The sequence below is a fragment of the Kineococcus sp. NPDC059986 genome (genome assembly GCF_040702905.1).
In the GTDB taxonomy this organism is placed as follows: domain Bacteria; phylum Actinomycetota; class Actinomycetes; order Actinomycetales; family Kineococcaceae; genus Kineococcus.
Map to the genome: position 1 here is coordinate 1 of NZ_JBFBND010000016.1, position 109,053 is coordinate 109,053.

A 109,053-nucleotide genomic window follows, 5' to 3' on the forward strand; every position below is an offset into this window, starting at 1 on the left:
GCTGAGCACCGTCGGCGCCGGTGACTGCACGTTGGCGGGCCGCCCTCCGGGATCGTTCCCGGAGGGCGGAAAGAGTGTTTTCCGCCGGCAGGGCGGGGCGCTCAGGGGAGGGTGCGGACGGCGCGGGACTGCTCGGCGCGGGCGGCGAGGTCGGCGTCGGGCGGGTAGACGACCTCCTCCAGCGTCAGGCCCCGGGGCCCCACGACGGCGACGGCGGGGTCGCGCTCGGCGCGGTCCTGCACGAGGCGCGGCCAGTCCACGTCCCGGCGGCCGTCGCCGACGGCCAGGGCGGCCCCCACGAGCGCCCGGACCATGGAGTGGCAGAAGGCGTCGGCCTGGACGTCGGCGACGAGCAGCCCGTCGTCCGTGCGTCGCCAGGAGAAGGCGAGGAGCGTGCGGACGGTCGTGGCCCCGTCGCGCGGCTTGCAGAACGCCGCGAACTCCCGCAGGCCCACGAGGCTGCGCGCGGCGAGGTCCATCGCGGTGACGTCGAGCGGTCGGCGGTGGTGCAGGACGTCGAACCGGCGCAGCGGGGGGACGCCGGCCGGGTCGTCGCAGACGCGGTAGGCGTAGCGGCGCCGCAGGGCGCCGAACCGCGCGTCGAAACCCTCGGGGGCCTGCCTGGCCCCGTGGACGCGCACGTCGGGCGGCAGGACCCCCGCCAGGCGCCGCACGAGGGCCGTCCCGGGCGCTGCGTCCGACCGTCCGGGCACGGCGGCCCAGGCGGGCCCCGGGACGTCGACGTGCGCCACCTGGCCGCTCGCGTGGACCCCGGCGTCGGTGCGCCCGGCGACGGTCAGCCGCGGGGGCGGGTCGAGACGGAGCACCCGACCCAGGCCGGCGGTCAGCTCCCCCTGGACGGTGCGCAGGCCCGGCTGTTCGGCCCAGCCGGCGAAGTGCGTGCCGTCGTAGCCGAGGTCGAGCCGGACGCGTACGTACTCTCGTTCGCCGACCGTCACTCGACTGCCAGCCGGCTGACCGCAGCCACGAGGTTCCGGAAGGACGGAGACCGGCCGGCGATCATTCCGAGGTCCGCGATCGCGGAGAAGGAGGCCTGGTGCAGGGTCTCCCGGTAGGGCTCGACCATCGCTGCAGAGAGCCGCTCCTTGGCTCCCCGCACCGATTCCGGATCCCCTTCCCAACTGGCGCCCGTGCGGACACTCCTGTGGGACGTGAGCGACGGCAGAGCAGCGAGCAGCCACGCCTCGTACTCACGCACGGCGATGACCGGGACGGGGTGCTCGGCACCGCTGGCCGCTGTGATGTCTGCGGCCAGTACCGCTGGGTCGTCGTCGTCCGCATCGGCCACGACCAGGACGCCTCCGACCCCCGCCACTCGGCTCGACTGCAGGGCCACCGCGCGTCCGAGGTGCTCGGGCTTCACCATGCGGCCCCGGGGCAAACGGTGGGGCCGGAGGACTTCCACCACGGGCGATCCTTCGACCTCCTCGTTCAGGATGCGGCGAACCAGCACAGGCAACGCCTTCTCCTCGCCGTGCCCCTCGACGATGAGCGCCAGCCGTCTCATGAGGCGAACAGCCGCAACTGCTCGCCGCGGTCCTGGGGCGAGGGGCGCAGCTGGTCCACCCGGAGCAGCTCACCTGCGGTGTAGAGCCCAGTCCTGAGAGCCTCGGCGCTGGCGGCGTCAGGACGCGCAACGCTCGTCTCGCCCGCCTCGGACGTGACCGCCAAGAGCTCGGAAGCGGTGATGGACTCCGAGTCGAGCAGATCGGGGCTGTGACTCGTCGCAAGGATCTGCCGTTGGCCCGACGCATCTCTCAGTGCCTCGAGCAGCATCCCCGAGGCTGCCGGGTGCAGAGCAGCTTCCGGTTCCTCGATGCCGATGGGACCGGCCACCGGGGTGGACGATGCGAAGAGGGCAGCAAGGCAGCCCAACGCGCGGAGAGTCCCGTCACTCATGGACGTTGCCTCGAAGGTCCACGGGCTGGCGGCACCCTCGACCTCCTGACGGAAGCGGAGGCTCTCGTACGTTCCGAGCGGAGAGCGGTCGACGCTGACGATGCCCGGGACCACGGCGGCGAGGTAGTCCTGGATGTCCTGCTTGACACCGGGCCGCTCGCGAGCGAGACGAGACAGAACACTGGCGATGTTGGAGCCGTCGCGGCGTAGCAGGCCTCCGGGGTCCGGGGTCTGCGGCACCCGCATGGCTTGCGGATTCAAGCTGTAGACGTTCATCGTCGACAGCCCGTCGAAGACGGGGCGGAAGCTGCTCAGACCGGACGCCGCGACGAGGAGCAACCGGTCGTCGCTCGCGCGCGGCAACACCGGTTCACTCGACTCCAGCACATCGCCGTTGCGGACGTCGTAGTGCGCCGGCTCGGCCCCGAAGCTCGAAGGGACCACCCGACACTCCTCACGGGTGATGCGGAAGTCGCCGTCGCCCACCTTGCCGACCTCGTACTTGAACGTGCCCGCGAAGTCTGGCCCCCGGAAGTCGAGAGCCACACCGAAGTGCGTCGGGTGGCCTGTCGACCGCCTGCGCACTTCCGCGACACCACCCCGCTCGCGCAGTGCGTTGTCCATGTTCTCGTTGAGCGCCTGCGCCGTGAGGCGGAGGCTGTCGAGGACGTTGCTCTTACCCGCACCGTTGGGGCCGACCAGGAACGTCAGCGCGCCCAGGGAGACGGAGCAGGATCCGATGCTGCGGAAGTTGCGCAACCGCAGCGCTGTGACGTCGAAGCGGCGCGCGTCCATGGGCTGATGCTAGGGGCTGGTGACGGGTGGACCGTCTGCTCCAGGACGAACCGCCAGGCGCCCGACGCGGACGAGCCCGCCCTCCCCGGTGTCGGGGCGGACGGGCTCGTCAGCGGGAAGGGAGGCGCTCAGGCCTGGTCCTTCTTCTCGGTGTTCTCGGTGTTCTCGGTGTTCTCGTCGCTCGGGTCGGCCTCGGCGGCGTCGACCTCGACGGCGTCCGACGTCGTGTCCGAGGTGGTGTCCTCGGTCGACGCGGTCGCGGCGGTGTCCTCGGCCGGGGTCTCCTCGGCGGGAGCCGACGACGCAGCGGCCTGCTCGGCCTCGCGGACGACGCCCTGCTTGGCGCTGACCGGCTCCATGACGAGCTGGATCACGGCCATGGGGGCGTTGTCGCCCTTGCGGGGACCGATCTTCACGATGCGGGTGTAGCCACCGTTGCGCTCGGCCATGGCCGGAGCGATCTCGGTGAAGAGGAAGTGCACGACGGACTTGTCGCGCACCGTCTTCATGACCTCGCGGCGGGCCGCCAGGTCACCCTTCTTCGCGAACGTGATGAGGCGCTCGGCGTGCGGACGGAGCCGCTTGGCCTTGGCCTCGGTCGTGGTGATGCTGCGGTGTTCGAAGAGCGCAGTCGCCAGGTTGGCGAGGATGAGCTTCTCGTGGGCCGGCCCGCCGCCGAGCCGCGGACCCTTGGTGGGGGTGGGCATTGTCTTGTCTCCTCGGTGTTGCCGCGCGCGATCTCAGAGCGCGCGGCTGCGGACGGTCAGAGCTGCTCGTCCTCGGCGAACGACTGGTCGTCGTCCTCGAAGTCGTTGACGACGGCGCTCGGGTCGAACCCGGGCGGGGAGTCCTTGAGGTGCAGGCCCATGCCGACCAGCTTGGCCTTGACCTCGTCGATGGACTTCTGCCCGAAGTTGCGGATGTCGAGCAGGTCGGCCTCGCTGCGCGAGACCAGTTCGCCGACGGAGTGGATGCCTTCGCGCTTGAGGCAGTTGTAGGAGCGGACGGTGAGGTCCAGCGCCTCGATCTCGAGCGCGAGGTCGGCCGCGAGCGCGGCGTCGGTCGGCGAGGGCCCCATGTCGATGCCCTCGGCCTCGACGTTGAGCTCGCGCGCCAGGCCGAACAGCTCGACGAGCGTCTTGCCGGCGGAGGCGACGGCGTCGCGCGGGGTGATGGCGTGCTTGGTCTCCACGTCCACGACGAGGCGGTCGAAGTCCGTCCGCTGCTCGACGCGCGTGGCCTCGACCTTGTACGTCACCTTCAGGACCGGCGAGTAGATGGAGTCGACCGGGATGCGGCCGATCTCCTGCTCGCCGGACTTGTTCTGCGCAGCCGAGACGTAGCCGCGGCCGCGTTCGACCGTCAGCTCCAGCTCGAGCTTGCCCTTGCCGTTGAGCGTCGCGATGTGCAGGTCGGGGTTGTGCACCTCGACCCCGGCGGGCGGGGCGATGTCGGCCGCGGTGACCGCGCCCGGGCCCTGCTTGCGCAGGTACATCACGACGGGTTCGTCGTGCTCGGAGGAGACGACGAGGTTCTTGACGTTGAGGACGATCTCGGTGACGTCCTCCTTCACACCCGGCACGGAGGTGAACTCGTGCAGGACACCGTCGATCCGCAGGCTCGTCACCGCAGCGCCCGGGATGGACGACAGCAGGGTGCGGCGCAGCGAGTTGCCGAGGGTGTACCCGAAGCCGGGCTCGAGGGGCTCGATGACGAAGCGCGAGCGGTACTCGTCGACGACGTCCTCGGTGAGGGTGGGGCGCTGTGCGATCAGCACGGAGGTTCCTTCCCGCGGGCGTCCGCCATATGACGCCCCGCACGCCCGTCGACATCGGTCCGCCGACGGGGTCTGACTGCTAGAACTGGGTTCCGATCGGGACGGCCCCGACCCCCACCACGACGGTGGGGGTCAGGGCCGCACCCTCGTCAGACGCGCCGACGCTTGGGCGGCCGGCAGCCGTTGTGCGGGCTGGGGGTCACGTCCTGGATCGCGCCGACCTCCAGGCCGGTGGCCTGGAGGGAGCGGATCGCGGTCTCGCGGCCCGAACCCGGGCCCTTGACGAAGACGTCGACCTTGCGCATGCCGTGCTCCTGCGCACGACGAGCGGCCGCCTCGGCGGCCATCTGCGCGGCGAACGGGGTCGACTTGCGGGACCCCTTGAAGCCGACCTGACCGGCCGACGCCCACGCGATGACCGCGCCCGTCGGGTCGGTGATCGAGACGATGGTGTTGTTGAACGTCGACTTGATGTGCGCGTGGCCGTGCGCGACGTTCTTCTTCTCCTTGCGACGCGGCTTGCGCGTCGCACTGGCCTGACGGCTCTTGGGAGGCATGCTCTCCGGACTCCTGGTGGACTGCGACGACTGGCTTCGAGGGCGAACCCTGGGGTTCGCGAGGCGACCCGGTGGGGGGCCGCGCACTGCTTACTTGCGACCGGCCTTCTTCTTGCCGGCCACGGTGCGCTTCGGGCCCTTGCGGGTGCGCGCGTTGGTCTTGGTGCGCTGCCCGCGCACGGGCAGGCCGCGGCGGTGCCGCAGACCGGCGTAGCAACCGATCTCCACCTTGCGGCGGATGTCGGCGGCCACCTCGCGGCGGAGGTCACCCTCGACGCGGTAGTTGCCCTCGATGTGGTCGCGCAGGGCGACCAGGTCGTCGTCCGTGAGGTCGCGGACGCGCAGGTCCGGGCTCACGCCCGTCGCGGCCAGGGTCTCCTGGGCTCGCGTGCGACCGACGCCGTAGATGTACGTGAGCGCGATCTCCAGCCGCTTTTCGCGGGGGAGGTCGACGCCGACGAGACGTGCCATGCGGGATGGTCCCTCTTCTGTCGCGGAGGTCTGCCACAGGACCGGTCCCGCCGTCTCGAGCGGGTCCCCGGCCTCCGACCGGGGGTGTCACCGGACCGCCCCTGACGGGCGCGGTCGGCGGGTCCTGCGTATGGGTGGTGCGCGTCCTCGGCGAGGACTGCGGATCCGTGCGGCGGTGTGACCCGCTGCGTCAGCCCTGGCGCTGCTTGTGGCGCAGGTTGTCGCAGATGATCATGACCCGCCCGTGACGGCGGATCACCTTGCACTTGTCGCAGATCTTCTTGACGCTCGGCTTGACCTTCATCGTGTCTCCGGTCGTGCAGTACCCACCCCGGAGTCGGGGCGAGCCGGCGGCCAGTGGGTGGTCACTTGTAGCGGTAGACGATGCGCCCGCGGGACAGGTCGTACGGGCTGAGCTCGACGACCACCCGGTCCTCGGGGAGGATGCGGATGTAGTGCTGCCGCATCTTCCCGGAGATGTGGGCAAGCACCTTGTGACCGTTGCTCAGCTCGACGCGGAACATCGCGTTCGGCAGGGCTTCGATCACGGTGCCTTCGATCTCGATGACGCCGTCCTTCTTCGGCATGTCCTCCGCTTTTCATCAAGTGTCGGGTGGAGTCAGCCCGGCCCCGTTGGAGGAACCAACGGGAGGCATGGCGGACCGACGGTCAAGCTTACGGGACGGCGCGCCGAGGGCGAAATCGGCCGATCATGCCGTTGGTCCGCCCTGCAGCGCAACCGATCGCGCGGTGGCGCGGTTCAGTCCCCGGGGACGGTGACGCCGTACGCGGCGAGCTCGGAGGCTCCCCCGTCGGGCGCCGTCAGCACCCACAGGCCGTCCTCGAGGACGGCGACCGTGTGCTCCCAGTGGGCCGCGCGCGTCCCGTCGGACGTCACCACGGTCCAGTCGTCGGCCAGGACGTCGGTCTCGATGCCCCCGCGCGTGCACATCGGTTCGATGGCCAGGACCAGCCCGGGCTTCACCTTCGGGCCCTTCTCGCGCACGCGGTAGTTCAGGACCTCCGGGGCCATGTGCATGGCCGTGCCGATGCCGTGCCCCGTGTACCCGTCGACGATGCCCAGACGGCCGTCGACGGCGTCCTCCACGGCTCCCCCGACGTCCCCGACTCGTCCGCGCGCGTCCAGGGCCGCGATGCCCGCCCAGAGCGCCTGCCGGGTGATCTCCACGAGGTCGACGTCCCCGGGGTCCGCGGGCTCGCCCACGATGGCGGTGAACGCGGAGTCGCCGTGCCAGCCGTCGACCACGCAGCCGCCGTCGACGGACACGACGTCCCCCTCGGCGAGGACCTGGTCGCCCGGGATGCCGTGGACCACGACCTCGTTGATTGAGATGCACAACGTCTTCGGGTACCCGTGGTACCCGAGGAAGTTCGACGTGCCGCCGCCGGCGCGGATGACCTCCGCGCCGAGGGCGTCCAGCTCGGCGAGGGTCACGCCGGGGGCGAGGGCACCGCGCACGCTCTCCAGCGCGGCGTAGGTCAGGAGACCGGCCTTGCGCATGGCCTGCACCTGGTCGGGGGTCTTGTACTCGACCCGCTCACGTCCGAACACCACGGGCGCCTCAGGCGTCGGGGAGGTCGAGCGCCTTGACGAGGCGCTCGGTCACCGACGAGATCTCCCCCAGCCCGTCCACGGACCGCAGCAGCCCGCGCTCGGAGTAGACCTCCACGAGCGGGGCCGTCTGGTCCAGGTAGACCTGCTGGCGCGTGCGGATGACGTCCTCGCCGTCGTCGCTGCGCCCCTGCTCCACGGCGCGCTGGGACAGCCGGCGGACGAGCTCGTCCGTGTCGGCCGTGATCTCCAGGACGTGCTCGAGCTTGGCGCCGATCTCGCGGAGCATGTCGTCGAGCTCGCGGACCTGGTCCGTCGTGCGCGGGTAGCCGTCGAGGATGAACCCGTCGGCGGCGTCGGGCTGCTGCAGGCGGTCCCGCACCATCGCGTTGGTGACGGAGTCCGGCACGTACTTGCCGGCGTCCAGGTACTCCTTGACCGTCTTGCCCAGTTCGGTCTCCTCCGCCACGTTCGCGCGGAAGATGTCGCCGGTCGAGATGGCGGGGACGCCGAGGCGGGAGGACAGGAGCTTGGCCTGGGTGCCCTTGCCCGCACCGGGCGGACCGAGGAGGACGAGACGAGTCATCGCAAGAACCCTTCGTAGTTGCGCTGCTGGAGCTGGGACTCGATCTGCTTCACCGTCTCGAGCCCGACCCCGACGATGATCAGGATCGACGTGCCCCCGAAGGGGAAGTTCGTGTTCGCATTGAAGAGCACGAACGCGATGAGGGGAAGCAGCGAGATGAGCCCCAGGTACAGCGATCCTGGCAGGGTGATGCGGGTGAGGATGTAGTCGAGGTACTCCGCGGTGGGCCGTCCGGCGCGCACACCGGGGATGAACCCGCCGTACTTGCGCATGTTCTCGGCGACCTCGTCCGGGTTGAACGTGATCGCGACGTAGAAGTACGCGAAGAAGATGATGAGCAGGAAGTACGCCGCCATGTACAGCGGGTGGTCACCCTTGGTGAAGTGGTCGGTGATCCAGGCCACCCAGGCCTCGTTCGGGTCGTTGAACTGGGCCACGAGGGCGGGCAGGTAGAGCAGCGACGAGGCGAAGATCACGGGGATGACCCCGGCCATGTTGACCTTGAGCGGGATGTACGTGGAGGTGCCCCCGTACATGCGCCGACCGATCATCCGTTTGGCGTACTGCACGGGCACCCGGCGCTGGGACTGCTCGACCGCCACGACGGCCGCCACGACGACGAGACCCACGAGGACGACGCCGCCGAAGGTCAGCCAGCCGCGCTCGCGGCCGATGGCGAGCAGGGAGGTCGGGAAGGTCGCGGCGATCTGGGCGAAGATCAGCAGGGACATGCCGTTGCCGACACCGCGCTCGGTGACGAGCTCCCCCAGCCACATGATGAGCCCGGTCCCGGCGGTCATCGTCAGGACCATCAGCAGGATGGTGGGGACGCTCTGGTCCGGCAGGACCTGGGCGTTGCACGAGGTGCCGAACAGGCGCGACGGCTCACGAGCGATCGTCACGTACGTCGTCGACTGCAGGACCGCGAGACCGATCGTCAGGTAGCGCGTGTACTGCGTCAGCTTGCTGGTCCCCTGCTGGCCCTCCTTCTTGAGGTCCTCGAAGCGCGGGATCACGACCGTGAGCAGCTGGATGATGATGCTCGCGGTGATGTACGGCATGATCCCGAGCGCGAAGATGCTCAGCTGGAGCAGCGCGCCGCCGGAGAAGAGGTTCGCCAGGCCGAGCAGGTCGTTCCCGGTCTGCGCCAGGTCGATGCACTGCTGCACGGCCGAGTAGGAGACCCCGGGCGCCGGCACGAAGGAGCCCAGCCGGACCAGGACGATGATCCCGACCGTGAAGAGCATCTTGCGGCGCAGGTCGGGCGTCCGGAAGGCGCGACCGATTGCGGTGAGCACTACGACCTCCTGCACCGCGCTCCCGGAGGAGCCGGAGTCGTTCCTGACTGGTCGGACGGTTGCGCCGAACAGGGTACTTCGAGCACAGCGGGTGGTGCTGCTGTTGCTGTGGGGACATCCCGCGCGGGACGCGGGCGACCTTGGTAGACCCTACCGTCCCCCCAACGCACACACGGCGGTAGCGGGCGATCACTCGCCGCTACCGCCGTGGGCGGTGGTGCTGGGCGTCAGCGGACGGTCGTGGACCCGCCCGCAGCCACGATCTTCTCGGACGCCGAGGTCGAGAACTTGTCGGCCGTCACCTGCAGGGCCACGGACACCTCACCGGTGCCGAGGACCTTGACGAGCTGGCCCTTGCGGACCGCGCCCTTGGCGACGAGCTCGTCGACACCGACGGTGCCGCCCTCCGGGAAGAGGGTGGCGAGCTTGTCGAGGTTGACGACCTGGTACTCGACGCGGAACGGGTTCTTGAACCCGCGCAGCTTCGGCAGGCGCATGTGGAGGGGCATCTGCCCGCCCTCGAACGCCTCGGGCACCTGGTAGCGGGCCTTCGTGCCCTTGGTGCCGCGACCGGCCGTCTTGCCCTTGCTGCCCTCACCGCGGCCGACACGGGTCTTCGCCGTGTTCGACCCCGGGGCAGGGCGCAGGTGGTGCAGCTTCAGGACGTGCTCACCCTGGTTCGGCATCAGTCGACCTCCTCAACAGTCACGAGGTGCGCGACGGTGTTGGCCATCCCACGGAACTCGGGCTTGTCGTCCTTGACGACCGACTGCCCGATCTTGTGGAGCCCGAGGCTGCGGAGCGTGTCGCGCTGGTTCTGCTTGCCGCCGATGCCGGACTTGACCTGGGTGACCTTGATGCGACCCATCAGGAGGTCACCCCCGCGGCCTGGGCGCGCAGCAGCGCGACCGGGGCGACGTGCTCGACCGGCAGACCACGGCGGGCCGCGACCTGCTCCGGGCGCTCGAGACCCTTGAGGGCCTCGATCGTCGCGTGCACGATGTTGATCGCGTTGTCGGAGCCGAGCGACTTCGACAGCACGTCGTGGATGCCCGCGCACTCGAGCACGGCGCGCACCGGACCACCGGCGATGACGCCGGTACCCGGGGAGGCCGGACGCAGCATGACCACGCCGGCCGCCTTCTCGCCCTGCACGGGGTGCGGGATGGTGCCCTGGATCTTGGGCACCCGGAAGAAGTTCTTCTTGGCCTCCTCGACACCCTTGGCGATCGCCGCGGGCACCTCCTTGGCCTTGCCGTAGCCGACACCGACGGTGCCGTCGCCGTCGCCCACGACCACGAGGGCCGTGAAGCTGAAGCGACGCCCGCCCTTGACGACCTTGGCGACGCGGTTGATGGTCACGACGCGCTCGACGAAGTTGCTGCGGTCGCCCGCGTCACCACGTCCACGGTTGTCGCGGCCACCGTCACGGCCGCCACGACCGCGGTCGTTGCTGCCACGGTTGTCGTTGCGGTTGTCGCCGCCGCCGGCCGCACCGGCGCCTCGGCGCTGGGGTCCAGGCATCAGACGTTCCTCATCTCATCGACTTCGTAGGTCACAGGGACAGCCCCGCCTCACGAGCGCCGTCCGCGATCGCCGCGACGCGCCCGGCGTAGCGGTTGCCGCCGCGGTCGAAGACCACGGCCTCGATGCCGGCCGCCTTGGCCCGTTCGCCGACGAGGACGCCGACGGCCTTCGCCTTGGCCGACTTGTCGTCGCCGCTGGCGCGCAGGTCCGCCTCCATGGTCGAGGCCGACGCCAGGGTGTGACCCGCGGCGTCGTCGATGACCTGGACGAACACGTGACGCGTGGACCGCGTGACCACGAGACGAGGACGCACGGCGGTGCCGACGACCTTCTTGCGCACGCGGGTGTGACGACGCTTGCGCGCCGGCGCAGTGCCCTTCTGGGTCTTCTGGGTGGAGAGTCCCATCGTCACTTACCAGCCTTTCCGACCTTGCGGCGGACCTGCTCGCCGGCGTATCGCACGCCCTTGCCCTTGTACGGGTCGGGCTTGCGGAGCTTGCGGATGTTGGCAGCGACCTCGCCGACCTGCTGCTTGTCGATCCCCGCGACGGAGAACCTGGTGTTGCTCTCCACCGCGAAGGTGATGCCGGCCGGTGCCTTGACGAGGACCGGGTGGCTGAAGCCGAGCGCGAACTCGAGGTCCGAGCCCTTGGCCGTGACGCGATACCCCGTGCCGACGATCTCGAGCTTCTTCTCGTAGCCCTTGGTCACACCCTCGACCATGTTCGAGATCAGGGTGCGGGTGAGGCCGTGCAACGAGCGCGAGGTGCGCTCGTCGTCGGGACGGGTGACCGACAGGAGCCCGTCCTCGGAGCGCTCCACCGCGATGGGGGAAGCGATCGTGTGGTTGAGCTCGCCCTTGGGGCCCTTGACCGTGACGGCGGAGCCGTCGATGGTCACGTCCACGCCCGAGGGGACGGTGATCGGGAGTCGACCGATGCGCGACATGAGTTCTCCTCCCTCACCAGACGTAGGCGAGGACTTCCCCACCCACGCCCTTCTTGTTGGCCTGCTTGTCGGTCAGCAGCCCCGAGGACGTGGACAGGATCGCCACGCCGAGGCCACCGAGAACGCGGGGCAGGTTCGTCGACTTCGCGTAGACCCGCAGACCGGGCTTGCTCACGCGGCGCAGGCCGGCGATCGCACGCTCGCGGTTGGGGCCGAACTTCAGGTTCAGCGTCAGCTTCTTGCCCACCTCGGCGTCCTCGACCGTCCAGGAGGCGATGTAGCCCTCCGCCTGGAGGATCTCGGCGATGTGGGACTTCAGCTTGCTGTACGGCATGGCGACGGTGTCGTGGTACGCCGAGTTGGCGTTCCGCAGACGCGTCAACATGTCCGCGATGGGGTCAGTCATGGTCATCGGGCTCGTCCGCCCTTCCTCGCCGCGGTTTCCGTGCCTCGCTGTGCGGGCAGGACCTTCGGCGTCTCAGTGATCAGGGTCGTGAAGGAGTGGTGGGTCACCAGCTGCTCTTGGTCACACCGGGCAGTTCGCCGCGGTGCGCCATCTCGCGCACGCAGACACGGCACAGGCCGAACTTGCGGTACACGGCGTGCGGGCGACCGCAACGCTGGCAACGGGTGTAGGCGCGCACCTTGAACTTGGGCTTGCGCGCGGCCTTGTGGATCAGAGCGGTCTTCGCCACGGTCAGTTCTCCTTGAACGGGAAGCCCAGAGCACGCAGCAGCGCACGGCCTTCGTCGTCGGTCTTCGCCGTCGTCACGACCGTGATGTCCATGCCGCGGACGCGGTCGATCCGGTCCTGGTCGATCTCGTGGAACATCGACTGCTCGGTGAGACCGAAGGTGTAGTTGCCGTTGCCGTCGAACTGCTTCGGCGACAGACCGCGGAAGTCGCGGATGCGCGGCAGCGCGAGCGACAGGAGACGGTCCAGGAACTCCCACATCCGGTCCCCGCGAAGGGTGGTGTGGCAGCCGATCGGCATGCCCTCGCGCAGCTTGAACTGGGCGATGGACTTGCGCGCCTTCGTGATCTGCGGCTTCTGGCCGGTGATGGCCGTGAGGTCGCGGACGGCGCCGTCGATCAGCTTGGAGTCACGCGCAGCCTCGCCGACACCCATGTTCACCACGACCTTGACCAGGCCGGGGATCTGCATGACGTTCGGGTAGGAGAACTGCGTGTGCAGCTGACCCTTGATCTCTTCGCGGTAGCGCTGCTTCAGACGAGGCAGGGCGGGCGCTTCAGTGGTGGTGGTCATCAGATGTCCTTGCCGGAACGCTTGGCGACGCGGATGCGGTTGGTCTTGGTGCGACCGTCGCGCTCGACCTTCTCCTCGCGGATGCCGACGCGCGTCGGCTTCTTGGTCTCCGGGTCGACGAGCTGCACGTTGCTGATGTGGATCGGGGCCTCGCGCTCGACGATGCCGCCTTCCACACCCGGACGGGCCTTGGTGTGGCGCTTGATGCGGTTCACACCCTCGACCAGGACACGCTGCGTCTCGGCGTTCACCTCGAGCACCTTGCCCTGCTTGCCGAGGTCGGACGTCTTGGTGCCGTCCTCGTTCTTGCGCCCGCGAACACGGGTGATGACCTGGACCAGGTCACCCTTCTTGATGCGCAGCTTCGGCGTCTTCGCACTCATCTTCACAGCACCTCCGGCGCCAGCGAGATGATCCGCATGAACTTCTTCTCACGCAGCTCGCGACCGACGGGCCCGAAGATGCGGGTACCGCGCGGGTCGCCGTCAGCACGGAGGATCACCGCGGCGTTCTCGTCGAAACGGATGTACGAACCGTCGGCGCGCCGACGCTCCTTCTTGGTGCGGACGATGACGGCCTTGACCACATCGCCCTTCTTGACGTTCCCACCGGGGATGGCGTCCTTGACCGTGGCCACGATCACGTCACCGATGCCGGCGTAGCGGCGGCCGGAGCCGCCGAGCACGCGGATGCAAAGGATCTCCTTGGCACCCGTGTTGTCGGCGACCTTGAGCCGCGACTCCTGCTGGATCACTCTCTACTCCTTCGTCGCGCCGGTTCTCGACCACCCGCGTGGGGGCGAGCCTGGCCGAACGGACATGGATTCTGGGGGCGGGCCGCACGAGCGGCCCGCCCTCGGTCGAACGCGTCCGAGGACGCGAGCGTCACTTCGCGCGTTCGAGGACCTCGACGACGCGCCAGCGCTTGGTCGCCGACAGCGGCCGGGTCTCGGCGATGAGGACGAGGTCGCCCACACCGGCCGTCTCGACCTCGTCGTGCGCCTTGACCTTCGTCGTGCGGCGGATGACCTTGGCGTAGAGCGGGTGCTTCACGCGGTCCTCGACCTCGACGACGACGGTCTTCTGCATCTTGTCGCTGACGACGTACCCGCGACGCGTCTTGCGGTAGCCGCGCTCGGTGCTCGCGTCGGACGTCTTGGCGGTGTCCTGCTCGCTCACTTCGCAGCCTCCTTCGTGATCGGCGCCTCGGTGATGCCGAGCTCGCGCTCGCGCATCGTCGTGTAGATGCGGGCGATGTCCCGCTTGACGGCCTTCAGCCGGGAGTTGTTCTCCAGCTGGCCGGTGGCGGACTGGAAGCGCAGGTTGAACAGCTCTTCCTTCGCCTTCTTGAGCTCGTCGACCAACTTCGCGTCGTCGAACTCACGCAGGTCGTCGGCGCTCAGGCCCTTGGTCCCGATGGCCAACTCACTCACCACCTTCGCGGCGCACGATCTTGCACTTGACGGGCAGCTTGTGGATGGCGCGGGTGAGCGCCTCCGAAGCGACCTTCTCGTTGGGGAACGACAGCTCGAACATGACGCGTCCTGGCTTGATGTTCGCGATCCACCACTCCGGCGAACCCTTGCCGGAACCCATGCGGGTCTCGGCGGGCTTCTTCGTCAGCGGCCGGTCCGGGTAGATGTTGATCCAGACCTTGCCGCCACGACGGATGTGGCGGGTGATGGCGATACGGGCCGACTCGATCTGCCGGTTGGTGACGTAGCCACCTTCGACGGCCTGGATCCCGTACTCACCGAACGTGACGCGGGTGCCGCCGGACGCCGCACCACGCCGCGTGGGGTGGTGCTGCTTGCGGTGCTTGACTCGCCGTGGGATGAGCACGACTCAGGCCTCCGATCCGGTGCTGGCCGGCGCCGCAGCGGGGGCAGCCTCGGCTGCTGGCTGCTCGCCGGTGGGACGACGACGCCCGCGGCTCTCGCCGCGGTCCGGACGCTCACCGCGACGCGGAGCGCGCGGAGCGGCGGCCTGCGACTGGGCGAGCTCACGGCTCGTGACGTCACCGTGGTAGATCCAGACCTTCACGCCGATGCGGCCGAAGGTCGTGCGGGCCTCGTAGAACCCGTAGTCGATGTTCGCGCGCAGCGTGTGCAGCGGAACGCGACCCTCGCGGTAGAACTCCGAGCGGCTCATCTCGGCGCCGCCGAGGCGGCCGGCGCACTGCACCCGGATCCCCTTGGCACCGGAGCGGAGCGACGTCTGCATCCCCTTGCGCATGGCGCGACGGAACGAGACGCGGCTCGCGAGCTGCTCGGCGATGCCCTGGGCAACCAGCTGCGCGTCGGTCTCGGGGTTCTTGACCTCGAGGATGTTCAGCTGGACCTGCTTGCCCGTGAGCTTCTCGAGCTCACCGCGGATGCGGTCGGCCTCCGCGCCGCGACGGCCGATGACGATGCCCGGCCGGGCGGTGTGGATGTCGACGCGCACGCGGTCGCGGGTGCGCTCGATCTCGACCTTCGAGATGCCGGCCCGCTCCATGCCCTTGGACATGAGGCGGCGGATCGCGACGTCCTCCTTGACGTAGTCGGCGTAGCGCTGACCGGTCTTGGTGGAGTCGGCGAACCAACGGCTCTTGTGGTCCGTGGTGATGCCCAGTCGGAACCCGTGCGGGTTGACCTTCTGTCCCATCAGCGGGTCCTCCTCGTCTTCTTGGCGCCGGCGACGGCGGGGGCCACGACCACGGTGATGTGGCTCGTGCGCTTCAGGATGCGTCCGGCGCGGCCCTGGGCCCGCGGACGGAAGCGCTTCATGGTCGGACCCTCGTCGACGTGGATCGCCTTGACGACGTACTCGTTCGGGTCGAACGCCTCGGAGTGCTTGTCCGCGAGGAACTTCGCATTCGCGATGGCGCTCTCGACGAGCTTGCGCACGGGCTCGGCCGCCGCCTGCGGGGCGAACGAGAGCACGGCGACGGCTTCGGTGGCCTGCTTGCCCCGGACGAGGTCGACGACTCGGCGCGCCTTCTGGGGCGTGACGCGGAGGTGCCGCGTCTGCGCCTTGGCTTCCATCCCTGTCCTGCTTCCTGGTTTCGGTCTCGAAAGGTTGTGTCGCGTGAGCCGGTGGCTCAGCGGCGACGACCCTTGCGGTCGTCCTTCTCGTGGCCCTTGAACGTCCGCGTGGCAGCGAACTCGCCGAGCTTGTGCCCCACCATCGACTCGGTGACGAAGACGGGGACGTGCTTGCGGCCGTCGTGCACCGCGAACGTGTGACCCAGGAAGTCCGGCGTGACGACCGAACGGCGGGACCACGTCTTGATGACGTTGTGCGTACCGGCCTCGTTCTGAGCGTCCACCTTCTTCTGGAGGTGGTCGTCGACGAACGGGCCCTTCTTCAAGCTGCGAGGCATGGCTCTAGCTCCCTATCAGCGCTTCTTGCCGGTGCGGCGGCGACGGACGATGAGCTTGTCGCTCTCCTTGCCCGGACGCCGCGTACGGCCTTCAGGCTTGCCCCAGGGGCTGACGGGGTGACGCCCACCGGACGTCTTCCCCTCACCACCACCGTGCGGGTGGTCGATGGGGTTCATGGCGACACCACGGACGGTCGGGCGCTTGCCCTTCCAGCGCATGCGGCCGGCCTTGCCCCAGTTGATGTTGGACTGCTCGGCGTTGCCCACCTCGCCGACCGTGGCGCGGCAGCGCACGTCGACGTTGCGGATCTCGCCGGACGGCATGCGCAGCTGAGCGAAGCGACCCTCACGGGCCACCAGCTGGACGCTCGCACCCGCGGAGCGGGCGATCTTCGCGCCGCCACCGGGACGGATCTCGATGGCGTGGATGACCGTACCCACGGGGATGTTGCGCAGCGGCAGGTTGTTGCCCGGCTTGATGTCGGCCTCGGGGCCGTTCTCGATCCGGTCGCCCTGCTTCAGCTTCGCGGGGGCGATGATGTAGCGCTTCTCGCCGTCCACGTAGTGCAGCAGCGCGATGCGCGCGGTGCGGTTGGGGTCGTACTCGATGTGCGCGACCTTCGCGACGACGCCGTCCTTGTCGTGGCGACGGAAGTCGATGACGCGGTAGGCGCGCTTGTGGCCACCACCGATGTGGCGGGTGGTGATGCGACCGGACGAGTTGCGACCACCGGTCTTGGACAGCGGGCGGACGAGCGACTTCTCCGGCTCGCTCCGCGTGATCTCGACGAAGTCGGCGACGGACGAGCCACGGCGGCCCGGCGTCGTCGGCTTGTACTTGCGGATTCCCATTGCAGCGTTTCCTCGGGTTCGAAGGTTGTCTACGGCAGTCGTGCGAGCCCTACCGGGCTCAGGCGACCGAGCCGCCGAAGATGTCGATCGTGCCCTCGCGCAACGTCACGATGGCCCGCTTGGTGTCCTTGCGCTTCCCAGTACCGAACTTGGTGCGCCGGCTCTTGCCCTGACGGTTCGCGGTGTTCACCGCGGAGACCTTGACGCCGAAGACCTTCTCGACCGCGATCTTGATCTCGGTCTTGTTGGCCCGCGGGTCCACCAGGAACGTGTACTTGCCCTCGTCGATGAGCCCGTAGCTCTTCTCCGAGACGACCGGCGCGAGCAGGATGTCGCGCGGGTCCTTCTGGGTTCCGCCGAGCGCGCTCACAGGGTGCTCCCTTCGGACTCCGCCGCCACCGCGGTCGCGGTGCGACCCTTGCGCGGGCCGGCGACGAAGGCGTCGAGGGCCGCGCGGGTGAAGACGACGTCGTCGCTCTTCAGGACGTCGTAGGTGTTGAGCTGGTCCGCCGGCAGGACGTGCACGTTGTCGAGGTTGCGCAGGGACTTCTGCGAGACCTCGTCGTCGCGGGTCAGGACGACCAGCACGTTCTTGCGGCCGGACAGCGTCGCGATGAGCGTGCGCGCCGTCTTGGTCGAGGGCGCCGCACCGGCGGCCAGACCCTCGACGACGTGCAGCCGGTCGTGGCGCACCCGGTCGGAGAGCGCACCGCGCAGGGCGGCGGCGATCATCTTCTTGGGGGTGCGCTGGGAGTAGTCACGCGGCTTGGGTCCGTGGACGATGCCACCACCGGTGAACTGCGGGGCGCGGAGCGAACCCTGGCGGGCGCGGCCGGTGCCCTTCTGCTTGTACGGCTTCTTGCCGCCACCACGGACCTCGCCACGACGCTTGGTCGAGTGGGTCCCCTGGCGGGCCGCGGCGAGCTGCGCGGTCACCACCTGGTGGATGAGGGCGATGTTCGCCTGACGGGCGAAGTCCTTCGCCGGCAGTTCGACGGTGCCGTTGGTGCCACCGTCAGCCGTCCGCAGCGGGACGGTGACGTTCTCGGTGGCGTGAGTTTCGGTCGACATCTGGCTCAGGCCTCCTTCACGCGCGCCTTGGACGCGCTCTTGACGAGCACGAGCCCGCCGCGGGGACCGGGGATGGCGCCCGTGATGAGCAGCAGCCCCTTCTCCGCGTCGATGGCCTGCACGGTCAGGTTCTGGGTCGTCTGGCGGGCAGCACCCATGCGCCCGGCCATCCGCATGCCCTTGAACACGCGACCGGGGGTGGCGCAGCCGCCGATGGACCCCGGCTTGCGGTGGTTGCGGTGCGCACCGTGGGAGGCGCCGACGCCGTGGAAGCCGTGACGCTTCATGACACCGGCGAAGCCCTTGCCCTTGGTGGTGCCGACCACGTCGACGGTCGTGCCGGTCTCGAAGACCTCGGCGGTGACCTCCTGACCGAGCTGGTACTCACCGGCGTCGGTCGTGCGCAGCTCCACCAGGTGACGGCGAGGCGCGACGTCCGCCTTCGCGAAGTGACCGGCAGCGGGCTTGTTGGCCTTGCGCTGCGCGATCGCCGTGGTGGCCAGCTGGACGGCTTCGTAGCCGTCGGTGGTAGTGGTGCGGATCTGGGTCACGACGTTCGGCTCGACCTTGACGACCGTCACCGGGACGACGCGGTTGTCCGCGTCCCACAGCTGGGTCATGCCGAGCTTGGTGCCGAGCACCCCTCGCACTTGCCTGTCGCTCATCGTGTGCAGTCCCTCAGAGCTTGATCTCGATGTCGACACCGGCCGGGAGGTCGAGTCGCATGAGCGAGTCGACGGTCTTCGGCGTCGGGTCGATGATGTCGATGAGACGCTTGTGCGTCCGCATCTCGAAGTGCTCGCGGCTGTCCTTGTACTTGTGCGGCGAGCGGATGACGCAGTAGACGTTCTTCTCGGTCGGCAGCGGCACGGGCCCTGCGACCGAAGCACCAGTCCGGGTCACCGTGTCGACGATCTTGCGCGCCGAACTGTCGATGACCTCGTGGTCGTAGGCCTTGAGCCTGATGCGGATCTTCTGTCCCGCCATGGCGTCGTCTGACTCTCTCTCTTCGTACCGCTACTGACTCGCGCGCGGCGCGGAGCCCCTGTGTGGTGGTGCTCCGACCCCCGAGGTCGGGCGTGTCGCGCTCTCGCACGAACTGCGCCCGCTCCCGGTTGCCCGGTGTGGTCCTGTCGTCCTGTTCAGGTTGCCCTGGGGGTCCAGGTGAACCGTTCGCCGCCCGTCCGAGACGTTCGACGTTCGCGGTTGCCGGCCGGTGGTCTGGCCCGGTCCCCGGATCGGGTGGAATCGTGATCCAGGCGCGGTCCAGCGGCGCAGCAACCCCGACAGTCTGCCAGACGGAGGCGCCCCTTGGCGAATCGAGCAGCGGAGCATCGGTGGTGGGCGAGCTCACCCACGACGAAGGGGCGGGTCCTGGAGGACCCGCCCCTTCGCCGTGCGGCGAGCGGTCCGCCGCGGGGTCAGAGCCCCGCGGCGGGTCGACTCACTTGAGGATCTTGACGACCCGGCCGGCGCCGACGGTGCGGCCACCCTCACGGATCGCGAACTTCAGGCCCTCTTCCATCGCGATGGGCTGGATGAGGTCGACCTTCATCTCGGTGTTGTCACCGGGCATGACCATCTCGGTGCCCTCGGGCAGCGAGACGACGCCCGTGACGTCGGTCGTCCGGAAGTAGAACTGCGGACGGTAGTTGTTGTAGAAGGGCGTGTGACGGCCACCCTCGTCCTTGGACAGGATGTAGGCCTGGCCCTCGAACTCCGTGTGCGGGGTGATCGAGTTCGGCTTGGTCACGACCTGGCCGCGCTCGACGTCGTCACGCTTGAGACCACGCAGCAGCAGGGCGGCGTTGTCGCCGGCCTGGCCCGTGTCCAGCATCTTGTTGAACATCTCGATGCTGGTGACGGTGGTCTTCTGCGAGGTCGGCTTGATGCCGACGATCTCGACTTCCTGGTTGACGTTCAGGACGCCACGCTCGATGCGGCCGGTCACGACGGTGCCGCGGCCGGTGATCGTGAAGACGTCCTCGATCGGCATGAGGAAGGGCTGGTCGACGGCGCGCTCGGGCTCGGGGATCGCGGTGTCGACCGCGTCCATGAGCTCCATGAGCTTGTCGCCCCACTCGGCGTCGCCCTCGAGGGCCTTGAGCGCCGAGACGCGGACCACGGGGACGTCGTCGCCCGGGAACTCGTACGACGAGAGGAGCTCACGCACCTCCATCTCGACGAGCTCGAGGAGCTCCTCGTCCTCGACCATGTCGGCCTTGTTCAGCGCGACGACGATGTAGGGGACGCCGACCTGGCGGGCCAGGATGACGTGCTCCTTCGTCTGCGGCATCGGGCCGTCGGTGGCCGCGACCACGAGGATGGCGCCGTCCATCTGCGCCGCACCCGTGATCATGTTCTTGATGTAGTCCGCGTGGCCCGGGCAGTCGACGTGGGCGTAGTGACGCGCCTCGGTCTGGTACTCGACGTGCGCGATCGAGATCGTGATGCCGCGCTGACGCTCTTCAGGGGCCTTGTCGATCTGGTCGAACGCCGAAGCCTTGTTGAGCTCGGGGAACTTGTCGTGCAGCACGCGCGTGATCGCCGCGGTCAACGTCGTCTTGCCGTGGTCGATGTGACCGATCGTGCCGATGTTGACGTGCGGCTTGGTCCGCTCGAACTTCGCCTTCGCCACTGGGGGTCCTCCTCGGACTGTCGTTTCTTCCCGACCCGGTTCAACGGGTGGGTGGGTGACCTGGCTGGTCACTGGCCCACACGGTGGTGGTCCAGGGGTCGTACCGTTGGGGAAGCGGTCCACGTGGACCGCTCCCCCGGGTGTGTCAGGGGCGGGTCACTCCCCGCGGACCTTCTTCACGATCTCGTCCGCCACGTTCCGCGGAACCTCAGCGTAGTTCGAGAACTGCATCGAGTAGACCGCGCGGCCCTGGGTCTTGGACCGGAGGTCCCCGACGTAGCCGAACATCTCCGACAGCGGGACGGAGGCCTTGACGAGCTTGGCCCCGCTGACGTCCTCCATGGACTCGATCTGCCCACGGCGGGAGTTCAGGTCGCCGATGACTTCGCCCATGTAGTCCGCGGGGGTGCGGACCTCGACGGCCATGACCGGCTCCAGCAGGACGGGCTGCGCCTTGCGGACAGCCTCGCGCAGGACCATCTTGCCGGCGATCTTGAAGGCCATCTCCGACGAGTCGACGTCGTGCGCCGCACCGTCGATGAGGGAGGCCTTGATGCCGACGAGCGGGTACCCGGCGACGACGCCTTCCTGCATCGCCTCCTGGATCCCGTTGTCCACCGACGGGATGTACTCGCGGGGCACGCGACCACCGGTGACGGCGTTGACGAACTCGTAGAACGTCCCGTCGGTGGTGTCCAGGGGCTCGATGGAGACCTGGACCTTCGCGTACTGGCCGGAACCACCGGTCTGCTTCTTGTGCACGTAGTCCTCCTTGAGGACTGCGCGGCGGATGGTCTCGCGGTACGCGACCTGCGGCTTGCCGACGTTGGCCTCGACCTTGAACTCGCGCTTCATGCGGTCCACGAGGATGTCGAGGTGGAGCTCGCCCATCCCCTTGATGATGGTCTGGCCGGTCTCCTGGTCGAGTTCGACCTGGAACGTCGGGTCCTCCTCGGCCAGGCGCTGGATCGCGGTGCCCAGCTTCTCCTGGTCGCCCTTCGTCTTCGGCTCGATGGCGACCGAGATGACGGGCTCCGGGAAGGTCATCGACTCGAGGACGACCTGCTGCGCCGGGTCGGACAGGGTGTCCCCCGTCGTCGTCTCCTTGAGGCCGATCATCGCGTAGATGTGGCCCGCGCGAGCCTCGTCGACCGGGTTCTCCTTGTTGGAGTGCATCTGAAAGAGCTTCCCGATGCGCTCCTTCTTGCCCTTGGTCGAGTTCACGACCTGCGAGCCGGCGGAGACGACGCCCGAGTAGACGCGCACGTAGGTGAGCTTCCCGAAGAACGGGTGCGCCGCGACCTTGAACGCGAGGGCCGAGAACGGCTCCGACGCGTCCGGCTTGCGGATGATCTCGACCGACTCGTCGCCGACCTTGTGGCCGATCATCGGCTTCACGTCGAGCGGCGAGGGCAGGTAGTCGAGGACCGCGTCGAGCATGGGCTGGACGCCCTTGTTCTTGAACGCGGAACCGCAGAAGATCGGGTAGACCTCGCTGGAGATCGTCAGCTTGCGGACGGCCGCCTTGATCTCCTCGGGGGAGATCTCCTCGCCGCCCAGGTACTTCTCCAGGAGGGACTCGTCGGTCTCCGCCACGCGCTCGATGAGCTTGGTGCGGTACTCCTCGGCCTTCTCCAGGAGGTCGGCCGGGATGTCCTCCTTCTCGTACGCCTCGCCCTTGGCGGTGTCGCCGCGCCACGTGAGGGCGCGCATGTACACCAGGTCGATGACGCCGAGGAAGTCGTTCTCCGCCCCGATCGGGATCTGCATGACCAGCGGCTCGGCGCCGAGGCGCTCGATGATGGTCTTCACCGTGAAGTAGAAGTCGGCACCCAGCTTGTCCATCTTGTTGACGAAGCAGATGCGCGGGACGTCGTACTTGTCCGCCTGCCGCCACACGGTCTCGGACTGGGGTTCGACACCCTCCTTGCCGTCGAAGACGGCGACAGCACCGTCGAGGACGCGCAGCGACCGCTCGACCTCGACCGTGAAGTCGACGTGGCCGGGCGTGTCGATGATGTTGATCTGGGTGCCTTCCCAGAAGCAGGTCGTGGCGGCGGAGGTGATGGTGATCCCCCGCTCCTGCTCCTGTTCCATCCAGTCCATCGTGGCCGCGCCGTCGTGGACCTCGCCGATCTTGTAGTTGATCCCCGTGTAGAAGAGGATCCGCTCCGTCGTCGTGGTCTTGCCGGCGTCGATGTGCGCCATGATGCCGATGTTGCGGACCTTGGTCAGGTCCGTCAGCACGTCCTGTGCCACGGTTTACTGCCTCTTCCCTGGGATCGAGGGGGTGGAACGGCGAGCGCTGCTCACCGCCGGGGTCACCAGCGGTAGTGCGCGAAGGCCCGGTTCGACTCGGCCATCTTGTGCGTGTCCTCGCGGCGCTTCACCGCGGCACCGAGGCCGTTCGAGGCGTCGAGGATCTCGTTGAGCAGACGCTCGGTCATCGTCTTCTCGCGGCGCTGCCGGGCGTAGCCGACGAGCCAGCGCAGCGCCAGCGTCGTGGAACGGCTGGGGCGCACCTCGATCGGGACCTGGTAGGTGGAACCACCGACGCGGCGGGACTTGACCTCGATCGCGGGCTTGACGTTGTCGAGCGCGCGCTTCAGCACGACGACGGGGTCGCCACCGGTCTTGTCGCGGGCACCCTCGAGGGCGCCGTACACGATGGACTCGGCGACGGACTTCTTCCCGTCGAGGAGGATCTTGTTGACGAGCTGCGTCACCAGCGGGGACTGGTAGACCGGGTCCACCACGAGGGGACGCTTGGGTGCGGGGCCCTTGCGCGGCATGTCAGCTCTTCTCCTTCTTCGCGCCGTAGCGGCTGCGCGCCTGCTTGCGGTTCTTCACGCCCTGCGTGTCGAGCGACCCGCGGACGATCTTGTAACGAACACCCGGGAGGTCCTTCACGCGGCCACCGCGCACCAGCACCATCGAGTGCTCCTGCAGGTTGTGACCAACGCCGGGGATGTAGGCCGTGACCTCGATGCCGCTGGTCAGCTTCACGCGAGCGACCTTGCGCAGCGCCGAGTTCGGCTTCTTCGGCGTCGTGGTGTACACACGCGTGCACACGCCACGGCGCTGCGGGCTGCCCTTGAGGGCGGGCGTCTTGGTCTTGACGACCTTGTCCTCCCGGCCCTTGCGGACCAGCTGCTGGATGGTGGGCACCCTGTCTCCGTCTGTCTCGATCTGGTGGTTCGGCTGTCCTGGGAACGCGTCGCCCGTCATGGGCCGGCGCTCGACCCCCGCCGACCCACGAGGTCGGGCGTGTCGTTCGGTCGAGGTCCCGCAGGAGTGACGTCCTGTCACCTGGTCGCGGGCGCGCTCGTGTCAAGCGGACACGAGACTACCCGCGCGGTTGCTGAGTGGTCAAAACGGGCGATCGCCAGCGGCGAGGGCCCGCAGGGGGCCGCCCCCTCCCCCGGTGAGGGAGGAGGGGGCGACCCGGAGCAGCATCAGCGGTAGTCGCTGCTGCCGTAGTCGAACTCCTCGAGCGGCACGGCCTGGCCGGAGCCGACGCCGAACTGCGCGTAGTCCACGTCGTCGTAGCCGGGCACCGAGTACATCTGCGCCTTGGCCTCCTCGGTCGGCTCGACCCGGATGTTGCGGTAGCGGGGAAGCCCCGTGCCGGCCGGGATGAGCTTGCCGATGATGACGTTCTCCTTGAGCCCGAGCAGCGGGTCGCTCTTGCCCTCCATGGCCGCGTTCGTCAGGACGCGGGTCGTCTCCTGGAAGGAGGCGGCGGACAACCACGAGTCGGTCGCGAGCGACGCCTTCGTGATCCCCATGAGTTCCGGACGACCGGAGGACGGCTGCCCGCCCTCGGCCATGACCCGACGGTTCTCCTCCTCGAAGCGCGCGCGCTCGACGAGTTCCCCGGGCAGCAGCTCGGAGCCGTTCTGCTCGATGATCGTCACCCGCTTGAGCATCTGGCGGACGATGACCTCGATGTGCTTGTCGTGGATCGACACGCCCTGGGAGCGGTAGACCTCCTGCACCTCGTCGACCAGGTGCATCTGCACCCGGCGCGGGCCGAGGATGCGCAGCACCTGCTTGGGGTCGACCGCACCCTGGACGAGCTTCTGCCCGACCTCGACGTGCGTGCCGTCCTCGACGAGGAGCCGCTGACGACGCGTGACGGGGTACTCGACCTCTTCGGCGCCGTCGTCGGGGGTGACGACGATCTTGCGGCCCTTGTCGGTCTCCTCGATCCGGGCACGGCCCGCGACCTCGGAGATCGGCGCGTTCCCCTTGGGGGTTCGGGCTTCGAACAGCTCGACCACACGCGGCAGACCGTGCGTGATGTCACCGGACTCGGACGCGGCACCACCGGTGTGGAAGGTGCGCATCGTCAGCTGGGTGCCGGGCTCGCCGATCGACTGCGCCGCGACGATGCCGACGGCCTCACCGATGTCGACGAGCTTGCCCGACGCCAGCGAGCGGCCGTAGCAGTGGGCGCAGGTCCCGACGCGCGACTCGCACGTCAGCACCGAGCGCACCTTGACCGACTCCACGCCCTGGGCGACGAGGGCGTCGATGACGACGTCCCCGAGGTCCGCCCCGGCCGCGAGCACGACCTCGCCGTCGACGACGACGTCCGTCGCCAGCGTGCGGGCGTAGACGCTCGTCTCGACGTCGTCGTGGCGGCGCAGGGTGCCGTCGGCACCCTTCTCCGCGATCGGCATGGCGAGGCCACGGCTGGTGCCGCAGTCCTCCTCACGCACGATGACGTCCTGGGAGACGTCCACGAGACGACGGGTGAGGTACCCGGAGTCGGCGGTCCGCAGCGCGGTGTCCGCCAGCCCCTTGCGGGCGCCGTGCGTGGTGATGAAGAACTCACCCACGGTCAGGCCCTCGCGGAACGAGGCCTTCACCGGACGGGGGATGATCTCGCCCTTCGGGTTGGCCATGAGGCCACGCATCCCGGCGAGCTGACGCATCTGCATCCAGTTGCCTCGCGCACCCGAGCTCACCATGCGGTGGATCGTGTTGTGCTTCGGCATCGCCAGCTCGAGGTCCTTGGCGACCTCGTTCGTGGCCTGGGTCCAGATCTCGATGAGCTCCTGACGGCGCTCGTCGTCGGTGATCAGACCGCGCTCGTACTGCTGCTGGACCTTCTCGGCCTTGGCCTCGTAGGTCTCGAGGATCGCCAGCTTGTTCGGCGGCGCCACGACGTCCGCGATGGACACGGTGGTCCCCGAGCGGGTGGCCCAGCGGAAGCCGGCCTCCTTCAGGGCGTCGAGGGCGGCCGCGACCTGGACCTTGGGGTACTTCTCGGCCAGCTCGTTGACGATCGCGGACAGGTGCTTCTTGTCCACGGCCGTGTTCACGTACCGGAAGTCCACCGGGAGCGTCTCGTTGAAGAGCGCGCGGCCCAGCGTGGTGTCGACCGTCAGGTCGTCCCCGGCGTTCCAGTCCTCGGGCAGCGTCCAGCCCTCGGCCGGCACGACGCCCTGCAGGCGGATCCGCACCTTCGCGTTGAGGTGCAGCTGCCGCGCGTCGAACGCCATGATCGCCTCGGCGAGGGAGGAGAACTGGCGGCCCACGCCGTCGACGTCGTCCCGGTCCGCCGTCAGGTGGTACAGCCCGATGATCATGTCCTGGGTGGGCATGGTCACCGGACGGCCGTCCGCCGGCTTGAGGATGTTGTTCGACGAGAGCATGAGGATGCGGGCCTCGGCCTGCGCCTCCGCGCTCAGCGGCACGTGCACGGCCATCTGGTCACCGTCGAAGTCCGCGTTGAACGCGGTGCAGACGAGCGGGTGGATCTGGATGGCCTTGCCCTCGACCAGCTGGGGCTCGAAGGCCTGGATGCCGAGGCGGTGCAGCGTGGGCGCGCGGTTGAGCAGCACGGGGTGCTCGGTGATGACCTCGGACAGGACGTCCCAGACCACCGGGCGGGCGCGCTCGACCATGCGCTTGGCCGACTTGATGTTCTGCGCGTGCGACAGGTCCACGAGCCGCTTCATGACGAAGGGCTTGAAGAGCTCGAGCGCCATCTGCTTGGGCAGACCGCACTGGTGCAGCTTCAGCTGCGGGCCGACGACGATGACCGAACGGCCCGAGTAGTCGACGCGCTTGCCCAGCAGGTTCTGGCGGAACCGGCCCTGCTTGCCCTTGAGCATGTCGGACAGCGACTTCAGCGGGCGGTTGCCCGGACCCGTCACCGGCCGGCCGCGGCGGCCGTTGTCGAACAGCGCGTCGACGGCCTCCTGCAGCATGCGCTTCTCGTTGTTGACGATGATCTCGGGCGCACCGAGGTCGAGGAGGCGCTTCAACCGGTTGTTGCGGTTGATGACGCGGCGGTACAGGTCGTTGAGGTCGGAGGTCGCGAAGCGGCCACCGTCCAGCTGCACCATCGGCCGCAGGTCCGGCGGGATGACCGGGACGCAGTCCAGGACCATGCCGTCGGGCGAGTTGCGCGTCGTGAGGAAGGCCGAGACGACCTTGAGGCGCTTGAGGGCACGCGTCTTGCGCTGGCCCTTGCCCGTCGCGATGGTCTCGCGCAGGGACTCGGCCTCGGCCTCGAGGTCGAAGCTCTGGAGCCGCTTCTGCAGCGCCGCCGCACCCATGCCGCCCTCGAAGTACATGCCGAAGCGCTCGCGCATGGCGCGGTAGAGCACCTCGTCACCCTCGAGGTCCTGGACCTTGAGGGTGCGGAACCGGTCCCAGATCGTCGTCAGACGGTCGATCTCGGTGTCCGCGCGACGACGGATCTGCGCCATCTCGCGCTCGGCCGACTCGCGCACCTTGCGGCGCACGTCCGACTTCGCACCCTCGGCCTCGAGCTCGGCCAGGTCGGCCTCGAGCGTCTTGGCGCGGGCGTCGACGTCGGAGTCGCGACGGTTCTCCACCTCGCGCTTCTCGACCTCGATCTGGGCCTCGAGCGAGGAGAAGTCGCGCTGGCGACCCTCGTCGTCGACCCACGTGATCATGTAGGCCGCGAAGTAGATGACCTTCTCGAGGTCCTTGGGAGCCAGGTCGAGCAGGTAGCCCAGCCGGCTCGGGACGCCCTTGAAGTACCAGATGTGCGTGACGGGAGCGGCGAGCTCGATGTGCCCCATGCGCTCACGACGGACCTTGGCCCGCGTGACCTCGACACCGCAGCGCTCGCAGATGATGCCCTTGAAGCGGACGCGCTTGTACTTGCCGCAGTAGCACTCCCAGTCGCGGGTCGGACCGAAGATCTTCTCGCAGAAGAGCCCGTCCTTCTCCGGCTTCAGGGTGCGGTAGTTGATGGTTTCCGGCTTCTTGACCTCACCGTGCGACCACGTGCGGATGTCGTCCGCAGTGGCCAGCCCGATGCGCAGCTCGTCGAAGAAGTTGACGTCGAGCAACGTGATCTTCTTTCTCTAGGTTCTTCCGAGGTCTGACTCGTCCGAGGAACCCCCGGTGAGGGGCTCCGTTGTCCAGCCGGAGGCGGGTGGGGGTTCCGGCCCCCACCCGCTCCTCCGTCAGACCTCTTCGACGCTGCTCGGCTCGCGCCGCGCCAGGTCGATGCCCAGCTCCTCGGCCGCCCGGAAGACGTCCTCGTCGCTGTCGCGCATCTCGATGGCCATGCCGTCCGAGGAGAGGACCTCCACGTTCAGGCACAGCGACTGCATCTCCTTGATGAGCACCTTGAAGGACTCGGGGATGCCCGGCTCGGGGATGTTCTCGCCCTTGACGATGGCCTCGTAGACCTTCACGCGGCCCAGGACGTCGTCGGACTTGATCGTGAGCAGCTCCTGCAGGGCGTAGGCGGCGCCGTAGGCCTCCAGGGCCCAGACCTCCATCTCGCCGAAGCGCTGACCACCGAACTGCGCCTTACCACCGAGCGGCTGCTGGGTGATCATCGAGTACGGGCCGGTCGAGCGGGCGTGGATCTTGTCGTCGACCAGGTGGTGCAGCTTCAGGATGTACATGTAGCCGACCGCGACCGGGTCCGGGAACGGCTCGCCGGAGCGGCCGTCGAACAGCCGCGCCTTGCCGTCGCCCTGGACGAGGCGGTCGCCGTCGCGCGTCTTGAGCGTGGAGCTCAGCAGACCCGTGATCTCCTCCTCGCGGGCACCGTCGAAGACGGGCGTCGCGATGCGGGAGCCCGGCGGCGCGGAGCGGATCTCCTCCGGGATGAGCTTGGCCCAGTCCGGCTCGCCCTCGATCTGCCACCCGCGGCTGGCGATCCAGCCCAGGTGCAGCTCCAGGACCTGACCGACGTTCATCCGGCTCGGCACGCCGAGCGGGTTGAGGATCACGTCGACCGGGGTCCCGTCCTCGAGGAACGGCATGTCCTCGACGGGCAGGATCTTGGAGATGACGCCCTTGTTGCCGTGACGGCCGGCGAGCTTGTCACCGTCGGTGATCTTGCGCTTGTTGGCCACGTAGACGCGGACCAGCTGGTTCACGCCCGGGGGCAGCTCGTCGCCCTCGTCGCGGTCGAAGACCTTGACGCCGATGACGGTGCCGGTCTCGCCGTGGGGGACCTTGAGCGACGTGTCGCGGACCTCGCGGGCCTTCTCGCCGAAGATGGCGCGCAGCAGTCGCTCCTCCGGGGTCAGCTCGGTCTCGCCCTTGGGCGTGACCTTGCCGACGAGCAGGTCGCCGTCACGGACCTCGGCGCCGATGCGGATGATCCCGCGCTCGTCGAGGTCGGCCAGCACCTCCTCGGCCACGTTCGGGATGTCCCGCGTGATCTCCTCGGGGCCCAGCTTGGTGTCGCGGGCGTCGACCTCGTGCTCCTCGATGTGGATCGAGGACAGGACGTCGTCCTGCACGAGGCGCTGCGACAGGATGATCGCGTCCTCGTAGTTGTGGCCCTCCCACGGCATGAACGCGACCATGAGGTTGCGGCCCAGGGCCATCTCGCCACCGTCGGTGGAGGGACCGTCGGCGAGGACGGTGCCGACCTCGACCCGGGCGCCCTCGTCGATGACGACCTGCTGGTTGTACGCGGTGCCGTGGTTGGAGCGACGGAACTTGGCGACCTTGTAGGAGGTCGTCGTGCCGTCGTCGTTGGACACGGTGACGAGGTCGGCGGACACCTCGGTGGCGACACCGGCCTTCGTCGCGACCACGACGTCACCGGCGTCGACGGCGGCACGGAACTCCATGCCGGTCCCGATGAGCGGGGCCTCCGTCTTGACCAGCGGCACGGCCTGACGCTGCATGTTCGCGCCCATGAGCGCGCGGTTCGCGTCGTCGTGCTCGAGGAACGGGATCATCGCGGTCGCGACGGAGACCATCTGGCGCGCGGCGACGTCCATGTAGTCGACCTCGGAGTTCGGGACGAACTCCGTCTCACCACCCTTGGCGCGCACCAGGACGCGGGCCTCGGCGAACGAGCCGTCCTGGTTCAGCGGGGCGTTCGCCTGCGCGATGACGAAGGCGTCCTCCTCGTCGGCCGTCAGGTAGTCGACGTCGTCGGAGACGCGGCCGTCCACGATCTTGCGGTACGGCGTCTCGATGAAGCCGAACGGGTTGATGCGCCCGTAGGACGACAGCGACCCGATGAGACCGATGTTCGGACCCTCGGGGGTCTCGATCGGGCACATGCGGCCGTAGTGCGACGGGTGGACGTCACGGACCTCCATGCCGGCGCGCTCACGCGACAGACCGCCCGGACCCAGCGCGGACAGGCGGCGCTTGTGGGTCAGACCCGCGAGCGGGTTGGTCTGGTCCATGAACTGCGACAGCTGGCTCGTCCCGAAGAACTCCTTGATGGAGGCCACGACGGGACGGATGTTGATGAGCGTCTGCGGCGTGATGGCCTCGACGTCCTGCGTCGTCATGCGCTCGCGCACGACGCGCTCCATCCGGGACAGGCCGGTGCGGACCTGGTTCTGGATGAGCTCGCCGACGCTGCGCAGGCGGCGGTTGCCGAAGTGGTCGATGTCGTCGACCTCGACGCGGACGTCGACCGGCTGGCCGTTCTTGACGCCCGGCATGGTGACCTCGCCGGCGTGCAGCTTCACCAGGTACTTGATGGTGCGCACGATGTCGTCGACGGAGAGCACGCTGGAGCTCAGCGGCTCCTCCATGCCCAGCTTCTTGTTCACCTTGTAGCGGCCGACCTTGGCGAGGTCGTAGCGCTTGCCGTTGAAGTAGAGGTTGTCGAGCAGGTTGCGCGCGGCCTCCTGCGTCGGCGGCTCGCCCGGGCGCAGCTTGCGGTAGATGTCCAGCAGCGCGTCCTCGACGCCCGCGGTGTGGTCCTTCTCCAGCGTGGAGATCATCGACTCGTAGTCGGCGAACTCCTCGCGGATCTGGGACTCGCTCCAGCCCAGGGCCTTCATGAGGACGGTGACGGACTGCTTGCGCTTGCGGTCGACGCGGACGCCGACGGTGTCGCGCTTGTCGATCTCGAACTCGAGCCAGGCACCACGGGACGGGATGATCTTCGCCGTCCAGGTGTCGCGGTCGGACGTCTTGTCCGGGACGCGCTCGAAGTAGATGCCGGGCGAGCGGACGAGCTGGGAGACGACGACGCGCTCGGTGCCGTTGATGACGAAGGTGCCCCGGTCGGTCATGAGCGGGAAGTCGCCCATGAAGACCGTCTGGGACTTGATCTCACCGGTGTTGCCGTTGATGAACTCCGCCGTGACGAACAGCGGGGCGGCGTAGGTGAGGTCGCGCTCCTTGCAGTCGTCGAGGGTGTACTTCGGCGGCTCGAACCGGTGGTCGCGGAACGACAGCGACATGGAGCCGGAGAAGTCCTCGATCGGCGAGATCTCCTCGAAGATCTCCTCCAGACCGGAGGTCGTCGGGACGGCGAGGCCACCGTTGGTGGACGCCTCGACCCGGTCCTGCCAGCGCTTGTTGCCGAGCAGCCAGTCGAAGCTGTCGGTCTGCAGCGCCAGGAGGTCGGGGACCTCAAGCGGTTCGTGGATCTTGCCGAAGGAGTACCGTCCGGAGACGGTGCGCGGCGACTGGTTGCCGACGAAGAGGGTGCCGGTGCTGGTGCTGTTCGGTGCGGACGCTGGACGCGAGGCAGCCAAGAGGGGTCCTTCCACGGGCCTGCGAACGTTGCGCGCTCCCCGCCCCACTCGGTCGTTCCCACGGCGACGACCGGCTATATGACTTTGGGCAGCGCAAAACAGCAGCATAGCGTGCGCAGGCGTGCAAGTCCAACCCCGGCCCACGGCGAACCCGGGCCGGACCCCGCTGCACCGACGACCACGGTGTCGTGACGGTGCGAGCTCCAGGGACGACCGGTGACGAGAATGCTCCGCCGTGCCGGTCCCGTCAAGGCGACTCCCCGAGGCTGTGGAGGGCGCGTCACCCGGACGCACCCACCCATGGACACCTCGGGGGCCCCGAACGCGCGCAGGGGCGGCCGGACCCGTGGTCCGACCGCCCCTGCGGCGTGGTGCGCCCCGGTCAGGCCGGGGCGTGCATCACTTGAGCTCGACGGTGGCGCCGGCGCCCTCGAGCTGCGCCTTCGCCTTCTCGGCGGTCTCCTTGTTGACCTTCTCGAGGACGGGCTTGGGGGCGCCGTCGACGAGGTCCTTGGCCTCCTTGAGGCCGAGGGAGGTCAGCGCGCGGACCTCCTTGATGACGCCGATCTTCTTGTCACCGGCGGCGGTGAGGACGACGTCGAACTCGTCCTTCTCCTCCTCGGCCTCGGGGGCGGCAGTGCCACCACCGGCAGCGGCCACGGCCACGGGGGCGGCCGCGGTGACGTCGAAGGTCTCCTCGAACTGCTTCACGAACTCGGAGAGCTCGATGAGCGTGAGCTCCTTGAACGCGTCGATGAGCTCGTCGGTGCTGAGCTTCGCCATGGTGGCGGTCCTTCCTGTGCTGGGGTGATCCGCAGGTGGGCGCCTGCGGGCGGGTGGTGTGGTCGAGCTCGTCGGTCGCCGGTCAGGCGGCTTCGGAACCGGCCTGCTTCTCCCGCAACGCTTCCACGGTGCGGACGGTCTTCGACAGCGGCGCCTGGAACAGCGCGGCGGCCTTGGACTGGGACGCCTTGAGGACACCGGCGACCTTGGCCAGGAGGACCTCACGGCTCTCCAGGTCGGCGAGCGCCTTGACCTCATCGGCAGAGATGGCGCGACCGTCGAGCATGCCGCTCTTGACGATCAGCTGGGGGTTGGCCTTCGCGAAGTCACGCAGACCCTTGGCCGCCTCCACCGGGTCACCGGTGATGAAGGCGATCGCGGAGGGGCCGGACAGCTGCCCCTCGAAAGCCGTGACGCCGGCTTCCTTCGCTGCGATGCTGGTCAGCGTGTTCTTGAGGACCGCGTAGGTCGTGTCAGGACCCAGCGTCCGGCGCAGGTTGGTGATCTGCGCGACGGACAACCCCCGGTACTCGGTGAGCACGGCGGCGTTGGACGCCTCGAACAGAGCCGTGAGCTGCTTCACGGCCGCGATGTTCCTGGGCTTCGGCACGGGTGCCCTCCTTCCTTCGTCTCGGGGGGGCCGGTCGGGCCCTGGACGCACGAAACGCCCCGGCGCAGGCGCGGCACGGGGCGTCGAAGGTCTGGACTCTCGAAGCTCTTGCTCACCTGCGCAGGTCGCCCGTGTGCACGGGGCCTTCGGCCGCTTCCCGGAGGAGCGGCGACCGGCGGTCTTCGGTACTGGACCAGCCTACACGTCGTGACGGGATGGTCCCGACCACGCGTGTGCCCGGCGCCGCGGGAACGCCGTGCCTGGGAACGCCGCCCCCGGGAACGCCGCAGGGGCGGGACCCCGGACGGGGTCCCGCCCCTGCGGACGGTGGTGCCTGGCCCCGGCCGGCAGGTGCCGACCGCCTGGACTCAGGCGGAGGTGGCCTCGCCCGTCAGGTTGCGGGTGAGCGCCGGGTCCACGGGGATGCCGGGGCCCATCGTCGTCGTGATGGTGGCCTTGCGCAGGTAGCGGCCCTTGGAGGAGGACGGCTTCAGGCGCAGCACCTCGTCGAGCGCAGCGGAGTAGTTCTCGACGAGCTGGGTGTCGTCGAAGGACGCCTTGCCGATGATGAAGTGCAGGTTGGCGTGCTTGTCGGTGCGGAACTCGATCTTCCCGCCCTTGATCTCCGTGACGGCCTTGGCGACGTCCATGGTCACGGTGCCGGTCTTCGGGTTCGGCATGAGGCCACGGGGGCCCAGCACCTTGCCCAGACGGCCGACCTTGCCCATGAGGTCCGGCGTCGCGACGGCGGCGTCGAAGTCGAGGCGGCCCTTGGCCACTTCGTCGATGAGCTCGTCGCCACCGACGATGTCGGCGCCGGCGGCCTCGGCCTGCGCGGCCCGGTCACCGACGGCGAAGACCAGCACGCGGGCGGTCTTGCCGGTGCCGTGCGGCAGGTTGACGGTGCCGCGGACCATCTGGTCGGCCTTGCGCGGGTCCACCCCGAGGCGGAACGCGACCTCGACGGTCGCGTCGTACTTCACGGTGGACGTCTCGCGCGCCAGCTTCACGGCGTCGAGGGGGGCGTAGAGCTCGTCGCCGTCGATCTTCTCGACGGCGGCGCGGTAGGCCTTGCTGCGCTTCACAGCTGCTCCTTCGTTGCGGGGAGTCGTGGTCGGACGGGCCGCGCGGGCCCTGCCACTGGGACCGGCCGAGCGGGTGCTCAGTCGGAGACGGTGATGCCCATGGAACGGGCGGTGCCGGCGATGATGCGCGCGGCCATGTCCACGTCCTTGGCGTTGAGGTCCTGGAGCTTCTGCTCCGCGATCTCGCGCACCTGGGCCTGGGTGAGGTTGGCGACCTTCTTCACGTGGGGCTCGCCCGAGCCCTTGTCCACACCGGCGGCCTTCTTGATGAGCTCGGCGGCCGGCGGGGTCTTCGTGATGAAGGTGAACGAGCGGTCCTCGTAGACCGTGATCTCGACCGGGATGACGTTGCCGCGCTGGGCCTCGGTCTGGGCGTTGTACGCCTTGCAGAACTCCATGATGTTCACGCCGTGCTGACCGAGCGCGGGGCCGATCGGCGGAGCCGGGGTCGCCTGGCCGGCCTTGATCTGGAGCTTGATGAGCCCGGAGACCTTCTTCTTGGGGGGCATGAGCGATCCCTTCCTCGGGTGCGAGAACGGCCCTTCGGTGCCCGCGGATCGGGCGACGAGTGGTTGGAGGCCGTCGTCCAGTCTACGACGTCGGCTCCCCCGGTCCCGACCAGCTCGGGGCCGGAGAACGGACGAACCCCCTGACCCGTTGCGGGGCAGGGGGTTCGTCCGTGCAGAGACGACTCAGATCTTGGCGACCTGGTTGAAGTTGAGCTCGACGGGCGTCTCGCGGCCGAAGATCGAGACCAGCACGGTGAGCTTCTGGCGGTCCGCGGAGATCTCCGAGATGGTCGCCGGGAGGGTCTCGAAGGGGCCCTCCATGACGGTGACCGACTCGCCGACCTCGAAGTCGACGACCTTGGTCGCCGTCGCCGTCGCGGTGCCACCGGCGCCGCCGGTGCCCTTCTCCCCCGCCTGCGCCTTGGGGGCGATGGTCGGGGCCAGCATCGAGAAGATCTCGTCCTGGGACAGCGGGACCGGCTGGTGGGTGTTGCCGACGAAGCCCGTGACGCCCGGCGTGTGCCGGACGGCGCCCCACGACTCGTCCGTCAGGTCCATGCGGACGAGGACGTAGCCGGGGATGCGGACGCGGCGCACGTTCTTGCGCTGGCCGTTCTTGACCTCGACGACCTCCTCCATGGGCACCTCGACCTGGAAGATGTAGTCCTCCATGTTGAGGGACGTCATGCGCGTCTCGAGGTTGGTCTTCACGCGGTTCTCGTAGCCGGCGTAGGAGTGGATGACGAACCACTCACCGGGCATGCGCCGCAGCTTCTTGCGGAACTCCTCGGCCTCGTCGACCTCGCCCTCGCCGGCGTCCAGGACCTCGGCGGCAGGCGCGTCCGCGCCCTCGTCGTCGCTTTCGCTGTCACTCTCGCCCTGGGCCTCGTCCGGGCCGTCCTCGGCCAGGGCCTCGACGGCCTCCGCGCTCAGGTCGCCGGCCTCGGCGCCGTCCGCGTCGGCCTCGGCGCCGTCCGCGTCGGCCTCGGGGGCACCCAGGGTGTCGCCCACGGGCGTGTCAGGGGTGTCAGCGGACTGCTCGTCGTCGGCTTCGACGTCCGCCTCGGCGTCGTCGCGGACGTCCTCGGCGTCGTAGGACTGGGTCGCGTCGAACTGCTCGTCCGACCGTTCGTCGTCCGAGGGACGACCCCACTGCTCCGACACGTGCTGACCTGCTTCCTTCGGGGTACGGGACTCACGCGCCCCAGGCGGGGACGCGCCGACGCTCGTCAGGACCCGAACACCAGCAGGATGAGCTTGCCGATGCCGTAGTCCAGCAAGGAGACGAAGAGCATCATCACCACGACGAAGACGAGCACGACGCCCGTGTAGCTCAGCAGGTCACGGCGGCTCGGCCAGACGACCTTGCGCAGCTCCTCGACGACCTGCCGCAGGAACAAGAGCAGACCGGTGCGCCGCTTGGACTCACCGGGCTCGGCCACGGCCTTCGTCGTCTGGCTCACGTGGGCTGCCCCGCTCCTGTGCTCGCCTCCTGGGAACGTGGGCCGGGAGACCGGCCCACGGGTGGTGCTCGCAGGGCAGGAGGGACTCGAACCCACAACCGCCGGTTTTGGAGACCGGTGCGCTACCAATTGCGCCACTGCCCTTCGCGGGTCGGCCCGCCGTGAGGCGTGCGTCACCACAGCGGTACGGGGACCGCCGCGACCACCATAGGTGACGGCGGCCCCGTGAGTCGAACCGTCTCCCCGGCGGGGTGGAAGGATGACCGGTGTGACCGCGCAGACGAGTCCCCAGCCCACCGCCTCCGAGCAGACCCGGAACCGGGTCTCGGCCCGCGTCGGCGGGATCGCCGAGTCCGCGACCCTCGCGGTGGACGCGAAGGCCAAGGCGCTCAAGGCCGCCGGCCGGCCGGTCATCGGCTTCGGCGCGGGCGAACCGGACTTCCCGACCCCGCAGCCCATCGTCGACGCGGCCGTCGCTGCCTGCCAGGACCCCGCCAACCACCGGTACACCCCCGCCGGCGGGCTGCCCGTGCTGAAGGAGGCGATCGCGGCCAAGACGCTGCGCGACTCCGGGTACGAGGTCTCCCCCGGCCAGGTGCTCGTGACCAACGGGGGCAAGCAGGCCGTCTACGAGGCGTTCGCGGCGATCCTCGACCCGGGCGACGAGCTCCTGCTGCCTGCGCCGTACTGGACGACCTACCCCGAGGCCGCCCGGCTCGCCGGGGGCGTGGCCGTCGAGGTGTTCGCGGGCCTCGAGGCCGGGTACAAGGTGACCGTCGACCAGCTCGAGGCGGCGCGGACGCCGCGCACCAAGGCGCTGCTGTTCTGCTCCCCGTCCAACCCCACGGGCGCCGTCTACACCCCCGAGGAGGTCCGGGCCATCGGGCACTGGGCGCTCGAGCACGGCGTGTGGGTCGTCACCGACGAGATCTACGAGCACCTCGTCTACGACGGCGTGCGCGCGGCGTCGATGCCCGTCGAGGTCCCCGAGCTCGCCGACACCACGATCGTGCTCAACGGCGTGGCCAAGACCTACGCGATGACGGGCTGGCGGGTGGGCTGGATGATCGCGCCGGCCGACGTCGTCAAGGCCGCGGGCAACCTGCAGTCGCACCTGTCCTCCAACGTGGCCAACGTGTCCCAGCGCGCCGCGGTGCAGGCCCTCACGGGCGACCTGACGGCCGTCGCGCAGATGCGGGAGGCCTTCGACCGCCGTCGCCGCACGATGGTCTCGATGCTCGACGCGATCGACGGCGTGGACTGCCCGCTGCCTCAGGGGGCCTTCTACGCCTACCCCAGCGTCGAGGGACTCATCGGGAAGACGCTGCGGGGCCACGAGATCACCTCCTCGGCCCGGCTGGCCGAGCTGGTCCTGACCGAGGCCGAGGTCGCCGTCGTCCCCGGTGAGGCGTTCGGCCCCAGCGGGTTCCTGCGGCTGTCCTACGCGCTCGCCGACGCCGACCTCGTCGCGGGGGTCGAGCGCATCCAGCGGCTCCTGGCCGAGGTGCGCTGAGCCCGACGCGGGCCGGCCGGGGACGCACAGGCGGCACCATGGGGACCGTGCCGACACCCCGTGAGCGCTGGTCGACGACAGGCCCGCAGGGTTCGTCGTCCTGGTGGGTGCGCAGCGTGCCCGGCTGGCACGGCGCCTTCGGCCTCTTCGTCGTCATCGCGGCGGTCGTCGTCCTCACCTCGCACGACCCCGACCGGGGACGCGCGGCCCTGGCCGTCGGGGTCGTCACGCTCGTGTACGTCGCGCTGGCCGTGCCCGGCGCCCGGCGACGGGACTGGCGGGCGCGGGCGTACCTGGCCGTCGCGGTCCTCGGGCTCGGCGCCGCCTACGCGGCGGACCCGCAGCTGAGCTTCCTGCTGTTCATCGCCTTCCCGCAGACGTGGTTCCTCACCGACACCCGGCGCGAGGGCGTGCTGTGGACGGTGGCCACGGCGGCGGCCGGGCTCGTCGGCATGTCCACGGGCCACGGCCCGGAGGCCGCCACGATGGACATCGCCGTGTCGATGCTCGTCTCGGTCGGGTTCACGTGCGTGCTCGGCGTCTGGATCTCCTTCGTCATCGAGCAGAGCGCCGGCCGCGCCCAGCTCATCGCCGAACTGGAGGAGACACGGGCGGAACTGGCTGCGGCGCACCACGACGCAGGCGTCGCCGCAGAACGGGCGCGGATGGCCGGCGACATCCACGACACCCTCGCGCAGGGGTTCACGGGCATCGTCCTGCTCGCGCAGTCCGCAGCCGCGGTGGCCCGGGAGGAGCCGACGCGGCGGGCGCTGGGTCTCATCGAGGGCGCGGCGCGGTCCGGGCTCGCCGAGGCGCGCACGCTCGTCGCCGCGATGAGCCCCGTCGGGCTCGAGGACGCGAGCACGCTGGCCGAGGCGCTGCACCGGCTCGCCGAGCGGGTCTCGCGCGAGAGCGGTGTGCGCGTCGAGGTCACCGTCACCGGGCAGGACCCCGTGACCCTGCCGAAGGCCCAGCAGGTGGTGCTCCTGCGAGCGGCGCAGGAGGCGCTCGCGAACGTCCGCAAGCACGCCGGGGCGGGGCGGGCCCAGGTGGTGCTGTCGAGCGCCGACGGGACCGCGTCGCTGGAGGTCCGCGACGACGGCGCCGGGCTCGTCGTCGCCGACCTCACGGGGAGCACGGGGTTCGGGCTGGCGGGCATGCGCCGGCGCGTCGAGGAGGCCGGCGGCGTCCTGGAGGTCGCCGGGGAGCCGGGTGCCGGCACCCGGCTGCGGATCGCCGTGCCCACCGGCGCGCCAGGCCACGGGTCCGGGAAGGGCCCCCGGTGACGCGCGTCCTCGTCGTCGACGACCACCCGGTCGTCCGCGGCGGCATCGAGGCGCTGCTGGCGACGGCGGGTGACCTGGAGGTGGTGGGCACGGCCGGGGACGGCCTGGAGGCCCTGGAGCTCGTCGCGGCGCTGCAGCCCGACGTCGTCCTCATGGACCTGCGCATGCCCGGGCTGGACGGGGCGAGCGCCACCGAGCGGATCCGCCGCGAGCACCCGTCGGTGCACGTGCTCGTGCTCACCACGTACGAGACGGACGCCGACATCGTGCGGGCCGTCGAGGCCGGCGCCACGGGCTACCTGCTGAAGGACACACCCCTCGCGCAGCTCGCCGACTCCGTGCGCGCCGCGGCGCGCGGCGAGACCGTGCTGGCCCCGCCGGTCGCCGCCCGGCTCATGGCCCGGCTGCGGGCACCGGCGCAGGAGACGCTGACCCCCCGCGAGCTCGAGGTGCTCGGGGCCGTCGCGCGGGGCGCTACGAACGCCGAGGTCGGCCGGGAGCTGTTCATCGGCGAGGCGACCGTCAAGACGCACCTGCTGCGCGCCTTCGCCAAGCTCGGCGTGGACGACCGGACGCACGCCGTGACCGTCGCGCTGCAGCGCGGGTTGCTGTCGCCGCCGGACTGACGGTGCCCGACTGACGACGCCCGACTGACGACGCCCCGGGCCGGATCGTGGGGCCCTCGCTCTCCTTCAACGAGAGCGAGGGTTCAACGATCCGACCCCGCGCGGAGCCGGGTGTGCTGGCAGACTCACGGAGCGTGACGCGCGGAGTCGAGACCCTCCCCAAGGCCCACCTGCACCTGCACTTCACCGGGTCGATGCGGACGTCGACGCTGCTCGAGCTCGCCGAGCAGCACGGCATCCGGCTGCCGGCGACGCTGAGCTCGCAGTCGATGATCACGCTGTCCCCCGATGCGCGGGGCTGGTTCCGGTTCCAACGGCTCTACGACGCGGCCCGCGCGTGCGTGCGGACGGCGGACGACATGCGGCGCATCGTCCTGGAGGCCGCGGCGGACGACGCCGCGGAGGGGTCGCGGTGGCTGGAACTGCAGGTCGACCCGACGTCCTACGCGGTCCACGTCGGGGGCATCACCCCGGCCCTGGAGATCGTCCTGCAGGCCGCGCGGGACGCGACGGCGCTGACGGGGACCCAGGTGGCGGTCGTCGTCGCGGCCAGCCGCATCCGGCACCCGCTCGACGCCCGCACGCTCGCCCGGCTCGCCGCCCGGTACGCCGGGGAGGGCGCCGGGACCGTGGTCGGGTTCGGCCTGTCCAACGACGAGCGGCGCGGGGACACGGCCGACTTCGCCGGCGCCTTCGAGATCGCGCGCGCCGCGGGCCTGGCCTGCGTGCCGCACTCCGGTGAACTGCTCGGACCGCAGCACGTGGAGACGACCCTGCGCACGCTGCAGCCGGACCGCCTGGGGCACGGGGTGCGCAGCGGGGAGGACCCCGCCGTGCTGGCCCGGCTCGTGGAGGCGGGGATCGCCCTGGAGGTCTGCCCGACGAGCAACGTCTCGCTCGGGGTGTACCCGGACCTGTCCCGGGTCCCGTTGCGCCAGCTGGTGTCCGCTGGGGCGACCGTCGCCCTGGGGGCCGACGACCCGCTGCTCTTCGGGCCGCGCCTGGCCGCCCAGTACCGCAGCGCCCGCGAGGACCACGGGTTCGACGACGCCGGGCTCGCCGGGCTGGCGAAGGCCTCGATCAGCGCCTCGCGCACTCCCGCGGCGACGCAGCGCGAGCTGCACGCGGCCGTCGACGACTGGCTCGCGCGGCCGGCGGAGGTGGCGGAACGCGGGACGCGGGACGTCGCGGTGTGATTGACTCAATGAGTTGGTTCATTGAGCCGAGGAGGCCGTCGTGTTCGGACCGCTCGTCATCGCCCTTCCGCTGACGCTCCTGCTGCTCGGCGGGATCGTCGTGGGGTGCGTGCTGCTCGCCCGGCACGCCCCGTCGTCGCAGCTCACCGCACCCGTGGCACGGGCCCGCCGGCGCGGGACCGTCGTCGCCGGCGTGGCGATCACCCTCGCGGTGGCGCTGCTCGTCGTCGGCCTGTCGTTGCCCCAGACGTCGCTGCGGCGCACGCAGCTCGTGGCCGTCACTCCCCTGGCCGCGGCGGCCCTGCACGCGGGGATCCTCCTCGCCGGGGAGCTCACCTGGCCGCGACCGGCCCACCGGCTGCGGTCCGCGCGGCTGGTGGTGCGGACCGTGCGGCAGGAGGCTCCCCGCGGGATGGTCGCGCTGTTCGCCGTGGCCACCGGACTGCTCTGGGTCGTCTGCGTCGTCGGCACCGCGCTCGCCGACGACTCGGCGCGGGCCTTCACCGTCACCTCGACCTACGGTTCCGGCAGCGCCTCGCCGTTCCCCGGCGCCTTCTACGCCGGCCCCGTCGCCCTCGCGGGGGCCCTCGCCGTGGCGCTCACGGTCGCCGTCCTCGTGGCGGTGCCTCGGCGACCGGCCGTCCCCGGCGCCGACGCAGGGACGGACGGCACCCTGCGGCGGGCCGCCGCCCACCGCGCGCTGCGGGCCACCACCGCGGCCCTGCTCCTCACGACGGCGGCCCTCGTCGTCGTCGGGGGGATGAGCGTCAACGGTGTCGGCGGGCAGGTCGGCGAGGAGGTGGCCGGCCGGATCGTGTGGCACGACGCGGGCCTGCCCCCCGTCCTCGACGCCGTCGCGGCGGCCGTCGCACTGTCGGGCGTCCCGCTCGTCCTCCTGGCCCTCGCCGTGCTGCTCGTTCCCGCCCGGGGGCTGCGCCGGGAACCGGGCCTCGTGCAGGTCCGTCCGTGAGCGAGCTGCGGGTCCTCGTCGACACGGCGTCGGCCGTCCCCGCCTACGAGCAGCTGCGCGAGCAGGTCACGACCCTCGTGACGACCGGCGCGCTGCGAGAGGGCGACCGGCTGCCGGCCGCGCGGGCGCTGGCGGCGGACCTCGGGCTGGCCGTCGGCACCGTGCAGCGGGCGTACCGGGAGCTCGAACTGGCCGGGACCGTCGTCTCGCGTCGGCGGACGGGCACGGTCGTCGCGGCGGGGGTCAGCGTCGAGGAGGACGTGCGGTGGGCCGCGGAGGGGTTCGTCGAACGAGCGCTGGCGTCGGGGCTCACCCCTGACCAGGCCCTCGACGTCGTGCGCGCCGCCCTCGTCTCCGTGCCGTCCCGCCGGGGACGGCCGCGCGAGGGCCGGGTCAGCTGAGGGAGGCGCCGACGAGGACGGGTTCGTTGACCAGCCGCACGCCGAACCGCTCCTCGACCCCGTCGGCGACGGTGCGCGCGAGGTCGAGCAGGTCGGCGGCCGTGGCGGACCCGCGGTTGGTCAGCGCGAGGGTGTGCTTCGTGGACAGGGTCGCCGGGCCGGGGGCGCCGAAGCCCTTGCCGAACCCGGCGTGGTCGATGAGCCAGGCGGCGGACGTCTTGACGCGTCCGTCCCCGGCGGGGAACCGCGGCGCGTCGGAGGGGAGCGCCGCGGCCTCCTCCGTGCTCAGCACCGGGTTGGTGAAGAACGAGCCGGCGCTCCACGTGTCGTGGTCGCTCCGGTCGGCCGGGTCCCAGACCATGCCCTTGCCCCTGCGCAGCTCCAGGACCGCTCGGCGCACGTCCGCGGCGGGGGCCAGGTCCCCCACCGCCACGCCGAGACGCCGGGCCAGTTCGGGGTAGCGGACCTCGGAGGCGTTGGCGCGCAACGGGAACTGGAACGTCACGGCCAGCACGACGTAGCGGCTCTCGGGGTGGCGGCCGTTGAGGGCCACCCGCGAACGCTTGAGCAGCGACGTCCGGTAGTCGAACTCCAGCTCGGCCGCGACGAACGTGCGCTGCCGCCGCTCCACCCGGTCCCAGGTCCGGACGGTCTCGACCGTCTGCGCGACCTCCTGGCCGTACGCACCGACGTTCTGCACGGGCGTCGCGCCGACGCTGCCGGGGATCCCGGACAGGGCCTCGACACCGGCCCAGCCGCGCTGCACGGCGGTGGCGACGAAGTCGTCGAAGCGGTGGCCCGCGGCGACCGTGACGATCCCACCCCCGCAGGCGTCCTCGGAGGCCACCTGCACGCCCTCGGTGGCGACGTGGACGACGGTGCCGTCGAAGCCCTCGTCGGCGACGAGCAGGTTGGACCCGCCGGCGACGAGCAGCAGCGGCTCCCCCGCCGCGTCGGCCTGCGACACGGCGGCCACCAGCTCCGCCTCGGTGGCGGCCCGGACGAACCGGCGGGCCGGTCCCCCGACGCGCAGGGTGGTGAGGCTGGCCAGCGTGGTCGTCACGAGGACAGCTTGCCCTCCGGCCGGGCGCGGGCCGACCCGAGGGCCACACCGTCGGAGTGCGGAGCGGTGGCCGAGGCGACGAACAGCCCGACGACGGCGGCGACGGCCGCGGCGGTGACCGCCGTCATGACGCCGATGTGGTCGGCGAGCAGCCCGAGCAGGGGCGGCCCGGCGAGGAAGGCGGTGTAGCCGACGGAGGACACCACGCTGACGCGGACGGCCGCGTTGACCTCCTGGTCGCCGGCCGCGCTCATGCCGGTCGGGAAGCCGAGCGCCGTCCCGAGCCCCCACAGCAGGGCCCCGGCCATCGCCACCCCCACGTTCGGCGACAGCACGAAGACCCCGATGCCGACGGCCGCGACGGCGGCGCTCAGGCGCAGGGCGCGCACCCGGCCGAAGGTCCCCAGCAGCCAGGGACCGCTGAGCCGGCCCGCGGTCATGGCGACGACGAAGACGGTGAAGCCGGCGACGCCCACCGAGTGGGTCGCCGCGTGCCCGTCGACGATGCCGAGGGCCAACCAGTCGTTGGCCGTCCCCTCGACGAACGCCATGCACAGGACGAGGACGCCGATGACGAGGGTGCGGGGTTCGCGCCAGGCCTGCCGCAGGGTGATGCTGCCCGCGGGCCGCTCCTCCCCCGCCGCCGGGGCCGCGCCCACGAGGAAGGACCGGGTCGCGATCGCGGTGCCCGTCACGACGAGCACGGCGAAGCCGGCGAGGTGCGCCCAGGTCGGGACGCCGAGGCGCAGGAGCAGGACGCCGAGCCCCGCGGACAGGACCGTGCCCAGGCTCCAGGCCGCGTGGAAGCGGGACATGATCGCGCGGTCCAGCCGGCGTTCGACGGCCGAGCCCTCGACGTTCATCGCGACGTCCCAGCTCGCCGTGCCGGCCCCGGCCACGAACAGCCCGAGCGCAGCGGGCGCGACCAGCCCCAACCCGTCGACCGAGACCGCCACGACGGACAGCCCCGTCGCGACCGCGACCGAGCCGAGGAAGACCGTGCGGGCCGGGCCGATGCGCAGCACGACGGCACCGGCCAGCGGCATCGCCACGACCGAGCCCGCGGACAGGGCCAGCAGCAGGACGCTCATCCCGCTGTTGGACAGGTCGAGGGTGTCGCGGACGGAGGGGATGCGGGAGACCCAGGCGGAGACGAACGCGCCGTTGAGGACGAAGGCGGCGTAGACCGCCGTCCGCGCCCGCAGCGCCGCGGCGGGAGCGGTCGGGGAGCTCACGGAAGGGCGACGACCGCGCGGGCCCGGGTGAGGACCTTGGCTCCTGCGCTCGTGACGACGAGGTCGACCTCGGCGGTGCCGGCGGCCTCGTCGCGGGCGACGACCGTCCCGGACACCTCCACGACGGCGGGGGCGTCGGCCGGGACGACGACGGGGGCGGTGAACTTCGTCCCGAAGGACAGCACGCGTGCGGGGTCACCCACCCAGTCGGCGACGACGGTGCCGGCCAGCCCCATCGTCAGCATCCCGTGGGCGATGACGTCGGGCAGGCCGACGGACCGCGCGGTGGCCTCGTCGAGGTGGATGGGGTTGCGGTCCCCCGACGCCTCGGCGTAGGCGCGCAGGTCGTCGCGGGAGAGCTCGTAGCGGGCGGTCGGCAGCTCCGTGCCGACCTCGACGCGCACGTCGGCGTTCACGCGAGGGCCTCCGTGGTGGGCTCGGGGGCGCGCACGACGAGCATCGAGACGACCGTCGTCAGCGGGGTGCCGTCGGCGAGGGTGAGCTCGACGCGGGTGGTGACCATGGCGTTGCCCCGCACGACGCGGACGCGGTCGACGTGCAGCTCGGCGGCCACCTCGTCGCCGGCGACGATCGGGCGGTGGTGGGTGAACTGCTCCTCACCGTGCACGACGCGGGAGAAGTCGATGCCCGCGGCGGGGTCGGCGACGAACTGCTGCTCGGCGGCCTGGGCAAGGGTGACGGCGAACGTCGGGGGTGCGACCACGTCGGCGTGGCCGGCGTCGCGCGCGGCCCCCGGGTCGTGGTGGCTGGGGTGCGCCGCCCGCACGGCCCGGGCGAAGGCCCGGACCGTGTCGGCGGTCACCAGGGTCGTTCCGGTGGGCGGGTAGACGCGCCCCGCGAAGGACTCGTCGACGGTGACGGTCACAGCGGTGCGGCTCCCCGGTCGGGACGAGAGGGTCAGCGGGTCTCGCGGTGCGTGGTCTTCTTGCCGCAGCGCGGGCAGAACTTCGCCAGGTCGAGACGGTCGGGGTCGTTCCGACGGTTCTTCTTGGTGATGTAGTTCCGCTCCTTGCACTCGGTGCAAGCCATGGTGATCTTCGGGCGGACGTCGGTGGTCTTGGCCACGGCGGGTGCCTCTTCCTCGGTCTCTGCGACTTCGTGTCGTCAACTGCGGGCGGTGTCCAGGACTGCGCCGCCGAACTGCCTACCAGGGTACGCGATCAGCGCACGACGCCCGGACGCGCGACGAGCGGCCACCGGGACGGTGACCGCTCGGAGCGCGTCGTGGGCCGTAGCGAGGGCCGGACTTGAACCGGCGACACAGCGATTATGAGCCGCTTGCTCTACCAACTGAGCTACCCCGCCGTGCGTCCGGCGGAGGCCGCCGGCTGCGAGCCCCGATCGAGGATTGAACTCGAGACCTCTTCCTTACCAAGGAAGTGCTCTACCACTGAGCTATCGGGGCGGTGCTGTCCTGCTGAAGGGTGTTGCTGGCCGTGCCGTCGCGTGCGCGGCCGGTGACGACCTTACACGGCGCGACCCGGTGCTCCGCGCGGAGCACCGGGTCGCGACTCGCGACGTGGCGGGTGATGGATTCGAACCAACGTAGGCTACGCCGGCGGATTTACAATCCGCTCCCTTTGGCCGCTCGGGCAACCCGCCAGTGCCACCAGCGAGCTGGCGACGGGTGAGACGATAGCAAGCCCGAGGCACTGCTCGGAAACCGAGACACCGAACCGCACCAGGAGGACCCCCGTCGTGGCCAGCGAGTCGTCGTTCGACGTCGTCAGCAAGGTGGACCGCCAGGAGGTCGACAACGCCCTCAACCAGGCCGCCAAGGAGATCGCCCAGCGCTACGACTTCAAGGGCGTCGGGGCCGACGTCCGCTGGAGCGGGGAGTCGATCGTCATGGTCGCCAGCTCCGAGGACCGCGTGAACGCCGTGCTCGACGTCCTGCAGACCAAGCTCATCAAGCGCGGGGTCTCGCTCAAGGCCCTCGACTGCTCCGAGCCCGCGCAGTCCGGCAAGGAGTACCGGATCACCGCGACCCTCAAGGAGGGCCTGGCCCAGGACGTCGCGAAGAAGATCGGCAAGATCATCCGCGACGAGGGCCCCAAGGGGGTCAAGTCGCAGATCACGGGCGACGAGATGCGCGTCAGCTCCAAGGACCGCGACGACCTGCAGGCCGTCATCGCGTTGCTCAAGGGCTCCGACCTCGACGTCGCGCTCCAGTTCGTCAACTACCGCTGACGTGACCACGAACCCCCGGCCCGGCGCCGGGATCGACCGTCGCGCGCTGCTCGGCCTGGCCCTGAGCGGCGGCGTGCTCGCCGGCTGTTCCGGCGGCGACGCGGAGCCGTCGGCGACCTCGACGTCCCCGGCGCCGACGACGAGCGCGACCCCGTCCCCCACGGCGACCGGCACCCCCGACGCCGACACCGACCCCTCGTTCGTCCCGAACGGGCTGAGCTCGACGCAGCGGACCGTCTACCGCTACGGCGAGCACTACCGGCAGGTCTCGGACCTGTGGCTGCCGACGGGGGACCGCCGTGCGGTGTTCCTCGTCGTCGTGCACGGCGGCGGCTGGGAGGCCGGGTACGACCGGCGCGACATCAACGACTTCGTCGGCGACATGGTGGGCCGCGGGTACCCCGTCCTCAACGTCGACTACCGCGGGTTCGGGGACGGTGGCGGCTGGCCGTCGACGTTCACGGACACGGCGACCGCGGTCGACCTGGCGGCCGTCGCGGGATCGCAGTTCTCGCTGCCGATGGACCGCGTCTGCATCGTCGGCCACTCCGCCGGTGGTCACCTCGCGATGTGGGCCGCGGCCCGGCGGGGCCTGCCCCAGGGCGCCCCCGGCGCCGACCCGCGGGTCACGCCGGCGATCGCCGCGTCGCTCTCGGGCGTGCTGCACCCCTCGGTCGCCTACGGCGAGGACGCCAACGTCGCCGGGTTGTTCGGCGGGTCCCCCACCGACTTCCCCGACCGGTTCGCGATCGGCGACCCCTCGCGCCGGGCCCCCTACCGGATGCCGCTGTGGGCGGGGGCCGGCACGTCCGACGAGGTCGTCCCCTACTCCCAGACGCAGTTCTTCTGCGACACCGTCCGCGCGGCGGGCGACACCGTCGAGGAGCAGCTCGTCCCCGGGGCGAACCACGTGGCGGGCAAGGAACCGGGCGGCCCCATCGTCCCGCTGTTCCGGACCTGGCTGGAGGGCCGGCTGGGCTGACCGCTCAGCGGCGGTACCCGGCCAGGGCCTCCAGCCGCGCGATGCGCTCGGCCATGGGCGGGTGGGTGGAGAACAGCTTCGCCACCCCCTGCCCGCGGAACGGGTTCGCGATCATCATGTGGCTGGAGTTCACGAGCTCGCGCTCGGGCGGCAGCGGCAACTGCCGCGTCCCCAGCTCGAGCTTGCGCAGCGCCGAGGCGAGCGCGAGCGGGTCACCCGTCAGCTTGGCGCCGTCCTCGTCCGCGTCGTACTCGCGGGTGCGCGAGATGGCCAGCTGGATGACCGTCGCGGCCAGCGGAGCCATGAGCGAGAGCAGCAGCAGGGCGATCGGGTTCGGCCGGTCCTCGTCACGGCCCCCGCCGAAGATCGAGCCGAAGAACAGCCCGAACTGCGCGATCGAGGTGATGACGCCGGCGAGCGCCCCCGCGACGGAGCTGGTGAGGATGTCGCGGTTGTAGACGTGCATGAGCTCGTGCCCGAGCACGCCCCGCAGCTCGCGCTCGTCGAGCATCTGCAGGATCCCCTCGGTGCAGCAGACCGCGGCGTTCTCGGGGTTGCGTCCCGTGGCGAACGCGTTGGGCGCCATCGTCGGGGAGACGTACAGGCGCGGCATGGGCTGACGGGCCGTCGTGGAGAGCTCGCGCACGATCCGGTACATGCCGGGCTGCTCGGCCTCCGACACCGGGCGCGCCCGCATGGCCCGCAGCGCGAGGGTCGCGGAGTTCCAGTAGCCGTAGGCCGAGGTCCCGATCCCCAGCAGGACGAAGACCAGGAGGATGACGGGCGCCCGGAACGAGGACGCCAGCAACCCGCCGATGAGCAGCAGCACGGCCCAGATCGCGCCGAAGAGCACGGCCGTCTTGACGCCGTTGTGGTGCCGGTGCATGCCGTCCCTTCCCCGCAGAGCCTTCGTGGTGGACCTGCCTGGTGAACGCAGCAGCCCGCGTGCGCGTTCCGGTGGGTCAGCGGTGGCGGCCGGTCACCGCGGTCACCACACCCAGCCCGATCATCGAGACGCCGCCGACCCGGGTGACGGTCCGCAGCCGCGACGGGCGCCCCACGAACGCCGTCCGCACCCTCGCGGCCGCCAGACCCCAGCCGCTGTCGCAGACGAGGCCGAGCAGGACGGGCACGAGGCTGAGCAGGGCCATCTGCGCCGGGACGGACCCGGCGGCCGGGTCGACGAACTGCGGCAGCACGGCCGCGAACATGACGAAGACCTTGGGGTTGCTGACGCCGACCACGACCCCGTCGCGCAGCGCGCGGCGCGGCCGGTCGACGGCGACGGCGGGGTCCGCGGGCTCCTGGGGGGCCGCCGCGTGGCCCGCCCCCCGCAGGGCCTGCACCCCGAGCCACACGAGGTAGGCGGCCCCGGCGACCTTGACGACCTCGAGGACGACGTCCCAGCGCTGCAGCACCGGCCCGAGGCCGACGGCGATGACCAGGGCGGCGAGGAGGCTGCCGACGGCGTTGCCGAGGACGCTCAGGAGTGCGGTCCGACGGCCGTGCGCCAGTGCGCGGCCGACGATGAACAGCACGCTGGGGCCGGGCACGAGGATGATCACGGCGCACGTGGCACCGAGCGCGAGGACCTGGTCGACGGTCAGGGGCACGCGCCCGACTGTAGGGCCGCGGGGTGCTCCGAGGCAGTTGCGTGACGACACCAGGCTGTGAGTGACTCTCAGGGCGCGTCGAGGGGACGTGCAGGGAGACCAGCACGGCAGGACGGAGCGAGCCGGGTGGACGCCAGCGGGACGGGGACGACCGCCCGGCGCGACACGACCCTCCTGGGCCTGGCGACGGCGCTGGCCGCCACCGACAGCGTCGAGGACGTCGCGCTCGCCGTCCGCGACCTCATGCGCCAGGACCTCGACGCGGCCTACACGTCGGTGTCGATGATCGAGGGCCCCTGGCTCACGACCCCCGCGCTCGGCCAGCTCGACGACGACACCGAGCAGCGCTGGCTGCGACTGCCGCTCGACGTCGACTCCCCCGCCCACCGGGTCTCCCGGACGGGGCGTCCGCTCGTCTTCCACCACCAGGCGCAGCTGCTGCAGACGTTCCCCGGGACCGCGGACGTGTTCCGGCGCACAGGGTTGCGGTCCGGGGTCGTGCTGCCGCTGCTCATCTCCGGCGGGTTCCGCATCGGCGCCCTCACGATCGCCTGGGACGTCGAGCGGACGCTGCGCGAGGACGAGTCGGTGCTCGTGGCGGCCGTCGCCGACGCCACCGCGCAGGCCGCCCGCCGCGCGCAGCTCTACCGCGAGCGCCGCGACGTCGCCCACACCCTGCAGGCCGCGATGCTCCCGGAACTGCCCGCCCTGCCGGGTGTGCAGCTCGCGAGCCGCTACCTGCCGTGGTCGCCGACGGACGAGCAGGTCGGGGGCGACTGGTACGACGCGATCGGACTGCCCGACGGCGGGGTGCTCCTGCTCATCGGGGACGTCGCCGGCCACGACATCGAGGCCGCGGCGAGGATGGGCCGGGTCCGGTCGATGTTCCGGGCCCTGGCCGTCGACCGTCCCGACGAGCACCCGGCCGCGCTGGTGCAGCGCCTGGACCACGTGCTCGACACCCTGGGCGACCACACCCTCGCGACGATGGCCGTCGTCCGGCTGGACCCGCCGGGTCCGGACCGGCGGGTGCGGTGGACGACCGCCGGTCACCCGCCGCCGCTGCTCGTCGACGCGGCGGGCCGCAGCACGGCGCTGGAGGAGGAACCGGACCTGCCGCTGGGCGTGGCCCCCGAGCGGCCCCGGCACGACCACGTCCGCCCCTGGCCGGCCGGGGGGACGCTCGTCCTCTACACCGACGGGCTCGTGGAACGCCGCGGCCGGGACGTCGGCGACGGCATCCTCGTCCTGCGGGCGAGCCTGGAACGCACCCACACCGAACCCCTCGAGACGCTGCTCGGGGAACTGGTCACGCAGCACGTCGCGAACTCCGAGGACGACTGCGCGGTGCTCGCCGTGCGCGACGTGGGGTGATCCGGCGCCGTCAGCGCCGGTACGCGGCGCCGGTGTGGGTGGCCGCCAGCCGCGGTCCGTCACCGGTGCCGAGGCGTTCGCGCAGCGTCGTCCCCGGCGGCGGGGGCGGGGCGGTCCGGCCGCGGCGCGCGAGCTCGGGGACGAGGTGGTCCACGACGTCGGCGAAGGTCCCGGGCAGCGTCGCGTACATGAGGTTGAAGCCGTCGACGTCGGCCTCCTCGGCGAAGCGTTCCAGCTCGTCGGCCACCGTCTGCGGTGACCCGGCCAGCACGGGACCGCGGCCGCCGACGGCCACGAAGCGGGCCAGGTCGTCGACCGTCCACTCCCGGTCGGGGTCGTCGGTGAAGCTGCGCAGGGCCGACCGGTTCGCGTCCGTCGTCACGTGCTGCAGCGTCTCCCCCGGAGCCTCCCCCGCGAGGTCGACACCGGTCCAGCCGCCGAACAGCGCGAGCGCGCCCTCCCGGCTGGCGTGCTCGCGGTAGTCGGCGAGCAGGGCGCGCGCTTCGGCGTCGGAACTGCGCACGACCGCGGTGAGCCCGGCGAAGACGGCGACCGAGCGGGGGTCGCGGCCGGCCTCGGCCACCTTGCGCCGCAACGAGTCCACCGACCTGCGGGCGATGGCGGCCGTCGGGGCGATGACGAAGACGCACTCGGCGTGCCGGGCTGCGAACTCCTGCCCGCGCGGGGACGACCCGGCCTGGAACACCACGGGTGTGCGCTGCGGAGAGGGTTCGCAGAGGAACGCACCGGGCACGTCGAAGTACCGGCCGTGGTGGTCGATGTCGTGGACCTTGGCGGGGTCGGCGTAGACCCCGCGGACTGCGTCGCGCACGACGGCGTCGTCCTCCCAGGAGCCCTCCCACAGCTTGTAGCAGACCTCGAGGTACTCCTCGGCGACGTCGTACCGCTCGTCGTGGGCGACCTGGGCGGTGAACCCGAGGTTGCGAGCGGCGGAGTCGAGGTAGCCCGTGACCACGTTCCAGGCCACGCGGCCCTCCGTGAGGTGGTCCAGCGTCGTCAGCCGGCGGGCCAGGGAGTACGGCTGCTCGTACGTCGTCGTCACGGTGAGGCCGAACCCGAGGTTCTCGGTGACGGCCGCCATCGCCGAGACCGCCGCGAGCGGATCGTTCACGGGGACCTGCGCCGCGGTGCGGACGGCGGCGGCGCGCGATCCCCCGTAGACGTCGTACGTGCCGAGGACGTCGGCGAGGAAGAGGGCGTCGAACCCGCCGCGTTCGAGGAGCTGCGCGAGGTCCGTCCAGTGCCGCAGCCTGCGGTAGTCGGCGCTGCGGTCCTCGGGCCGGCTCCACAGGCCGGCGGCCTGGTGCCCGACGCACGCCATGGCGAAGGCGTTCAGCCGCAACGGGTTCACCGGGCCACCCCACCCAGGGGAGCGTGCGCGGTCTCGCGGGTGCAGGCGGCCGCGACCGTCGTGAGCACCGCCAGGAACGACAGGTACCCGGCCACGAGCCAGGGCGAGCCGCCGCCGAGCGCCAGCAGCGACGCCGCGACGAGCGGGGTCAGGCCCCCGCCGAGGACGGCGCCGATCGAGTAGCCGAGCGAGGCGCCGCTGTAGCGGGTCCGGTCGTCGAACTGCTCGGCGAAGAACGCGCCCTGCGCGCCGTACTGGCTGTCGTGGCCGAGGTTGACGGCGACCACGACGGCCCCGACGACGAGGACCGTCGACCCCGTGTCGAAGAGCAGGAAGGCGGGGACGCTGAACAGCGCCGTGAGGACCGACCCGGCGAGGTAGACCGGGCGGCGCCCGACGCGGTCGGACAACCAGCCCCAGAACGGGGTCGTCGCCAGGCTGAGGACGGAGGCGACGAGGACGGCGAGCAGACCGACGTCCGCGCCGTCGGAACGCACCTGGTTCGTGAGGTAGCTGAGGGCGAACACCGTGTAGAGGACATAGGAACCGTTCTGCCCCAACCGCATCCCCGTCGTGACGAGGACACCGCGCCGGTTGGTCCGCAGCACGTCGGCGACGGGTCGGCGGGCGGTCGCGTCGGCCTCGCGCACCGCGGTGAACGCCGGCGACTCGGTGACCTTGAGGCGGATGAGCAGGCCGACGACGACGAGCACGGCGCTGGCCAGGAACGGCATACGCCACCCCCAGGACAGGAAGGCGGCGTCGTCGGTGAGCGACCGGGTCAGCCAGAACCCGCCGCTGGCCAGCACCATGCCGGCCGCCGACCCCGTCTGCGGGATGGCGCCGAAGAGGCCGCGCCGACCGGTGGGGGCGTGCTCGACGGCCAGCAGGACCGCCCCGCCCCACTCCCCGCCCGCGGAGAAGCCCTGCAGCAGACGGCAGACGACGAGCAGGACGGGGGCCCAGGCACCGATCTGCGCGTGCGTCGGCAGCAGCCCGACCGCGGTCGTGGAGACGCCCATGACGAGCAGGGACGCGACGAGGACCGCTTTGCGGCCCACCCGGTCGCCGACGTGGCCGGCCACGGCCCCACCGAGGGGCCGCGCGAGGAACCCGGCGGCGTAGGTGGCGAAGGCCGCGACGACGCCGACCGCACCGCCGACGTCGGGGAAGAACAAGGGGCCGAGGACGATCGCCGCGGCCGTGCCGTAGAGGTAGTAGTCGTACCACTCGATCGTGGTGCCGACGAAGCTGCCGAGCGCGGCGCCACGGCGCGCGGTCCGGGCCGCGGGGCGTGCGAGGACGTCGGAGGACTGCAGGGTGCTCACGGGTTCTCCCATCGGTCCTGGCGGAAGCACCTGTCCGCTCACCGGTCGGTGAGGGGTGGTTGCTGCGACGTCGACGAGCCAGGTCTCTCGGTCGCTCTGGATGGCTGTCCCGAACGTACCCCACTCCGCACCGGGTCCCGCAACCCGCGGCAGAGCTCGCTGTCGCGGTGGACTGCTGCCGCGGTGGCCCAGCGCGGCCGATCACCGTCCGGGGGGGCCGGCGAGGCCACCACCCCCGGAAGGGGGGCGTTGGGCTGGCGCGCGGAGAGCGGAGCACGGACCATCGACGGGGGCCGGTCCGTGGCCCACTCATGGGGTGAGCACAGGAGGTGGTGTCAGAGTGCGGAGCGTGAAACCTCTCCGCTTCGGCGCCGTCGTGCTGCTCCTGTTGGGCAGCATGGCCGCGTCCCTGCCCGAGGACACCGGTGCCGCCGTGGCGAGCGCACCGCCCGGGAGCCCCGTGCGGCCCGACCGGGTCGTCTCGCTGGGCGACTCCGTCCCGACGGGTGCGGAGTGCGACTGCTCCCCCTTCCCGGTGCTCGTGGCGGCCGACCTCGCGGCCCCGGGCCAGCGCGTCGGGGTCGACCAGCTCGCCGAGGACGGGGCCACCTCCGAGGACGTCGCGGCGACGGTCGAGGACAACCTCGACGACCTCTCCCCCACCGACGTCGTGCTGCTCGAAGCCGGCGCGAACGACCTCGCGGACCTCGCCGACGACGGGCAGCAGCTGCCCACGCCCGCGGAGGTGGACAGCGCCGCCGCGCGGGCCGTGGCCACCGTCTCGGCCACCGTCGACCGGATCCTGCCGACGGGCGCGCGGGTCGTCGTCCTGGACTACTGGGCCGTCGGACTGGACGGCGAGGTCGCGGCCACCCGCTACACCCCCGCCGAACGCGCCGTGCAGGACGAGCTCACCGACTCCTTCGACGACCAGCTCCGGGCCGCCGTCGACGCCAAGGGCGGCCGGGTCGGTTTCGTGGGTCTGCGGCCGGTGTTCCACGGGTCCACCGGTGGTGAGGACCCCACCCCGCTGCTCGCGGACGACGGGGACCACCCCAACGCCCAGGGCCAACGCGCCATCGCCGACGCCGTGCTCGCCGAGCTCGCCTCGGAGCACGCCACACGTTCACCGAACATCCGCTGAGAACGCGCCCACCACCCCCTCCCGTCGCCGATGATCGGGAGGAACGCCCACCGGCGTTCGCAGGTACGGGGGGAGTTCCACGGTGGGTCTGTCGAGTCCGGTCACCCAGGGGGTGGCCATCGCCGTCGCGGGTGCGGCACTGGTGGCGATCGTCGTCGGGTGGAGGCTGCTGGCGCGACGGGGGTTCCTGGCCCTCCTGGGTCGCGCCGCCTCGCTCATCGCGGTCAACCTGACGGTCCTCGTGGCCGTCTTCCTCGTCGTCAACTCCAAGTTCGGGCTCTACTCGGACTGGGACGACCTGCTGGGGATCCAGTCCTCGCAGACCACGACCACCACGACGTCGGGTGGCGGGGTCGGCAGCACGACGACCGTGAGCGACCCCCACGCCGAGCAGGTCGCCGGCTACGACGGCCGGGTGTTCCGCGCCCAGGTGCCCGGGCCGGCGTCCGGGGTCACCGGGACGGTGCTCGTGATGCTCCCCGCCGGGTACGGCACGAAGCCCGCCCCGGCCGGCGGGTACCCCGTCATCGAGGCGTTCCACGGCTACCCGGGCACCCCGCAGCAGTGGCTGGAGGCGATGGACGTCATGCCCGCCGTCGACGGCGCCGTCGCCCGCAAGCAGCTCGTCGCCCCCATCGTCGTCTTCCCCGACCTGGAGATCCCGGCGGGTCGCGACACCGAGTGCGTCAACGGCGGACCCGGTGAGTCGCAGCTGGAGACGTGGATGTCCAAGGACGTCCCGGACTGGGTGGAGAGCCACTACCAGGCCGCCCGCACGGCCTCGTCGTGGGCGACGATGGGCCTGTCCATGGGGGCGTGGTGCGCCAACCAGATGACGATGCTGCACCCGGACCGGTTCGGCGCGACGATCTCCTTCGGCGGTTACTTCAAGCCGAACTTCGGGTCGTGGAAGCCGTTCGCGCTGAACAGCCCCGCGGCCCAGCGGCTCGACCTCGTCACCCTGGCCAAGGTCAGCCCGCCGGCGGTGCGCGTGTGGGCCCTGGCCTCCAAGAGCGACTCGCTGTCGTGGCCCTCGACGTCCGCGCTGGCCGCGGCCGCTCACGGGCCGCTGCAGGTCACGCTCGTGACGCAGCAGCAGGGCGGTCACCGCACCAGCATCTGGGCCGGGTTCGTCCCGCAGGCCCTGGACTGGCTGGGCGAGAACCTCGACGGGTTCGCCCCCACCCCGAGCTGACGCGAACGCCCCGCGCCGGTCGGACGCGGGGGCGCTCAGCCGTGCCGTCAGCCCTTGCGGCGGCGCAGTTCGGCGGTGAGCGCGGGCAGCACCTCGGTGAGGTCCCCGACGACGCCGTAGTCCGCGAACTCGAAGATCGGCGCGTCCGGGTCGCTGTTGACCGCGACGACCGTCGCGGACGCCGCCATCCCGCCCTTGTGGTGGACGGCACCGGAGACGCCGAGGCCGAGGTAGAGGCGCGGGGAGATCGTGACCCCCGTCTGCCCGACCTGGGCCTCGTGCCCGATCCAGCCCTCGTCGGTCGCGACGCGGGTCGCGCCGACGGCCCCGCCGAGCACGTCGGCGAGCTCCTCGACCCCGGAGAAGTCGCCCTCGACACCGCGACCGCCGACGACGACCACTTCGGCCTCGGCCAGCGGGGGGCGCTCGCTCGTGGGGCGGCGGGTGCGCGAGACGACGGTGACGGCCCGGGCCGCGGACGACGCCGCGGCGGTGTGCCGGACGACGGACGGCTCCGCAACCCCGTCCTGCGCGAGCGCCTGCACCGCGTGCGGGGCGACCGCGACGACCGCGAGGGGTCCGGTGACGGCGCACGCGGTGTCCCAGGCCCCGGCCAGCACGGTCTTGTGCGCGCTCCAGCGGCCGTCCTCGAAGGTCACGCCCGACGCACCCGTGACGACGCCGGCCCCGGTGCGCACCGCCAGGCGGGCGGCCACCTCGCGCCCCTCGAACGTCGAGGGGACCAGGAGGAGGCCGACGGTGTCGACGGCGGCGAGGACGGTCTGCAACGCGTCGACGACGGACGCCGTCAGCTGCGCGTCGGCGCCCGTGACCTCGACGTCGTGGACGATGTCGGCGCCGTGGGCGGCGAGCTCGGCGGTGGGAGCCGCGGGACCCCCCTCGGCCCGGACCCAGACGGCGTGGACCTGACGGTCCAGACCGCGGGCCAGGGTCAGCAGCTCCCGCGCCGTCGGCTTCACGACCCCGTCGAGGTGGTCGACGAGGACCGCGACGGCCCCTCGGGTGCGGTCGTCCTGCTCGCTCACACGAACCCCTTCTGCGACAGGTAGTCCACCAACGCGGGCACCGTCTCGGCGTCCCCGGTGACGAGGACGCGGTCGGGGCGCTCGGGCCGTTCGGCGGCGTTCACGACGCGCGTGGCCGAGCCGGCCGCGCCCACCGCGGTGCCCGCCAGGTCCAGGTCGGAGAGCGTCCACGTCGTCACGGGCTTCTTGCGCGCGGCCATGATCCCCTTGAAGTTCGGGAAGCGGGCGCGGAAGGCCTGGTCGGTCACGGACAGCACGGCCGGTGTGGGGGCGGTGAGCTCCTCGACGTCGGTGGAGGTCTCGCGCCGCACCGACACGACCCCGTCGGCCACCTCGATGCGGTCCGCGAGCGTCAGCTGGGGCCAGCCCAGCAGCTCCGCCAGCGCCGCGGGGACGAGCGAGGTGAGGCCGTCGAGGGCGGCCATCCCGGCCACGACGACGTCGACGGGCTGCTCGGCGTGCAGCTTCGCGACCGCGGCCGCGAGGACGCGCGCGGTGGCGATGGCGTCGGAGCCCGCCACGGCGTCGTCGTGGACGTGCACGGCGGTGGAGGCCCCCATCGCCAGCCCGCGGCGCAGCGACTCCACGGCCGCGCTCGGGCCGACCGTCAGGACGGTGACGTCGTGGCCCTCGGCGGGGAACCCGGCGGCCTCGGCCGTGCGCAGCCCGGCCTCGACCGCGTCCTCGTCGAGCTCGTTGAGGGTGTCGTCGTCGCCGCCGCGCACGAGGAGGCCGTCGGCGCGCAACGACCGGGGCTGCTGGATGTCGGGGACGTGCTTGACGCACACGACGACGCGCACGTCAGGCCTCCCCGGCCCCGGCGCGGCGCGAGGCCTCGATCATCTCCTCGCGGGAGACGACCTTGACGCGCTCACGGCCTCGGGGTGCGCCCAGGGACCGCTCGTAGGCGTCGAGGGTCTCCCAGTCCGTCCAGGTGAGGACGTCGACGCCCTTGCCGTGCAGGAAGTCCAGGACGGCCTGCGGGTCGGGCTCGCTCGCCCCCGGCAGCGCCGCGGCGTCGGAGACGAGGTGGCGGACCGTCTCGGAGGCGTCGGACTTGGTGTGCCCGATCAGCCCCACGGGACCGCGCTTGATCCAGCCCGTGCAGTACACGCCCGGCAGGGACCCGCCCTCGGGGTCGGTGACGCGCCCCTCGTGGTTGGCGATGACCCCGGCGAGGGCGTCGAAGGGGACACCGGGCAGGGGCGAGCCGAAGTAGCCCACCGCGCGGTAGACGGCCTGGACGTCCCAGTCGTGGAAGTCCCCCGTGCCCTCGACCGTGCCGTCGCCGACGAGGCGCGTCCGCTCGGTGCGCAGGCCGGTGACGTGGCCGTCCGGGCCGGTGAGGACCTCGGCCGGGGCGTGCAGGAAGTGCAGGTGGATGCGCCGCGACGCCGTCGCGTCACCCTCCTTGAGGGTCCAGTCGGTGAGCGTCTTGACGACCTGCTTGGTCTGGTTGGAGGAGGCGATGGCCTGCTCCGAGCCCTCGTCGAAGTCGAAGTCCTCGGGGTCCACGACGATGTCGACGTCCGGCACGTGACCGAGCTCACGCAGCTCCAGCGGCGAGAACTTCACCTGGGCCGGTCCGCGGCGGGCGAAGACGTGCACGTCGGTGACCGGTGAGGCCTTGAGCACCTCGTAGACGTTGTCCGGGATCTCCGTCGGCAGCAGGTCGTCGGCGTGCTTGGCGAGGATGCGGGCCACGTCGAGCGCGACGTTGCCGGCGCCGAGGACCGCCACGCGCTCGGCCTGCAGCGGCCACGTGCGCGGGTAGTCGGGGTGGCCGTCGTACCAGGAGACGAAGTCGGCCGCGCCGTAGCTCTCCGGGGCGTCGACACCGGGGATCTCCAGCTTCGCGTCCTCGATGGAGCCCGTCGAGAAGACGACGGCGTCGTAGTACCGCTGCAGGTCCTCCAGCGTCACGTCGGTGCCGAAGTCGACGTTCGTCAGGAGCCGGATGTCCCCGCGGGACAGCACCTTCTCCAGCGCCACGATGATCTGCTTGATGCGCGGGTGGTCGGGGGCGACGCCGTACCGGACGAGGCCGAAGGGCGCGGGCAGCCGCTCGAACAGGTCGATGCCGACGCCGTCGAACCCGGTCCCGGACAGGTCGGCCTTGGAGAGGATGTCCGAGGCGTAGATCCCGGCCGGTCCGGCTCCGACGACGGCGACGCGCAGCAGACGGTTCGAATCGGTCACAGGTCTCGGTGTCCCTCTCGATCGGGTGGCGCTCGCGCGGGGCGCGCAGCGGCGTGCTGGTGCGGGTGTTCGTACGGGTGTCGTCGTGCGAAGGCGAGCCTAACGCCGTGCGCCGACACGACCGTCGTCACGATGGTCCTGTGGACCACCTGGACGGTACGAGGGGCGGAACCCGCCCCGGGCACACACGGATCGTTCACCGGGGGCGGACGCCGCGCAACGCGACGACTCGTGCCGGGGTGGCCGCCGGCCTCGCCTGCTACGGGTTGTGGGGGCTGTTCCCCTTCTACTTCCACGCGCTGCGCTCGGCGGGCGCCGTCGAGCTGCTGGCCTGGCGGATCGTCTTCTCCCTCGTCCTGTCCGTGGTGCTCGTCACGGTCCTGCGCCGCTGGGGCCGCGTGCGCACCGTCCTGCGGGACCCGTTCCAGCGCGGCCTGCTGGCCCTGGCCGCGCTGGCCATCGCCGGCAACTGGGGCGTCTACGGCCTGGCCGTGGTGACGGGGCACGTCCTGGAGGCGTCCCTGGGCTACTTCGTCAACCCGCTGCTGACCGTCCTGCTCGGCGTCCTCGTCCTGCGGGAACGGTTGCGACCGGGCCAGTGGGTGGCCGTCGGCGTCGGGCTGGCCGCCGTCGTCGTCATCACCGCCGACCTCGGACGGCTGCCGTGGATGGCCCTCACGCTCGCGGTGTCCTTCGGCAGCTACGGGCTGCTGAAGAACCAGCTCGCCCGACGCGGGGCGGGCGTCGACCCGCTCACCGGGCTCACCGTCGAGACCGGTGTGCTGCTGCTGCCGGCCGTCGTCGCGCTGGCCGTCCTGGGCGACCGGCTCACCTTCGCCAGCGAGGGGCCCCTGCACACGACGCTGCTGGTCCTGGCCGGTCCGACGACGCTCGTCCCGCTCGTGCTGTTCGCCGCGGCCGCGGCGCGGGTGCCGCTGTCGGTCGTCGGGATGCTGCAGTACGTCACGCCCGTGCTGCAGTTCGTCGCGGCGCTGCTGCTCGGGGAGACGATGCCGGCCTCGCGGTGGATCGGCTTCGGCCTGGTGTGGGCCGCGCTGCTGCTGCTGACGGTCGACGTCCTGCGCCACCAGCGCCGCCAACGGGTCCCCGCACCGACCGGCTGAGCACCGCCCGCCGGCGCGGCCGCCGCCTGTGCCGCTGCGGTGAGGCCGGGGGAACCAGCAGACTGCTCCTCGTGCTCCCCCCGCTCCTCGCCGGCCGCGCCCGCCGCGACCGCACCCGCCGCCTCGGCGCGGGTGCCGTCGTCTTCCTGGCGGTCGTCGGCGTCCTGTCAGCCGTCACCCCGCCGGCGCGCGAACGCTTCGCGCCCCTGCTGGACGTGCTCCCCCTCGGCGTGCCGCTGCTCAGCAAGACGGTCCTCGTGCCCGTCTCGCTGGCGCTGCTGCTGCTCGCCGGGGGCCTGCGCCGCGGCCAGCGCCTCGCGTGGGGCACGACGATCGGCCTGCTCACGGCCTCGGTGGTCCTGCACCTGGTCAAGGGCATCGACGTGGAGGAGGCCGCGCTCGACGTCGTCGCGCTCGTCTGGCTGATCGCCAACGCCCGCGCGTTCCCGGTGCTGCCCAGCCCGGCCCGCGCGCGGCGGGCCGTGCGCGTCCTCGTCGTCGGGACGGTCCTGACGCTCGCGGTCTCGGCCGCGATCGTCGTCGCCGTCGGGGAGGAGCGGCACCCGCGGGAGACGACGGCGGCCGTCGTCGAACGGCTCATCGGCGACGAGAGCCGCCCGCTGCCGCGGTTGCGCGGCGACGAGACCCACGTCTTCCTGCCGCTGCTCAACCCCTCGCTGCTGGCCCTGGGGCTGACCCTGCTCGTCGCCCTGGCCTGGCTGCTCTTCAGCCCGCACCGGGCCCCGCAGCTCAGCGCCGAGCAGCGCCGGGCCCAGCGGGAGCGCGCCCGCGCGGTCGTCACCGCCCACGGGGGCGACACCCTCGACTTCTTCGCCCTGCGCGACGACAAGGACTTCTTCTTCGCCACCTTCCCCGAGGGCGAGGGGGTGGTGGCGCACAGCGTCCGCAACGGCGTCTGCCTCGTCTCCCCCGACCCCATCGGTCCCGAGGAGCGCCGGGGCGCCCTGCTCCTGGACTTCCTCGAGCACTGCGAACGCTCGGGCTGGTCGGTGGCCGTCGTCGGCGCGTCGGCCGAGTGGCTGCCCTCCTACGAGGCCGTCGGGCTGCGACCGGTCTACCTCGGGGACGAGGCGGTCCTGGACTGCACGAAGTTCTCCCTCAAGGGCTCCTCGATGAAGAGCCTGCGCGGGTCCGTGAACCGCGTCGCGAAGGCCGGCATCACGGTCACGTTCCACGACGGCCCGACGCTGCCCGCCGAGGTCCGGGAGGAGCTCCTGGCGATCTCCGGGGAGTCGCGGCACGGCGAGGGCGAGCGCGGGTACTCGATGACGCTGTCCCGGATGTTCGACCCGGCCGACGAGGGCGTGCTCGTGAGCATCGCCCGGTTCGAGGACGGCCGGCCCGCGGGGTTCATCCAGTGGGTGCCGGCCTCGAAGGTCGAGGGCTACTCCCTCGACGTCATGCGCCGTTCCACCGCCGAGGACGTGCCGAACGGGCTCACCGACGCCCTCATCGTCGCGACGGCCGCCCACCTGGCCGAGAACGGGATGCGCGGGCTCGGCCTGAACTTCGCCGTCCTGCGCGAGGTCGTCGCCGGCGAGCGCGAGGGCGCGTTCGCCGACCTGGGCCGCCGCGCGCTGCACGCCCTGTCCCGCAGCGCCCAGATCGAGTCGCTGTGGAAGTTCAACGCCAAGTACGACCCGGAGTGGCGACCGCGGTACGTCGTCCTGGACTCCGTGGAGTTCTCCGCGGCGCAGGGGTTCACGATCGCCGACGCCGAGGGGGTGGCCGAACTGCCGGTCGTCGGCCGGTTCCTCGGCCGCCGCCCCGTGACGACGGGGTCGTAGGTGGCGCTGGCGCTCGCGGCGGCCGTCCTGGCCGCCCTGGGGTACGCGGCCGGGTCGATCCTGCAGGCCGTCGGGGTCCGTGGGGGTTCCGGGGCCGCCGCCCTCACGCGGTCCCCGCTGTACCTGGCCGGTCTCGGGGTCGACGGCCTGGCCTGGCTGCTGTCCCTCGTCGCGCTGCGGCGGCTGCCGACGTTCGCGGTGCAGTCGCTGCTCGCGGGGTCGCTCGCGCTGACCGTCGTGCTGGCGCGGGTGTTCCTGGGGTCGCGGCTGCGGCCACGGGACACCGCGGCCGTGCTCGCGCTCGTCGCCGCGCTCGGTGTCGTCGGGGGCGCCGGCACCGAGCAGCCCTCCCCCACCGTGCCGCTGGGCGCGCAGGTCGCGCTGCTCGTCGCCGGGGTGCTGCTGCTCCTCGCCGTCCTCGTGCTGCGGCGGTACGGCTCGGCGACGTTCGCCGTGCTCGCGGGGCTGGGCTACTCCGTCGCCGCGCTCGGGGCGCGGGCCGTCGCGCTGCCGGACGCGTGGTCCCAGGTGTGGCGGATCGCGCTGGAACCCGTGGCGTGGGCCGTCGTCGTCGCCGGGGTCGCGGGCACCCTCGGGTACGCGGCCGCGTTGGAGAAGGGCCCCGTGGGCCCCGCGACGGCGCTGCTGTGGTCGGTCGAGGTCGTCGTCCCGGCCGTGGCGGGGTTCCTGCTCCTCGGTGACGTCGTGCGGTCGGGCTGGTGGGTCCCGACCGTCGCGGCGCTGGTCGTCGTCGTCGGCTGCTCGGTGGTGCTCGCCGGGTCACCGGCCATCCCCGAGGAGACGTGACCCCCGAGGTCCTGGCCGCCGCCCGGCTGCCCGGGGCCTGGCTGGACTCCCCGCTCGTGGCCGTCGGGGCGGGGCTGCTCCTGCTGGCCTGCCTCGGGCGGCTCGTGCGCCGCCGGCCGCGGGGCCGGTGGGCCGTCGCCTCCCTCGTCGCCGCCGTCCTCGTCGCGGCGACGACGGCGAACGCGCTCACCGGGTACGTCCCGACCCTGCAGGCCGCGCGCGTCGCCCTCACCGGGGACCTGCCGGGCGGACGCCTCGTGTCCTTCCGCCTCGGCGCCCCGGACCTCGACGTCGCCACCACGACCGTCCACGTCCAGCTGCCCCGCGACTACGCCGCGCACCCGGACCGCCGCTACCCCGTCGTCGTCCTGCTGCCGGGGTCGCCGGGCCGCTCGACGGACTGGTTCGCGGCCGGTGGGGCCGCCCGGACGGTCGACGCGCTCGTCGACCACGGGCTGCTGCCGCCCGTCCTCGTCGTCACCCCCGACATGGACCCCGACCTGCTCGGGGCGGGCGAGGACACCGAGTGCCTGGACCTGCCCGGTGGCCCGCAGTGGGAGACGTACCTCTACCGCGACCTCGTACCGGCGGTCGACGCGCGCTTCCGCACGCTGGCCCGGCCGTCGTCGCGGCTGCTGGGCGGGGAGAGCGCGGGCGCGTTCTGCGCGCTGGACCAGGGGCTGCGGCACCGGGACGTGTGGGGGCCCCTCGTCGCGATCGAACCCTTCGGCGACCCGGGTCCGGCGGTGCGCGGGGAGCTGTCCGCCGCGGCCTTCGCCGCCGCCTCCCCCGCCCGCTACCTGCCCACGGTCCCCGTCCCGGCGCCGGTCCCCGTGTTCCTCGGTACCGGGCGGGACGCCCCCGAACGTGCGGGGACCGACGACCTGGCCCGGCTCGTCACCGCCCGCGGCTGGCCGCTGCTGCGCCGGGACGTGCCCGGCGGGCACACGTGGACGACGGCGCGCGACCTGCTGCCGTACGGCCTCGCGTTCGCGAGCCGCTACCTCGACGCGGGCGCAGGGGCAGCAGGCTGAGCGGTGGCGCGCTGCCCCCAGCTCAGCGCCTCCAGCACGAGCCACGCGGAGACGGACAGCACCTGCCAGCGCTGGGAGTTCCCGCCCCCGCCGTTGCCGCCCTGGAAGAACGTCACGACCTCGTAGATCCCGCAGCCGGCGGAGACGAGCGCGGTGAGGACCGCGAGCACCCGCAGCAGCCCCCGCGCGCGCCAGGCGAGCTCGCCGCCCCCGAGCACGGCGCCCGTCGTGGCCAGGACGGACACCCCGTCGTGGACGAGCTCGGCGGTGTCCGACGACGGCGGGCACGGCCCGAGCGAGGGCGCGCAGGTGACGGGCACGACGGCCGAGACGAGCGTGCCGAGGCCGAAGGCGAGCAGGCACAGGGACCGGAACCGGGCGTGCCGGAACCCCCACCTCCCCGCCGCGCGCCACAGGACGACGCCCAGCGCGGCCGCGAGGACACCGCTCGTGCCGTCGCCGAGGCGGAACCACACCGACCCCGGTTCCGAGGGCACGGACAGCTCGCTGATGACGCCGACCGCGAGGTCGATGCGGGCCCCGACGGCGGGGGCGAGGAGGAAGTTCGCGTTGGCGACCGCGGCGACGACGGCGGCCACCACGGCGAGGACGAGGACGGGTCGGCGCACCGTCACCGACCCAGCGCCGCGACGGCGTCGGCGACGGCGTCCGGGCCGCCGACGTTGCCCGGGACGACGACCTGCAGGACGTCGTCGCCGTCCGGTCCGGCCATCCGCCACACCGAGATGCCGGCGGCGACCTGCCCCTCGACGAGGGCGGTGGCCGCGCCGATCCCGACCCGGGCGACCTCGGCCGCCGTGATGCCGCCCTTGCTGACCACGGCGTCGGCGTCCGGGACGAGCCGGCGCACGGCCGTGACGAGGGCCGTCATGACCTTCTCCCCGTGGGCGAGCGTGCCGTGCTCACCGGAGCGGACCCGCTCGGTCGCGACGACGGCGAGCCCTGCGGCGAGGTCGTCCCGGGCGCGGGCCGCGAGGTCCTCCCCCGCGGCGACGGGGTCGGCGAGCGCCGCGGCGGTGGACAGGACGTGGGCGGGGCCGTGCCGCTGCGCGAGCGCCTCGAGCTGGGCCCGGGCGCCGCCGGTGTGGGAGCCGCAGGCGACGAGGACGCGGGGCGTGCCCGGCAGCAGGGGCCGGTCCAGGAACCCGGTGCTGGTCGCCCCCGCGAGCGCGGCGGCCAGGGGCGCGGCGCAGCGGACGACGACGTCCCGACCCGCGGGAGGGTTCCACGCCCGCACCACGTCCGCGAGGGCCTGGACGTCGGCGTCGTCGCGGACGTCGGGCAGCAGGACGGCCCCGGCGGGGGCCTCGTCGAGGGCGCGGGCGAGGTCGGCCGCGCCGGCGAGGGGCACGGGGGTGCGTGTCGTCTTCTCCCGCACGTAGTCCACGAGCCGGGAGCTGGTGAACCCGAAGACGGGGTCGGCCGCGTACTCCGTCTCCCCCGCGGGCACGTCGCCGTCCGCGGTGCGGACCAGGTGCACGCCGTCGAGCGTCGTGCGGCCCCCGGCGGGGAACGCCGGGACGAAGAGGACGACGTCCCCGGGGCCGGCGAACACGTCGGTCTCGGAGAACACGTGCCCGCGCAGGGTGGAGTCGCCGCGCAGGACGCAGCGCACGTCGGCACCCAGGAGGCGACCGGCCTCGCGGGCGGCGTCGCGGACCTCGGTGACGAGGGCGACGGCGGCCACCTCGTCGAGGGCGCGGGAGTTCGTCTGGACGTACACCCCGTCGGCGCCGGCCAGGGTCTCGTGCAGGAGCTGCGCCAGCGGCGGGTGCGGTGCCCCCCAGCGCAGCAGGACGCGGACCCCGGTCGCGGACTGCGTCCCGGTGGGGTCGTCGTCCAGGACGACGGTCTTGTGGTTCACCCTCCGCAGTAGACCAGACCCCCCGCGGCACCAGCACGTTCGCTCTCGTGCACCGGCACCGGGTGCGGCAGAGTGGGCCGCATGGACCTGCCGGTGAACCCGCCCGTCTCGCCGATGCTGGCCAAGGCGGCGACCGGAGTCCCCGCCCAGCCCGCGGACGGGCCGGCCTGGCTGTACGAGCCGAAGTGGGACGGGTTCCGCTGCATCGTGTTCCGCGACGGCGACGAGGTCGTCCTCGGTTCGCGCAACACCAAACCCCTCACCCGGTACTTCCCCGAGGTCGAGGCGGCGGTGCGGGCCGAGCTGCCGCAGCGGTGCGTCGTCGACGGGGAGTTGTTCGTCCCCCAGCCCGGCGGTGGCCGGCTCGCGTGGGAACTGTTGTCGCAGCGCATCCACCCCGCGGCGAGCCGCACCGCGAAGCTGGCGGTCGAGACGCCCGCGCAGTTCGTCGCGTTCGACCTGCTCGCCCTCGGCGACGAGGACCTGACGGGGCTCAGCACCGCCGACCGGCGGGCGCGGCTCGTCGAGGCGCTCGCGGGCTGCGGCCCGGTCACCCACGTCACGACGGCGACGCACGACGCGGACCTGGCCACGGAGTGGTTCACGACGTTCGAGGGCGCCGGGCTGGACGGCGTCGTCGCCAAACCCCTGGCCGCGACCTACGCGCAGGGGCAGCGCGTCATGACGAAGGTCAAGCACCGGCGCACCGCGGACTGCTTCGTCGTCGGGTACCGGCTGCACAAGAGTTCCCCGGGGATCGGGTCGATGCTGCTGGGACTGCACACGGACGACGGCGTCGCGTTCGTCGGCGGGGCCGCCGCGTTCACCGCCGCGCGCCGGGTGGAACTCCTCGAGCAGCTGTCGGAGCTGCGCACGGGGGACGAACCCGCGCAGGGGGAGAAGAACCGCTGGAACGCGCGCGTCGACAACTCCTGGATCCCCGTGCGGCAGGAACTCGTCTGCGAGGTCGAGTACGACCAGCTGGAGGGGTGGCGGTTCCGGCACAACCCGCGGTTCCTGCGCTGGCGGCCGGACAAGACGCCCGAGCAGTGCCGGCTGGACCAGCTCGACGTCCCGGCCGACTACGACCTCGCCGACGTGCTGTCGGGGGCGTCGCGGTGAGCCCCAAGGCGCCGGCCGAGGAACTCGACGTCGACGGCACCCCCGTGCGGCTCACCTCGCCGGACAAGCCGTACTACCCCGCACTGGGCGAGGCCGGCACGAAGCGGCACGTCGTGGAGTTCTACCGGCTCGTGGCACCGGCCCTGCTGACCGCCGTGCGGGACCGGCCGACGTACCTGCAGCGGTTCCCCGACGGGGTGGAGGGCGAGGAGGTCTACCAGAAGCGCGTCCCGAAGTCCGCCCCCGACCACGTCGAGACCGTCCACGTGACGTTCCCCTCCGGCCGGTCCGCGGACGCGATCCGGCCCACGAACGCCGCGACCCTCGTGTGGGCCGCCCAGCAGGCGACGATCACGTTCCACCCCTGGCACTGCACGGCGCCCGACGTCGACCACCCCGACGAACTGCGCATCGACCTCGACCCGCAGCCGGGCACGGGTTTCGCGCAGGCGCGGACCGTGGCGCGGGACGTGCTGCACCCGTTGCTCACCGAGCTGGGGTGCGAGGGGTTCGTCAAGACGTCCGGTGGCCGCGGTCTGCACGTGTTCGTGACGATCGAGCCGCGCTGGACCTTCACCGAGGTGCGCCGGGCGGCGATCGCGCTGGCCCGCGAGGTGGAGCGGCGGGCCGACGGCCTCGTCACCTCGGCCTGGTGGAAGGAGGAGCGCGGCGAGACCGTCTTCGTCGACTACAACCAGAACGCCCGCGACCGGACGATCGCGAGCGCCTACTCCCTGCGCCGCACCGCGCGGGCCACGGTGTCCGCTCCCCTGAGCTGGGAGGAGCTCACCGACGACCTCGACCCCGACGACTTCACGCTGACGACGTTCCCCGCCCGCTACGCCGAGGTCGGGGACCTGTGGGCCGCGCGGGGTGAGCGGGCGCACTCCCTGGAACCGCTGCTCGCCCTGGCCGACGCGGACGGCGACGCGGGCCTCGGAGACCTCCCGTACCCGCCGAACTACCCGAAGATGCCGGGGGAACCCCAGCGCGTGCAGCCCTCCCGGGCGCGGAACCCCTGAGGTCGGCGTTCAAGCGGAACCGGGTACCGGCCGACAGGGAAGGGTGAGACCGGTCACGCCACCGGTGAGAACCCCCGGGAGCCTTCGATGTCGAGCACCGCCGCCCGCTCCACCCGCCCCACCCGGTCCCTGCTGGCCGACCGCAGCGTCCGCACCAAGGTCCTCAGCGCGCTCGGCGCCCTGGGGCTCGTCACCGTCGCCGTGAGCGCCGGGTCGCTGACCGCGCTGCACGAGGGCACGACGCGCTCGGACACCCTCTACCAGGACAGCGTCGTGGGTCTGACCGCGCTCGGCCGGGTGCACCAGGAGGAGCTCAAGACGCGCATGCTCGTCGCGCAGCACGCGGCGACGCCGGACGCGGAGGGCAAGGCGAAGGTCGCGCAGAAGATCAAGGACAGCGACGCCGAGCTGGACACGTGGGCCGCGAAGTACTCCGCGACGCCCCTGGCGGACCCGGCGGACTGGAAGGTCTTCACCGACACGTGGGCGCAGTGGCGCCAGGCGCGTGACAGCCAGCTCATCCCCGCCTCCGACAAGGGTGACCTCGTCGCCTGGTCGGCGGCCAACTCCTCCGCCGCGCAGCCGCTGGTCAGCAAGGCCGCCGACGCCCTCGACGCCATCGAGGCCGCGGAGGACGGGGAGGCCAAGGCGAACGCGCAGGCCGCCGCCGCCGAGTCCACCCGCTCGCGCAACCTCGTCCTCGTCGGGCTCCTCGTCGGGCTCGGGGTGGCCACGGCCCTCGGGTTGGCCGTCGTGCGGTCCATCACCGGCCCGCTCCGCGAGGTGTCGCAGTCGCTGGAGGCCATGGCCGCCGGGGACCTCACCGTCCCCGCCCGCGTCCAGGGCCGCGACGAGGTCGGGCAGATGGCCGCCTCCCTCGAACGTGCCCGGGACAGCGTGCGCGGCACGGTGGCCGCGATCGCGTCGTCGTCGGCCTCGCTGGCCGCGGCCTCGACGCAGCTGGCCGCCGACAGCGAACGGATCGGCTCCACGGCCGGCCAGACGGCCGCCGTCGCCGCCGAGGCCGCCGAGACGGCGGCCACCGTGGCCGCCAGCGTCGCCACCGTCGCCATGGGCGCCGGGGAGATGCAGGCCGCCATCCGCGACATCGCCTCCGGCGCCTCGGAGGCCACCGCCGTCGCCTCCCGCGCCGACGACCTGGCCGGCCGCGCCGGCGAGACCGTCGCCCGCCTCGGCGTCAGCTCGACCCAGATCGGCGACGTGGTCAAGGCCATCACCGCCATCGCCGAGCAGACGAACCTGCTGGCGCTCAACGCCACCATCGAGGCCGCGCGCGCCGGGGAGGCCGGCAAGGGCTTCGCCGTCGTCGCCGGCGAGGTCAAGGAGCTGTCCGCCCAGACCGCCCGCGCCACCGAGGACATCGCCGCCCGCGTCGGGTCCATCCAGGCCGACACGGCCGAGGCCGTCCGCGCCATCGAGAGCATCGCCGAGGTCATCGGCGAGATCAGCAACCACCAGACGACCATCGCGTCGGCCGTCGAGGAGCAGTCCGCGACGACCGCGGAGATGAGCCGCAGCGTCGGCGAGGCGGCCGCGGGGTCGGAGTCGATCTCCGAGGGCATCCGCGGCATCACCGGCTCGGCGCGCACCACGGCCGAGGTCGTCACCGGGACGCGGGCCGCGACGGACGACTTGCACCGGATGGCGGGCGAGCTCAGCTCCCTCGTGGGCCGCTTCCGCGTCTGACGCGACCCAGCAGCAGGCCCGCGACGGCGAGCGCCAGCCCGACGGACGCCACGGCGACCGCGGGACCGCGGTGGCCCGTGAGGGTCAGGGCCACCGCGACGGCGCTCGCCAGCACGGCCCCGACCAGGGCCAGTGGACCGGCCGGCACGGTGGCGCGCCCGGGGCTGCGGTGCCGGGCGGCGGGGATCCGCGTCGCGGTCCGGGAGGAGGGCGTCACGAACGGCCATCCTGGTCGGCCCGGGCACGTCCGGAGCTGCCCCGCGACGTCCGTCACCGGATCGGCCGTCGCCGGGTGACGGTGGGTGCCGGGGGTTCACCGTCCGCGGCGGGGTGCATGCTCGGCGCATGAGCGAGTCGCAGACGTACGCCGGACGCACGGCCCTGGTGACCGGGGCCTCGTCCGGGATCGGCGCGGGGTTGGCCCGCGCGCTGGCCGCCCGCGGGGCCGACCTCGTCCTCGTCGCGCGGCGCGCCGCGGCCCTGGAGGACCTCGCCGCGCAGGTGCGCGCGGAGCACGGCCGCCGCGTCGACGTGGTCCCCGCCGACCTCGCCGTCCCCGGTGCGGGCCGCGACCTGCACACGCGGGTCCTCGAGCTCGGGCTCCACGTCGACCTGCTCGTCAACAACGCCGGCTTCGGCGTCTCCGGGCCCGTGGCCGGCGCGGACGCCGACGCGCTCGTCGCCCAGGTCCCGTTGAACTGCTCCGCCGTCGTCGACCTGACGACCCGGTTCCTGCCCGCGATGGTCGCGCGGCGGTCCGGGGCCGTCGTCAACGTCGCGAGCGTCGCCGCGCTGCAACCCGTTCCCGGGATGGCGGTCTACGCCGCGACGAAGGCGTTCGTGCTGTCGTTCACCGAGGCGCTGTGGGCCGAGCAGCGCGGCAGCGGGGTGCGGATCCTGGCCGTCTGCCCCGGACCCACCGACACCCCGTTCTTCGAGGTCGCCGGCGAGGACGCGCTCGGGGGCCTGCCCCGCCGCACCGTCGACGACGTCGTCGCGACGACGCTGCGCGCGCTGGCGTCGGGGGGACCCAGCGTCGTCGACGGACCGCTGTTCACGGCGCTGGGGGTCGTGGCGAAGGTGCTGCCGCGACGGGTCGTCGCGCAGGTGTCCGGGATCGTCGCGCGGCCGAAGAGGTAGTCGTTCCGGAGCCGGTCCACCGGCGGCGGCCGCGTGGGGCCGGGTGTGGGACCGGGGGCCGCGTCGTCCCCGCGACCGGCGAGCCGGTCCCACGGCCGCACCCACGCCTGCACCCACGCCTGTACCCACGTGGGACCGGGCGTGGGGCCGGGAGTGGGGTGCACCCGTGGGTGTCCGTCGGCGCCGTCAGGACGACGCGACGGGGACACCCACGACTCGCTCCACGTGGTGACACCGGTGGGTGTCCCCGTCGGTGCGCGGCTCAGGCCACCCGGTCGGCGACGGTGGCGGCGTACGCCTCGAGCGCTTCCCGCGCGGGCGAGGCGGGCAGGGCCGCGAGGTGCGTGGCCGCGCGGTGGGCCCACTCGCGGGCGGTGGCGCGGGCGGCCTCGGTGGCGGGGTGGCGGCGCAGGGCCGCGACGGCGTCGGCGAGGACGTCGTCGTCGGCGAGGCGGCCGGAGTCGAGCAGGTCCACGACGGCGCGGGCGTCGGCGTCCCCCTCGGTGGCCGCGCGGCGGGCCAGCAGCACGGGCAGCGTCGGCACACCCTCGCGCAGGTCGGTGCCGGGGCGCTTGCCGGACTCGCCGGCGTCGCTGGCGAGGTCGAGGACGTCGTCGGCGAGCTGGAACGCGACGCCGACGTCCTCGCCGTAGCGGACCATCGCCTGCACGACGTCCTCGGAGCCGCCGGCGAAGAGGGCGCCGAAGCGCCCGGCCGTCGCGATGAGCGAGGCGGTCTTGTCGCTGAGCACGGCGAGGTAGTGCCGGACCGGGTCCTCGTCGGGCCGCGGGCCGACGGTCTCGTGCAGCTGCCCGAGGCACAGCCGCTCGAACGTCGCGGCCTGCAGCAGCACGGCCTCCGGGCCGAGTGCGGCGACGACGTTGGACGCGCGCGCGAAGAGCAGGTCACCGATGAGGATGGCCGTGTTGTTGCCGTAGAGCTGTTGCGCCGCAGGGGCTCCACGCCGCGTGGGCGCGGAGTCCATGACGTCGTCGTGGTAGAGCGAGGCCAGGTGCGTCAGCTCGCAGACGACGGCCGCTTCGAGCACCTCGTCGGGTACCGCCACGCCGGGTGCGGCGAGGTGGGCGCCGAGCAGGGTCAGCATGGGCCGCACGCGCTTGCCGCCGGCCTCGACGAGGTGGCGCGAGGGCGCGTCGGCGACGGGATCGGTGGTGCTGACGGCGTGCCGCAGGCGGACCTCGACCGCGTCGAGCGCCTCGCGCAGGGCGTCCTCGAGGGCGGGGTCGGTGGTCGGCAGGGCACCTGGCGCCGCGGCGGTGGTGTCCCGGGCCGGGTTCACGGTCGTTTTCACGAGGCAGGGGCCAATCGCTTCAGCGCCACGACCACGCGGTCGGTGGCGTCCTTCGACGTCGGGTCGGCCAGGTTGGCCAGGAGCTTGACCACGAGCTTCATCAGGCCGGGGCGCGGCAGCCCGAACCGGGTCGCGATGCGCATGACCTCGGGGTGGCCGATGAGGGAGACGAACACACGACCCAGCGTGTAGTAACCCCCCAGGTCCGCGCGAACCGCAGCGGGGTAGGACTGCAGCGCGCGCTCGCGGGCGCGCTCGTCGACGGCGTCCAGCGCGTCGTCGACGGCCCGGGCCGCCAGCCGCCCGGACTGCATGGCGTAGGCGATGCCCTCGCCGTTGAACGGGTTGACCATGCCGCCGCAGTCGCCGACGAGGACGAGCCCGCGCGTGTAGTGCGGCGTGCGGTTGAACGCCATCGGCAGGGCGGCGCCGCGGATGGGGCCGACCTGGTCCTCCTCGCTGAACCGCCACTCGGCGGGCAGGCTCGACATCCAGCGCCGCAACAGGTCGCGGTAGTCGATGTCCCCGGACCCGGGGTCGAGCACCCCGAGGCCGACGTTGGACGTCCCGTCGCCCACGCCGAAGACCCAGCCGTAGCCGGGCAGCAGCGGGCCGGTGGAGCTGTCGCCCTCGCGCAGCTCCATCCACGCCTCCATCCAGTCGTCGTCGTGACGGGGACTGGTGAAGTACGTGCGGACGGCGATGCCGAGCGGGCGGTCGTCCCGCTTGGCCAGCCCCATCGACAGGGCGAGGCGACCCCCGACCCCGTCGGCGGCGACGACGACGGGGGCGCGGTAGACGCGCTCGTCCCCGGCCTTGCGGCCCTTCTCGTCGACCGGACGGGCGGTGACGCCGACGACGTGCCCGGTGCGCTCGTCGAGGACGGGGCCGGTGACGCTCGTCCGCTCGGCCACGGTCGCGCCGCCGGCGCGGGCGTGCTGCACGAGGGTCTGGTCGAAGGAGGACCGCGTGGCGACCAGCCCGTAGGAGGGGAAGTCGGTGATCTCCGGCCACGGGACCTGCATCCGGACGCCGCCGCCGAGCAGGCGCAGCCCCTTGTTGCGGATCCAGCCGTCGCTCTCGTCGGTGCGCAGGCCGAGCTGGTCGAGCTCGTGGACGGCGCGCGGGGTCAGCCCGTCACCGCAGACCTTCTCGCGTGGGAACGACGACTTCTCCAGGACGAGCACGTTGCGGCCCGCGTCCGCGAGGTGGCGCGCCAGCGTCGAGCCGGCCGGCCCCGCTCCGACGACGAGCACGTCCGCGTCCTGCGTCACCATGGTCCCTCCGCTCGTGAAAACTTTCACGAAGTCTAGTCGTCAGCCGGCCGAGCGCACGGCGCGGTGCATCGCCACGACGCCGAACGAGAGGTTGCGCCACGCGACCCGCTCCCAGCCCGCCGCACCGATGCGCAGGGCCAGCTCGGCCTGGTCCGGCCAGGCGTCGATCGAGTCGACGAGGTAGCTGTAGGCCTCCCCGTGCGAGCTGACCAGGCGCGCCACCCGCGGCAACCCGTGGTGCAGGTACGTCGTGTAGGCCTTGCGCAGCAACGGGTTCGGGATGGTCGAGAACTCGCACACCACGAGCCGGCCGCCCGGCCGCACGACGCGGGCCATCTCACGCAGCCCCGCGTCGGGGTCGACGACGTTGCGCAGGCCGAAGGAGATCGTCGCCGCGTCGAAGACGCCGTCGGCGAAGGGCAGCCGGGTCGCGTCGCCCACCACGAAACCGAGGTCGGGGCGGCGGTGCTTGCCCGCGTGGACCATGCCGGCGGAGAAGTCGCACGGCACGACGCGGACACCGCGGTCGGCGAACGGCTCGCTGGAGCGACCCGTCCCCGCGGCGAGGTCGAGCACGGTCTCCCCCGGGCGCGCGTCGACGGCCCGCAGGACGGCCCGTCGCCACAGCCGGTCCTGGCCCACGGACAGGACGTCGTTGGTGCGGTCGTACTTCTGCGCGACGTCGTCGAACATGCCCGCGACCTGCGCCGGTCGCTTGCTGAGGTCGGCCAGTTCGCGCTGGGTCGTCACGTCGGGGGTACCCACCCCTCCAGTCTCGCAGCCGTGCGCGATCCCGCCGTCCAGGTCGCCCGCCGCGGACGGTGATCCCGGACACCCCCCGACCCTCGGCCCGGACCCCGCGCGGAAAACACTCCTTCCGCCCCTCGAAGGGGCGTCGAAGGGCGGAAGGAGTGTTTTCCGCCGGGGAGGTCAGGCGTCGAGGACGGCGGCGCGGACGGCGGCGGTGATGCGCTCCAGGCGCGGCCGGACGGCGGCGCGGTCGGTGAGCAGCTCCACGACGCGCAGGCCCGCCGGCGGGGTCGCGAGGACGGCGGCCGCCTCGGCGCGGGTCCGCGGGCGGACGTGCGGGACGCCGAAGGCCGCGCACAGGGCGGCGACGTCGACGCCGTGGGGCGTGGCGACGACCCGTTCGAACGTCGGCCGCGGCACGACGGCGGCGTGCTCGAGCGTCTCGAAGATCCCACCGCCGTCGTCGTTGACGAGGACGACGGTGAGGTCGGGACGGCTCTCCCCCGGCACCGGCAGCAGCGCGTTGGCGTCGTGCAGGAACGCGAGGTCGCCGACGAGCAGGCGGGTCGGGCCGAGGACGGTCGCGAGGCCCTCGGCCGTGGCCAGGGTGCCGTCGATCCCCGCCAGGCCGCGGTTCGACACCGTCCGCACCCCGCGCGGGTGCCCGGCCAGGTCGACGTCGCGCACGGCGTTGCTGGCCGCCACGACGAGGACGGACCCGTCGGCGGCGCAGGCGCGGACGACCTCGCGCGCGGCCCACGGTCCGGCGAGCGCGGTCTCGGCGTCCACGACGGCGTCGACGGCGTCGGCCGCGAGCTTGGCGGCGCGGTCCCAGCGGGCGGCGAAGTCCTGCTCACCGGCCTGCGGGTGACCCGTCACCGTGGCGGCCGGCAGCACGCGCGCGGCGCGGAACCCGGCGTCGGGCCAGGTCCCGTCGGGGCTGACGACGACGAGCTCGACGTCGTCGCGGGCCAGCAGCCGCGTCACGGGACGCGAGAGCGTGGGGTGACCGAAGAGGACGACGCGGTCGACGTCGCCCAGCCGCCCCTGGGAGTCCTCGGCGTCCAGCAGCAGGCGGTAGGGCCCGACGGCGCGTTCGCCGCCGCGGGCCCCCGAGCTGGGTTCGGCCAGCAGCGGCCAACCGGCGTGCTCGGCCAGCTCCCGTGCGGCCCGGCCGGTCGCGGGGTCGGGGGCGTCGCCCGCGAGCACCAGCGTGCGCGGGCCGCGGTCCAGCACGACCGGTTGCGGCGCAACGGTCTCCGCGACGACCGTCAGGCCCGTCGTCGAGGGCGGCAGGACGTCCGGGGAGGGCGTGAGCGGGTCGGCGAAGCCGACGTCGAGGTGCACGGGGCCAGGGCCGTCACCGCGCAGACCGCGCGCGGCGGCCACGGCACGGGAGACGACCGAACGCCACGCCGGGGCCTGGGCCACCGGGTCGACGGGGGCCGGCAGGTCGGCGCTGTAGCGCACCGACGGCAGGAACATCCGCGCCTGGGCGTCGGCGGTCTGGCTGGCCCCGGAGCCGCGCAGCTCGTGCGGGCGGTCGGCCGACAGCACCACGAGCGGCACCCCGGCGTGGTGCGCCTCCAGGACGGCGGGGTGCAGGTTGGCGACGGCGGTCCCGCTCGTCGTCACGACGGCCACGAGCTCCCCCGCCCGGGCCAGGCCCAGGGCGAGGAACCCGGCGCTGCGCTCGTCGATGCGCACGTGCAGCCGCAACCGGCCCTCGTCGGCCGCGCGGGCGGCCGCGTAGGCCAGGGGCGCGCTGCGCGACCCGGGGCTCAGGACGAGGTGTCGCAGGCCGAGCCGGACCAGGGCGTCGACGAGGACCGTCGCGAAGGCGGTCGAGGGGTTCACCCCTCCATGGTGCGCCCGCAGGCGTGTGGCAGCCTGCCGCGGTGACCGGAACAGCGCCGTCCATCGACGAGATCCTCGCCACCTTCGCCACGGACACGCTCGTGGACCGCCTCGGCATCCGCTTCCTGGAGATGAGCCCGGAACGTCTCGTCGCGACCATGCCCGTCGAGGGCAACACGCAGGTCGCGGGGTTCCTGCACGGCGGTGCGAGCTGCGCCCTGGCCGAGACGCTGGGCTCCGTCGGCGCCTTCCTGCACGTCTGGCCCGGCGGGCTCGCGCTCGGCACGGACATCAACGCCACCCACCACCGCTCGGTGCGCTCCGGGCTGGTGACGGGGGTCGCGACGGCGATCTCGTTGGGCCGCACGCTGTGCAGCCACGAGGTCGTCATCTCCGACGAGGAGGGCCGCCGGTTGTGCACGGCCCGCATCACCAACTACGTGCGGGCCGCGCAGCCGTCCTGACGGTTCAGGAGCCGAGCGTCGGCCCCACGACGGCCAGCGCGAGACCGGCCACGACGAGCACGAGCAGCCCGATCGCCAGGGCCCGCCCGACCGGGTGACCGACGTTGATCGTCCAGCCCACCCCGACGCGCTTGGGGACGAGCAGGGCCGGGTCCTCGCGGTTGACGTAGAGCAGGCCGCCGCGCCAGAGGCGGTCGTCGTCGGGGGCCTGGGGCGCACCCTCGGCGGGCGCGGGGGCCTCGGTGCGGCTGCGCACGACGGTGGCGAGCACGGCCGCGACGAGGACGAGGCCGAAGACCGCCAGCGCGGCGTCCGTCCAGCGCAACCGCTGCGGGTGCAGCCACCCGTCGAGGACGATCGCGCTGACCAGCCCGGCGCTCAGCAGCGAGCACACACCCAGCAGCGACTGCGCGGCGCGTTCGGTCGCGAGCGGCCGGGCGAGGGGGTCGGGGTCCCCCGCGCGCGGCCGCAGCGGCGCGGCCCGCACGACGCGGGCCAGGACGAGCAGGAACACCGTGAGCCCGACCGCGACGAGCAGCGGGCCGAACGCGCTCCAGAACGACCGGGCGGCGAAGGCGTCGGGCCGGCCGGAGGTGCCCCAGTGCGTCGGGAACGGATCGGGCAGGGTGTCGTAGCGGCTCCACCCGACGGCCGCGGTCGCCAGCACGAGCGCGACGGACAGCAGGTACCAGTGGACGGCCACGGGGGGCCGGGGCACCTCGCCCAGCGGGGCGGTGAGCCGCACGGGGACGTCGCGGAACCAGCCCTCGGAGGTCTTGGCAGCGCGGATCGGCCTGCGGCACAGCACGAAGGCGCCCAGCCCCAGGACCACCAGCCCGTAGGTGGCGGGCAGCAGACCCGCCGGTGAGGGCACCAGCGCGGCCACCAGGACACCGACGAGGGTGAGCGCGGCGACGACCCCGCGGTAGGTGCGGACGGCGTGCCGCACGACGGGGGCACCGGCGCGTTCGTGCGGGACGGCGACGCCGAGCGGCAGGGTGCGAGCCGACAGCGACGGGACGAGCAGCAGCGTGAGCCCGACGAGCAGGCAGGCGCCGACGCCGATGGCAGCGGTGGTGGTGTGGTTCACGACGTCTCCTCGCGGGGGGTGGGTGCGAGGTCGGCCACGACCTCGCGGCAGACGGCGACGACGTCGGGGACGCCGTGGGCGTGGCCCTCGGCGAGCAGGGTGAGCACCCGGGCGCGCCAGTCGCCGAGCACGTGCGGCGGGGAGGGCGGGTCCCCGGGACCGCGGGCGACGACGGAGCCGGACTTGTTCGTCGTCCGCAGGAAGCCCTCGCCGCGCAGGCGGTCGTACGCCTTGGCGACGGTGGCGGTGTTGATGCCGAAGCCGGCGGCCAGGGCGCGCACCGAGGGCAGCGACGACCCGACCGGCAGGGACCCGGCGGCGATGGCCTCGACCACGCGGTCGCGGATCTGCTGGTAGATGGGGACCTCGGACGTGGGGTCGAGCTCGAGCAACGGTGTCGACACCGGACCACCTCCCATCTGTCCCACCAACAGTAGGACAGATGGGACAGATGCACCAGACCTCACGCACCGGGCGTCAGCGGTCCCGCGTGCGCGCCCCCACGAGCAGCAGCGCGACGACGAAGGCCCCGTCGGCCGCCACGACGACGACCGAGGGCCCCCACGACCCCGCCACCCCGACCGCGGCGACCACCAGCGCCGCGAGCAGCCCGGCGAGGACCGCGAGGACCCGCCCCCGACGGGCGCTCACCGCGGTCACGACCGGGGCCCGGGCAGGAACTGCTCGACCCGCGCGACCGCCAGTCCGATCCGCGGCAGGTCGGCCGTGCGCTCGAAGCACACGAACCGCGGGACCCAGCGCGGCTGGTACTTGGCGTTGCTGCGGTAGAGCTGCTCGAGCTGCCAGGCGCGGGAGAACGCGACGAGCACCCGGTACCAGAGTCGCAGCACCGGCCCCGCCCCCAACCGCGACCCGCGGTCGAAGACCGAGCGGAACACCGCGAAGTTCAGCGAGATGCGTGCGAGGGCGTTCTCCCGGGCGAAGGCCACGACGTCGGTCACGACCAGCTCGACCGTGCCGTTGGGCGCCTCGGGGTGGCGTCGCATGAGGTCCAGCGACACCCCGTGCCCGCCCCACGGGACGAACGTGAGCACCGCGAGCAGCTCCCCTCCGGCCGCCCGCGCCGTCGCCACCAGCAGGTCCGGGTCCGCCTCGTCGCCCAGGCGCCCCAAGGCCATCGAGAAACCGCGCTCGCGGCCCTCGCGCCAGACCGCCGCGGACCCCGCGATCTCCTCCAGCTCGGTCTCCGGGACGTCCCGCTGGCGGCGGATCGTCACCTGCGTGCCCGAACGCCGGGCGCGGTTCACCGCCTGCCGCAGCGAGCGGACCGCCCGCCCCTCCAGGCTGAACGTCGACACGTCGAGCACCGCCTCGTCGCCCACCTCCAGGACCTGCAGCCCCGCGCGGTGGTAGACCGCGGCACCCGCCTCGGACGTGCCGACGACGGCCGGCACCCAGGCGTGGGCGGCGAGCTGGCGGCGCCACTCCTCCACCGCCGCAGGCCAGGACGTCTCGTTGCCGACCGGGTCGCCGCTCGCGACGCTCACCCCGCCGACGACGCGGTGCACGACCGCGGCCCGCCCGTTGGGGGCGAAGACGGCCGTCTTGTCGCGGCGCAGGTTGAAGTAGCCGAGCGCGTCCCCGTCACCCTCCGTCGCCAACAGGTGCCGCAGGCGCTCCTCGTCGGCGCCCAGCGCCGCCGGGTCGGCCGCGGGCTGGAACAGGAACCAGGTGGTGAGCAGGACCAGGACGGTCCCCGCCGCGTTCAGCGCGACGTCGACCCACCCCGGGACGAGCACCCCGTCGGGGAAGATCACGAAGCTGTCGACGGACACGAGCGTCCCGGCCGCGGCGTACCAGACGCGGTCGACGACGGCGCCCGCGCTCTCCTGCGTCGCCACGACGAGCGCCGTGCCCACGACCAGCCACGCGGCGAACGCCCCGCCCCCGATGCGCAGGGCCTGACGCACCCCCAGCCGCGAGGGCAGCACCGCGAACCGCGGCCGCGCCAGGGCCAGCAGCCCCAGCACGACGAGCTGCACCGACAGCAGCCCCAGCGGCAGCGTCACCTGCTCCAGCGCCCCCCAGAGGACGTTGAACAGGGCGTTGAGCGTCGTCACGACCACGGCCGTCCACCACGCGGCCCGCTTGCGCTGGTGCAGGGAGCGGGCCAGGAGCAGCAGGACCGTCCCGTAGCCCAGGCTGGGCCAGCTCGTCGCGAAGACCAGGTCGACGACGAACGGGACGCTCTGCGCCCGGTCCGACAGCGGCGCGTGCACGGCCATCGCCAGCGACAGCAGTCCCGAGAGGAGGAACACCCACGTCGTGGCCCGGGCCGCGACCCCCCGCGCCGTCCGCAGCACCCGACCCCCCGGGTCCCGCTGCGTCTCCCCCCGTCCCGCCGGCGCGACCTGCACCTCGCTGCGCACGTCCGTGCTCACGGTTCCGCCTTCCCCCACGTCGATCCCCCGCCGACCGGGAGGACGTCCCGGCCGGTCCCTGTGAGCTTGCCCGGCAGTCGAGGGGCGCCGCGTCAGCCTGGGGAAGGGATCGCGGGGGCGCGACCCCCCTCCGACGGCGGGGGTCCCTCCACCCGGGGTACGACGCCGGTGGCCCACCGCGGTCCGGGGGCAGGGCTCCGGGTCTCGGGGGTCCGATCAGCCGGCGGGCGGGGCCTGCCGCGCGACGAGGGCCGCCTGCATCCGGCTGCGGACGCCGAGCTTGCCGAGGATCGAGCTGACGTGGTCCTTCACGGTGCCGACGCCGAGGTCGAGCTCGGCACCCACCTCGGCGTTGGACAGGCCGCGGGCCAGCAGGCCGAGGACGTCGCGTTCGCGGGCGGTCAACGTGGCGAGCCGGCGCAGGGTCTCGGGGGTGACGCCGGTGACCTCGGCGTGCTCGGTGAGCAGGGTGCGGGCCGCCCGGGGCGACAGCACGACCCCGCCCGAGGCCAGGGTCCGGACGGCCTGCAGCAGGCCGAGCGGGTCGGTGTCCTTGAGCAGGAAGCCCGCGGCGCCCGCGCGCATCGCCCGCGCGACCTGCTGGTCGCCGTCGAACGTCGTCAGCATCGCGACGACCGGCGGGGACGGCGCCCGCAGGACCTCCTCGAGCACCGTCAACCCGTCCACGACCGGCATCCGCAGGTCAAGGAGCACGACGTCGGGGCGCTCGCGGGCGACGAGCGCGACGGCGTCCTCGCCCGAGCACGCGCCGACGACACGGACGTCGCCCTCGGCCTGCAGGATCATCGTCAGCCCGGACCGGACGAGCGCCTCGTCGTCGACGACGACCACCCGGACCACCGCCTGCACCTGCGCCGGGGGCCCCCCGTCAGTCACGCGCAGCCGGCGGGAGCGTGGCGTACGCGGCGCGGAGCCGGTCGTGCCAGTGCCGCACGCGGTCCGGTGGCGCGGCGAAGCGTTGCAGGAGCCCGGGATCGGCCGCGACCGCCCCGACGGGCAGGCTCCCGTCGACGGGCAGCAGCGGGGCGTGGGTGACGTCGGCCGCGAGCAGCGCCGCCGTCCCCAGCCCGCACGCGTACGGCAGGTCCGGCAGGGCCGCGGCGAGCGCCGTCCCCGCGGCGATGCCGACGCTCGTGTCGAGCGCGGAGGACACGACGACGGGCAGCCCGCACGCCTGCGCGACCGCGAGCGCCCGCCGCACCCCGCGCAGCGGCGCCACCTTCACCACGACGACGTCGGCGGCCTCCAGCCCGGCGACGCGCAGCGGGTCCTCGGCCTTGCGGACGCTCTCGTCGGCCGCGAGAGGGACGACCGTGCCGGCGGCGGCGAGGCGGCGGCGCAGCAGCGCCATCTCCTCCAGCGTCGCGCAGGGCTGCTCGGCGTACTCCAGGCCGACGGGGGCCAGCTCGCCGAGGACGCGTTCGGCCTCCTCCAGGCTCCAGCCCGCGTTGGCGTCGACGCGGATCCGGCCCGTGGGGCCGAGGACGTCGCGGACGGCGGCGACGCGGGCGACGTCCTCGCGCCGCCGCACCGCGGGGTCCGCGCCCGCCTCGGCGACCTTGACCTTGGCCGTCCGGCAGCCGGGGAAGCGCGCCAGGACCGCGGGGACGTCGTCGGCCGGGACGGCGGGGACGGTGGCGTTGACCTCCACGCGGTCGCGGTGCGCGGCGGGCCAGCCGTGCCAGGCCGCCTCGACCCCGGCCTCCAGCCAGCGGCCGGCCTCGGCGGGTCCGTACTCCAGGAAGGGGCTGAACTCACCCCAGCCGGCCGGGCCCTCCAGCAGCAGCGCCTCGCGTTCGAGCAGCCCGCGGAAGCGGCGGTTCAGGGGCAGGCGGACGACGTGGGCGCGGGCGAGCAGCTCCTCGACGGGCGGGAGCTGGGGGGCCGGAACCTCCGGCTGCACGGCGGGCACGGGCCCAGCATGGCGCGCGGACCCGGCGAGGACCGCGCAGGGGCCCGCCGGGGTCGGGCCCTAGGCTCGGGGCGTGTCGGCCCTTCCCGGTGTGAGCGAGACCTTCGACCCGACGGCGTGGGCGGAGGTGCCCGGGTTCGAGGACCTGCAGGACATCACCTACCACCGCAGCGTGGTCGACGGTCCAGGGCGGGGCACGGTGCGCATCGCGTTCGACCGCCCGGAGGTCCGCAACGCGTTCCGGCCCGGCACGGTCGACGAGCTGGCCCGGACCCTGGACCACGCCCGCCGCACCCCCGACGTCGGGTGCGTGCTGCTGACCGGGAACGGTCCGAGCCCGAAGGACGGCGGCTGGGCGTTCTGCTCCGGCGGGGACCAGCGCATCCGCGGCCGCTCGGGCTACCAGTACGCGCAGGGCGAGACGTCGGACACCGTCGACGCGGTGCGGACGAAGGCCGAGGGCGGCCGGTTGCACATCTTGGAGGTGCAGCGCCTCATCCGGTTCATGCCGAAGGTCGTCATCGCGGTCGTCCCGGGGTGGGCCGCCGGGGGCGGGCACAGCCTGCACGTCGTGGCCGACCTGACGCTGGCCAGCGCCGAGCACGCCCGGTTCAAGCAGACCGACGCCGACGTCGGCTCGTTCGACGCCGGGTACGGGTCGGCGTACCTGGCCCGGCAGGTGGGGCAGAAGTTCGCCCGCGAGATCTTCTTCCTGGGCCGTCCCTACACGGCGCAGCAGGCGCACGAGATGGGGATGGTCAACGAGGTCGTCCCGCACGCCGAGCTCGAGGCGACGGCGCTGCAGTGGGCGGCGGAGGTCAACGGGAAGTCCCCCACCGCGCAGCGGATGCTGAAGTTCGCGTTCAACGCCGTGGACGACGGGATGGTCGGGCAGCAGGTGTTCGCCGGGGAGGCGACGCGGCTCGCGTACATGACGGACGAGGCCGTCGAGGGCCGGGACGCGTTCCTGGGCAAGCGGGAACCCGACTGGTCGCCGTTCCCCTGGTACTTCTGAGGGACGGACCCGGGCGGTCGGTCAGGCGGTGAGCTTCGGCGCCAGCGGCGCCGACAGCACCTCGGCGATGTCCTCGACGGACAGCGGCCGGCAGTACAGGTGCCCCTGGGCCAGGTGGCAGCCCATCTCGCGCAGGATCTCGGCCTGCTCGACGTGCTCGACGCCCTCGGCGACGATCGTCAGCCCGAGGGCCTGTCCCATCTTCACCATGCCCTCGACGAGGGCGCGGGCCGTGGGTTCGGTCGCGATGTCGCGCACGAAGCTGCGGTCGATCTTGAACGACGAGAACGGCCGGTGGCGCAGGTACCCGAGGGAGGAGAACCCCGTCCCGAAGTCGTCGATCGTCAGCTGCGCCCCCGTCTCGGCGAGGTCGCGCAACCGGTCGACGGTGTCGTCGTCGATCATGACCGACTCGGTCATCTCCAGGTGCAGGCGGCACCCGCTGGCGGCGGTCAGGCGCACGGCGGACGCGACGCGTTCGGTGAAGTCGGGGTGGCGCAGCTGCACCGGCGAGACGTTGACCATGAGGTCGAGGCGGCGGCCCGCGTGCCGCTGGATCTGCGGGGCGTCGCGCGCGACCTGGCGCAGCACGGAGTCCCCGATGCCGACGACCGTGCCGGACCGTTCGGCGAGCCCGATGAACTCGTCCGGTCCGACGAGCGGTTCGACGGCGCCGCCGCGGTCGCGGCGCCAGCGGACGAGCGCCTCGAGACCGACGACGGGGGCCCCGACGGCCCCGGAACCGGTGTGCTGCAGGTCCACGATCGGCTGGTAGTGCACGACGAACGCCTCGGCGGGGGCCTGCTGCAGGTCCTCGATCACCTGCAGGCGGGCGATCTCCTCCTCGAGGAGTTCGGGGCGGAACTCCACCCAGCGGTTCTTGCCCGTGGCCTTGGCCCGGTACATGGCGGTGTCGGCGTTGCGCAGCAGCGTCCCGACGTCGTCGCCGGGGCGGGCGCGGGACAACCCGATGGACCCCTGGACGCGCAGGACGTGACCGCGCATCCGGACCTCGACGCGCAACGCGACGAGCACGCGCCGGCACAGGCCCTCGACGTCGAGGCAGTCCGGCAGCAGGACGGCGAACTCGTCCCCACCCAGGCGCGCCACGGTGCTGCCGCCGCGCAGGGTGTCGCGCAGCCGGGCCCCGACGAGTCGCAGGAGTTCGTCCCCGGCCTCGTGGCCGAACCGGTCGTTGACGCCCTTGAACCCGTCGAGGTCGAGGTAGAGGACGACGAGGCGGTCGAGGCGCTGGCCGTCGCGGGCCCGCTCGAGCTCGGTGGCGAGGTGCTCGGCGAACTGCAGGCGGTTGGGCAGTCCGGTGACGACGTCCCGTCGGGCCAGGCCGTGCATCTCCTCGCTGGCGCTGACGCGGAAGAACGCGGCCTCCCCGACGGAGGCGAGGGCCTCCAGCGCCTTCTCGTCCGAGGCCCGCTGGTTGGGGTCCCGGCGCCGGGGCGCGGTGATGTAGAGGACGACCCCGTCGCCGGCGACGACGGGGACGCCGATCTCGTCCTCGCCGGGACCGACCGAGCGCACCATCGCCGCGGGGGTGCCGGCGACCATGCGCGCGTGCTTCTGCAGGGCGCGGGCGAGGTCGGCGCGGCGGCCCTGGGTGTGCAGGGCGGTGGCGGCCTCGAAGAGCGCCTCGCTGCGACGGGCGACGTCGCGCGTCTGCCGCATGGCCCGGGTCGCGACCATCGTGACGACCATGGGGATGACGAGGAGCAGGGCGACCCAGCTCTCGAGCCGGTAGTAGACGAGCCCGCCCAGGTACCCCAGCCCGCCGACGGCGACGCTGGTGCCGCCCGCGAGCCAGGTGCCGGCGTGCAGCAGTTCGCGCCGCAGGCTGGTGTGCTCCTGGATGGCGACGGACACGGCGGACACGAGGACGTCGAGGACGAACACCGCGAGGACGGCCGCGAAGACGGCGACGACCTCGTCCGGCGCCGCCCGCAGCGCGACCGCCAGGTACGGGCCGTCGTCCGGCCCTGGCACGTCGACGCGGCCGGCGACGCCGAACGCGTCCAGCACGACGAGCGCGATCGGCAGGAAGAGCACGCCGATGCCGGCGTTGAACGTCCGGCTGACCCAGCTCCTGCGCTGCAGCAGGTTGGTCGGCACCACGCACAGGCACCAGGCGAGCGCGGCGCTCGTGGGCGGCATGAAGCAGAGCAGGAAGGCGAGGACACCGACGTCGAACTGGACCTCGACACCCGCGTGCTTGGTGTTGATCGCGAACGGGAACCGCGTCAGCAGCTGCATGAGCGGGAAACCGACGACGAGGCAGAAGACGAGTTCGCCCCAGGCGGGCCCGCCGTCGGCCCGCAGGAAGAAGACGACCGCTGTGACCACGGTCGCGAGGGCGGCGAGGGTGACGGCGCCGTCGAAGAGGACGCTGGCCACCCGACGGCGCTCCCGCACGCCTGCGCTCATCAACACCTCCCCTGCCGTGCCCGGACGCGGCTCATCCTGACACTCCGGCACCGTGCGGTCACGCTCGATCAAGGTCCAGCGACCTGCTTGCACTCGTTCGGAGCAACTCGGTACCGCCCTGACCTGCAACGTCTCACGCAGTGCTCGGCACCGCGCACGGAAAGTGGTCACGTGACCGGTGTGCCCCGGACGTAGCCTTCGCCCGTGCGCCCCCTGCTCCCCCTGCCCGTCCCGGCGGGCGAGGCCGTCCTGGACCTGCTGCCGGCCCTCGCGCGCGCCCTGGCCGGGGAGCTCGGGCACGCCCTGCTCCCCCACGCCGCGGACTCGGCCCCCGACCCCGGGCTGCGTCCCGGCCAGGACCTGGGGGAAGGGGAGGACGACCCGGACGACCCGACGGCGGTCGTCGTCTCGACCTCCGGGTCCACCGGGGCACCGAAGGGCGCCCTGCTGCCCGCCGGCGCCCTGCGTGCGTCCGCCGCGGCGACGGCGGACCGGCTCTCCCCCGGTCCGGGGACCCAGCAGTGGGTGCTCGCCCTGCCGGCCCACCACGTCGCCGGGCTGCAGGTGCTGCTGCGCTCCGTGCGCGCCGGCACCGAGCCGGTGGTCCTGCCCGTCGGCCCCTTCACCCCGGCCGCCTTCGTCGCGGCCACGGCGGCCGCCGCGGGCGACCAGCTCCTGACCTCCCTCGTCCCGACCCAGCTCGTGCGGCTGCTCGACGCCTCACCCGACCCGGACGCCGAGCCGGTCGCGGCGCTGCGCCGGTACGCCGCCGTCCTCGTCGGTTCGGCCGCGACACCGGCACCGCTGCTGGACCGCGCCCGGTCCGCCGGGGTCCGCGTCGTCACCACCTACGGCTCGAGCGAGACGTGCGGGGGCTGCGTCTACGACGGCGTGCCGCTGTCCGGCGTCACGGCGGACGTCGAGGACGGCCGGCTCGTCCTGTCCGGACCCGTCGTCGCGCGCGGCTACCGGGACCGGCCCGGACACCCGGCGTTCCCGTCCGGCCCCGGCCCCCGCCGGTTCCGGACCGACGACACCGCGCAGGTCGACGGGGGCCGCGTGCGCGTCCTGGGCCGCGTCGACGACCTCATCACCACCGGGGGCCTCAAGCTCGCCCCGGGCCTCGTGGAGGAGGCGCTGACGGGGACCCCCGGCGTCGCGGAGGTCGTCGTCGTCGGCGTGCCCGACCCGGAGTGGGGTCAGCGCGTCGTCGCGTGCGTCGTCCCGGCCGGGACCGCCCCCACGCTGGCGGAGGTCCGCGACCGGGTGACCCACCGGCTGGAGCGCTGGGCCGCCCCCCGCCAGCTGCTCGTGCTGCCGGAGCTGCCGCTGCGCGGGCCGGGCAAACCGGACCGCACGCGGTTGCGGGCCCTGGCCGCCGACCGCCCCGGCGGCTGACGGCGGTACCGGGGAGGTCCCGGCGAGGTCTCGACGGGGAGGTCCTGGCTGGGGCATCCGGTCTGCGGGTGCGAAACTGGGGCATGACCCGCGTGGTGCCGACCGTGCTCCTCCTGGCGTTCACCGTGTGGTGCCTGGTGAGCATCGTCCAGGCGCCCGAAGGCACCCTGCGCAACCTGCCCCGCTGGGCGTGGCTGCTCCTCGTCCTGTTCTTCCCCCTCGTCGGGGGGATCGCCTACCTCGTCGCGGGCCGGCCCACCGACCAGCCGCCGCGCTCGTTCGGGTCCCGCCCCGCACCCCGCGGTCCCGACGACGACGAGGAGTTCCTCCGTGGACTCTGAGGGCGTGGACTCCGAGGGCGTGGGCTCCGAGGGCCACCCCGTGAGCCGGGCGGCCCGAGGGGGTTGGCACGATGGACGCTCGTGTCCGACCCTGCGCCGCTCCCCCTGCCGTCCAGCCCGGTGACCCACCGGCGCGCCACCCCCCGGCAGTGGGTCGCCGCCGCGCGGCCGCGCACGCTGCCCGCGGCCATCACCCCCGTCCTCGTCGGCACGGGCGCCGCGGCCGCCGTCGACGGTGTCGCGTGGGTGCCTGCCGTGCTAGCGCTCGTCGTGTCCCTGGCCCTGCAGATCGGGGTCAACTACTCCAACGACTACTCCGACGGCATCCGCGGCACCGACGACGACCGCGTCGGCCCCTTCCGCCTCGTGGGCTCGGGGGCGGCCGAACCGCGGCACGTGCGGGACGCCGCGTTCGCCTGCTTCGCCGTGGCGGGTCTGGCAGGGCTCGTCGTCGTGGCGCTGTCCGGCGCGTGGTGGCTGCTCCTCGTGGGCGCAGCGAGCGTCGCCGCGGCCTGGTACTACACGGGCGGCAAGCGCCCCTACGGCTACGCGGGCCTCGGCGAGGTCTTCGTCTTCGTCTTCTTCGGCCTCGTCGCCGTCATGGGCACGACCTTCGTGCAGGCCGGGCGGATCGGCGGCACGGCCGTCGCCGGCGCGTTCTGCGTGGGGTTCCTGGCCTGCGCGATCCTGGTCGCGAACAACCTGCGCGACGTCCCCACTGACGCGCTGGCGGGCAAGCGCACCCTCGCCGTGCGCCTGGGCGAGCAGCGCACCCGCACCCTGTACGCGGCCCTCGTCGTGGGCGCCTTCGTCGCGGCCCTGACGACCGTCCCGTGGCACCCGTTCGCGGCCCTCGTGCTGCTGGCCGGTGTGCTGGCCCAGCGACCGCTGCGCACCGTCCTGGGCGGCGCCACCGGCCGGGACCTCATCCCCGTCCTGAAGGACACCGGCCAGCTGGAGCTGCTCGCCGGCGCGCTGCTGGCCCTCGGCCTGGCGCTGTGACTGGCGGGGGGACCCTCGACGCGGGACAGTGCGCGCATGGGTGAGATCCGTGGCTGAGACGCGTGGCGACATCGACGTCTGGGCCGACGGCGAGCACCGCTACCGCGCGGTGCTCGAGACGTCGGACGGGCAGCGCAGCGAGCACCTCGTGACGAGCGACGGCGAGCTGCTGGAGAAGATCCACGCGACGGCCGCGGAGGAACCCTTCCTCGTGCGCCGCGTGCTCGAGGTCCTCCTCGACACCGTCGAGACGTCCGGTGGCGACGTGCCCGCCGTCGTCGACCTGCGGGAGCTGGACCGGGAGCGGCCCGAGCTGCTGCCGAGCGTGCCGCTGCGCTGAGACGGCGGGGACCCGCTAGCGGTCCTCGGCGGCGTTGTCCTCCTCGACCCCGCGCGCGAACTTGGACTTCTTCGCCGTGCCGTTCTGCTTGGCGTCGATGCGCCCGTCGATGCGCTGCTGCAGCGCGAGCGCCATCTGCTCGCGCTGCCGGCGCAGCAGGACGAGGGAGAGCAGGACCGAGACGACGGCGGCGATGAGGATCGCCAGCCAGCCGACGGCGCCGGCCTCGCGGGCGACGACCAGGCACAGCACGAAGATGCCGAGCCGCAGGACGGTGTAGCGGAACGTGACGCCCATGGGTCAGACCCCCGCGTAGGAGTGCAGGCCGGGGAAGAAGATGTTCACGACCAGGTAGTTGAAGAGCATGCAGGCGAACCCGAGCACCGACAGCCAGGCCGCGCGCTTGCCGTCCCAGCCGCGGGTCGCGCGGGCGTGCAGGTAGGCGGCGTAGACGACCCAGATGACGAACGTCCACACCTCCTTGGAGTCCCAGTTCCAGTAGCGGTTCCAGGCCACCTGCGCCCACACCGCACCGGCGATGAGCGTGAACGTCCACATGACGAACGCGACCGCGTTGAGGCGGAACGCGGTGCGCTCCAGCTCCACGGACCCGGGCAGGGCGTCCATGAAGACCCCACCGGGCCGACCGCCGGCCGCGCGCGACTGGTCCCGCTTCTGCTGGACGAGCTGCAGGACGGTGGCCGAGAACCCCAGGGTCGACAGCGCCGTGGCCAGGATGGCGACGAACACGTGGATGATCAGCCAGTAGCTGTCGAGGGCCGGGACGAGCTGGCCCGCCTGGACGTAGAAGCTGCGCAGCGCGATGCCGAGGGTCGCCAGGACGGGTCCCGCGACGAAGGTCCCGAGGTAGCGCGCGTCGCGCCCGCCGCCGAGCCCCGCCTTGTGGGCCCGCAGGACGGCGACGAGGTACCCGACGGCCACGACGCACGAGCCCGTGAGGGCGAACTCGAACATGTTGCCCCACGGGACGCGGTGCACCGACAGCCCGCGGGTGACGACGGCGCCGAGGTGCAGGAGCGTCGCCACGACGAACAGGGACGTCCCGACCGCGGCCGCACGGCGGCGCCGGGCGGTGACGGGACGCTCGAGCGTCGTCGTGCCACCCCCCGCGCGGGCGGCGGCGACGCGGCTCGCCTCGCGGGACTTGATCTCCTTGGCGCCCTCGGCGAGGTCGCTCGCGTAGGCGATGAAGGAGAACAGGTACGCGGTCATCCCGCCGTAGAGCAGGACGTTGCTGACGTTCGCGATGTTCTCGTCGACGGTCACGGTCTCTCCTCGGGAACGTGCACTGACTGCTCATGGTCCCCCACCGCGGGGGGTGGTGGCGAACCACCGTCGTCACCAGCTGGTTCCGGCTCGCCCACGGCCTCCCGCAGGCGCTGCAGGACCCCCTCGACCTCTTCGGCCAGCCCTGCGTCGTTGCCGCGCGCCAGGCCGGCGACCTGCACCGACGTCCCCGCGCCGGACACCGACGCCTTGACCCACACCCGGCGGCGGGGCAGGAAGAGCGACAGGATCAGCCCCGTCGTGGCGAGCAGCGCGAAGACGAGCGCGGCCGTCTGGCCGGGGGTGTAGCGGACGTCGAAGCTGGCGAACCGCTCGACGCCGGTGAACTCCACCGACCCCAGCCCGTTCGGCAGCTGGACCGTCTCCCCGGGCTTCATCGTCAGGGCGAGCGCCTGACCGTCGCTGCCCGCGACCTGCGTCATGCGCGAGGTGTCGAGCGTGTAGACGTTCTGGGCCACGCCGCTGCCCAGGCCGAGGTCACCGGTCCACACCCGGGCCACGAGGACGGGGTTGACGAGGTCGGGGAAGGCCGAGACGGGTTCGCCGGCGGAGTTGGCCGACGCCGTCGGCAGGAACACTCCCTGGATGCCGAGCTGGACCGGCTTGCCGTCCGCGGCGACCGCGTCCGGCACCTTGACGACCCCGGTGGAGTCGTAGTTCGAGGTCTGCGGCAGGAACGGCGTCGCGCCGTCCTGCACGACGTTCCCCTGCCCGTCGCGCACGACGATGACCGGGGCGTAGCCGTTGCCGGACAGGGAGATCTGCGTGTGCCCCACCTTCCCGGGGTGGTTCACGCTGATCCTCTCGCGGCGCGCGGGCGCACCGGGGTCGTCGGTGAGGGTCACCGACGCGGCGAAGCGGCGCGGTTCCCCCCGCTGGGAGGACTGCTGGGCCTCGAACGCGACGTCCATCGAGTCCAGCTTCAGCGTGAACGGCGGGACGTCGTCGATGGTCGTCCAGGTCCCCCCGGAGAAGCTGTCGAGCTGGGTGCCGACCATCGTCCCGCCGGTGGTCACGAGCCGCTGCCCCGCGTAGGAGAAGAGCGAGCTCGAGGCGATGGCGATGAGCAGCCCGACGAGGGAGAGGTGGAACAGCAGGTTCCCGGTCTCGCGGTGGTGGCCCTTCTCGGCCGCGACGGACCCGTCCCGCGCCGCGACGCGGAAGTGCCGCTTCGCCAGGACCCGGCGGGCCGCATCGAGGACCTCCTCGGGCGGGGTCGCGACCGTCGCCGACCGGTGCTCGGGCAGCCGCTCCAGGCGGGCGGGCGTGCGCGGCGGCTTCGCGCGCAGCGAGCGCCAGTGCACGGCGACGCGCGGGGTGACGCACCCGATGAGGGAGATGAACAGCAGCAGGTAGATCGCCGAGAACCAGACCGAGGAGTACACGTGGAACCCCTGCAGCCGCTCGACCCACGGGCCGGCGGTCGGGTGGTCGGCCATCCACGTCGCGACGCCCGAGGGGTCGTTGTTCTGCTGCGGGAACGTCGAGCCCGGGACGGCCGCGACGGCGAGCAGCATGAGCAGGAACAGCGCCGTGCGCATGCTCGTCAGCTGCCGCCAGCAGTACCGGAGGAACTCCAGGGGCTTCAGCTCCGAGGCGAGCTCGCGCTTCGGCTTCGGGGTGCGCCCGGTCCCCTCGCCCTCGTCGCGGTAGGCGTCGCGGAGGTCGTCGAGGTGGGTCTCGTCGGTGCGGGCCATCAGAGCATCACGTCAGATCACCGGCTGGAAGTTGGAGACGAGGTGGACCTGCAGCCAGCTCACGAGGGGCTGGAACTGGTTGGTCGCCAGGAGGACGCCGATGACGAGCAGGAGCACGGCGCCGAAGCGGTCGATGGCGACCCGGTGCCGGCGGAGGACGCCCAGCACCTTCATGCCGCGCCCGTAGGCCAGAGCGACGAGGATGAACGGGATCCCGAGGCCGAGGCAGTAGACGAGGCTGAGCCCCGCAGCCCGGTCACCGCGACCGGTCGTCAGCGCCATCGCGGAGATGGCCGCGAAGATCGGCCCGATGCAGGGCGTCCAGCCGATGCCGAACAGGGCGCCCAGCAGGGGCGCTCCGACGAGACCGGCGCGTGGACGCCAGCGCACCTTGTACTCGCGCTGCGCCCACAGCGGGGACAGGAGGAGCAGCAGCCCACCGGCGATGACGACGACACCCACCACGCGCTGGAAGGCCTCGGCGTAGCGCAGGCCCATGAGCCAGCCGCCGACGCTGCCGGCCGTGAAGCCGATGAGGACGAAGACGACCGAGAACCCCAGCACGAACAGCAGGGCCCCGAGGAACATCCGGCCGCGCCGCTGCTGCTCGAGCCCTCCCCCGGACAGGCCCGTCACGTAGGCCAGGAACCCGGGGACCAGGGGCAGGACGCACGGCGAGAGGAACGACACGAGCCCGGCGAGCGCCGCCAACGGCACGGCCAGCAGCAACGGTCCGCTCTGGACGTACTGCGGCAGCGTGGTGGCCGTGGTCAGCGCGGACGTCATGCGGGGGCGCTCGCAGAGGCGGTCGACGTCCCGGCGGGCGTCGCCGCGGGCGTCGCGCCGGCGTCGTCGAGCATGCCGGACAGGTCGAGCTTGCGGACGATCCCCGAGGCGCGTGCCGCGACGCGTCCCTCGGTGTCCAGGACGAGGGTGGTGGGCGTCGCCTGCGGCGAGTACGTCCGCAGCGCCAGCATCGCCGCCCCGGACCCGGCGTCGAGGACCGAGGGGTAGGTGATGCCGAAGCTCTTCTGGAACGACTCGGCGATGGCGGCGGTGTCGTAGGTGTTGATGCCGAGGAACTGCACGTTGCGCCCGGCGTACTCCTGCCAGACCGCCTCCATGTCGGGGGCCTCCTTGCGGCACGGGGAACATCCCGCGAACCACGTGTTGAGCACGACGACCTTGCCGCGGTACTGCGCGACGTCGACCGAAGAGCCGTCGACGGTGGTGCCGGTGAACTCGACCGGCTCCCGACGTTCGTCGGGCTTGAACTGGACGATGGAACCGTCGCCCTCGATGTAGTTCTGCCCCTGCGACTCCGGCAGCCCGTCGCCCCCACCGCAGCCGGCGACGACGAGAGCCGACACCGCCGACAGCGCGGCGGTCCCGAACGCCCTGCGCGAGATCCCCATCAGGCCCCCGGGACCGGGTCGGCGCCGATGAGGAGGTCGGCGGCGGGTTCGGTGTAGGCGACAGAGACGAGCGTGCGGCCGGAGAACTCCAGCGACGTGACGGACGCGAGGGCGCACTGGCGCCGCCGCGGGTCGTGGACCAGCGGCCGACCCTCGGCCCGCAACCGCGTGACCCACACGGGGAGCTGGTGGCTGACGAGCACCGACTCCCGCCCCGGGAACGCGTCGCGGACGTCGCGCACGACGGAGGTCATGCGGGCGACCTGCTGCTCGTACGGTTCGCCCCAGCTCGGCTGGAACGGGTTCCACAGCCGCGGCCAGACCCGCGGGTCGCGGATGGACCCCGAGCCGTCGGTGACGCGGTGGCCCTCGAAGCTGTTGCCGGCCTCGATGAGGCGCGGGTCCGTGCCGAGGTCGAGGTCGTGGGTGCGCGCGACGGGGGTCGCGGTCTCCTGGGCGCGCTGCAGCGGCGAGGCCGTCACCGACGCGATGTCGTGGTCGGCGAAGAACTCGCCGAGCCGCGTGGCCATCCGCTGGCCGCGGTCGGACAGCCGGAACCCCGGCAGGCGGCCGTAGAGGACCCGCTCGGGGTTGAAGACCTCGCCGTGGCGGACGAGGTGGACGGTCGTCCTCGCGCTCACAGCGACCCGCTCCCCTGCGCCGCGGCGCGGGCCGCCCCCGGCAGGGCCTCGAGGATCCGGCCGAGGGCGTCCTCGTCGTGGCTGGCGGACAGGAACCACGCCTCGAAGGCGCTGGGCGGCAGGTGGATCCCCGCGTCCAGCATGGCGTGGAAGAACGCGCGGAAGGCGCCGAGGTCCTGCCGGCGGGCCTCGTCGTAGTTCGTGACCGCGTCGAGCTCGGTGAAGAAGACGCTGAACATCGAGCCCGCGGTGTTGACGACGTGCGGGACGCCGGCGGCGCTCAGGGCCGCGGAGGCCGCGTCGCGGACCGTGGCCGCGTTCGCGTCGACCGCGGCGTAGACCTCCGGGGTCGTCCCGCGCAGCGTGGCGAGCCCGGCGGCCGTCGCGATCGGGTTCCCCGAGAGCGTGCCCGCCTGGTAGACGGGACCGGCGGGCGCGAGGTGCGCCATGACGTCGGCCCGGCCGCCGAAGGCCGCGGCCGGGAAGCCGCCGCCCATGACCTTGCCGAAGGTCAGCAGGTCCGGGGCGTTCTCGATCCCCAACCCCTCGTAGCCGTACCAGCCGGCGGAGCTCACACGGAAGCCCGTCATGACCTCGTCGGAGACCATGAGCGCCCCGTGCTCGCGCGTCAGCCGGCGCAGCAGGGCCGTGAAGCCGGGCTGGGGCCGGACGACGCCCATGTTGCCGGCGGCGGCCTCGGTGATGACGCAGGCGATGCGCTCACCGTGCTCGCGGAAGACCCCTTCGAGGGCCTCGGGGTCGTTGTAGGGGATGACGACGGTGTCCGCCGCGGCCGCCCCCGTGACGCCGGGGGTGTCCGGCAGCGCGAAGGTCGCCAGCCCCGAGCCCGCCGAGGCCAGCAGCGCGTCGACGTGCCCGTGGTAGTGCCCGGCGAACTTCACGATCACCGGACGGCCCGTGAAGCCGCGGGCCAACCGGATGGCGCTCATGGTCGCCTCGGTGCCGGAGCTGACGAGGCGCACCTGCTCGACGGGCTCGACGCGACGGACGATCTCCTCCGCCAGGAGGACCTCGCGCTCGGTCGGCGTCCCGTAGGAGAAGCCGTCGAGCACGGCGGCCTGGACCGCGGCGAGGACGTCGGGGTGCGCGTGCCCGAGGATCATCGGTCCCCACGAGCACAGCAGGTCGACGTACTCGCGGCCGTCGACGTCCGTCAGCCAGGGGCCGCGGGCGGAGGCGACGAACCGCGGCGTGCCCCCGACCGCCCGGAAGGCCCGGACGGGCGAGTTCACCCCGCCGGGGATGACTGCGGCGGCGCGCTCGAAGAGGGCGGCCGAGACAGGGGCGTCGTCGGGGCGGGGGGAGGTCGTCGGGGCAGGCGTCGACGCGGTCACGGTGCCCAGTGTCGCAAGCTCCGGGCAGTGCGACCGCCCCAGGGGCCGTCTACGACGGCGTGTCGGAGGGGCAGCGTGACGGAGGTCACCTCCTCGGGAGCGCAGGGGCCACAGCGGACGTCCCGTCGGTCCCCAGGTCCGGCCCCAGGCCTGCCGTCACGTCCACCACAGGTACCAACCCGTCCGTCCCGTCCGCCGGCACGTGCGCGGTGCGACGACGTGCGGACCGTGCTGGGCGTCGGCGAGCCCGAAGGACGCCTGCACCGAGCTCCAGAACGCCCGGCACTCGCAGCCCGTCTCCTCGCAGGGCTCGTCGGAGTCGACCAGCCGGAACTCGTCGAGCTCGGGGTGGTCGTAGACGACCAGCCCCTCCGCCGTGATCCGCTCGTCGCTGCGGTTCGGGGGGACGAGGTAGCCGTGCAGCTCCACCTCCCGCGGGTGGCCCACGGCCGCCACGAGCAGCGACCCCAGGGACGGGGCCGCGTTCTGCCGGTCGGCCAACCGGTCGGAGGGCAACCGCGCCAGCAGCGTCGCCGCCGCCGTCCACGGCAGGTCGCGGAAGCGGGCCACGTCACCGTCGTGGGTGGGCGCGGCCAGGACGAAGGGCTCGACGACGTCGAGCAGACCCGCCGTCCAGCTCGGCCCCCCGTCCGCGAGGCGGCGCCAGCACTGCTCGAGGGTCTCGCGGGGGCGGGTCGCCGTCCACGGGACGACGCGGTCGTGGGACGGGGGCGGGGTGAGCTCGAGGGTCATGCGCCGACCCTGGCGGCCCCGGCCGGTCCGCGACGGCGGCGAGGGCCGGGGTGTGGACGACACGCCGGCGGCGCGGGGCTGTGGAGACCGGGACGGCACCGGTACCCCGCGTGCACAGGACGAGGAGCACACTCGGTGTGTGCGCGAGATCACGGACGAGGACGAACTGCGGCGGCTCGTGGGCGACCCGGTGCCGCAGGCACTGGCCAAGGAACGCGACCACCTCCACGAGCTGGACCGGGCGTGGCTGGCGGCCTCCCCGTTCTGCCTGCTCGCGACGTCGGCCCCCGACGGCAGCTGCGACGTCTCCCCGCGCGGCGACCCGCCCGGGTTCGTCCACGTGCTCGACGACCGGACGGTCGCCCTGCCGGAGCGACCCGGCAACCGCCGGGTCGACGGCCTGCGCAACGTCCTGGGCAACCCGCACGTCGGCCTCCTGAGCCTGCTGCCCGGCCGCGGCGACAGCCTGCGCATCAACGGCCGGGCCCGCCTCGTGACCGACGCCGCCTTCTTCGACGACATGGTCGTCAAGGGGCACCGACCCCTGCTCGCGGTCGTCGTGGAGGTGGAGCAGGTGTTCTCCCACTGCTCCAAGGCCTTCCTGCGCTCGCAGTTGTGGGACCCCGCGACGTGGACACCGGACGCCGCCCCCTCGCGCCCGCAGCTGGCCAAGGCCCTGGAGCGACCGGAGACACCGTTGGAGGAGCTCGAGCGGTACTACGGGCCGAGCTACGCGGACGGGCTCTACCGCAGCTGACCCACCCGGAGCGGCACCCGGTCCGGAGGTCAGGACCCGGTCCACGCCCGGGGCGGCGGTGCCACGATCGACGCAGGACACCGGACACCTGAGGAGGTCTGACGTGGAGCGCACCGCCGGGTGGCACGAGGACGCGCGGTGCAGCAGCACCGGACGATCGGTGCTCGCCGGCACCGGGGTGGGTGCCGTGGGCGGGGTCACCGCGGCGCTGGCCCGGCGGGCTGCGCCCTGGTGCCTGCGTCCGCTGCGGGGCCGGTCGTGACCCGCACGCTGCGCGAGGTCGGGCTCGAGCTGGGGTTCGCCCTGGTCCTCGTGCTCGCGGCCGAGGTCGTCCACCGCGGCGCCGGGTGGGACCGCCTCTGGTGCCTCTTCGGCGCCCTCGCCCTCGGGCACGGCGTCCGGGCCGCGGTGACCCGGCGCCGCCGGCGGCGCGAACTCCCGGACGCGTAGGCCCCGACGCCGCTACGGTCCGGGCACGATCCGAGAACCAGGCGTCGCGGGCCTCCTTGGCCTCGGTCTCCCGCTGGTGCTGTGGGCGGTCGGCCTGGCCGTCACGGCCTACGTGGTCTACAGGGCCGTGCGGGCCGGGGTCCGGGACGGCATCCGCGCCGCTCGCGGTGACGACGGCCCGGGTCCGCGCCCGGGGCCGCCGCCCTTCGAGTGAGGCGCTCCGCTCAGCCCCAGGAGGGCGGCGAGGCCAGCGGCTGGTTGAACCGGAGCTGGTTGCCGGAGGGGTCGCGGACGCCGAAGTCGCGCACGCCGTAGTGCTGGTCGACGGGTTCGGAGGTGATCTCCGCCCCGGCCGCGGACAGCTTGTCGTGCAACGCGTCGACGTCGTCGGTGGTGAAGACGAGCCGGGACATGAGGCCCTTGGCGAGCAGGTCGAGCGCCGCGTCGCGGTCGGACTGCGGGGCGTCCGGCCAGGACTGCGGCGTCTCGAGGACGACGTGGACGTCGGGTTGGTCGGGCGACGTCACCGTGACCCAGCGCATGCCCTCGTAGGAGACGTCCTGCGTCACCTCGAAGCCGAGCTGGTCGCGGTAGAAGCCCAGGGCCTCGTCGTGGTCGTGCACGGTCAGGAGGACGTTGGTCACCTTCAGCATGGGGACGACGCTAGGGCGACGGTCCCCTCCGGCGCTTCTCCGATCCTGACCGGTCTCGACGCCCGCGCGAGGACGCAGCTGGGGATGGCGGCCGCGGCCGAGTGGTCACGGGCGCGGTAGGCGCTCGGGCTCTCCCCCACCAGGCGGGTGAAGCGTGCACTGAAGGACCCGAGGGACGAACAGCCGACGGCGAAGCACGCCTGCGTGACCGACACGTCCCCGCGGCGCAGCAGCGCCTTGGCCCGCTCGATCCGCCGGGTCATGAGGTAGTCGTACGGCGTCGCGCCCCAGGCGGCCTTGAAGCTGCGGGAGAAGTGGCCCGGTGACATGAGCGCCTGCCGCGCGAGGACCGCCACGTCGAGCGGCTGCGCGTGGTCGCGGTCGATGCGGTCGCGGACCCGTCGCAGGCGCACGAGGTCGTCGCGGGGCAGGGGCACGGTCCGAGTGTGGACCGGGCGTCGCCGTTCGTCCACGGGCACGCCCCCTCCCGGCGCTGCAGCCGTCCGACGACACGCCGTCGTGTCGGGCGGTTCCCGGAGGTTCCGGGCGGACGGGCGCAGCGCCGGCGAGGGGTGGGTGCGCCGGGACCTAGCGGGACAGCGCGAACACCGTCGTCGTGCGGTACTCCTGCCCCGGCCGCAGCACGGTCGAGGGGAAGTCGGGTTCGTTCGGCGAGTCCGGGAAGTGCTGCGTCTCCAGGGCCAGCCCGTCGCCCTGGCGGTACGTCCCGCCACCGGAACCGACGAGGGTCCCGTCGAGGAAGTTGCCCGAGTAGAACTGCAGACCCGGTTCGGTCGTCGAGATCCGCAGGGTCCGGCCGCTGCGCGGGTCGTGCAGCACGGCGACCTCCTCGAGCCCCGCACCACCGCGGTCCAGGACCCAGTTGTGGTCGTACCCCTTGGCGAACAGCAGCTGCTGGAACGGCTTCCGGATGCGCGCGGCGATGCGGGTCGGCTGCCGGAAGTCCAGCGGGGTTCCGGCGACGGGGGCCAGTTCGCCGGTCGGGATGAGGGTGTCGTCGACGGGGGTGTACCGGTCGGCGTGGATCGTCAGTTCGTGGTCCAGGACGCTGCCGGTCCCCTCCCCGGCGAGGTTCCAGTAGGTGTGGTTCGTGAGGTTCACGACGGTCGCCGCGTCCGTCGTCGCGGAGTAGTCCAGGCACAGCTGACCGAAGCGGTCGAGGGTGTAGGTGACCTCCACGTGCAGGTTCCCCGGGAACCCCTGGTCGCCGTCGGGGCTGTCGAGGGTCAGTCGCACACCCACCTTGCCCTGCTCGGTGACCGGGGTGGCCGCCCACAGGCGCTTGTCGAAGGAGTCGGTGCCCCCGTGCAGGGTGTTCGTGCCGTCGTTGAGCGGCAACTGGTGCTCGACGCCGTCGAGGGTGAACTTCCCGCCGGCGATGCGGTTGCCGTAGCGGCCGATGAGCGCGCCGAAGTACGGGCCGGGGTTGTTGCCCGCGAGGTAGCCCTCGAGGTCGGCGAACCCGAGCACGACGTTGCGGACCCGACCGCGCTGGTCGGGGAACTCCAGGCTCTGCAGGATGCCGCCGTAGGTGATGACGCGGGCGGTGACCTCACCGTTGGTGAGGGTCCAGCGCTCGACGGAGCGGCCGTCGGGCAGCTCGCCCCAGTGCTGGGTGGACAGGTCGGGTTCGGCGGCGAACGCAGGGGTCGCCGCGGCGCCCACGAGCGCCGCGGCGCCGGTGGCGGCCAGGACGACGCTGCGTCGCGAAGGGGTGAAGGTCATGCGGACTGCTCCTCCTCGAGCTCCGGTGTGGCCCCTGTGTCCTGTGGGGCGCCTGAGACGGTAGGTGCGACTGGTGGCTCGCGTCAACGATCTCTTGGGAGCGCTCTCAGATGGTGCGGGCCCTTCCGGACCTCCTCCTCAGAACTGACGCCGCGCCGGTACCGGCCGGTTCGGCGGGCTCGTCCGGGTGTCGAAAGCCGTGCTGGCCAGCTGGCGCTCCGTGAGGTCGACCAGGTCCAGCACCTCCGTGGCCAGGTACCCGGTGGTCCCGCGGTTCAACTGCCGGGCGCGCAGGATCCCCGCCTCGGCGAGGTCCTGGACCGCCGCGTTTGCCGCCGGGTACGAGACGCCCAGCACCCGCTCGACGGTACGGGCCGTCACGACCGGCGCCTCGGGGAGCAGCGCCAGGAGCCTGGCCGTCGCCGAACCCGACCGCGGCACCTCGCGGACCCCGCGTCCCGCTCTGTGTCGAGCGAGCCGTTCGTCCCATTCGGTGCGCAGGTCGCCGACCGCGGTGGCCAGTTCAGAAGCCTGCTGCACGGCGACGGCTGCCGCCTCGACGAAGGTCTGGATCCACCGCTGCGTCCCGGACAGCGCAGCCTGCGCGTCGGGGAGGCCCTCGAAACGGTAGGACGTGAGTCCCCCCACGTACTCCTCACGCAGGGTCGAGAGGACGAGGCTGATGGGCAGGACGGCCTGACGTGTCAGGCCCCGTCGGGCCAGCACCGTGTGGATGAGGGCACGGCCCACGCGGCCGTTGCCGTCGGTGAACGGGTGGATGGTCTCGAACTGGCCGTGCACCAGAGCCGCTTGCACGAGGGGTGCGTGGTGGGACCCGTTGACGTAGTCGAGCAGGTCCGCCATGAGCCCGTCGACGTGGTCCGGGGGCGGGGGCACGAACTGCGCCTCGAGCGGGTGCCAGTTGGACCCGCCGATCCAGTTCTGGACCACGCGGACCCCGTGGTGCCGCTCCTCGTGGATCAGGCTGCTCTGCAGCCGGACGACGTCGTCCACCGTGACCTCGTCGAGAGCCACCAGCTCTTCGGTGGCGCGGGCGACGATCGTGATGTTCCGCGCGACCAGCTGGGCCTGGTCGCCGACCCTCTGGACGTCCTCGGTCTGGGCGAGCTCGGCGACCGCGACGTTGGCGCTCGACGGTGCGATGCCTTCGATGAAGGAGCTGGCCACGGCCTCCGACCTCAGGAGGAAACGGGAGAGGCCCTCGAGGTCGACGCCGGTCGTCCCGCCGGCGATCCGCCGGATCGACCGCTCGACCTCGCTGATGCGCCGGGAGACCACCGGATCCACGACGAGGGGACGGCCGCCGAGCGGGTCCGGCCGGTAGGTGCGGTAGGGGCCGGACCTGCGGTCCCGACTGGGGAGGCCGGTCTCGCCACCCGCCGTCCAGAACGCGTCCTCGAAGGCGGCCACAGCCGACAACCTTTCATGCCCGACTGGACCATGCAAGGTTGAGCACCCAAAGTTCTACAGAACACCGCTCGATGCAAGGTTCAGTCCGTCACAGCCACTCGCGCGCGGCCTCCAGCGCCCAGTAGCTCAGCACGATCTGCGCCCCGCCCCGCCGCAGCGCGAGCAGCGACTCCAGCGCCACGCGCTCGCGGTCGATCGCCCCGGCCTGCGCCGCGAACTCGACCATCGCGTACTCCCCCGAGACCTGGTAGCTCGCGACGGGGACGTCGGCGACGTCGGCGACGGCGCGCAGCACGTCGAGGTAGGGCAGGCCGGGTTTCACCATGACCATGTCGGCGCCCTCGTCGAGGTCGAGGCGCACCTCGCGCAGCGCCTCGGACACGTTGGCGGCCGGGTCCTGCTGGTACGTGCGGCGGTCGCCCTTGAGCTGGGAGTTCACGGCCTCGCGGAACGGGCCGTAGAACCCGCTCGCGTACTTCACGGCGTAGGCGAAGAGGGCGACGTCCTCGTACCCGCCGGAGTCCAGGACGCTGCGCAGGACGCCGATCTGGCCGTCCATCATCCCGCTGGGCCCGAGCACGTGGGCGCCGGCGGCGGACTGGGCCAGCGCCATGGAGGCGTAGCGCTCGAGGGTGGCGTCGTTGTCGACGCGGCCGCGGGTGTCGAGGACGCCGCAGTGGCCGTGGTCGGTGAACTCGTCGAGGCACAGGTCGGCCATGACGACGAGGTCGTCACCGACGGCGTCGCGCACGTCCCGCAGCGCCACGTTGAGGATGCCGTCGGGGTCGTCGGCGCCCGAACCGGTCGCGTCGAGGCGCTCGGGGACACCGAAGAGCATGATCCCGCCGAGGCCGGCGGCGGCGGCCTCCTTGGCCGTCGCGACGAGGGACTCGCGGGTGTGCTGCACGACCCCCGGCAGCGTCCGGACCGGCTGGTCCTCGCTGATCCCCTCCCGCACGAAGACGGGCAGGACCAGGTCCCCCGGGTGCAGGTGCACGTCGGTCACCAGCCGGCGCATGGCCGGGGTGGAGCGCAGACGGCGCGGACGGACGGGCAACTGCACCACGGGGGAACCTCTCAGCACGCCGGAGGCGCGCACTAGTCTTCGCGCGCGGAGCGCGCCGTTCTCAGCGCGCCCGACGGCGCGCGGACGACTTCTTCTGGCTGGGCCGCAGGACGGGTTCGCCCGCCTCCACGGCGCTGGCCCGCAGGCCCTGGCCGTACCCCGCGAGCGCCTCGACGAGCGCCTCGGCGCTCGGTTCGGCGGCGAGGACGTCGACCCGCAGGCCGTGCTCCTCGGCGGTCTTGGCCGTGGCCGGGCCGATGCACGCGACGACCGTCGACGGGTGCGGCTTGCCCGCGATGCCGACGAGGTTGCGCACGGTCGAGCTCGACGTGAAGACGACCGCGTCGAACGCGCCCGTCTTGATGGCGTCGCGCACGGGCGCGGCGGGCGGGGCGGCGCGCACGGTCCGGTAGGCCGTCACGTCGTCGACCTCCCAGCCGTTCTCCTGCAGACCCGCCACGAGGGTGTCGGTCGCGATGTCGGCGCGCGGCAGGAACACCCGGTTGATGGGGTCCAGCACGTCGTCGTAGGGCGGCCACGACTCGAGCAGACCGGCCGCCGACTGCTCGTTCTCGGGCAGCAGGTCGGGCTCGATCCCCCACTCGCGCAGCGCGTCCGCGGTGACCCCGCCGACGGCGGCGACCTTGAGGCCGGAGAACGCGCGGGCGTCGAGGCCGTACTCGGTGAACTTCTCGCGCACCGCGCGGACGGCGTTGACCGAGGTGAACCCGATCCACTCGTACCGGCCGGTCACCAGGCCCTTGACGGCCTTCTCCATCTGCTGCGGCGTGCGCGGCGGCTCGACGGAGATGGTCGGCACGACCTCGGCGGTGGCCCCGTGGTCGGACAGCCGGGTCGTGATGCCGCCGGCCTGCTCCTTCGTGCGCGGCACGAGGACCCGCCAGCCGAAGAGCGGCTTCGTCTCGTACCAGCTGTTCTGCTCGCGCAGCGCGACGACGTCACCGACGACGGCCGTCGTGGGCGAGCCGTCGATGACGGTGGCGGCGGCCTCGAGCGTGCCGAGGGTGGCCGTCGTCGTGGTCTGCGTCGTCGTCGTGCCGTGGGACGTCAGCGCCACCGGCGTCGCCGCCGAGCGACCGGCCGCGAGCAGCCCGCGGGCGGCGGCGGCGATGTCGTCCCCGGTGCCGAGGACGACGACGGTGGCGTCGGCGTCGGCGTGCCGGGACCAGTCCAGCGTCCGCCCGGCGGGGTGCACGACGTTGACGCTCGACGTCGACGGCGTCGTCATCGGGACCCCGGCGTAGGCGGGCACGGCGTTGACGGCCGAGACGCCCGGGACGACGTCGAAGCCGACCCCGGACTTGCGGCAGGCCGCGACCTCGTCGACGAGACCCGTGAAGGTCGAGGGGTCGCCGTCCATGAGGCGCACGACGCGGCCGCCGGACTTGGCGGCCCGGACGACGAGCTTGGCGCGTGCGGCGCGGGTCAGCGGCTGACCGTCGTCACCGAAACCGGCGTCGAGCACCTCGACGCCCGTCCGGCCGAAGCGGGCCACGAGGTCCTCACGGCTGGCCTGGTCGAGGACGACGACGTCCGCGGTGCGCAGCAGGTCGACGGCGCGCACGGTGAGCAGACCCGGGTCCCCCGGGCCGGCCCCGACGAAGGAGACGTGCCCGAGCTCCTTGTCGGCCTTCGCCGCGCGGTCCCGGTCGCCGGTCTTGTCCTTGCGGACCGACCCCTTCGACGACGTCCTCTTCGTGCGGGGCTGCGCAGGCACGTCGTCGCGGCTCTTCTTCGCGTCCACCACCTCGGTGAGGACGCTCACCTCGGGGGCCACCGCCACCTCGACGACCGGCACCTGCTCCGGGTCGGCGACGAGGGGGCTGTTCGTCATCGTGCTCACGAGCCACTCTCCGGATCGGGACGTGGACCGTCGTCCGGACGGTCCTGGGGGTGGTTCTCCGACGAGACCTGCGGTCCGTCGCCGTGGTTCACAGCGGGCACACCGGGTCTTGACGCGGGGGGGCTCTCGGGACGGCGACCGGTCGCAGCGGCCCCCGAGAGCTCGTGGGCCAGCAGGTCGCGGGCGACGTCGGCACCCAACGTACGCGCGGAGGCCTCGTCGGCGACAGTCGCGAACGGCCGGGTGCGGCGCACGAGGGCGCCGTGGGCGTCCCCACCGTCGGCGAAGACCGCGACGTGCAGCGCGTCCGCGTCGGCGTAGGCCCCGACCGGTGCCGAACAGCCGGCCTCGAGCGAGGCGAGGACCTGGCGCTCGGCGGCGACGGCCCGGCGCACGGCGGCGACGTCGAACGGGGCCAGCGCGGTCCGGACCTCCTCGTCGTCCAGGCGGCACTCCACGGCCAGCGCCCCCTGCCCCGGCGCCGGGACGAACGCGGAGGGCTCGAAGAACTCGCTGACCTCGTGCGAGCGACCGATCCGGGCCAGCCCGGCCGCGGCCAGGACGACGGCGTCGAGCTCGCCGGAGGCGACGAAGCCGAGCCGGGTGTCGATGTTCCCGCGGACGGCGACGACCTGCAGGTCCGGGCGCAGCGCGGTCAGCAGGGCCCGGCGGCGCGGGGAACCGGTGCCGACGCGGGCCCCGGCGGGCAGCTGCGCGAGCGTGCGTCCTCCGGCCGCGACGAGCGCGTCGCGCGGGTCCTCGCGCTCGGGCACGGCGGCCAGCGCGAGACCGTCGGCGGGTGCCGTCGGCAGGTCCTTGAGCGAGTGCACCGCGAGGTCGACCTCGCCGGCCAGCAGCGCGTCGCGCAGCGCGGAGACGAAGACGCCCGTGCCGCCGATCTGCGCCAGGGGTGCCCGGTTGACGTCGCCGTGCGTCGTCACCTCGACGAGCTCGACCTCGGACCCGTTGCCGCGCAGCAGGTCGGCGACCCAGGAGCTCTGGGTCGTCGCCAGCGCGCTGCGACGGGTGCCGAGCCGGAGCGCACGCGTCACGACACGCGTCCCACGGCGTCGGCGACGGTGCCGGACAGCGGCGCGTCGCCCGGCAGGGCTCCGCCGCGCGCCCGGTCGGGACCGACCTCGAGGTCGAACAGCGCGCGCAGCGCGGCGGCGTACCCGACGCCACCGGGGGCCTCGGCAAGCTCCTTCACGCGCACGGTCGGGGTGTGCAGGAGCTTCTCGACGATGCGGTGCACCGTGCGGTCGACCTCGGCGCGGGCCGCGTCGTCGAGGTCGACGCGGCTGGTGAGCCGGCGCATCTCGGCGTCGACGACGTGCCGGGCCTGCGCCCGCAGCGCGACGACGGTCGGGGCCACGTCGGCCGCCCGCAGCGAGGCCGCGTGCGCCGCGACCTCCTCGGCGACGATGGCGCGCACCGAGCGAAGGTCATCGGCGACGGCGCTGCTGGCGAGGTCGGCCCCGAGGGCCTCGAGGTCGGCCAGGTGCACCCCGCGCAGCGTGCCCACCTCGGGCGCCACGTCGCGCGGCAGGGCGAGGTCGGCCACGACGAGCGGCCGCTGGGGCCGGTCGAGCAGGGCGGCCGCGACGGTCGCCACGTCCAGGACGTGCCCGACGGCACCGGTGCAGCTGGCGACGAGGTCGGCGGCGGCCACCTCGGTGCGCAGGTCGTCCAGCCCGACGGCGCGACCACCGATCGCCGCGGCGAGGCGCTGGGCCCGGTCGGGGGTCCGGTTGGCGACGACGACGTCGAGCCCCGCGCGGGCGAAGGTCGTCGCGACGAGGGCGCTCATGGCCCCGGCGCCGACGACGAGGGCGCGCCGGCCCGCGAGCTCCCCACCGACGACGGCGGCGGCGCGGGTCATCGCGGCGTCGACGAGGGAGGCCCCCGCCGCGTCCAGCCGGGTCTCGGAGTGGGCGCGCTTGCCGACGCGCAACGCGTTCTGCAGCAGGCGGTCCAGCGTCCCGCCGGTGCGGCCGCGGTCGTGCAGGTCGCGCAGCGCGAGCCGCAGCTGGCCCAGGATCTGGCTCTCGCCGACGGCCATCGAGTCCAACCCGCACGCGACGCGGAACAGGTGCTCGACCCCGGCGTCCTCGTAGTGGACGTAGAGCTGCTCACCGAGCTCGTCGACCCCGAGGCCGATCCGCCGGCACAGCGCGTCACCGACGTCGGCGACGCCACCGTGGAAGCGGTTGACGTCGCAGTAGAGCTCGACGCGGTTGCACGTCGACAGCACGAACGCCTCGTCGACGTGCGGTGAGGCGGACAGCGCGGCGACGACCTGCTGGGCGGCGTCGGCGTCGAAGCTGGCGCGTTCGAGCACCTCCAGGGACGCCGTCCGGTGGGACAGGCCCACGACCATGAGGGCCACTCAGACCACCTCTCCGACACGTTCGGTCACAGGAGCCAGGGACGGCAGGCGCGGGGCGACGGGAGCGGCCCCGCGCACAGCCCGCCGCTGGGCGTGGAAGGCGAGGATCTGCAGCTCGGAGGCGAGGTCCACCTTGCGGACGTCGACACCCGCGGGGACGCGCAGCACGACCGGCGCGAAGTTCAGGACGCTGCGCACCCCGGCGGCGACGAGCTGGTCGCACACGCCCTGGGCGTGCTCGGCCGGGACCGCGAGGACGCCGATGGTGGCGCCCGGGTGCACGACCTGCGGCAGGTCGGCCAGCGGCCGCACGCGCAGCCCGGCGACGACCTCCCCGACGACCTGGGAGCCGTCGTCGAACAGGCCGACGACGCGGAAGCCGCGGTCACCGAAGCCGCCGTAGCCGGCGAGGGCGTGGCCCAGGTTGCCGATCCCGACGATGACGACGTTCCAGGGCGTCGTCTGCCCGAGGTGGTCGGCGATCTGCCGGTGCAGCTCGGTCACGTCGTAGCCGACACCGCGGGTGCCGTAGCTGCCGAGGTGGGACAGGTCCTTGCGGAGCTTGGCCGACCCGACGCCGACGGCCTCGGCGAGCGCCTCGGAGGACACGGTCTGCAGACCGGCCTCGGCCAGGACGGAGAGAGCCCGCAGGTACTGGGGCAGCCGCGCCACGGTCGCTTCGGGGACGTCGACCGTCCCCACGTCGTCCTCGTCCACAGCGGTCAGACCAGCACCCTCGTACGCGTCGCTCGGGTCCCGGAGGAACCCGGGACCCCTGGTCGTGCGCCAGCAGCCTAGGCTCTTGTGAAGCCACGCACAAAGTCGTGCACGCTCGGCGTGACGAGGACCACGTCGCCCCTGACCTGCGGTTTCGCGCGAAGGTGAGCCTCACCTCACCTGAGGCGCGGGGACCGCCGCCACCACCGCTTCCCCGCGAGCGCCTGCCGCAGCCGGACGGCGTCCAGGCGCCCGAAGTCCTTCTCGGCGCCGTCCACGAGCACCACCGGGACCTTGTCCGTGAACCGCCGCAGCAGGTCGGGGTCGGCGTCGACGTCGACCTCGGTCCAGCTCACGCCCGCGGCCTCGGCGACCGTCCGCACGACCTCGCGGCCGTCGTCGCACAGGTGGCACCCGACCCGGGAGACCAGGACGACACGCGCCTCCCCGACGCCCGTCGTTCGCTCTGCGTGGTCCATTCGTCACCCTTCCTGTCGGTGCGGCGGCCTACGATGCCGCAGTGCACCGCGACGAGGCCCTCCGCAGCACCGCCCTGCCCGGCGGGAGCGCTGTGTGCGAGGCCGCGTTCTTCGACCTCGACAACACCATGGTCCGCGGCGCCTCGCTGTTCTACCTGGCCCGCGGGCTGGCCGCCCGGGGCTTCTTCTCCCGGCGCGAGCTGCAGCGCTTCGGCCGTCGCGCCCTCCACTTCGCCCTGCGCGGGGAGAACCTCGGGCACCTCGGGGAGGTCCTCGAACTCGGCCTGGCCTTCGTGGCCGGGCACTCGACGGCGCAGATCCGGCAGATCGGCGAGGAGGTCTACGACGAGCACGTCGAGGCCAAGGTGAGCGCCGGGACGCGCACGCTCGCCCGCCGTCACCTCGACGCCGGCGTCCCGGTCTGGCTCGTCACCGCCGCCCCCGTCGAGCTCGCCGACGTCGTCGCCCGCCGCCTGGGCCTGACCGGCGCGCTCGGCACGGTCGCGGAGTCCGTCGACGGCACCTACACCGGTCGCCTCATCGGCGAACCCCTGCACGGACAGGCCAAGGCGGACGCCGTGCGCGACCTCGCCGAACGCTCCGGCCTGGACCTGGCCCGGTGCGCCGCCTACTCCGACTCCGCCAACGACCTGCCGCTGCTCGGCATGGTCGGTTCCCCGTGCGCGGTCAACCCCGACCGCGCGCTGCGCCGGCACGCGGCCGCCCACGGGTGGCCCGTCCACGAGTTCCGCTCGTGGCAGCACGTCGCCCGCTGGACGGTCCGCGCCGGTGGCGTGGCCGCGGGTGCCGTCGTCGTGGCCGGCCTGGTCCGCCGCAGGTGAGGAGACAGGAACTGTGATGCACAGCACACCCCCGAGCCCTCAGGTCGACGGTCCGGACCGTCGAGACAGCGGCGTGCCTCGTCTGCGTGCCCTCGCCGCCTCCGCCGGACCGAAGCTCGCCGTGGCCGCGGCCGTCACCGCGCTCGTCGCGGGCGCCGCCACCGCGGTCACCACCCTCGACACCCCCAGCGCCGCCGCCGCCACGGCCCTGTGCGACCAGTACGCCAAGACGACCACCGCGGACGGGAAGTACCGCATCCAGAACAACCGGTGGGGCACCTCGGCGCAGCAGTGCATCGAACCCACGGCGACGGGCTTCAAGGTCACGCAGGCCGACGGCGCGGTCGCCACCAACGGGGCGCCGAAGAGCTACCCGTCGATCTACTGGGGTTGCCACTACGCGGACTGCACGACGGGCTTCTCCCCCGTCCAGGCCTCCAGCAGCACCTTCGGGTCGGTCCGCACGAGCGTCGCCATGACGTACCCGACGACGGGTGAGTGGGACGCGTCCTACGACCTGTGGTTCGACCCCACCGCGCGCACCGACGGCCAGAACACCGGCGCCGAGGTCATGGTGTGGCTCAACCACGCCGGCCGCCCGCAGCCCGTCGGCAGCAAGGTCGGCACCGTGACGCTCGCCGGAGCGACCTGGGACGTCTGGTTCGGCAACACCGGCTGGAACGTCGTCTCCTACGTGCGCCAGACGCCCACGTCGTCGATGGACTTCGCCGTCAGCACCTTCTTCGACGACGCCCTCGCCCGCGGCTGGGTCCAGCGGTCCTGGTACCTCACGAGCATCCAGGCGGGCTTCGAACCGTGGACCAGCGGCACGGGTCTCGCGGTGACGTCGTTCTCGGCCGGCACGGGCTCCACGTCCACCCCCACCGCGTCCCCGACCTCCACCGCGACGGGCACCGCCACGGCCTCCCCCACCGGAACCGCTACCGCGACGCCGACCGTGACGCGCTCCACCCGCCCGACGTCGGGCCGCCCCGTCTGCTCGGCCACGGCGCGGACCGACTCCGCCTGGGGCGCCGGCGCGGTCCAGACCGTCACGGTGGCCAACGGCCCCGAGGCCCGCACCGGGTGGACGACCGTCGCGACGCTGCCCGCGGGGCAGACGGTGACGAACCTCTGGAACGGCACCTGGACGCAGTCCGGCCGGACCCTGACGGTCAAGAACGCGTCCTACAACGGCTCCCTCGCCGCGGGCGCGACGACGACGTTCGGCTACCAGCTGTCCGCGACCGGCAGCACCGCCACGCCGGCCACGGTCACCTGCACCTGACGCCTCGCCCTCCGGGGTCGGATCGTTGGCACCTCGCTTCCACCAAGGCCGACAAGGACCTCGCCGTGGAGGACTTCCGCGACGCGTTCGGCGTCACGCACGAGGCGGCCGCGCACCGG

At 72.7% G+C, this 109,053-nt stretch carries 120 protein-coding genes, 4 tRNA genes and 1 riboswitch; of the genes, 31 read left to right on the top strand and 93 right to left on the bottom strand.

Annotation, left to right across the window (positions count from 1 at the left end):
- Positions 1-101: 101 nt before the first annotated feature.
- The 46 genes from AB0637_RS13380 to AB0637_RS13605 form a co-directional block, all read right to left on the bottom strand.
- Positions 102-959: a tRNA pseudouridine synthase A gene (locus AB0637_RS13380; RefSeq protein ID WP_366172871.1), complete on the bottom strand. Its 858-nt coding sequence runs from the start codon at positions 957-959 to the stop codon at positions 102-104.
- Positions 956-1,528, bottom strand: coding sequence for a DUF4276 family protein (locus AB0637_RS13385; protein WP_366172873.1), 573 nt, complete (start codon positions 1,526-1,528; stop codon positions 956-958). The genes AB0637_RS13380 and AB0637_RS13385 overlap by 4 nt, the downstream gene beginning before the upstream one ends.
- Positions 1,525-2,715: an AAA family ATPase gene (locus AB0637_RS13390; RefSeq protein ID WP_366172875.1), complete on the bottom strand. Its 1,191-nt coding sequence runs from the start codon at positions 2,713-2,715 to the stop codon at positions 1,525-1,527. The genes AB0637_RS13385 and AB0637_RS13390 overlap by 4 nt, the downstream gene beginning before the upstream one ends.
- Before the next feature lie 128 nt (positions 2,716-2,843).
- Positions 2,844-3,422: a 50S ribosomal protein L17 gene (rplQ, locus tag AB0637_RS13395; protein ID WP_366172877.1), complete on the bottom strand. Its 579-nt coding sequence runs from the start codon at positions 3,420-3,422 to the stop codon at positions 2,844-2,846.
- A gap of 56 nt (positions 3,423-3,478) precedes the next feature.
- Positions 3,479-4,492, bottom strand: a complete 1,014-nt coding sequence (locus AB0637_RS13400) for a DNA-directed RNA polymerase subunit alpha (protein WP_366172879.1) — start codon at positions 4,490-4,492, stop codon at positions 3,479-3,481.
- Between the two features lie 149 nt (positions 4,493-4,641).
- Positions 4,642-5,049 (bottom strand): 30S ribosomal protein S11, encoded by a 408-nt coding sequence (gene rpsK / locus AB0637_RS13405; RefSeq protein WP_366172881.1) that lies wholly within the window; start codon positions 5,047-5,049, stop codon positions 4,642-4,644.
- Between the two features lie 90 nt (positions 5,050-5,139).
- Positions 5,140-5,520, bottom strand: a complete 381-nt coding sequence (rpsM, locus tag AB0637_RS13410) for a 30S ribosomal protein S13 (RefSeq protein WP_366172883.1) — start codon at positions 5,518-5,520, stop codon at positions 5,140-5,142.
- A gap of 190 nt (positions 5,521-5,710) precedes the next feature.
- A complete protein-coding gene (gene rpmJ / locus AB0637_RS13415; RefSeq protein ID WP_106209588.1) occupies positions 5,711-5,824 on the bottom strand; it encodes a 50S ribosomal protein L36 in 114 nt (37 codons plus the stop codon).
- A 61-nt stretch (positions 5,825-5,885) separates the two neighbouring features.
- A complete protein-coding gene (infA, locus tag AB0637_RS13420; protein WP_012084955.1) occupies positions 5,886-6,107 on the bottom strand; it encodes a translation initiation factor IF-1 in 222 nt (73 codons plus the stop codon).
- A 173-nt stretch (positions 6,108-6,280) separates the two neighbouring features.
- Positions 6,281-7,093 carry a type I methionyl aminopeptidase gene (gene map, locus AB0637_RS13425; RefSeq protein WP_366172886.1) on the bottom strand — a complete coding sequence of 271 codons (813 nt, stop codon included), beginning with the start codon at positions 7,091-7,093 and terminating at the stop codon, positions 6,281-6,283.
- Between the two features lie 10 nt (positions 7,094-7,103).
- Positions 7,104-7,679, bottom strand: coding sequence for an adenylate kinase (locus tag AB0637_RS13430; protein ID WP_366172888.1), 576 nt, complete (start codon positions 7,677-7,679; stop codon positions 7,104-7,106).
- Complete coding sequence (secY, locus tag AB0637_RS13435) at positions 7,676-8,977, bottom strand: preprotein translocase subunit SecY (protein ID WP_366172890.1); 1,302 nt, start codon at positions 8,975-8,977, stop codon at positions 7,676-7,678. The genes AB0637_RS13430 and secY overlap by 4 nt, the downstream gene beginning before the upstream one ends.
- Before the next feature lie 227 nt (positions 8,978-9,204).
- Positions 9,205-9,663: a 50S ribosomal protein L15 gene (gene rplO, locus AB0637_RS13440; protein WP_366172892.1), complete on the bottom strand. Its 459-nt coding sequence runs from the start codon at positions 9,661-9,663 to the stop codon at positions 9,205-9,207.
- Complete coding sequence (gene rpmD, locus AB0637_RS13445) at positions 9,663-9,845, bottom strand: 50S ribosomal protein L30 (RefSeq protein WP_166609810.1); 183 nt, start codon at positions 9,843-9,845, stop codon at positions 9,663-9,665. The genes rplO and rpmD overlap by 1 nt, the downstream gene beginning before the upstream one ends.
- Complete coding sequence (gene rpsE, locus AB0637_RS13450; protein WP_366172894.1) at positions 9,845-10,501, bottom strand: 30S ribosomal protein S5; 657 nt, start codon at positions 10,499-10,501, stop codon at positions 9,845-9,847. The genes rpmD and rpsE overlap by 1 nt, the downstream gene beginning before the upstream one ends.
- Positions 10,502-10,532: 31 nt before the next feature.
- Positions 10,533-10,916, bottom strand: a complete 384-nt coding sequence (gene rplR / locus AB0637_RS13455; protein ID WP_366172896.1) for a 50S ribosomal protein L18 — start codon at positions 10,914-10,916, stop codon at positions 10,533-10,535.
- Positions 10,913-11,452 (bottom strand): 50S ribosomal protein L6, encoded by a 540-nt coding sequence (rplF, locus tag AB0637_RS13460; RefSeq protein ID WP_366172898.1) that lies wholly within the window; start codon positions 11,450-11,452, stop codon positions 10,913-10,915. Before rplF ends, rplR begins: the two co-directional genes overlap by 4 nt.
- Before the next feature lie 13 nt (positions 11,453-11,465).
- On the bottom strand, positions 11,466-11,864 hold the full coding sequence (gene rpsH / locus AB0637_RS13465; RefSeq protein WP_366172900.1) for a 30S ribosomal protein S8: 399 nt from the start codon (positions 11,862-11,864) through the stop codon (positions 11,466-11,468).
- Positions 11,865-11,961: 97 nt separating this feature from the next.
- Positions 11,962-12,147 carry a type Z 30S ribosomal protein S14 gene (locus tag AB0637_RS13470; RefSeq protein WP_366172902.1) on the bottom strand — a complete coding sequence of 62 codons (186 nt, stop codon included), beginning with the start codon at positions 12,145-12,147 and terminating at the stop codon, positions 11,962-11,964.
- Positions 12,148-12,149: 2 nt separating this feature from the next.
- The gene (rplE, locus tag AB0637_RS13475) at positions 12,150-12,719 is read right to left on the bottom strand and encodes a 50S ribosomal protein L5 (RefSeq protein ID WP_366172904.1); all 570 of its coding nucleotides are present in this window, start codon (positions 12,717-12,719) and stop codon (positions 12,150-12,152) included.
- Positions 12,719-13,102, bottom strand: a complete 384-nt coding sequence (gene rplX / locus AB0637_RS13480) for a 50S ribosomal protein L24 (protein ID WP_366172906.1) — start codon at positions 13,100-13,102, stop codon at positions 12,719-12,721. The genes rplE and rplX overlap by 1 nt, the downstream gene beginning before the upstream one ends.
- Before the next feature lie 2 nt (positions 13,103-13,104).
- Entirely contained in the window at positions 13,105-13,473 is a 369-nt protein-coding gene (gene rplN, locus AB0637_RS13485; RefSeq protein ID WP_012084971.1) for a 50S ribosomal protein L14, read from the bottom strand.
- Between the two features lie 130 nt (positions 13,474-13,603).
- Positions 13,604-13,897, bottom strand: a complete 294-nt coding sequence (rpsQ, locus tag AB0637_RS13490; RefSeq protein WP_366172908.1) for a 30S ribosomal protein S17 — start codon at positions 13,895-13,897, stop codon at positions 13,604-13,606.
- Positions 13,894-14,142: a 50S ribosomal protein L29 gene (gene rpmC, locus AB0637_RS13495; RefSeq protein ID WP_366173018.1), complete on the bottom strand. Its 249-nt coding sequence runs from the start codon at positions 14,140-14,142 to the stop codon at positions 13,894-13,896. The genes rpsQ and rpmC overlap by 4 nt, the downstream gene beginning before the upstream one ends.
- Before the next feature lies 1 nt (position 14,143).
- On the bottom strand, positions 14,144-14,560 hold the full coding sequence (gene rplP / locus AB0637_RS13500; RefSeq protein ID WP_366172910.1) for a 50S ribosomal protein L16: 417 nt from the start codon (positions 14,558-14,560) through the stop codon (positions 14,144-14,146).
- A gap of 3 nt (positions 14,561-14,563) precedes the next feature.
- Positions 14,564-15,364, bottom strand: a complete 801-nt coding sequence (gene rpsC / locus AB0637_RS13505) for a 30S ribosomal protein S3 (RefSeq protein ID WP_366172912.1) — start codon at positions 15,362-15,364, stop codon at positions 14,564-14,566.
- On the bottom strand, positions 15,364-15,744 hold the full coding sequence (rplV, locus tag AB0637_RS13510) for a 50S ribosomal protein L22 (protein ID WP_366172914.1): 381 nt from the start codon (positions 15,742-15,744) through the stop codon (positions 15,364-15,366). The genes rpsC and rplV overlap by 1 nt, the downstream gene beginning before the upstream one ends.
- A 56-nt stretch (positions 15,745-15,800) precedes the next feature.
- Positions 15,801-16,082: a 30S ribosomal protein S19 gene (rpsS, locus tag AB0637_RS13515; RefSeq protein ID WP_366172916.1), complete on the bottom strand. Its 282-nt coding sequence runs from the start codon at positions 16,080-16,082 to the stop codon at positions 15,801-15,803.
- Positions 16,083-16,097: 15 nt separating this feature from the next.
- Positions 16,098-16,934, bottom strand: coding sequence for a 50S ribosomal protein L2 (gene rplB, locus AB0637_RS13520; protein WP_366172918.1), 837 nt, complete (start codon positions 16,932-16,934; stop codon positions 16,098-16,100).
- Between the two features lie 58 nt (positions 16,935-16,992).
- Complete coding sequence (gene rplW / locus AB0637_RS13525; protein ID WP_366172920.1) at positions 16,993-17,304, bottom strand: 50S ribosomal protein L23; 312 nt, start codon at positions 17,302-17,304, stop codon at positions 16,993-16,995.
- Positions 17,301-18,005 carry a 50S ribosomal protein L4 gene (gene rplD, locus AB0637_RS13530; RefSeq protein ID WP_366172922.1) on the bottom strand — a complete coding sequence of 235 codons (705 nt, stop codon included), beginning with the start codon at positions 18,003-18,005 and terminating at the stop codon, positions 17,301-17,303. The genes rplW and rplD overlap by 4 nt, the downstream gene beginning before the upstream one ends.
- Positions 18,006-18,010: 5 nt before the next feature.
- On the bottom strand, positions 18,011-18,670 hold the full coding sequence (gene rplC, locus AB0637_RS13535; protein ID WP_366172924.1) for a 50S ribosomal protein L3: 660 nt from the start codon (positions 18,668-18,670) through the stop codon (positions 18,011-18,013).
- 13 nt (positions 18,671-18,683) lie between these two features.
- On the bottom strand, positions 18,684-18,992 hold the full coding sequence (rpsJ, locus tag AB0637_RS13540; protein WP_012084982.1) for a 30S ribosomal protein S10: 309 nt from the start codon (positions 18,990-18,992) through the stop codon (positions 18,684-18,686).
- Between the two features lie 457 nt (positions 18,993-19,449).
- Positions 19,450-20,643 (bottom strand): elongation factor Tu, encoded by a 1,194-nt coding sequence (gene tuf, locus AB0637_RS13545; RefSeq protein ID WP_366172926.1) that lies wholly within the window; start codon positions 20,641-20,643, stop codon positions 19,450-19,452.
- A 156-nt stretch (positions 20,644-20,799) separates the two neighbouring features.
- Positions 20,800-22,902, bottom strand: a complete 2,103-nt coding sequence (fusA, locus tag AB0637_RS13550; protein ID WP_366172928.1) for an elongation factor G — start codon at positions 22,900-22,902, stop codon at positions 20,800-20,802.
- 62 nt (positions 22,903-22,964) lie between these two features.
- On the bottom strand, positions 22,965-23,435 hold the full coding sequence (rpsG, locus tag AB0637_RS13555; RefSeq protein ID WP_106209636.1) for a 30S ribosomal protein S7: 471 nt from the start codon (positions 23,433-23,435) through the stop codon (positions 22,965-22,967).
- A 1-nt stretch (position 23,436) separates the two neighbouring features.
- On the bottom strand, positions 23,437-23,811 hold the full coding sequence (rpsL, locus tag AB0637_RS13560; protein ID WP_012084987.1) for a 30S ribosomal protein S12: 375 nt from the start codon (positions 23,809-23,811) through the stop codon (positions 23,437-23,439).
- Positions 23,812-24,098: 287 nt separating this feature from the next.
- Positions 24,099-27,980: a DNA-directed RNA polymerase subunit beta' gene (locus AB0637_RS13565; protein WP_366172931.1), complete on the bottom strand. Its 3,882-nt coding sequence runs from the start codon at positions 27,978-27,980 to the stop codon at positions 24,099-24,101.
- A 117-nt stretch (positions 27,981-28,097) separates the two neighbouring features.
- Positions 28,098-31,613, bottom strand: coding sequence for a DNA-directed RNA polymerase subunit beta (rpoB, locus tag AB0637_RS13570; RefSeq protein ID WP_366172933.1), 3,516 nt, complete (start codon positions 31,611-31,613; stop codon positions 28,098-28,100).
- A 399-nt stretch (positions 31,614-32,012) separates the two neighbouring features.
- Positions 32,013-32,396 (bottom strand): 50S ribosomal protein L7/L12, encoded by a 384-nt coding sequence (gene rplL, locus AB0637_RS13575; RefSeq protein WP_366172934.1) that lies wholly within the window; start codon positions 32,394-32,396, stop codon positions 32,013-32,015.
- Between the two features lie 82 nt (positions 32,397-32,478).
- Positions 32,479-33,006: a 50S ribosomal protein L10 gene (gene rplJ / locus AB0637_RS13580; protein ID WP_366172936.1), complete on the bottom strand. Its 528-nt coding sequence runs from the start codon at positions 33,004-33,006 to the stop codon at positions 32,479-32,481.
- A gap of 368 nt (positions 33,007-33,374) precedes the next feature.
- Positions 33,375-34,091, bottom strand: coding sequence for a 50S ribosomal protein L1 (gene rplA / locus AB0637_RS13585; protein ID WP_366172937.1), 717 nt, complete (start codon positions 34,089-34,091; stop codon positions 33,375-33,377).
- 77 nt (positions 34,092-34,168) lie between these two features.
- Positions 34,169-34,600, bottom strand: a complete 432-nt coding sequence (gene rplK, locus AB0637_RS13590; RefSeq protein ID WP_366172938.1) for a 50S ribosomal protein L11 — start codon at positions 34,598-34,600, stop codon at positions 34,169-34,171.
- A gap of 183 nt (positions 34,601-34,783) precedes the next feature.
- A complete protein-coding gene (nusG, locus tag AB0637_RS13595) occupies positions 34,784-35,764 on the bottom strand; it encodes a transcription termination/antitermination protein NusG (protein ID WP_366172939.1) in 981 nt (326 codons plus the stop codon).
- Positions 35,765-35,829: 65 nt separating this feature from the next.
- On the bottom strand, positions 35,830-36,063 hold the full coding sequence (secE, locus tag AB0637_RS13600; protein ID WP_366172940.1) for a preprotein translocase subunit SecE: 234 nt from the start codon (positions 36,061-36,063) through the stop codon (positions 35,830-35,832).
- A gap of 71 nt (positions 36,064-36,134) precedes the next feature.
- A tRNA-Trp gene (locus tag AB0637_RS13605) sits at positions 36,135-36,207 on the bottom strand.
- 115 nt (positions 36,208-36,322) lie between these two features.
- Here AB0637_RS13605 and AB0637_RS13610 point away from each other — a divergent pair.
- From AB0637_RS13610 to AB0637_RS13635, 6 genes are all read left to right on the top strand, one after another.
- Positions 36,323-37,576, top strand: coding sequence for a pyridoxal phosphate-dependent aminotransferase (locus AB0637_RS13610; RefSeq protein WP_366172941.1), 1,254 nt, complete (start codon positions 36,323-36,325; stop codon positions 37,574-37,576).
- Between the two features lie 47 nt (positions 37,577-37,623).
- The gene (locus AB0637_RS13615; protein WP_366172942.1) at positions 37,624-38,862 is read left to right on the top strand and encodes a sensor histidine kinase; all 1,239 of its coding nucleotides are present in this window, start codon (positions 37,624-37,626) and stop codon (positions 38,860-38,862) included.
- Positions 38,859-39,488 (top strand): response regulator transcription factor, encoded by a 630-nt coding sequence (locus AB0637_RS13620; RefSeq protein WP_366172943.1) that lies wholly within the window; start codon positions 38,859-38,861, stop codon positions 39,486-39,488. The genes AB0637_RS13615 and AB0637_RS13620 overlap by 4 nt, the downstream gene beginning before the upstream one ends.
- Positions 39,489-39,622: 134 nt before the next feature.
- A complete protein-coding gene (locus AB0637_RS13625) occupies positions 39,623-40,684 on the top strand; it encodes an adenosine deaminase (protein ID WP_366172944.1) in 1,062 nt (353 codons plus the stop codon).
- Positions 40,685-40,724: 40 nt separating this feature from the next.
- Positions 40,725-41,654: a hypothetical protein gene (locus tag AB0637_RS13630; RefSeq protein WP_366172945.1), complete on the top strand. Its 930-nt coding sequence runs from the start codon at positions 40,725-40,727 to the stop codon at positions 41,652-41,654.
- Positions 41,651-42,055, top strand: a complete 405-nt coding sequence (locus AB0637_RS13635; protein ID WP_366172946.1) for a GntR family transcriptional regulator — start codon at positions 41,651-41,653, stop codon at positions 42,053-42,055. Before AB0637_RS13630 ends, AB0637_RS13635 begins: the two co-directional genes overlap by 4 nt.
- Here AB0637_RS13635 and AB0637_RS13640 read toward each other — a convergent pair.
- The 8 genes from AB0637_RS13640 to AB0637_RS13675 form a co-directional block, all read right to left on the bottom strand.
- Positions 42,048-43,118, bottom strand: coding sequence for a UDP-N-acetylmuramate dehydrogenase (locus AB0637_RS13640; protein ID WP_366172947.1), 1,071 nt, complete (start codon positions 43,116-43,118; stop codon positions 42,048-42,050). The two genes, AB0637_RS13635 and AB0637_RS13640, sit on opposite strands and share 8 nt — an antisense overlap.
- Entirely contained in the window at positions 43,115-44,353 is a 1,239-nt protein-coding gene (locus tag AB0637_RS13645; protein WP_366172948.1) for an MFS transporter, read from the bottom strand. The genes AB0637_RS13640 and AB0637_RS13645 overlap by 4 nt, the downstream gene beginning before the upstream one ends.
- Positions 44,350-44,769, bottom strand: coding sequence for a MaoC/PaaZ C-terminal domain-containing protein (locus AB0637_RS13650; protein WP_366172949.1), 420 nt, complete (start codon positions 44,767-44,769; stop codon positions 44,350-44,352). Before AB0637_RS13650 ends, AB0637_RS13645 begins: the two co-directional genes overlap by 4 nt.
- The gene (locus AB0637_RS13655; RefSeq protein WP_366172950.1) at positions 44,766-45,239 is read right to left on the bottom strand and encodes a MaoC family dehydratase N-terminal domain-containing protein; all 474 of its coding nucleotides are present in this window, start codon (positions 45,237-45,239) and stop codon (positions 44,766-44,768) included. The genes AB0637_RS13650 and AB0637_RS13655 overlap by 4 nt, the downstream gene beginning before the upstream one ends.
- 32 nt (positions 45,240-45,271) lie before the next feature.
- Positions 45,272-45,439 carry a 50S ribosomal protein L33 gene (gene rpmG / locus AB0637_RS13660; RefSeq protein WP_012085006.1) on the bottom strand — a complete coding sequence of 56 codons (168 nt, stop codon included), beginning with the start codon at positions 45,437-45,439 and terminating at the stop codon, positions 45,272-45,274.
- Between the two features lie 167 nt (positions 45,440-45,606).
- Positions 45,607-45,679: transfer RNA gene (locus tag AB0637_RS13665), tRNA-Met, on the bottom strand.
- A gap of 28 nt (positions 45,680-45,707) precedes the next feature.
- Positions 45,708-45,779 (bottom strand) — tRNA-Thr (locus AB0637_RS13670).
- A 115-nt stretch (positions 45,780-45,894) separates the two neighbouring features.
- Positions 45,895-45,976: transfer RNA gene (locus AB0637_RS13675), tRNA-Tyr, on the bottom strand.
- A gap of 96 nt (positions 45,977-46,072) precedes the next feature.
- Between AB0637_RS13675 and AB0637_RS13680 the strand changes: the two genes are divergently transcribed.
- Complete coding sequence (locus tag AB0637_RS13680) at positions 46,073-46,564, top strand: YajQ family cyclic di-GMP-binding protein (RefSeq protein ID WP_366172951.1); 492 nt, start codon at positions 46,073-46,075, stop codon at positions 46,562-46,564.
- 1 nt (position 46,565) lies between these two features.
- On the top strand, positions 46,566-47,546 hold the full coding sequence (locus AB0637_RS13685) for an alpha/beta hydrolase (RefSeq protein WP_366172953.1): 981 nt from the start codon (positions 46,566-46,568) through the stop codon (positions 47,544-47,546).
- A 4-nt stretch (positions 47,547-47,550) separates the two neighbouring features.
- On the opposite strand, the gene htpX is transcribed toward AB0637_RS13685, so the two are convergent.
- Together htpX and AB0637_RS13695 are read right to left on the bottom strand one after the other, a co-directional pair.
- Positions 47,551-48,432: a zinc metalloprotease HtpX gene (gene htpX, locus AB0637_RS13690; RefSeq protein WP_366172954.1), complete on the bottom strand. Its 882-nt coding sequence runs from the start codon at positions 48,430-48,432 to the stop codon at positions 47,551-47,553.
- Between the two features lie 76 nt (positions 48,433-48,508).
- Positions 48,509-49,159 carry a LysE family translocator gene (locus tag AB0637_RS13695; RefSeq protein WP_366172955.1) on the bottom strand — a complete coding sequence of 217 codons (651 nt, stop codon included), beginning with the start codon at positions 49,157-49,159 and terminating at the stop codon, positions 48,509-48,511.
- 126 nt (positions 49,160-49,285) lie between these two features.
- Between AB0637_RS13695 and AB0637_RS13700 the strand changes: the two genes are divergently transcribed.
- A complete protein-coding gene (locus tag AB0637_RS13700) occupies positions 49,286-50,533 on the top strand; it encodes a PP2C family protein-serine/threonine phosphatase (RefSeq protein WP_366172957.1) in 1,248 nt (415 codons plus the stop codon).
- Positions 50,534-50,543: 10 nt separating this feature from the next.
- Here AB0637_RS13700 and AB0637_RS13705 read toward each other — a convergent pair whose 3' ends face one another.
- Both AB0637_RS13705 and AB0637_RS13710 read right to left on the bottom strand, forming a co-directional pair.
- On the bottom strand, positions 50,544-51,905 hold the full coding sequence (locus AB0637_RS13705; protein ID WP_366172958.1) for an LLM class flavin-dependent oxidoreductase: 1,362 nt from the start codon (positions 51,903-51,905) through the stop codon (positions 50,544-50,546).
- Positions 51,902-53,233, bottom strand: a complete 1,332-nt coding sequence (locus tag AB0637_RS13710) for an MFS transporter (RefSeq protein ID WP_366172959.1) — start codon at positions 53,231-53,233, stop codon at positions 51,902-51,904. The genes AB0637_RS13705 and AB0637_RS13710 overlap by 4 nt, the downstream gene beginning before the upstream one ends.
- A gap of 5 nt (positions 53,234-53,238) precedes the next feature.
- Positions 53,239-53,340: riboswitch (SAM riboswitch) on the bottom strand.
- Between the two features lie 242 nt (positions 53,341-53,582).
- On the opposite strand from AB0637_RS13710, the gene AB0637_RS13715 reads away from it, so the two are divergent.
- Both AB0637_RS13715 and AB0637_RS13720 read left to right on the top strand, forming a co-directional pair.
- Entirely contained in the window at positions 53,583-54,377 is a 795-nt protein-coding gene (locus AB0637_RS13715) for an SGNH/GDSL hydrolase family protein (RefSeq protein ID WP_366172961.1), read from the top strand.
- Between the two features lie 82 nt (positions 54,378-54,459).
- Complete coding sequence (locus AB0637_RS13720) at positions 54,460-55,572, top strand: alpha/beta hydrolase-fold protein (RefSeq protein WP_366172962.1); 1,113 nt, start codon at positions 54,460-54,462, stop codon at positions 55,570-55,572.
- A gap of 47 nt (positions 55,573-55,619) precedes the next feature.
- On the opposite strand, the gene AB0637_RS13725 is transcribed toward AB0637_RS13720, so the two are convergent.
- From AB0637_RS13725 to AB0637_RS13735, 3 genes are read right to left on the bottom strand one after another with little or no spacing between them, the layout of a single operon-like run.
- Positions 55,620-56,618 carry an electron transfer flavoprotein subunit alpha/FixB family protein gene (locus AB0637_RS13725; RefSeq protein WP_366172963.1) on the bottom strand — a complete coding sequence of 333 codons (999 nt, stop codon included), beginning with the start codon at positions 56,616-56,618 and terminating at the stop codon, positions 55,620-55,622.
- Positions 56,615-57,418, bottom strand: a complete 804-nt coding sequence (locus AB0637_RS13730) for an electron transfer flavoprotein subunit beta/FixA family protein (protein WP_366172964.1) — start codon at positions 57,416-57,418, stop codon at positions 56,615-56,617. The genes AB0637_RS13725 and AB0637_RS13730 overlap by 4 nt, the downstream gene beginning before the upstream one ends.
- Before the next feature lies 1 nt (position 57,419).
- Positions 57,420-58,817: an FAD-dependent oxidoreductase gene (locus AB0637_RS13735; RefSeq protein ID WP_366172965.1), complete on the bottom strand. Its 1,398-nt coding sequence runs from the start codon at positions 58,815-58,817 to the stop codon at positions 57,420-57,422.
- Between the two features lie 239 nt (positions 58,818-59,056).
- Here AB0637_RS13735 and rarD point away from each other — a divergent pair, with 239 nt between their 5' ends.
- The 4 genes from rarD (at position 59,057) to AB0637_RS13755 (ending at position 63,590) form a co-directional block, all read left to right on the top strand.
- A complete protein-coding gene (gene rarD, locus AB0637_RS13740; protein WP_366172966.1) occupies positions 59,057-59,941 on the top strand; it encodes an EamA family transporter RarD in 885 nt (294 codons plus the stop codon).
- A 71-nt stretch (positions 59,942-60,012) separates the two neighbouring features.
- Positions 60,013-61,749: a phosphatidylglycerol lysyltransferase domain-containing protein gene (locus AB0637_RS13745; protein WP_366172967.1), complete on the top strand. Its 1,737-nt coding sequence runs from the start codon at positions 60,013-60,015 to the stop codon at positions 61,747-61,749.
- Complete coding sequence (locus tag AB0637_RS13750; protein ID WP_366172968.1) at positions 61,750-62,556, top strand: hypothetical protein; 807 nt, start codon at positions 61,750-61,752, stop codon at positions 62,554-62,556.
- Positions 62,553-63,590, top strand: coding sequence for an alpha/beta hydrolase-fold protein (locus tag AB0637_RS13755; protein WP_366172969.1), 1,038 nt, complete (start codon positions 62,553-62,555; stop codon positions 63,588-63,590). Before AB0637_RS13750 ends, AB0637_RS13755 begins: the two co-directional genes overlap by 4 nt.
- On the opposite strand, the gene AB0637_RS13760 is transcribed toward AB0637_RS13755, so the two are convergent.
- Positions 63,557-64,225, bottom strand: coding sequence for a DUF998 domain-containing protein (locus tag AB0637_RS13760; protein WP_366172970.1), 669 nt, complete (start codon positions 64,223-64,225; stop codon positions 63,557-63,559). The two genes, AB0637_RS13755 and AB0637_RS13760, sit on opposite strands and share 34 nt — an antisense overlap.
- A complete protein-coding gene (locus tag AB0637_RS13765) occupies positions 64,222-65,475 on the bottom strand; it encodes a four-carbon acid sugar kinase family protein (RefSeq protein ID WP_366172971.1) in 1,254 nt (417 codons plus the stop codon). The genes AB0637_RS13760 and AB0637_RS13765 overlap by 4 nt, the downstream gene beginning before the upstream one ends.
- Before the next feature lie 81 nt (positions 65,476-65,556).
- Here AB0637_RS13765 and AB0637_RS13770 point away from each other — a divergent pair, with 81 nt between their 5' ends.
- From AB0637_RS13770 to AB0637_RS13780, 3 genes are all read left to right on the top strand, one after another.
- Positions 65,557-66,597 carry an ATP-dependent DNA ligase gene (locus AB0637_RS13770; RefSeq protein ID WP_366172972.1) on the top strand — a complete coding sequence of 347 codons (1,041 nt, stop codon included), beginning with the start codon at positions 65,557-65,559 and terminating at the stop codon, positions 66,595-66,597.
- Positions 66,594-67,619 carry a non-homologous end-joining DNA ligase gene (gene ligD / locus AB0637_RS13775; RefSeq protein WP_366172973.1) on the top strand — a complete coding sequence of 342 codons (1,026 nt, stop codon included), beginning with the start codon at positions 66,594-66,596 and terminating at the stop codon, positions 67,617-67,619. The genes AB0637_RS13770 and ligD overlap by 4 nt, the downstream gene beginning before the upstream one ends.
- A gap of 87 nt (positions 67,620-67,706) precedes the next feature.
- Positions 67,707-69,326 carry a methyl-accepting chemotaxis protein gene (locus tag AB0637_RS13780; RefSeq protein WP_366172974.1) on the top strand — a complete coding sequence of 540 codons (1,620 nt, stop codon included), beginning with the start codon at positions 67,707-67,709 and terminating at the stop codon, positions 69,324-69,326.
- Here the strand turns inward: AB0637_RS13780 and AB0637_RS13785 are convergent.
- Complete coding sequence (locus AB0637_RS13785; protein ID WP_366172975.1) at positions 69,295-69,543, bottom strand: hypothetical protein; 249 nt, start codon at positions 69,541-69,543, stop codon at positions 69,295-69,297. The genes AB0637_RS13780 and AB0637_RS13785 overlap by 32 nt on opposite strands.
- 128 nt (positions 69,544-69,671) lie before the next feature.
- Here AB0637_RS13785 and AB0637_RS13790 point away from each other — a divergent pair, with 128 nt between their 5' ends.
- Positions 69,672-70,466 carry an SDR family NAD(P)-dependent oxidoreductase gene (locus AB0637_RS13790; RefSeq protein WP_366172977.1) on the top strand — a complete coding sequence of 265 codons (795 nt, stop codon included), beginning with the start codon at positions 69,672-69,674 and terminating at the stop codon, positions 70,464-70,466.
- Between the two features lie 262 nt (positions 70,467-70,728).
- Here AB0637_RS13790 and AB0637_RS13795 read toward each other — a convergent pair whose 3' ends face one another.
- From AB0637_RS13795 to menD, 4 genes are all read right to left on the bottom strand, one after another.
- Positions 70,729-71,724 (bottom strand): polyprenyl synthetase family protein, encoded by a 996-nt coding sequence (locus AB0637_RS13795; protein WP_366173019.1) that lies wholly within the window; start codon positions 71,722-71,724, stop codon positions 70,729-70,731.
- Positions 71,725-71,774: 50 nt separating this feature from the next.
- A complete protein-coding gene (locus AB0637_RS13800) occupies positions 71,775-73,055 on the bottom strand; it encodes a geranylgeranyl reductase family protein (RefSeq protein WP_366172978.1) in 1,281 nt (426 codons plus the stop codon).
- Positions 73,056-73,094: 39 nt separating this feature from the next.
- Entirely contained in the window at positions 73,095-73,820 is a 726-nt protein-coding gene (locus tag AB0637_RS13805; RefSeq protein ID WP_366172979.1) for a demethylmenaquinone methyltransferase, read from the bottom strand.
- A gap of 165 nt (positions 73,821-73,985) precedes the next feature.
- Complete coding sequence (gene menD, locus AB0637_RS13810) at positions 73,986-75,662, bottom strand: 2-succinyl-5-enolpyruvyl-6-hydroxy-3-cyclohexene-1-carboxylic-acid synthase (RefSeq protein ID WP_366172980.1); 1,677 nt, start codon at positions 75,660-75,662, stop codon at positions 73,986-73,988.
- Positions 75,663-75,703: 41 nt separating this feature from the next.
- Between menD and AB0637_RS13815 the strand changes: the two genes are divergently transcribed.
- Positions 75,704-76,126, top strand: coding sequence for a hotdog fold thioesterase (locus AB0637_RS13815; protein ID WP_366172982.1), 423 nt, complete (start codon positions 75,704-75,706; stop codon positions 76,124-76,126).
- Positions 76,127-76,130: 4 nt separating this feature from the next.
- Here the strand turns inward: AB0637_RS13815 and AB0637_RS13820 are convergent, their stop codons facing one another.
- The 6 genes from AB0637_RS13820 to AB0637_RS13845 form a co-directional block, all read right to left on the bottom strand.
- Entirely contained in the window at positions 76,131-77,216 is a 1,086-nt protein-coding gene (locus AB0637_RS13820; protein ID WP_366172983.1) for a DUF5808 domain-containing protein, read from the bottom strand.
- Complete coding sequence (locus AB0637_RS13825; protein ID WP_366172984.1) at positions 77,213-77,620, bottom strand: GntR family transcriptional regulator; 408 nt, start codon at positions 77,618-77,620, stop codon at positions 77,213-77,215. Before AB0637_RS13825 ends, AB0637_RS13820 begins: the two co-directional genes overlap by 4 nt.
- Before the next feature lie 73 nt (positions 77,621-77,693).
- On the bottom strand, positions 77,694-77,867 hold the full coding sequence (locus AB0637_RS13830) for a hypothetical protein (protein ID WP_366172985.1): 174 nt from the start codon (positions 77,865-77,867) through the stop codon (positions 77,694-77,696).
- 5 nt (positions 77,868-77,872) lie between these two features.
- The gene (locus AB0637_RS13835; protein WP_366172986.1) at positions 77,873-79,618 is read right to left on the bottom strand and encodes a phosphatidylglycerol lysyltransferase domain-containing protein; all 1,746 of its coding nucleotides are present in this window, start codon (positions 79,616-79,618) and stop codon (positions 77,873-77,875) included.
- Positions 79,619-79,834: 216 nt separating this feature from the next.
- Positions 79,835-80,515, bottom strand: a complete 681-nt coding sequence (locus tag AB0637_RS13840) for a response regulator transcription factor (protein ID WP_366172987.1) — start codon at positions 80,513-80,515, stop codon at positions 79,835-79,837.
- Complete coding sequence (locus AB0637_RS13845; RefSeq protein WP_366172988.1) at positions 80,508-81,551, bottom strand: o-succinylbenzoate synthase; 1,044 nt, start codon at positions 81,549-81,551, stop codon at positions 80,508-80,510. The genes AB0637_RS13840 and AB0637_RS13845 overlap by 8 nt, the downstream gene beginning before the upstream one ends.
- 73 nt (positions 81,552-81,624) lie before the next feature.
- Between AB0637_RS13845 and AB0637_RS13850 the strand changes: the two genes are divergently transcribed.
- Positions 81,625-82,566 carry a 1,4-dihydroxy-2-naphthoyl-CoA synthase gene (locus tag AB0637_RS13850; RefSeq protein WP_366172989.1) on the top strand — a complete coding sequence of 314 codons (942 nt, stop codon included), beginning with the start codon at positions 81,625-81,627 and terminating at the stop codon, positions 82,564-82,566.
- Positions 82,567-82,587: 21 nt separating this feature from the next.
- On the opposite strand, the gene AB0637_RS13855 is transcribed toward AB0637_RS13850, so the two are convergent.
- A complete protein-coding gene (locus AB0637_RS13855; protein WP_366172990.1) occupies positions 82,588-85,002 on the bottom strand; it encodes an EAL domain-containing protein in 2,415 nt (804 codons plus the stop codon).
- Between the two features lie 204 nt (positions 85,003-85,206).
- On the opposite strand from AB0637_RS13855, the gene menE reads away from it, so the two are divergent.
- The 4 genes from menE (at position 85,207) to AB0637_RS13875 (ending at position 88,083) form a co-directional block, all read left to right on the top strand.
- Positions 85,207-86,400, top strand: a complete 1,194-nt coding sequence (gene menE / locus AB0637_RS13860; protein WP_366172991.1) for an o-succinylbenzoate--CoA ligase — start codon at positions 85,207-85,209, stop codon at positions 86,398-86,400.
- Between the two features lie 83 nt (positions 86,401-86,483).
- Positions 86,484-86,741 carry a PLDc N-terminal domain-containing protein gene (locus tag AB0637_RS13865; protein WP_366172992.1) on the top strand — a complete coding sequence of 86 codons (258 nt, stop codon included), beginning with the start codon at positions 86,484-86,486 and terminating at the stop codon, positions 86,739-86,741.
- A gap of 81 nt (positions 86,742-86,822) precedes the next feature.
- Entirely contained in the window at positions 86,823-87,743 is a 921-nt protein-coding gene (locus AB0637_RS13870) for a 1,4-dihydroxy-2-naphthoate polyprenyltransferase (protein ID WP_366172993.1), read from the top strand.
- 49 nt (positions 87,744-87,792) lie between these two features.
- Entirely contained in the window at positions 87,793-88,083 is a 291-nt protein-coding gene (locus AB0637_RS13875) for a hypothetical protein (RefSeq protein WP_366172994.1), read from the top strand.
- 15 nt (positions 88,084-88,098) lie between these two features.
- Here the strand turns inward: AB0637_RS13875 and AB0637_RS13880 are convergent, their stop codons facing one another.
- The 8 genes from AB0637_RS13880 to AB0637_RS13915 all read right to left on the bottom strand — a co-directional run bounded on the left by AB0637_RS13880 (position 88,099) and on the right by AB0637_RS13915 (position 95,252).
- On the bottom strand, positions 88,099-88,380 hold the full coding sequence (locus AB0637_RS13880; RefSeq protein ID WP_366172995.1) for a DUF4229 domain-containing protein: 282 nt from the start codon (positions 88,378-88,380) through the stop codon (positions 88,099-88,101).
- Positions 88,381-88,383: 3 nt separating this feature from the next.
- Positions 88,384-89,370: a c-type cytochrome biogenesis protein CcsB gene (gene ccsB, locus AB0637_RS13885; protein WP_366172996.1), complete on the bottom strand. Its 987-nt coding sequence runs from the start codon at positions 89,368-89,370 to the stop codon at positions 88,384-88,386.
- Positions 89,367-91,088, bottom strand: coding sequence for a cytochrome c biogenesis protein ResB (locus tag AB0637_RS13890; RefSeq protein ID WP_366172997.1), 1,722 nt, complete (start codon positions 91,086-91,088; stop codon positions 89,367-89,369). Before AB0637_RS13890 ends, ccsB begins: the two co-directional genes overlap by 4 nt.
- Before the next feature lie 12 nt (positions 91,089-91,100).
- Positions 91,101-91,874: a cytochrome c biogenesis protein CcdA gene (locus tag AB0637_RS13895; RefSeq protein ID WP_366172998.1), complete on the bottom strand. Its 774-nt coding sequence runs from the start codon at positions 91,872-91,874 to the stop codon at positions 91,101-91,103.
- Positions 91,871-92,503, bottom strand: a complete 633-nt coding sequence (locus tag AB0637_RS13900; protein ID WP_366172999.1) for a TlpA disulfide reductase family protein — start codon at positions 92,501-92,503, stop codon at positions 91,871-91,873. Before AB0637_RS13900 ends, AB0637_RS13895 begins: the two co-directional genes overlap by 4 nt.
- On the bottom strand, positions 92,503-93,144 hold the full coding sequence (locus tag AB0637_RS13905; RefSeq protein ID WP_366173000.1) for a histidine phosphatase family protein: 642 nt from the start codon (positions 93,142-93,144) through the stop codon (positions 92,503-92,505). Before AB0637_RS13905 ends, AB0637_RS13900 begins: the two co-directional genes overlap by 1 nt.
- Positions 93,141-94,499, bottom strand: coding sequence for a glutamate-1-semialdehyde 2,1-aminomutase (gene hemL, locus AB0637_RS13910; RefSeq protein ID WP_366173001.1), 1,359 nt, complete (start codon positions 94,497-94,499; stop codon positions 93,141-93,143). Before hemL ends, AB0637_RS13905 begins: the two co-directional genes overlap by 4 nt.
- A 156-nt stretch (positions 94,500-94,655) precedes the next feature.
- Complete coding sequence (locus tag AB0637_RS13915; protein WP_366173002.1) at positions 94,656-95,252, bottom strand: hypothetical protein; 597 nt, start codon at positions 95,250-95,252, stop codon at positions 94,656-94,658.
- Positions 95,253-95,391: 139 nt separating this feature from the next.
- Between AB0637_RS13915 and AB0637_RS13920 the strand changes: the two genes are divergently transcribed.
- The 4 genes from AB0637_RS13920 to AB0637_RS13935 all read left to right on the top strand — a co-directional run bounded on the left by AB0637_RS13920 (position 95,392) and on the right by AB0637_RS13935 (position 96,673).
- On the top strand, positions 95,392-96,009 hold the full coding sequence (locus AB0637_RS13920; protein ID WP_366173003.1) for a pyridoxamine 5'-phosphate oxidase family protein: 618 nt from the start codon (positions 95,392-95,394) through the stop codon (positions 96,007-96,009).
- Positions 96,010-96,112: 103 nt separating this feature from the next.
- Positions 96,113-96,271 (top strand): hypothetical protein, encoded by a 159-nt coding sequence (locus AB0637_RS13925; protein ID WP_366173004.1) that lies wholly within the window; start codon positions 96,113-96,115, stop codon positions 96,269-96,271.
- Positions 96,268-96,459 (top strand): hypothetical protein, encoded by a 192-nt coding sequence (locus AB0637_RS13930; RefSeq protein ID WP_366173006.1) that lies wholly within the window; start codon positions 96,268-96,270, stop codon positions 96,457-96,459. Before AB0637_RS13925 ends, AB0637_RS13930 begins: the two co-directional genes overlap by 4 nt.
- A 76-nt stretch (positions 96,460-96,535) precedes the next feature.
- Positions 96,536-96,673, top strand: coding sequence for a hypothetical protein (locus tag AB0637_RS13935; RefSeq protein WP_366173007.1), 138 nt, complete (start codon positions 96,536-96,538; stop codon positions 96,671-96,673).
- Between the two features lie 10 nt (positions 96,674-96,683).
- Here the strand turns inward: AB0637_RS13935 and AB0637_RS13940 are convergent, their stop codons facing one another.
- The 10 genes from AB0637_RS13940 to AB0637_RS13985 all read right to left on the bottom strand — a co-directional run bounded on the left by AB0637_RS13940 (position 96,684) and on the right by AB0637_RS13985 (position 106,804).
- Positions 96,684-97,112: a VOC family protein gene (locus AB0637_RS13940; protein ID WP_366173009.1), complete on the bottom strand. Its 429-nt coding sequence runs from the start codon at positions 97,110-97,112 to the stop codon at positions 96,684-96,686.
- On the bottom strand, positions 97,106-97,543 hold the full coding sequence (locus AB0637_RS13945; RefSeq protein WP_366173020.1) for a helix-turn-helix transcriptional regulator: 438 nt from the start codon (positions 97,541-97,543) through the stop codon (positions 97,106-97,108). The genes AB0637_RS13940 and AB0637_RS13945 overlap by 7 nt, the downstream gene beginning before the upstream one ends.
- A gap of 157 nt (positions 97,544-97,700) precedes the next feature.
- Positions 97,701-98,858, bottom strand: coding sequence for an aldose epimerase family protein (locus AB0637_RS13950; RefSeq protein WP_366173010.1), 1,158 nt, complete (start codon positions 98,856-98,858; stop codon positions 97,701-97,703).
- Positions 98,859-98,996: 138 nt separating this feature from the next.
- Positions 98,997-100,289, bottom strand: coding sequence for a Fic family protein (locus tag AB0637_RS13955; RefSeq protein WP_366173011.1), 1,293 nt, complete (start codon positions 100,287-100,289; stop codon positions 98,997-98,999).
- An 88-nt stretch (positions 100,290-100,377) separates the two neighbouring features.
- A complete protein-coding gene (hemB, locus tag AB0637_RS13960; protein ID WP_366173012.1) occupies positions 100,378-101,355 on the bottom strand; it encodes a porphobilinogen synthase in 978 nt (325 codons plus the stop codon).
- 61 nt (positions 101,356-101,416) lie between these two features.
- The gene (locus AB0637_RS13965) at positions 101,417-103,210 is read right to left on the bottom strand and encodes a uroporphyrinogen-III synthase (RefSeq protein ID WP_366173021.1); all 1,794 of its coding nucleotides are present in this window, start codon (positions 103,208-103,210) and stop codon (positions 101,417-101,419) included.
- A 5-nt stretch (positions 103,211-103,215) separates the two neighbouring features.
- Positions 103,216-104,271: a hydroxymethylbilane synthase gene (gene hemC, locus AB0637_RS13970; RefSeq protein WP_366173013.1), complete on the bottom strand. Its 1,056-nt coding sequence runs from the start codon at positions 104,269-104,271 to the stop codon at positions 103,216-103,218.
- A complete protein-coding gene (locus AB0637_RS13975; protein WP_366173023.1) occupies positions 104,268-105,599 on the bottom strand; it encodes a glutamyl-tRNA reductase in 1,332 nt (443 codons plus the stop codon). Before AB0637_RS13975 ends, hemC begins: the two co-directional genes overlap by 4 nt.
- A gap of 9 nt (positions 105,600-105,608) precedes the next feature.
- Complete coding sequence (locus tag AB0637_RS13980) at positions 105,609-106,325, bottom strand: redox-sensing transcriptional repressor Rex (RefSeq protein WP_366173014.1); 717 nt, start codon at positions 106,323-106,325, stop codon at positions 105,609-105,611.
- A gap of 176 nt (positions 106,326-106,501) precedes the next feature.
- The gene (locus AB0637_RS13985; protein ID WP_366173015.1) at positions 106,502-106,804 is read right to left on the bottom strand and encodes a glutaredoxin family protein; all 303 of its coding nucleotides are present in this window, start codon (positions 106,802-106,804) and stop codon (positions 106,502-106,504) included.
- A 41-nt stretch (positions 106,805-106,845) separates the two neighbouring features.
- On the opposite strand from AB0637_RS13985, the gene AB0637_RS13990 reads away from it, so the two are divergent.
- Positions 106,846-107,646 (top strand): HAD-IB family hydrolase, encoded by an 801-nt coding sequence (locus AB0637_RS13990; protein ID WP_366173016.1) that lies wholly within the window; start codon positions 106,846-106,848, stop codon positions 107,644-107,646.
- Between the two features lie 73 nt (positions 107,647-107,719).
- The gene (locus AB0637_RS13995) at positions 107,720-108,934 is read left to right on the top strand and encodes a cellulose binding domain-containing protein (protein ID WP_366173017.1); all 1,215 of its coding nucleotides are present in this window, start codon (positions 107,720-107,722) and stop codon (positions 108,932-108,934) included.
- Positions 108,935-109,053: the final 119 nt, after the last annotated feature.

What these genes read in the sequence shown, in the direction of transcription:
- AB0637_RS13385 (WP_366172873.1), bottom strand. Translation starts at nt 1,528, where the DNA reads ATGAGACGGCTGGCGCTCATCGTCGAGGGGCACGGCGAGGAGAAGGCG.
- AB0637_RS13390 (WP_366172875.1), bottom strand. Translation starts at nt 2,715, where the DNA reads ATGGACGCGCGCCGCTTCGACGTCACAGCGCTGCGGTTGCGCAACTTC.
- rplQ (WP_366172877.1), bottom strand. Translation starts at nt 3,422, where the DNA reads ATGCCCACCCCCACCAAGGGTCCGCGGCTCGGCGGCGGGCCGGCCCAC.
- rpsK (WP_366172881.1), bottom strand. Translation starts at nt 5,049, where the DNA reads ATGCCTCCCAAGAGCCGTCAGGCCAGTGCGACGCGCAAGCCGCGTCGC.
- rpsM (WP_366172883.1), bottom strand. Translation starts at nt 5,520, where the DNA reads ATGGCACGTCTCGTCGGCGTCGACCTCCCCCGCGAAAAGCGGCTGGAG.
- rpmJ (WP_106209588.1), bottom strand. Translation starts at nt 5,824, where the DNA reads ATGAAGGTCAAGCCGAGCGTCAAGAAGATCTGCGACAAGTGCAAGGTG.
- infA (WP_012084955.1), bottom strand. Translation starts at nt 6,107, where the DNA reads ATGCCGAAGAAGGACGGCGTCATCGAGATCGAAGGCACCGTGATCGAA.
- AB0637_RS13430 (WP_366172888.1), bottom strand. Translation starts at nt 7,679, where the DNA reads ATGACTCGTCTCGTCCTCCTCGGTCCGCCCGGTGCGGGCAAGGGCACC.
- rplO (WP_366172892.1), bottom strand. Translation starts at nt 9,663, where the DNA reads ATGCCGAACCAGGGTGAGCACGTCCTGAAGCTGCACCACCTGCGCCCT.
- rpmD (WP_166609810.1), bottom strand. Translation starts at nt 9,845, where the DNA reads ATGGGTCGCATCAAGGTCACCCAGGTCAAGTCCGGCATCGGCGGCAAG.
- rpsE (WP_366172894.1), bottom strand. Translation starts at nt 10,501, where the DNA reads ATGCCTGGACCCCAGCGCCGAGGCGCCGGTGCGGCCGGCGGCGGCGAC.
- rplF (WP_366172898.1), bottom strand. Translation starts at nt 11,452, where the DNA reads ATGTCGCGCATCGGTCGACTCCCGATCACCGTCCCCTCGGGCGTGGAC.
- rpsH (WP_366172900.1), bottom strand. Translation starts at nt 11,864, where the DNA reads ATGACCATGACTGACCCCATCGCGGACATGTTGACGCGTCTGCGGAAC.
- rplE (WP_366172904.1), bottom strand. Translation starts at nt 12,719, where the DNA reads ATGACCACCACCACTGAAGCGCCCGCCCTGCCTCGTCTGAAGCAGCGC.
- rplX (WP_366172906.1), bottom strand. Translation starts at nt 13,102, where the DNA reads ATGAGTGCGAAGACGCCGAAGCTGCGCATCAAGAAGGGTGACCTGGTC.
- rpsC (WP_366172912.1), bottom strand. Translation starts at nt 15,364, where the DNA reads ATGGGACAGAAGGTCAACCCGCACGGGTTCCGACTGGGCATCACCACG.
- rplV (WP_366172914.1), bottom strand. Translation starts at nt 15,744, where the DNA reads ATGGAAGCCAAGGCGCAGACGCGGCACCTCCGCGTCACGCCCCAGAAG.
- rpsS (WP_366172916.1), bottom strand. Translation starts at nt 16,082, where the DNA reads ATGCCTCGCAGCTTGAAGAAGGGCCCGTTCGTCGACGACCACCTCCAG.
- rplB (WP_366172918.1), bottom strand. Translation starts at nt 16,934, where the DNA reads ATGGGAATCCGCAAGTACAAGCCGACGACGCCGGGCCGCCGTGGCTCG.
- rplD (WP_366172922.1), bottom strand. Translation starts at nt 18,005, where the DNA reads ATGTCGACCGAAACTCACGCCACCGAGAACGTCACCGTCCCGCTGCGG.
- rplC (WP_366172924.1), bottom strand. Translation starts at nt 18,670, where the DNA reads ATGAGCGACAGGCAAGTGCGAGGGGTGCTCGGCACCAAGCTCGGCATG.
- rpsJ (WP_012084982.1), bottom strand. Translation starts at nt 18,992, where the DNA reads ATGGCGGGACAGAAGATCCGCATCAGGCTCAAGGCCTACGACCACGAG.
- rpsG (WP_106209636.1), bottom strand. Translation starts at nt 23,435, where the DNA reads ATGCCGCGCAAGGGCCCCGCACCCAAGCGTCCCCTCGTGGTGGACCCG.
- rplL (WP_366172934.1), bottom strand. Translation starts at nt 32,396, where the DNA reads ATGGCGAAGCTCAGCACCGACGAGCTCATCGACGCGTTCAAGGAGCTC.
- rplK (WP_366172938.1), bottom strand. Translation starts at nt 34,600, where the DNA reads ATGCCCCCCAAGAAGAAGGTCTCCGGGCTCATCAAGCTCCAGATCAAG.
- AB0637_RS13610 (WP_366172941.1), top strand. Translation starts at nt 36,323, where the DNA reads ATGACCGGTGTGACCGCGCAGACGAGTCCCCAGCCCACCGCCTCCGAG.
- htpX (WP_366172954.1), bottom strand. Translation starts at nt 48,432, where the DNA reads ATGCACCGGCACCACAACGGCGTCAAGACGGCCGTGCTCTTCGGCGCG.
- AB0637_RS13770 (WP_366172972.1), top strand. Translation starts at nt 65,557, where the DNA reads ATGGACCTGCCGGTGAACCCGCCCGTCTCGCCGATGCTGGCCAAGGCG.
- AB0637_RS13780 (WP_366172974.1), top strand. Translation starts at nt 67,707, where the DNA reads ATGTCGAGCACCGCCGCCCGCTCCACCCGCCCCACCCGGTCCCTGCTG.
- AB0637_RS13790 (WP_366172977.1), top strand. Translation starts at nt 69,672, where the DNA reads ATGAGCGAGTCGCAGACGTACGCCGGACGCACGGCCCTGGTGACCGGG.
- AB0637_RS13800 (WP_366172978.1), bottom strand. Translation starts at nt 73,055, where the DNA reads ATGGTGACGCAGGACGCGGACGTGCTCGTCGTCGGAGCGGGGCCGGCC.
- AB0637_RS13855 (WP_366172990.1), bottom strand. Translation starts at nt 85,002, where the DNA reads ATGAGCGCAGGCGTGCGGGAGCGCCGTCGGGTGGCCAGCGTCCTCTTC.
- AB0637_RS13865 (WP_366172992.1), top strand. Translation starts at nt 86,484, where the DNA reads ATGACCCGCGTGGTGCCGACCGTGCTCCTCCTGGCGTTCACCGTGTGG.
- AB0637_RS13880 (WP_366172995.1), bottom strand. Translation starts at nt 88,380, where the DNA reads ATGGGCGTCACGTTCCGCTACACCGTCCTGCGGCTCGGCATCTTCGTG.
- AB0637_RS13890 (WP_366172997.1), bottom strand. Translation starts at nt 91,088, where the DNA reads ATGGCCCGCACCGACGAGACCCACCTCGACGACCTCCGCGACGCCTAC.
- AB0637_RS13895 (WP_366172998.1), bottom strand. Translation starts at nt 91,874, where the DNA reads ATGACGTCCGCGCTGACCACGGCCACCACGCTGCCGCAGTACGTCCAG.
- AB0637_RS13900 (WP_366172999.1), bottom strand. Translation starts at nt 92,503, where the DNA reads ATGGGGATCTCGCGCAGGGCGTTCGGGACCGCCGCGCTGTCGGCGGTG.
- AB0637_RS13915 (WP_366173002.1), bottom strand. Translation starts at nt 95,252, where the DNA reads ATGACCCTCGAGCTCACCCCGCCCCCGTCCCACGACCGCGTCGTCCCG.
- AB0637_RS13940 (WP_366173009.1), bottom strand. Translation starts at nt 97,112, where the DNA reads ATGCTGAAGGTGACCAACGTCCTCCTGACCGTGCACGACCACGACGAG.
- AB0637_RS13950 (WP_366173010.1), bottom strand. Translation starts at nt 98,858, where the DNA reads ATGACCTTCACCCCTTCGCGACGCAGCGTCGTCCTGGCCGCCACCGGC.
- AB0637_RS13965 (WP_366173021.1), bottom strand. Translation starts at nt 103,210, where the DNA reads ATGACGAACAGCCCCCTCGTCGCCGACCCGGAGCAGGTGCCGGTCGTC.
- AB0637_RS13975 (WP_366173023.1), bottom strand. Translation starts at nt 105,599, where the DNA reads ATGGTCGTGGGCCTGTCCCACCGGACGGCGTCCCTGGAGGTGCTCGAA.
- AB0637_RS13985 (WP_366173015.1), bottom strand. Translation starts at nt 106,804, where the DNA reads ATGGACCACGCAGAGCGAACGACGGGCGTCGGGGAGGCGCGTGTCGTC.